We start from the raw sequence: 80,990 nt of genomic DNA, 5'->3' as shown, positions 1-80,990 counted from the left end.
CTTGGAGCCGAGCCGCTGGGAGCAGTAGGAACAGTCCTCCGGGCACAGGCCCGACTTGAGGTTGACCAGGTAGTTCAGCTTCACCCGCCGCCCGAACCAGTGCCGCCGCACCTTGCCCGCCGCGGCCACCACATCGAGCAGCTCGTCATCGGAGGTCTCCAATACGGCGCGTGCTTCGGCCCGCGTCGGCAGCTCGCGCCGAAGTCCCTTGTCCACCAGTGTGTTCAGCAAGTCCATGGCGCAGATCCTCGTCCGCCGTCACTCGCCCCGGCCATAGGACGGGTGGGACAACGGCGCCGGACCCGTTGTGCGTACCGCGCAGAGCCGGGCCGCGTCCGCTCGACGGTACGTTCCACCGAACGAATCCGGCCGACAGAGGATGGACGATGTCCCAGGAACCTTTCAGCTGGCTCGACGATGCCCACGCGACACGAGAGCGCGCGGGTCTCGTGCGGACCCTGCGGCCCCGTACCGCCGACTCCCCGCTGCTGGACCTCGCCGGCAATGACTACCTCGGCCTTGCCCGCCACCCCGAGGTCACCGAGGCCGCCGCCCGGGCCGCCCGGCGCTGGGGCGCGGGCGCCACAGGTTCGCGGCTGGTCACCGGATCCACCGAGCTGCACGCCGCGCTGGAGACGGAGCTCGCCGACTTCTGCGGTGCCGAGGCCGCCCTCGTCCTCTCCTCCGGCTACGCCGCCAACCTAGCCGCCGTCACCGCCCTGACCGGTCCTGGCGCCCTCATCGTCTCCGACGCCGCCAACCACGCCTCGCTCATCGACGGCTGCCGCCTCTCCCGCGCCGAGACCGCTGTCGTGCCGCACGCCGACCCCGACGCCGTGCGCAAGGCACTGCAAGGCCACGCCGGACCCGCGCTGGCCGTCACCGACTCCGTCTTCTCCGTCGACGGCGACGCCGCCCCGCTGCCCGCCCTCGCCGCCGCCTGCCGCCGGCACGGCGCAGCACTGCTCATCGACGACGCCCACGGCCTGGGCGTCCTCGGAGACGGCGGCCGAGGTGCCCCGTACGCGGCGGGCCTGGCCGGAGATGCCGATACGGTCACCACCGTCACCCTCTCCAAGTCCCTGGGCAGTCAGGGCGGCGCCGTTCTCGGCCCGGCCCGCGTCATCAACCACCTGGTCAATGCCGCCCGCACCTTTATCTTCGACACCGGACTCGCCCCCGCCGCCACCGGAGCCGCCCTCGAAGCGCTGCGCTTGCTGCGCCGGGAGCCGCAGCGCGCGGGCCGCGCCCGTACCGTCGCCGCCGAACTGTATTGCCGGCTGACCGGGGCCGGGCTCACCGCAGCCCGCCCCGACGCTGCTGTCGTCTCCGTACAGGCGCCCTCACCCGAGGCGGCCCTCCGCTGGGCGGCCGACTGCCGCGCGGCCGGGCTGCACGTGGGCTGCTTCCGGCCGCCCTCCGTGCCGGACGGGATCTCCCGGCTGCGGCTGACCGCCCGCGCCGACCTCACCGGCGAGCAGGTGGCTCAGGCGACTGCGGCAGTCGTGCGGACGGCTCCCGCGGGTGCACGGCGGCCCGATGGCGAGCGCTCATCCGATGATCGAGCTCAGCGACCTCCCGTGCTCGCCCTCACAGGGGTTCGAGCTGCTCCGGACGGAGAATGAACTGAGCGTGCTCATCCAGTCCGGCGGCCTGGTCGAGATCGATCTCGCGCAGTCGCACGGTGTCGCGGCCGGGACGGAGCTGCCCGATCTTCCACAGGCTCGCGTGGGCGACCGTGGCGACGACGGCGGACCCGCCGGAGACGTGACCGTCCGGTCCGAGGACGGTGAGGGTGTCGCCGTACGCCAGGATGCCGCCGAGCGGATAGCAGCCGTCCAGGACGCTGGAAGGATGACCACCGGCTATGTCGCCGCTGTCACGGGCCCAACGGAACCGGTGCGGGTGAAAGCGTGTCGCCGCGCGGTCGGAGCTGACGTCAACACGCCACTCATTGCTCAGGAGTTCTTTGTAGTCGGCTTCGGTGAGGAACTCCGGATCGGCGTGCGGACCGCGAAGGATTTCGATCTCCCAGTCACTGGTGTACCGCGGCCGCAGGTCGACCGGAAGGCGGTAACCCCGCCTGCGGGCGGTACGGCCGGCATACGCGTTGAGAACGTCGGCAGGTGCCAGCGCGCGCCCGTCCAGCCCGCCGATTCCGCCCACCAGGAATGTGGACATGGAACCGAACACCTCGGGCACGGCGATACCACCGGAGACCGCGAGGTACAGCCGGAAACCAGGTCCGCGGGCCACGCTGCAACGCAACGAGTCGCCCTCGGAGACAGGAACCGCTTGCCAGGTGGGCACTGGCCTGTCGTTGAGTGTGACGTCGACGCCGCTGGCTCCGCAGACCGCGACAAGACCGCTGCACAACGCCACAGCGTGGAACCGGCCGCGCGGGATTTCCAGCGCGGCCGCTCCCGGTCGGTTCCCGACGAGAACGTTGGCCACGCGGAACGCGAGATGGTCCGCCGGTCCGGCCGGAAAGAAGCCGAGCGACTGGAGTCCGAGTCGGCCAGGATAGTCCTGCACCGTGGTTTGCAGGCCCGGGTCGACTATCTCCAGCGCCGGCACGGTTTTCCGGTCAGTGTGTCCGGTGCTTGTCACGGTACCTTCACCTCGCGCATAGCGGCGGTGAGCTCGAGATGACGGCTCCGCACTTCATCGGAGACGCGGGAGACCTCGGCAAGGTGCTCGGCGATCGAGTACTGGCCGACTTCGATGCGGTATTCGTAGGTTCCCTCGAACACCTGGCGCCTGAGTTCGATGAGCTCGCTCTCCTCGACCCTTTCGAACCGCACGCGGTCACCGAAGAGGAACAGGACGGGATCGAGGAGCCGGCTCCGTTCGTTCCGGAAGAGGTCGGTGATCGGGAGGGTACGGCCGAGGAGTTGATAGCTCCCGGGCGTTTCGAGCGGATGGATGACGATGCAGGGACCGCCCAGACCGACAGCGCCTTCGGCCGTCCACGTCCGCGCGGGGTTGTACTTCGGTGCCGCGACTTTGCAGCGCGGATCCATCGGGAGAAGCGAGGGCAGGCCGGGATAGAAGCCGGTGAAGGCGTTCCACCACTCGGTCCGCAGGATCGTCGAGTACAGCGCCTCGCGGTCGGCGAAACCGTTGTAACGGGCCACGTAGTCCACGTTGTTTCCGTTCACCACGTTCGGGGCATCGGGCCGAACGGTGATCAGGTAACGGTGGATGGCTTCCCGCGAGGTCGAGTCGTCGAAGGCGATGGGGAGCACGATGCGGCGGCTGGGCACGGTCAGCGAGGACGGCGGAGGGACCTCATGATGCACTGCTTCCAACGCCTCGACGACAGCGGACTGAGAGGTCTGCCGGGGAGAGAAACGGACGAGCAGGGACCGCAGCCCGGGAGCGGTTTCGGCCACTCCGGGTATCGGGCAGGCAGCGATGCGTCTGGCGACCGCGTGCACAAAGAAGTTGGCGCACAGATCCACCGTTGCCTCGGCGCCGTACTCGACGAGCACATAACGGTCGCCGGCGGACCGATAGGTGACCGTCGGCCGGTCTTCGGGCAGTTCGGAACGCTCAATGATCGCGGCCATCGGTCCTCTCTCCGAGCGGCGTGTCAAGGAGTGGGGGGATCGGGTCTCGGGGCTGTGGCGGTTCCGGCTTCGATGTTAAGTTCCAGCACCATACATGGACATGGCCGAAACTACTCGGGCCTCCGCAACCTCGCTCGGGTCCTCCGTGAACTTCGGGAGTGCAGATGAGCCTTACTCTGCAGGCGCTGGTCAACAAGCGTGAACTCGGCCTCTCCGTCCGAACGGGCGCCGAACACCTCCACCGCGGGGTGAAGTGGGCGCTGGTCAGCGAGCACCCCGACCCCTCGGTGTTTCTGGAGGGCGGCGAGTTCGTCCTTACCACCGGTTCGCGGCTCTCCCCCGACGCGTCCGAACACCGCCGCTATGTGTCCCGGCTGGTCGAAGCGGGAGCCGTGGCGCTCGGTTTCGGCCTGAGCGGTCAGTACCCGGCGGTGCCGGACGACCTCGCGGAGGCCGCGCACCAGGCGTCGTTGCCACTGCTCTCGGTTTCCGAGGACGCGGCGTTCGCGGACATCAGCCGGTATGTCGGAAACTGCCTCGTCGACGAGCAGCAGCGGGCTCTGACCTTCGCCGTCGCCGCACAGCGTGACCTGGCGAGGGCTGCCCTCTCGCCCAGTGTGGCCCGCGCGATCGTCAGCCGATTGGCCAAGGCGTTGCGTTGTTGGGTGCTGGTGCTCGATCAGGAGGGTGACCTCCGTGCCGGCACCGCCGTCGGACGCATGCATCTGCCCCGGGTGCGGATCGACCTCGCGCGGCTTCGTGACGGTGACACGGGACGGAGCCTGTCGATGACGGTGGGGGGTGACTCGGTGATCCTCATGCCGCTTGCGGTCGGCGGACGCGTCCGGGGCTTCCTCGCCGTCGGCCGTTCGCTGAGCTTCACCGCCTCCGACCAGGCGATCATCATCACTGCCGTGTCGCTGTTGTGCGCCGACCTGCAGGGCCGGGGAGGAGCACTGCACCTGGCCCGCCAGCATCGGCTTGCCGTCGTGAAGATCGCCATCGAGGGCGAGCCGGCCCTGGCGGAATCGATCAGTACGGTACTCGAGACGGGCTGGCCCGAGGGCCGGCTCCGGGTTGCTCTGCTGGGCGTCCCCGTCCGTCACGAGCTCGAACTGCTCGAGTGCGCGGAGAACGATCACGCTTTGCTGAGCCTGGGTGCGTTGGTGGCGGTGTGGGACAAGGGGCGTGTGGTCGTCCTCCTGCCGCAGGCGGAGGGCGACATCCGGACCTTGGAGTCGTTGCTGCGGCAGGTTCCCTACGCCCGTGGCGCGGTGAGCGAGCCGGCCCCGGGAGGCGAGCTCCCGGACGCCTGGCGCAAGGTCCACTCGGTGTTCAACGCGGCGCCCGACGCCAACAGAAAGCTGGTGGTCGCGGGGGACGTCGCGACCATGGGCCTGATGCGTCACCTGATGAACCCCGAGGCACGGGCCTGGGCGGAGACGCTGCTGCAGCCTCTGACGGACAGCGGCAACGGCAAGTCCAAGATCGACCTGCGGCATACGTTGTGGACGTTCCTCGCCCACAACGGCCAGGTCGACGCGTCGGCGTCGGCACTGGGAATCCACCGCCACACTCTGCGCTACCGCATGACGAAGGTGGCCGAGGCGTTGGAGTGCGACATCGACGACCCCGCGACGCGCAGTGAGCTCTGGTTCGCGTTGCAACTCGACGATCAGGTGTGAGTGGCCCCGTGACGGACCGGCGCCCCGGCCGTCGCCGGGGACGGGCAGCAGCAGCGTGTCAGCGCACGCAGGCGGCGAGGTGCTGCACCGCTTCCTCGACGGCCGGGCCGAATGCCTCCCCCAGCGTCGCCGGCTCGATCTCGGTGCTGTACACGAGCAGCGACCGCTGCCCGACGTCGAAGATGTCGATCGTTCCGAGGTGATGCTCGACCGGGAGGTCACCGCCGACGACCCGGTACTGGAACCGCCGCAGCCGAGGGTCGCGGGTGACGATGGACTCCTCGAGCCGGGTGCCGTCTTCGAGGGTGACCGTCCGGTGGGTGTCGTCACCGGTGGACGTGGTGATGGCGGGGAACCAGTCGCTGATGTGCGCGGCGTCGCTCACCACCTTCCAGAGAACATCGGGAGCGCAGTCGAGCAGGGCGTGCGAGCGAAGTGTGGTCATGACTACTCCTGTGGAGACGGGGCGAGGACGCCGTCGGCCGGCCGAGCGGGCCGGCCGACGGCGTCACGGCGCGGGTGGCTGTCGTCAGCCGTCGGCGAAGAGCTTGCCTGCGCGGGCCCAGTTCTCCTTGTCGACGTCGGTGAAGACGATGCCGACGGAATCCGGGTCGCATTTGCCGATACGGCAGATCTCGCGGGTGAGGACTTCAGCCAGTTCGCGCCGCTGCTCGACGGAGCGGCCGGTGAACCAGTCGATGCGGACGTGCGGCATGGGGGCTCTCCCTTGTCCGGGTAAAGAAGTCGGCTGTCTAGGTGAAGAGGTCGGCAAGCCGCTGGGACCGCTGCCGGTAATCGCGGCGCGCTGCCATGGCCTCATCGAGGCTGACCTCGACGAATCGCGTACGGGTGTTGGGTGCGGACTGGGCGACCACGTCGAGGTCCCCGCTGATCACGGTGGCGATCATCATGTAGCCGCCGCCGGAGACCGCGTCGCGGTGGAGGACGATCGGCTCGATCCCTCCGGGGACCTGGATGGAACCGATCGGGTAGGGGGCGTCGACGATGTTCGATGGGTCCTGCCCGGCGCCGAAAGGCGGAGTGCGTTTGATGAGTTCCAGCTCCGAGCCCTTGTACCGGAAGCCCACGCGGTCGGCGACCGGGGTGAGGGTCCAGGTCGTGTCCAGGAAGTCCGCTCGCCCCTGCGGGGCCAGGACGTGGTCGTAGAGACCCATGACCACGCGGACCTCGACCTCCTTGCTCAGCACCGGCCGCAGGGATTCGGGTATGACACGGCCCGCGGTGGTGCTGGAGCCCGGACCGATCGGCAGGAGGTCTCCGGCCGCGAGCGGCCGGCCGAGCCCGCCGAGCCCGTACGTGGAACGGCTGCCCAGCATCACGGGGCCGTCGATACCGCCCGCGACGGCGACGTAAGCGCGGGCGCCGGCCTTGACGAATTCAAAATCGAGCACGTCACCGGCGGCGACGGGGAAGGACTCCCACAGGGGGCGTGCTTCGCCGTTGACCCGGGGTGACAGCTCCGCGCCGGTCACGGCGATGGTGGCCGGTTCGGTGAAGCTGAGCTCCGGACCCATGTAAACGCACTCGAGTGCGGCGGCGTGGGGCGGGTTACCCACGAGATGGTTGGCTGCTGTCAGGGCGTACTGATCGAGTGCCCCGGACGGTGGGATGCCGACGTCGTAGTAACCGTTGCGACCTGCGTCCTGGAGCGTGGTGGACAGGCCCGGCTTGTGCACCTCAATCGGCACGGAGCACCTCCAGCATGCGGGAGTTGAAGCCGTCGGGATCGTCGAGGAAGGGTTCCAGGCGGAAATCGAAGGGCCTGGAACGGATGCGGTACGTGCCCGCTTCGACCTGCTTGACGTGCTCGTCGTACTGGTCGCGATCGATCGGGGTGAACTTGACGATGTCACCGGGCCTGAAGAAGACCAGGGAGTCCTCGAAATCGGGCAGTTCCTGACCCGGGTCGTAGATGGGCGCCGGGGTGACCCCGAACATCTGGTATCCGCCGGCACCACGCACGGAGTAGATGCAGCCGAAGCAGCCCCCGTGTCCCACCGTCTGCTTGGGGGTGTCGGTGCGTGGCCGCAGGTACTTGGGAACGATCAGTTGCCGGTCCTGAGGGACCATCTGGAACATGAAGGGAAGCCCTGCCACAAAGCCCACCATGGAAGTGATCCAGGGCGACTGCGAATGCGCGGCGATGAACTCCCGGGTGTCGGACATCCCGTTGATGCGGGCCGCGTATTCGATGTCGGTGGCGTCCGGGTCCTGGTGATGGTCGCGGAAGCGCTGGAGTGTCTCGGTCGTCCACGGGTCCTCGTAGAGGACGGGGATCTCGACGATGCGAGTGGCGAGACTGAAGTCGATGGCGTCGCCGACCTGCTTCTCGATGTCCCGCAGCAGTTCGAGCAGCGTGTGCGGCTCGATGACGTCCGGGTTGTAACGCACCTGGTAGGACGCGTTGGCCGGACAGATCTCGAGGACGCCTTCGGGGCGCTGCTCACGCAGTGAGGTGGTGATCGCCATGGCACGGAAGTTCGCGCGCAGGCTCATCGACTCGGCGAGCTCGACGAAGATGTGCTCGTCACCGCCCCAGCTGTACCGCGCTGTGGTGGATTCGGCCGTCGTCATGCCACTGCCCCCGTCCCACTTGGCTTCGCGCGCTCCGCGAGCCAGTCCTCAAGGGTGCCGGTGTTGAACTCACCGCTCGCGAACCAGGGCTGGTCGATGATCTCGGTCAGTAGCGTCGTTGTGGTGGGGACGCCTTCGACGGTGAATTCACCGAGTGCACGGCGCGCGCGCCTCAGGGCGGTGGGGCGGTCCTCGCCCCAGACGACGACCTTGGCAATGAGCGAGTCGTAGAACGGAGACACCGCACCGCCTGGTCGCAGCCAGGTGTCGGTGCGCACCCAGGGCCCGCCGGGGAGTTCGACGTGTCCGATACGGCCCGGCCCTGGCATGAAGCCGCGGTCGGGGTCCTCGGCGCAGATCCGGAACTCGACGGCGTGGCCGCGCTTCGTCACATCGGACTGGCCGATGTTCAGTGGTTCACCTGACGCGATGCGGAGTTGCCGGGCCACCAGGTCGATCCCGGTGATCAGCTCCGTAACGGGGTGTTCCACCTGGATCCGGGTGTTCATCTCGATGAAGAAGAACTCCCCGGTGTCATCGTCCACGAGGAATTCGCAGGTGCCGGCGCTGCGGTAGCCGACTTCCCGGCACAGTCGCACCGCCGCCGCGGTCATCGCGGCGCGGATGTCCGCATCGACCCCCGGAGCGGGGGCCTCCTCGATGACCTTCTGCCGGCGACGTTGCAGCGAGCACTCCCGCTCGAAGACGTGGATGGCGTCCGTGCCATCGCCGAGCACCTGGACCTCGACGTGCCGAGCGCTGCGGATGAACCGCTCCAGGTACATGCGACCGTCGCCGAACGCACTGGCCGCTTCACCCGAGGCAGTCGGGAAGGCCGACCTGAGCTCTGCCTCGTCGTTCACCACCCGGATTCCGCGGCCACCGCCGCCCGCGGCAGCCTTGAGCATCACGGGATAGCCGACCTCGGCCGCGGCCGCCACCGCGGCCGAGACGTCGGAGACACCGTCCACCGTGCCGGGGACGGTGGGCACCCCTGCGGCCATCGCGACCTGCCGGGCACGGACCTTGTCACCCATCTGCTCGATGACCGAGGCGTCCGGTCCCACGAACGTCAGCCCGGCGTCGGCGACGGCTGCCGCGAAGTCGGCACGCTCGGAGAGAAAGCCGTATCCCGGGTGCACCGCGTCGGCGCCCGCCTCGCGCGCCGCGGCGACGATGCCGGCGGGCAGGAGGTAACTCTTGGTCGCGGGCGCGGGGCCGATGGGGACGACCGTGTCGGCGAGGCGGGCATGTGCCGCGTCGAGGTCCGCCTCACTGGCCACGGCCACGGTCTCTATCCCGAGGTCACGGGCCGCGCGGATGATCCGTACCGCGATCTCGCCGCGGTTGGCCACGAGCAGGCGCTTCATCCTTCCACCTCCAGGATCACGAGCACTTGCCCGGCATCGACGACGGAGTCCCCCTCGGCCACGAAGTCGACCACCGCCCCCGCTACGCCGGCCGGCACCGGGTGAAAGGACTTCATGACTTCCACCAGGCCGACCGGGTCGTCCGCTGTGACGGTCTGCCCCGGCTTGACGTACTCGGGGCTGTTGGGGTCCGGCCTGCGATAGAAGACGCCTGGGATGGGTGAGACCACCTCATGACGCGGCATCAGCACACCTCGCTTTCACTGAGTGGTTCGGCTTCGGTGATCAGGTCAGGTACGGCTGCAGGGCCTCGTGGACGGACTTCGCGAGGTCGACGGCGCCCGGGGTGTCGGAGTGGATGCAGATGCAGTCGGCCCGCATCGGGATGTCCTTGCCGTCGACCGACGTCGCGACTCCCTCGGTCACCGCGCGTACGGAGCGCTCGGCGGCGACGGCGGGGTCGTACGCGGCGTGCTCGCGGGTGATGATCAACGAGCCATCGGCGCGGTAGTCGAGGTCGGTGTAGTACTCGGCGATGAAGCCGGGGCCACGGGATCCCCACACCTGTTCGTGCATCGTGTTCGCCATACCCATCAGCGGCACGTCGAAGACGTCCGCGGCGTCCGCGATGGCAACGGCGACTTCTTCGTTGCGGGAGGCCAGCCCGTAGAGAGCGCCGTGCGGCTTGATGTGGTTCAGCGGCATCCGCTCGGCCTCGAGGAAGGCCGAAAGGGCTCCGACCTGGTAGAGGACGGCGGCGGTGAGTTCGTCCCGTTCCAACTTCATCTCGCGCCGGCCGAAGCCGTCGCGGTCCGGGAGCGAGGGGTGGGCGCCGACCTTGACGCCGTGCCTCTTCGCCAGTGCGACCGTCTTCTGCATGACGACCGGGTCCGAGGCGTGATAGCCGCAGGCGACGTTCGCGACGGTGATGTAGGGCATGATGCCTTCGTCGTCACCACAGCGGTAGATGCTGTAGGACTCGCCCATATCGCAGTTGATGGCAACCATGTGGTCTTCTTCTCCTTGTCTCGATCAGGAATGGGCGACTTTGGGGGTATCGCCTTCGGGGTCGATGTAGACGTCGTCGCCGTCGACCTTGACCGGGTAGCGGGCCAGCCGCGCGTGTCCCGGGTTGATGCCTTCACAGGTGGCCAGGTCGAAGGACCACAGGTGGCTCTTGCAGACGAGGGTCGTCTTGCTCAGCTCTCCCTCGACGAGCTCGACCTGCTGGTGCGGGCAGATCGCCTGGGTGGCGACGACCTGGCCGCCGTCGAGGTGCGCGATGAGCACTTCGCGGCCGGCCACCTCGAAGGACTCCATATCGCCCTCCCAGACGTCGTCCAGGCTGCACACTCGGACAAATCCCATCGGTCGGTGTTCCTTTCTCAGCAGAACCGGTCGAAGTGGAGCTGGTCTGCGGTGAGCCCCTTCTCCAGTACGAGCGTGCGCGCGAGCGCGTCGGTCATGGCGGGTGGTCCTGCCGCGTAGAAGGTGAAATCGGTGAGGGTGTCGCCCAGCACGTCGAGGACGGCCTCGTGCAGGAAACCGCGGTAGGGGCTTCCCCCCGTCCCGAGCGCCTCGGCACCGTCAGGACTCGTCCCCGAGACCGCAGTGTGAAAGTGCAGTGCGCCGAGGCGCGACTGTGCCAACTCCAGTGCGGCCGGCCGGAAGAGGTCCGCAGGGGACCGGCCGCCCAGGAAGAGGTGCACGGTCCGGCTGTCCGCGTCGGGCAGTGCGGCCGCCCCGAGAAGCACGCTGATCATCGCCCCGACGCCCGAGCCGCCACCGACGCATACGGCATGGGGGTTGTCCCGTCGCAGATAGGCGTGTCCGTACGGGCCGTCGAGCACGACGCGCGCACCGACTTCCAGCTTGTCGAACAGGATGGAGGTCGCCTCGCCGCCCGGCGCCCGCTTGACGACGAATCTCCACTCCCCGTAGCAGTTGCCGACGTTGCTCATCGAGTAGGCGCGCTCGACCTGGCCCTCCGGAAGCAGCAGCATCGCGTACTGACCAGGGCTGAAGGCCGCCGGCCTTCCGGTGACGAACACGAACTCGGACATGTCGTGGGTCAGTGGGCGGATCTCCCGCAGCGTCGCCGTCTGCCGCAACGGCCGGTGGGGCGCGCTCTCCGCCTTCGCACCCAAGCGGACGGTGCAGGAGGTGAGCGGCTCGCTCTGGCAGGCGAGACGGCGGTGCTTGCGGCGGTCCCGGGCAGTGAGCCCGGGTGCGTCGGGGCGACGGTCACGCACCTCGCCCTCGAGGAGCTCGTAGCGGCAGCTTCCGCAGGAGCCACTGTTGCATTCGTAGCTCAGTCCGACTCCTGCCCGGAGAGCGGCGCGCAGCAGCGTGTCCCCCTCCGAGCAGGCGAAGCGAACGTCGGACCCGTCCACCGAGACCGTGTGTTCGGTTCGATGCGTCATCGGTGAGTCAGCCCCCGATGCCCAGCTGGCGCTGGAAGAACCTGACAGCGGCGATGGCGTTGTCGGCCGCCTCCGCGTTCTCGGGCACCTCCTCGCCGTAGGCGCGGAGCGCACTGGTGGCCAGCGGCTGCCACTTCTCGACCCAGCTCTTGAGCTGCGGCAGGTTGGTGTCCACCGCCGCCATGTGCGCGACGAGCGCACCGGTCCACCGGCGAGAGCGCTCACTGTCGCGCAGTGCGGCCTCCGCCAGCAGCGCGTGCAGGACGTCGTCGTGGCGGCGGGCGCTGACACCGAGCTGGCGGAAGACCATCTCGTCGATGGCCGGCTTGGCGACGACATTGAGTGCGACGAATGCCTCGGCCCAGTCGAATGTGACGAGCTGTCGTTCCATCAGCTCGCGGAAGCCCTGCCAGGCGGGCAGTTCTTCCCACAGCTCGCGCTCGCGCTGACCGAAGCCGACCCCGGGGTGCGCCAGGCCCAGTTCCGCCGTGCGGTATGCCACGTTGGACAGCCAGCGCAGCGAGTCGGCGGCCTGGAAGGCGGCGCAGTTGGCGATCGTGCTGGACGGTGCCATGTGCACGAGGTACGCACTGGCCATCTGCACCGTGTGCAGCAGGTAGCGGCTGGGCGTGTAGAGCTGGGCCAGGGTGGCGGTCCACTCCGGGGCCAGGCCCTTGTCGTGCCCTTCGGCATTGTGCTGGTCGAGCAGCCCCTCGACGTAGGTTTCCTGGCCGTCCTGCTGGATGTTGTACGTGCGGTAGACCAGCTCGTCCGGGTCCCGGAAGGCGTTCCAGTCCGGGTGCGTGATCGGGCTCTGGTTCCGGTGCTCGCGGTAGAAGTCCGCCATGAAACCGGTGTGGCCGACGTCCCAGGGCTGCTCGGCGTCCCGGGTGTGCCAGAGCAGATTGGTCGAGACGATCTCGTACTCGCTGGGCTTGCGCCGCCGCGCGGCCAGGTGGCCCCAGGTCTTGAGCGGCTTCAGCGGAGTGGTCATGAGAGGGCCTCCTCGTGGCCGGCTCCGGCCGGCTGCTGGAAGGTGTGGAAGAAGCGGAAGACATCGCTGCCGGTCTCGATGCGCCCGACGAAGGACGGCATGATCAGCTCGAGCTCGGACATCTTGAAGGGACGGCCCAGCTCCTCGGCGATCGTTGCCCGGCGCAGGATGCATTCACCGTCCGCGACCTCGATACGGACGTAGGAGCCGCGGTCGCGGACCTCGACCCGGTGCCCGGCGTTGTCGATCACAGCCGCGTCGGCGACTGCGCGGGCGACCTCACCGGACTGGAGGACCGGTCCGACGGGATCGATGATGCGTTCACTGTTGGTCATCGGTCTTCCTCACTCGAAATAGATCTCGATGCACTGCGTGGGGGTGAGGCCGGCCTTCTCGACCGTGTCGGTGCGTTCGTACGGTGCGTCCGCGCCCTGCTTGCGGACGCGCATCGTGCGTTCCGGCTGGTCCGCGACGTGGATGCCGACGGAGTTGGCGGCGGCGGCCGCCGCCACTTCGTCCATGGTGTGGTGGGTGTCGACCGGCAGCAGCTTGAGGACGAAGTCGCCGTCGAAGTGCGCGGCCAGGGGGATGAGTGCCATGAATGAGCCTCCTTGGACGGCCGGTCAGCCGGCCGTCGCGAGCTGCTTGCGGTAGCTGTCGAGCCAGGCGAACCCATGCGCGTCCTCACCGCCGGGGCCGACGGTGCCGAGGCCCATGTACTCCAGGACGCCACCGAGGTCGGCGGGCTGGATGTCGCCGCCGAGGAAGCGGTCGACGAGGTTCTTGTGGTGGCGGTAGCGCTCCGGGTCGTCCTGGAAGATCCACTTGTCCACTTCGGAAGCGAAGTGGTAGCGGCGGCCCTCGTGCACCAGGGAGATGTCACGCAGCGTCCGCGAGGGCGTTCCCACGATCGGCAACTGGGAGACGTTGCAGACCATCGGCAGGGTGCCGGGCACCGTCCTGTCCATCCGGCCGTTGGCCATGTTGTCGATGAGGACGTCCCAGACCTTGCCGAAGGTGTCGTTCCACCCGGGGTACTTCTCCTCCAGCCAGTCCCGCTCCTCCGGGCTCACCCCTGCGGCGGGGTCCCACCACAGCGTCGGCCGCCAGGAGTAGGTTCCGAGGTGCTGTCCGTGGTGGTGCTCGGAGATGTCCCGCAGGAAGATGTCCCAGTACCAGGGCTTCGACAGCCCCAGGTCCTCCAGGGACCGCATGAACTGCGTGACGATCCACTCCTCCATGAACTCCTTGAAGGACGCCTCTCGCACGCCGAGCGGCACGTAGTAGTCCATGGGGATGCCCGACAGGATCGTGAAGAGCCGGTAGGAGCGCCAGAAGGCGATGTCGATCTTCTTCTGGGCCTGCTCCTTCTGCCCGTTCTCGATGAGCATCTGCAGCAGCGGCGTACCGAGTTGTGCGTGCCGTGCCTCGTCGGACTGGATGCTCTGGATCAGCTTCGAGAAGGTGAAGTCGCCGGCCTTTGCCGCGTCCCCGGACAGTCCGATGAACTGCAGGTTGGTGAACCCGGTCTCGAAGGAGAAGTTCGCGAAGATCGACGTGGAGAGCGCGTCGCGGGTCATCATCACGTCGTCGAAGAAGTGACGCGCCCCGAGCGCGACCCAGTTGTCGCTCCACATCGCCGCGTGGGACCACTCGAACTGCCGGTCCTTACTGACGTACTCGTGCGGGAAGAACAGCTGGATCTGACCGTGGCGGATCTCGTCGAGCATGCCGAAGGTCGCCATGTTGCGCATACCCGGCGCCTTGGACCACCGCACGAAGCGGGCTTCCTGGAACGAGGCGCCGTACTCGACGAGTGCGACCGCGGCGTAGTGCTCCTTGAGGATGGAGATCCAGCCCGGGTCGGCCTTGTTGTAGAGGTCGGCCCGCTCCAGTGCGGCCTTGACCGAGTAGGCGCCGGCATCCTTCTGCCGCTGGATGTCGACGTACTCCCGGTAGCTGATCTTGTACGGCTCGTCGTAGGTCGCCCAGATCTCGTCGGGCAGCCCCTCGCCGCCGCTGAGCTCCGGCGGGAAGAGCTCGTCCTGGGTCACGTAGCGCGGTGCCCACTCGGTGCTGCGCGCGATGTCGTACCACTGCGCGCGTTCCAGCAGAGCCATGCTTACTCCTTGGACAGTTGTTACGGGATGAGAAGTTCGGGAGTACCGGCGGCTGTCGGTCAGCCGCCGTGTTCCGAGCCCAGCGGGCCCTCTCCGCCCGGGTAACAGAACGTCATCGAGGGGGCGTAGAAACCGAACGTCACCGTGAGCGGATCGGCGGGCCGGAGCTGGTAGGTCGGGTGGTTCTCGTCGAGGAATTCGAAGGACAGGACCTCGAAGTCTTCGGCGACATCGGCGACGAAGGGATAGCGGCCGCTGAGGAACTCCCCGTCCCGGCGGGTGAGGTAGCGAAGCTGTCCCACGGTGCGTTGCGGTGTGCCGATGTTGACGCGAGCGGTCGTACGGATGACGGGTCGCCCACCGATCACCGTCGTGGCGACGAGCGTGTCACCGTCGAGGTCGAGGCTCGTAGTGCCGGGTTCACCAGCAGGAACACCGCGCGCGGCGGCGTACTCCGTCATGACGGCCGAGCTGTTGTGATAGTGCGTCCACCACCGGCCCGGCACACCGTCCTCGGTGTCCAGCCCGGCGAGATTCGCCCCGAGATAGGTCAGTGAGTACGCGCCGAACGTCTCGGCAGAGCCACTGGAGGACGTCTGATCAGCGCCTTCGACGACGTACTGGTTGATGTAGCACGACCGGTCCTCGGCGGGGGTCAGCCCATCGGGAACCAGCTTGGTGACGGCGTCCGGGTCCGCGGGGATCCAGACCATGTACAGGGTTCGAGAGTCGGTGATCAGCTGCGGGGGATGCAGTGTCGTGCCCATGGCGCCTCCTGGCTCCCCGTTGGAATCCCTGGGTGCAGAGTCGGTGCCGGCCCGTCGGGGACCGGCTCGACCCATGCCCGAGATCCTGTGCCAGGTGGAATGCGAGTGGTAGTGCGCGCTCTGGACAACGAACGGGGAGCACGTGCCACTAGGGAGTACCGACGCCTGTCAGTGCTGCTCAGAGCCCCGGGAGTCGTTGGATGCGGTGGGAGGGACGGGTGCGCAGCCGTCGACCAGGGAGTGGATGACGCACCGCGCACCGCACCATGCGATGCCACCGTCAAGGGTGACGCCTTGCCCGGTCCGGACCCCTCCGTCCCCAACTTCCTTACGCCGCCCGCGTCGGCGTGAGACTCTCTTGGTGACGCAGAGGGAGGGCGCCGTGACTCAGTGGACATGGGCCAGGGCCAGTACGCGGAACGAGACGACCGGGTTCATCGGCCGCGCGGCGGAACTGGAGGCCGTCCGCAAGGCGGTGACGCAGGCACGCGTCGTCACGCTCACCGGTCTCGGCGGTGTCGGCAAGACCCGGGTCGCGGTGCGGGCTGCCCATCAGCTGACGGTCGACTTCCCCGCCGGCGTGAGCATCGCCGAACTGAGCGGTCTGCGGGACGCCGAGTTCCTGCCCAACACGGTGGCGTCCGCCGTCGGCCTGCCGGAGACCGCGTCCCAAGCGCCGATGGACCAGCTCATCGACCATTTCGCGGACAAACAGGCGCTGCTGGTGCTGGACACCTGCGAGCACCTGGTGGATGCGATCGCCGTGTTCGTCGACATGCTTCTGCACAACTCTTCCAGGCTGGTGCTCCTGCTGACCAGCAGGCAGCCCGTGGCGCTGCCCGGCGAGTGCGTCCTCCCGATCCCGCCGATGCCCGAGCCGGACGCGGACGCGAGCGAACACGACAACGACGCGCTGGCGCTGTTCGTCGCCCGGGCCAAGGCCGCCCTGCCGTCCTTCGCGCTGAGCGACGAGAACCGATCCGAGGTCATCGCGCTCTGCCGCCGCCTGGACGGCATCCCGCTGGCCATCGAGCTCGCCGCCGTACGACTGCGGACCATGCCGCTGGAGCAGATCCTGGACCGCCTCGACGACCGGTTCCGGCTGCTGGCCGGGGCACGGTCCGCCCAGGAGCGCCACCACACGCTGCGTACCACGATCGAGTGGAGCCACGAGCTGTGCTCGGCACCGGAGCAGGAGCTCTGGGCGCGCCTTTCGGTGTTCGCCGGAGGATTCACCCTGGCAGCCGTCGAACAGGTCTGCGCCGGCGGCAAGCTGGCCGACCTGGACGTGCTCGATCTGCTCGGCGCCCTGGTGGACAAGTCGGTGGTGCAGCGCGTCGACGGCGTCGCCGAGTGCCGCTACCGGCTGCTGGACACGATCCGCGAGTACGGCGCCGAGCGGCTGGAGGACGGCGGCCGCACCGAAGAGTACGCGCGAGGGCACCGGGACTTCTTCCTGCGGATGGCCGGCCGGGCGGGCGAGGAGTGGCTGGGCGACCAGCAGGTCGAGTGGGGGAACCGGCTCGCCGCCGACTTCGACAATTTCCGCGTCGCCATGGACTTCGCCATCGCGCAGCCGGGAGACGAGGCCGCGCTCCGGCTGGTGAACGGCCTGTGGGGGCTGTGGCTCGGCAAGAGCAGGCTGACCGAGGCCCGGCGCTGGATCGACAAGGCCCTGACGGCCGAGCCGGAGCCGACCGTCGAGCAGGGCATCGCCCTGTACTACGGCTCCTACTACGGGCTGCTCCAGGGCGACCAGGGCGCGCGTGAGATGGTCGGGCGCTGCCGGGCCGTGGCCGAGTCCCTGGACGACGACTTCCTGCGCGCCCGCGCCAAGGCCGTCGAGACCTTCGAGATGCTCATGTGGAGCCGGGACGTCCCGCGCGACATGGCGTCGACCGAGGAGTCGCGTCGGCTGCTCAGGGCGTCGGGCGATCTGTTTCCCCTGGTGGCCGGGTACATCACCACCGCGGTGTGCCACGCCGCCCACGGTGATCCGTCGCGGGCCCTGCGGGAGGCGGAGGAGTGCCTGCAGGAGCTGACACACATCCCCCACGAGCGGTGGGTGCGCAACTACATCATGATCGCCCAGGTGCTCGCGCTCTGGGCCGTCGGCCGGCCGGACGAAAGCCGCGAGCTGGGGCGCAGGGTGCTGCCCTCCGCCCTCGATCAGGGCGAGACGATGAGCCTCGCCGCCACGGTGGAGTTCCTGTCCTGGGTGGCCTGCGGCGACGACGAGCACGAGCGCGCCGCGACGCTGCTCGGCGGCGCCACCACACTCTGGCGTCAGGTCGGCACCACCCTGTGGGGCGTACGGGCTCTCAACGCCCTGCACACCGACACCGAGAACACCCTGATGCTCAGTCTGGGTGCCAAGCGCTTCACGCAGGTGTACACGTACGGAGCGCGACTGCCCGTGCCGGAGCTGGTCGACATCGCCGGCGGGAACGGGCACGGCAACGAGACCGTGCCGCCCCCGGACACGGACGACGGCAGTCCCCTCGGCCCCCTCACCCGGCGCGAGCGCGAGGTCGCCGGCCTGGTCACCGAAGGGCTCACCAACCGCCAGATCGCCGAACGCCTCGTCATTTCCAAACGGACCGCCGACTCCCACGTCGAACACATCCGTACCAAGCTGGGCGTCACCTGCCGCACCCGGATCGCCGCAGCGATCGACGCCCAAAAGCCGGAAGAGGCGTGATGGCCAGGGCACTTGGCCGCGACCGGTGAAGTGCCCTTGAAGAGCAGTGATGTTGGCCTGCACCCTTCGATTCACTAAACCCGTACTTAACTAAACGCCGTGTCTAGACATCGTTGTCATGCCCGTGCAGAGTGGTCCGCCAAGTACCCGACCGCCCGACCATGTAGGGAGCACGGGATGACAAGGAGACTGGCCGCTGTGGTGGGAGCGCTGCTCACCATGGCCGCCTCGATGTTCGCGGTACCGGCGTCCGCCGGGGCGGCGGCCGCACCGGGGTTCCACGTCAGCGACGGACGGCTGCTGGATGCCAACGGGAAGGAGTTCGTCCTGCGGGGTGTGAACCACGCACACGCCTGGTATCCGGACCGGACGGGCAAGGCGCTGGCCGACGTCAAGGCGCTCGGCGCCAACTCGGTGCGCGTTGTGCTCGGCACCGGGGACCGCTGGGCCAAGAATGACACGGCGGACGTCACCGCGGTGGTCGCCCAGTGCAAGAAGAACCGGCTGATCTGCGTGCTGGAGGCGCACGACACCACGGGGTACGGGGAGCAGAGCGGTGCCGCCTCACTGTCCCGCGCGGTGGACTACTGGATCAGCGTCCAGAACGCGCTGAAGGGGCAGGAGAAGTACGTCATCCTGAATGTGGGCAACGAGCCCTTCGGGAACACCGGTTACCGCACCTGGGCTGCCGACACGTCGGACGCCGTCAAGCGGCTGCGCGCCGCGGGGTTCCAGCACACCCTGATGGCGGACGCGCCGAACTGGGGTCAGGACTGGTCGTTCACCATGCGGGACAACGCTGCCGGTGTCTTCGCGAGCGACTCGCAGCGCAACACCGTGTTCTCGATCCATATGTACGGTGTCTTCGACACGGCCGCCGAGGTCGATGACTACCTCAACCGGTTCGTCAAGGCCGGACTGCCCCTTGTGGTCGGTGAGTTCGGGGACAAGCACTCGGACGGCGACCCGGACGAAAACGCGATCATGTCCCGTACCCGGCAGCTCGGACTGGGGTACATGGGCTGGTCCTGGAGCGGTAACGGCAGTGGTGTCGAGTATCTCGACATGGCCACCGGCTTCGATGCCGGCCGGCTGACCGGCTGGGGCCAGCGGTTCTTCAACGGGGCCGACGGCATCAAGGAGACCTCCCGCGAGGCGAGTGTGTTCAGCGGCTGACAGGCCGCCACCGAAGTGGTCCGCGGTCCGGCCGGACGCACACGCCCGGCCGGACCGCGGGCGCTGTTCTGCCTCTCCCCCACTCGAAGGAGTCCGATCCTTGCCGTTCACCGATCTCCCGCTCGATCAACTGCGCGCCTTCCAGGCGGACATGTCCGCGCCCGTCGACTTCGACGCTTTCTGGAAGGAGTCACTGGCGCTGTCGTACGCGTCGGCCGATGCGCCCACGGTCACCCCGCTCCGCGACACACTGCTGACCACCGTCGAGGCGGCCGACGTACGGTTCCCGGGGTGGCGCGGACAGCCGGTCGCGGCCTGGCTGGTCCGGCCGGCGGGCGCTGACGGGCCGCTGCCCACGGTGATCACGTACCTCGGCTACGGCTGCGGTCGCGGCCTGCCGACCGACCACCTGCTCTTCCCGTCGGCCGGCTACATCCAACTGATCGTCGACAGCCGCGGCCAGGGCCATGACACGCCCGACCAGGAGGAGGGCGACGCCCCGCAGTGGGTCGGTGGATTCATGACCCGCGGCATGGGAGACCCCCGCCACCACTACTACCGCCGGCTCATCACGGACTGTGTGCGCGCCGTCGACGCGGCCCGCGCGCTGCCGTACGTCGATACGCACCGCATCGTCGTCCAGGGCGGCAGCCAGGGCGGCGGGCTGGCGCTGGCGGTGGCCGGGCTGGTCGGGGATCGCGTCGCCGGTGTACTGGCCGACGTGCCCTTTCTGTGCCACTTCCGCCGGGGCGCCACGGTCGCCACGGAAGGCCCCTATGCCGAGCTCGTGCAGTATCTGCGCCGGCACACGCGCGACGATCCGGAGCGGGCCTTCGGGACGCTCGACTACTTCGACGGCCTGCACTTCGCCGCCCGGGCCTCGGCACCTGCACTGTTCAGCGTGGGCCTGATGGATCCCGTCTGCCCGCCGTCCACGGTGTACGCCGCCTTCAACCGGTACGCGGGCAGGGCCGCCATGAAGGTCTGGCCGTACGCCGATCACGGCGGTGGGCAGGGTTCGACGCCGCCCGAGCAGTTGCGCTGGCTGCGTGACGAGGGGCTGTCGCCGGGCGTGGGGCGCTGACGGTACGAGGGGCGGGCCGTGGCCGCGAGGGCCTGGGCCCGCCCCTTGTACCGTCATCCCGTCCGCGGTGGCGGGGCGGTGGAGCCGCGCGGGGTGAGGGACGGGGTGGGCACCTGGTGGGAGGCCGGGACCGGGCCGTTGATCACGTCGAAGAGGGTGCGGGCCACCTCCGTGCCGAAGCTGTGCACGTCGTGGCTCATCGCCGACAGGGTCGGGTGGGTGAGCCGGCACAACTGGGAGTCGTCCCAGGCGAGCAGGGAGACGTCGGCCGGGACGGAGAGTCCCATCTCCGCCGCCACCCCGGCACCGGCGACGGCCATGATGTCGTTGTCGTAGAGGATCGCGGTCGGCCGGTCGGCGGAGAGCAGCAGCGAGCGGGTGGCACGGGCTCCCTCCTCCCCCGCGAACCCCGTGGCGATCTGCCGCCCGCCGTCCAGCCCGAGGTCACGCATGGTGGACTCGAACGCGGCGGCGCGGATCGCGCTGTGGCCCAGCCCGTCCGGCCCGCCGACCCGGGCGATGCGCCGGTGGCCGAGCGCTGCCAGGTAGCGGACCGCCTCGGCGGCCGCGGTGGCGTCGTCCGTCCAGACCGAGGGCAGCCCCCCGGTGAGCGAGGGGTGTCCGACGGCCACCGCCGGCAGCCCGAGCTGCTGCAGTGCGGGCACGCGCGGGTCGTTGTCGTGGAAGTCCACGAGGATGGAGCCGCCGATCAGCCGCCCCTTCCACCAGCTCTCCTGGAGCGCGATCTCCTCCTCCAGGTCACGCACCAGGCGCAGCAGCAGCGAGCAGGAGCGGTCGGCCAGCACGCTCTCGATGCCGGAGATGAACTCCATGTAGAACGGTTCGAGGCCGAGCAGCCGGGCGGGGCGGCAGATGGCCAGGCCGATGGCGCCCACCCGCTGGTTGGACAGGCTGCGGGCGGTCAGGTTCGGGGCCCAGCCCAGCTCGCGGGCCGCCTCGAAGATGCGCTCCCGGGTGGCGTCCGAGACCCCCGGCTTGTGGTTGAAGGCCAGGGAGACCGCTCCCTTGGACACCCCGGCCCGGGCGGCGACCTCCTTGATGGTGATCCGCCGCGTGGGAGCGCTCACGGGGTGTCCACGCAGAAGAGCGCGGCCCGGATCTCCGCCGCGTCCAGGTCGGTCCGGCCGCTGACGCGGATGCGGGCCCGCTCACCGGGGAGCAGGGTCATAAGGCCCCGGTCCGCGCCGACGTGCGGGCCGAGCCGGTCGGCCTGCAGCAGGAGATCTCGTACCAGCGTCTGTGCCGTCACCACGACGTCAACTTTATCCTCCTGCCCTGCCACGGGCTCCACGGCGACGTCGAATCGCGGGTGGGGGTACGCGAAGTCCCGGTCGGGAACCGCGAAGGACACCGACCGCAGGCCGTCCGCGTCGGCGACCAGGAACTCATTGGCGGAGCCGGCGGCCGGCGCAAGGTCCGCCGGGACCTGGACACGCCGTACGGACCGGGGCTCGGCGGTGACATCGAGGGACGTCTCGCGCACCGTCGTGCCGTCGGCCTCCAGGAGTCGCAGTGTGACCGTGGTGCGCCAGGCGGCGGCCGACTGGTTGATCACGGCGAGGAAGGGGGTGCCGTCGCCGGGCTGGAGGGTGAGGAGGCGGTCGGCGTAGACGCGGCGCAGCTCGTGGTGGAGCGGCTTGAGCCGGCCGTCGCCGTCGACGGCGGACCAGGAGCTGACCGGCCAGCAGTCGTTGAGTTGCCACACAACGGTGCCCGCGCAGACCGGCCAGTGCGCGCGCCAGTGCTCAATGCCGGCCGCCACGGCGCGGGCCTGGACGACCTGGGTGAGGTAGTGCCAGCGGTCGAAGTCGCCCTCGGGCAGGGCGAAGTGGCGGGCCACACCGCGGTTCAGCTTGCCGTTGCCGTCCTCGGCCTTCTGGTGGTGGAGCATGCCGGGCGAGTCCGGTGCCAGTTCCTCGCCGGGCAGGGCGCGGCGCAGGGTCGCGAGCGCCGGCGGCGCCTGCCAGCCGAACTCGGCGACGAACCGCGGCACGTTGGCGCGGTATTCGGCGTAGTCCTCGCGGTTCCACACCTCCCAGGAGTGGTACGTGCCGTGAGCGGGGTCGTTGGGATGGTGGTCCCACGAGCCGGACCAGGGGCTGCCCGCGGTGTACGGCCGGGTGGGGTCCAGCTCGGCGACGATGCGCGGCAGCAGGCCCAGGTAGTAGCCCTCGCCCCAGGAGTTCCCGGCGAGCTCCGGCTCCCAGTCCCAGTCCCGGAATCCCCAGAGGTTTTCGTTGTTGCCGTTCCACAGGACCAGGCTCGGATGCGGCATCAGACGGACGACGTTCTCGCGCGCTTCGGCGTCGACCTCGCCGCGCAGCGGCTGTTCCTCGGGGTAGGCGCTGCAGGCGAAGAGGAAGTCCTGCCAGACCATGAGGCCGAGTTCGTCGCAGGCGTCGTAGAAGGCGTCGTCCTCGTAGATGCCGCCGCCCCATACGCGGACGAGGTCGGCGTTGGCCTCGGCCGCCTGGGTCAGCCGGTGCCGGTACCGTTCGGGAGTCACGCGGGAGGGCAGCGCGTCGTCGGGGATCCAGTTCACACCGCGGGCGAAGATCCGCTCCCCATTGACCACGAAGGTGAATCCGGTGCCCTGCGCGTCGGCAGTGCGGTCCAGCTCCACGGTGCGGAATCCGATGCGGCGGTGCCAGGCGTCGAGTGGGTCCCCAGCGGCGTCTGCGAGCGTCAACGCGACCTCGTACAACGGCTGTTCGCCGAGACTGCGGGGCCACCACAGCTCGGGCGCCGCCACCTCCAGGGTCAGCACCGCCTCGTCACCCTCGAAGGTGAGCAGCGCTTCCGTCCCCGCGACGGTCGCCCGCGCCGTGAGCGGGCGGCCGGCGCCCTGCTCGGTGCGTTCCACCTCGATGTGCAGTTCCACCCGGCCGGTCGTGTCCTCGACCGTGACCAGCGGGCGGACCCGGGCGATGCGGGCGGTCGACCAGTGTTCGAGCCGGACCGGCCGCCACATTCCGGCAGTCACGAGGGTGGGACCCCAGTCCCAGCCGAAGCTGCACGCCATCTTGCGGAGGTACTGCGAGGGCTCGGGATAGACGTTGGGGCGCTCCCCGGTGAGAGCCCGCACGGTGGCGGCCTCGTCGTAGGCGGAGGCGAGCCGCACTTCCAACTCACCGGTGCGCCCCGTGACATCGAACCGGAAGCTGCGGTGCATGTTGCGTGTATGGCCCAGCGCCCGCCCGGCGAGGGTGATCTCCGCCGCGGTGTCGAGCCCGTCGAAGACCAGGTCGGTGCGCTCGTGGTCGCTCGCGTAGTCGAGGTGCCGGCTGTAGAGCCACGCACGCCGTCCGACCCAGGCGACGTCGTGCTCGTTCAGGCCGAGGTACGGGTCGGGTATGCGCTGGGCTGCCAGCAGATCGGTGTGCACGCAACCCGGTACTTGGGCGGGCAGCAGTTCCCCGTCGTGGTGCAGGTTCCAGCCCTCGCCGAGCTGGGTGACGTCCTTCATGGTGCGGGCTCCAATCGCCTGACTCACGCCCCCTGGGGCGCGGGACAACCTAGCTCCCGCCCGCCCGGCTGTCTATAAACCGGTCAAGTAGAGATCCAACCCGCGACTTCGAGCCCCAACTTGCCGCTCGACAGGTGGCATTACGTGCACGACAAGCCTGCCCGGTAACGATTAGGCATCACGGTGGAAATCTTAGCTTTACCGGTTCACCTCTGACTGCCATAGTGCCGACAACCACGCAGACCTGAGCCGTAACCCTGGAAGGAGTGGGGCACATGGGGAGGAAGACGCTCGCGAGCGCGCTTCTCACCGCCGCGATGCTGACCGTCGCGGGGTGCGGCGGCGGAGGCGCCGCCACGGGAGAGACGGCGGCCGCCCCCGCCGACCCGGGCGACGCCTCGGGAGAGATCACGGTGCTGACGCACCGGACCGACCTCGTGCAGAACGGGACGATGAAGCGGTACGCCGCCGAGTTCCACAAGACGTACCCCAAGGTGAAGGTGAAGTTCGAGGGCATCACCGACTACGAGGGCGAAGTCAAGATCCGTATGAACACGGAGAACTACGGCGACGTCCTGATGATCCCGGGCGCCATCGCCAAGAACAACTACCCCAAGTTCTTCGCCCCGTTGGGTGACTCCGCCGAGCTGTCCAAGAAGTACCGCTTCAGCGACAAGACGGAGGTCGGCGGCAAGGTCTACGGCATCGCGAGCTTCGGCACCGCGAACGGCTTCCTCTACAACAAGGCCGTGTGGAAGAAGGCCGGCATCACCGGCTGGCCCACCACGCCAGAGGGGTTCCTCAAGGACCTGCGGGCAGTCAAGTCCCGTACGGACGCGACCCCGTACTACACCAACTTCAAGGACGGCTGGCCGCTGAGCAGCCCCTGGACCAACAGCATCGGCTCGGTGAGCTGCGACGCGAAGGCCGGTGACAAGCTGGCCACTTCCGCCGCGCCGTGGGCCAAGGGCAGCGACCTGAACGTGATCGACACACTGCTCCACGACATCGTGCACCGCAAGCTCTCCGAGAAGGACCCCACGACCACCAACTGGGAGAGCTCCAAGAACCTGCTCGCCAAGGGCAAGATCAGCAGCATGCTGCTGGGTTCCTGGGCGATCGCGCAGGTCCAGGACGCCGCGAAGAAGGCGGGCGCCGATCCGGACGACATCGGCTTCATGCCCTTCCCCGCGCAGAAGAACGGCACGTTCTGCGCCACCCTGGCCTCCGACTACCAGCAGGCGGTGAACATCCACTCCGAGCACAAGCCCGCCGCCCGGGCCTGGATCGACTGGTTCACCGAGAAGTCGGGCTACGCGCAGAAGGAGGGCGGGGTGTCCGCGCTGCGGACCGCCGCACTGCCGGCGTCCCTGAAACCGTACGTCGACAACGATGTCAAGCTCATCGAACGCTCCGAGGCCAAGACCGCCCAGGTCAACGCCATCGACGACGCCGCCGAGATCGGCCTCGCCAAGCAGGACTACCGGCAGAAGCTCATCGACACCGCCCGCGGCGCACAGCAGGGCAGCCTCGACGACTTCTTCGCCGACCTCGACAAGCGGTGGAACGAAGCCGCCAAGACCGCCGGCTCCTGACGGACGGCGGGGACGGGCCCGGGCCGCGCGACGCCGGCCCGGGCCCGGCACTCCCCGCACCCGCGGCAGACGAAAGGCCGACATGACCGAAACGACTCACAGGGCCGCGGCACGCCCCGCCGGGCCGGCCGCCTCCTCGCACGGTAAGACGGCGACACCCACCGGACCACCCGGTTCCCCACCACGCTCCTGGCGGAGCCATCCCCTGCGGCGGGCCACCCCTTGGCTGTTCCTCGTCGTCCCCCTGGCCCTGCTGATCACGTTCACCTACGTCCCCGTGGGCAACATGCTCTACTACAGCTTCACGGACTGGGACGGGGTGAGTCCGACCCGCAACTTCACGGGCGTCGACAACTACCAACAGCTGTTCACCCGACCGGAGTTGTTCCGGGTCTTCTTCGTGAGCTTCTACTACCTCGCGGCGTCCGTCGTACAGATCGCCATCGCGCTGTACTTCGCGACCGTGCTCAGCTTCGACCTGCGCTTCAGGAACTTCTTCAAGGGCATCCTGTTCTTCCCCTACCTGATCAACGGGGTCGCCATCGGCTTCGTGTTCCTCTACTTCTTCCAGGACGGCGGCACCCTCGACTCGGTGCTGTCCTGGTTCGGGGCCGACACCGGCCACGCCTGGCTGGGCGATCCCGAGTCGGCGAACACCTCACTCGCCGGGGTGTCCGTCTGGCGCTTCACCGGCCTGAACTTCGTGCTCTTCCTCGGCGCGATCCAGTCGATCCCCGGTGAGCTCTACGAAGCGGCCCAGCTCGACGGCGCGAGCCGATGGCAGCAGTTCCGGCACATCATCGCGCCGAGCATCAAGCCCATACTCAGTCTGAGCATCATCCTGGCGGTCTCCGGCTCCCTCGCCGTCTTCGAGATCCCCTACATCATGACCGGCGGCGCGACCGGCACCTCGACCTTCGTCATCCAGACGGTCAAGCTCGCCTTCCAGTTCAACAAGACGGGCCTGGCATCGGCCGCCGCCGTCGTGCTGCTCCTGATCATCCTGCTGATCACCTGGATCCAGCGCCGCCTCGTGCCCGATGAAAGGGTGGACCTGGTATGACCACGCTGCTTCCGGCCCCCCGGCGCCGCCCGAGGATCGGGCCGGTACTCACCTACCTGTCCCTGATCGTCGCCGCGTCGGTCGTGCTCGTGCCCCTCGTCGTCGTCCTCCTGACCTCGCTGAAGACCTCCCGCGAGGTCTCCGACGGCGGAGCCCTGTCCCTGCCGGACGACTGGCTGAACCTCGGCAACTACGCCACGGCCTTCTCCGACGGCAAGATGCTCACCGCGTTCGGCAACACGGCGTTCATCCTGCTCTTCTCGGTCGCGGGCACCGTGGTGATCGGCTCGATGACCGCGTACGCCATCGACCGCTTCGACTTCAAGGCCAAGAAGCTCGTCGTCGCCCTCTTCCTGATCGCCACGCTCGTGCCGGGCGTGACGACCCAGGTCGCCACCTTCCAGGTCGTCAACGGCTTCGGGCTGTTCGACACCCGGTGGGCGCCGATCCTGCTCTACATGGGCACCGACATCGTGTCGATCTACATCTTCCTGCAGTTCATCAGGGGCATTCCGGCGTCACTGGACGAAGCGGCCCGGCTGGACGGCGCCAACGCGTTCACGATCTTCTGGCGGATCATCTTCCCGCTGCTCAAACCCGCCATCGCCACCGTGGTCATCGTCAAGGGAATCACCGTCTACAACGATTTCTACATTCCCTTCCTCTACATGCCCTCGGAAGAGCACGGCACGATCTCCACGGCCCTCTTCCGCTTCAAGGGTCCGTTCGGCGCGCACTGGGAGAACATCTCCGCGGGCGCGATCCTCGTCATCGTGCCGACCCTGCTCGCCTTCCTCTTCCTGCAGCGCTACATCTACAACGGCTTCGCCCAGGGCGCCACGAAGTGAGCGCCCCGGGCGAAGGCGGCCCCGGCGGCCGTCAGTCGTCGATCGTCCTCATCACGTCGGCGAGGTCCACGAACTTGAAATCGGTGGCCTTGCGGCCGTCGTCCGCCGGTGCGTCGTGGCCGTCCTGGACGACGAGGAGGCCGTGCGGGTACTTCGTGCCCAGCGGCGCGTTGAGTACGGCGGCGCCGTCGCACTCCTCGGAGCCGTCGAGGCTCGCCGAGGCGGCGGTGACGCGGAATCCGCCCTCGTACTCGTTGTCATCACCCGGCTCGCGGTCGTAGGCGGCGAAGGTGTTGTCGCCCTGGCTGGAGGCGAGCAGGTAGCCGTCCCCGTCGTCCTCGGTGAGCAGCGTCAGCCCCTCGACGTCGGCCGTGAGCCGGGTGCCGCCGTAGCCGGGGTCGGCGCCCGGGACGCACTCCTCGGTCTCCTCGTCGTACGCACCGGGAATCCCGTACTCGCGCACCTTGTCGACGAGGTGCGGCGAGCCGGTGAGGTCGGCCCGCAGCCGCCAGATGCCGACGTCCTCCTGGCCGGCGTAGAGGGTGCCGGTGGCCGGGTCGACGGTCATGCCCTCGACCTGGGGCAGCTCACCGGGCTCGGCACAGGGCGTCCATGAACTGCCGTTGGGGAGCCGGAAGGCGGACGGCAGGTCCAGCGTGCGGATCTTGTGGTACCCGACCTTGCCGCCGGGCGCCGCGGTCAGTTCGAGCAGGGCGAGGGTGGTGCGGTTGCGCCGGCTGACCAGCGCGTAGGACCGTCCGGTCGAGGTGTCGGTCCAGGTGGCGAGGCCGTAAGCGGTCTGCTGCTCGTTGATCTCGTCCTGGTCGGCGGAGAACACCGGCGGCGCGCCGGGGGCGGTGACGTCGGTGAGCGGGCCACCCGGCCGGTCGCGGTCGATGCGGTAGACCCGCAGGGTGTCGCGGCCGCGGTCGCTTGCCACCGCCAGGTCGGCCCGGCCGGACGTCAGGCGCAGACCGTGTACGAGGTCCACGTTGTTGAAACGGCCCGGGGCGTCGTCCGGCCCCGGCGCGGACGGTGCCGGCAGGGACTGCACGGGCCGGGCGTCGAGGTCGTAGACCCGCAGTCCGCCCTGCTTGGCCGTGGCGATCACCAGGCTGCGGCCGGGCTCGGCGGCGTTCCGCCAAATCGCCGGATCATCCGCGTCGGCGTCTCCGCCCGCCTCGTCGTCGTACAGCGCGGGCGTCTCGGCCCGGGGGCTCACCGCGGGGAGGTCGCCACTGCTCCGGCTGCCGGCCTCGGCGGGTACGGCGGGCACGGCCGCCGCGAGGGTGGCGAGGGCCGTACCCAGTAACAGGGCGATGGATCTGACATGCTGACGGTTCGTCAGTCGTCGGTACATTCGGATGCTCCTCAGCGTGGGGGGCTGGTCAAATGCCTTGCCGAGCCTCGGACTTCAGGGTGTCGGCGGCGTGAACGAAGCATGCACCACCACTCGGCCGGGGCGTGATCGCATGGTGAATCGGTGGAACCGCTCCCAGCCGGTATCCGCTTACCACACCCGGCTGTCGGCCTGGCGCGCCGTGTGCTCGCTCGCTAGCGTGGGGAGGAGTTTCGCCCGGGCGAAGGTACATCAGGCAAGTGGGGCTGCGATGGCGACGCATCATGCGCAGGCGGCGGTCGACCTCCCGGCGGAGGTGACGAGCTTTGTGGGGCGGGCCGAGGAGCTCGCGGCAGCGCAGCGGATGCTCGACCGGGCCCGGCTGGTCACCCTCGTCGGTCCGGGAGGCGTGGGCAAGACCCGGATCGCGCTGCGTACGGCAACGCAGCTCGCCGCACGGTTCACCGACGGAGTGTGTCTGGTGGAGCTCTCCGCGCTGCGCGACGCGGCACTGCTGCCGAACACCGTCATCGGTGCCCTGAGCCTGCCCGAGCAGTCCGGCCGTCCCCCGCTCGATTACCTCATGGAGTATCTGAAGGACAAGGATCTCCTTCTTGTCCTGGACACCTGCGAGCACGTCGTGGACACCTGCGGCATGCTCGCCGATGCCCTGCTCCGTACGGCCCCCGACCTGCGGATCATGGCCACCAGCCGGCAAGCGCTGAGCGTGCCGGGCGAGAACGTCCTGGAGGTTCCCCCGCTGGGCGTCCCGGACGAGGGCGGCACCGCTGAAGAGACCGACGCGGTGCGGCTGTTCGCCCAGCGGGCGGCGGCGGTGCGCAGCGGGTTCACGGTCGACGACCGTAACCGTGCCGCGGTCGGCGCGCTGTGCCGGCGGCTCGACGGCATCCCGCTGGCCATCGAGCTGGCCACCGTACGGCTGCGTGCGCTCTCCCTCGATCAGCTCGTCAGCCGGCTCGACAGCAGGTTCCGGCTGCTCACCGGCGGCAACAGGACGGCGCTGCCCCGGCATCAGACCCTGCGTACGGCCATCGGATGGAGTCATGAGCTGTGCTCCCCCGAGGAGCGGCTGCTGTGGGCGCGGCTGTCGGTCTTCGCCGGATACTTCGACCTGACCGCGGTGGAGGAGGTGTGCGCGGACACCGAGCTGCCGGCCGACGAGATCCTCGAGTCGCTGATCGGGCTCGTGGACAAGTCGATCGTGCTCAGGCTCGACGACGAGAGCGGGACCTGCTACCGGCTGCTCGACACCATCCGGGAATACGGTGAGGAGTGGCTCACCGAGCTCGGCGAGGCACGGGCGTTGCGGGCCCGCCACCGCGATCACTATCTGGCGATGGCCGAGGAGTTCACACGGGAGTTCTGCACGTCGCAGCAGGTGCCCGGATACCTACGGCTGCGGCGGTGCTCCGCCGATCTGCGGGCGGCACTGGAATTCTGTTTCACCGAGGGAGGCACCGAGGGCGACGGTGGGGCCGGAGCGGATGACGGGGACGGCGGGGCCGCGGCCGGGGATGCCCGTACAGGGCTCAGGTTCGCCATCTCGCTCTGGTGCTACTGGGTGTGCTCCTCCCGGTTCAGCGAGGCCCGGTACTGGCTGGACAAAGGTCTCGGCCTGGTCGATGGCCCCGTTCCCGAACGGGCGGAAGCCCTGCGGTTCGTCGGCTGGTTCGCGATGATGCAGGGTGAGCACGACTTCGCACTGCCGCTCCTCGAGGAGTCCAAGGCCATCGCCGAGGAGCTGGCGGACGATTCCCTCCTCACGTACGCGCTGCAGTATCTGGGCGGTACGTACATGTTCAAGGGCGAGGGCGAGCTCGCGCTGCGGTACTACGGGGAGGCCCGGCGCCGGCTCATCGAGCAGCAGGACCACGTCGGCATCGCGATCGTCCATTACCAGGAGGCGTTGATGCACGCCATGCTGGGCGATACCGAGACCTCGATCGAGCTCTGCGATGTGACCCTGGACCTGCTGGCGGGAACGGACGAGCGCTGGAACCAGGCATGGGCACTGTGGGTGAAGGGGATCGCCCTGCTGCTCGGCGGTGACCACGACAGCACATGCGAGGCCGTCATGCGCGCTGCCCTGGCGATGAAGTACGACGTCCGCGACAGGATGGGCTCCGCCCACTCCCTCGAAGTACTCGCCTGGCTCAGTGCCGAGCAGGGGCGCTCCGAGCAGACCGCGTGGATGCTGGGGGCGACAAAGGTGCTCTACGAAAAGATCGGAGCACCGCTCTTCGGCATCGCGATGCTCCAGAGCCGCCATGACGCGGCCGTACGGACGGCCCGGGCGGACCTCGGCGATGACGCGTACGACAAGGCGTTCCGTCAAGGAACGGTCATGCCACTCGACGAGGTGGTGGCCCGGACGCAATCCGATGCCGCGAGCGAAGAGGCGGCGGCATCCGGTGGCGGGGCCGCCGGCGCGTGCGACCGGGCCGGTACGGAGCAGGGCCCGTCCGGCACGGCGGACGACGAGGACCCGGCGGGCCCGCTGGGGTCGCTGACCCGCCGGGAGCGCGAAGTGGCCGGACTGGTCGCCGCCGGACTCTCGAACCGTCAGATCGCGGACCGATTGGTGATCTCCAAGCGGACCGTGGACGCTCATGTGGAACACATCCTGAGCAAACTGGGATTCTCGTCCCGGTCCCGGATCGCCGCCCTGGTGGGGGAAGCGCCGATGGCGCAACTGGACGCCCGTCGACGGGCTTAGTGCTGGGGTCGGTGAGGTAGAGGGCGAAGCCCCAGGCACTGGCGGATCCGCCGTAGCGCAGACGCATCTGTTCGCTGTCATTCAATCGAGATTCAATCGAGGCGTTTGACAGCGAAGCCAGTCTTTCAGGCTCCCTTGTCAGCAGACCTGGCCGCTCTTCGGCACAATGCCTTTGATCCTGGTCGGAGTTCCGTCCGGGGCGAACGAGTGGTGGAAGGTGAAGGCGTGCGGCGCGGAGCCGTGGTCGTGGAGGTGCTCCAGCCTGGAAACCCCGTCCTGCCAGGTGGGTATCACGCCGTCGGAGACCCACCAGCACACGTAATTCGGGCGCCCTGTCCTCTCGAACCAGTCGTAACGCCTGTTCAGCGCCGCACGGTGCAGACCGGTGTAGATGGCGTCGAAGGCGGGGCGCAGGTCGGTCCAGAGCGAGAGGGTCGCGGCCAGGGCGGTGGTTTCCACCGTACGGCCCTTGCTGTACCAGGTCGGTACGGCGAACTCTCCCCATGCACCCCAGTCCGCCTCGAAGAGCATGCCCCGGTCACCGTCTGCCGCTTCAGCACGAGCGAGGTATCCGGGGTGCTGACTGATCTTCCGGTAGACGGCCTCACCCATGTCGTAGAACTCGCGCGTGAGAGGTGCGGGATCGGCGAGAGGTGACTTCAGGACGCCGAATGTGTACAGAGCAAGATGGGGCATGCGTTTCTCCCTGGTTGAGGGTGCCTGGTGTGGGCCCGCGGGTGGCTCAGCCTGAAGGAACTCCCGTGCGACCGTGGGCGATCGCCGAAGACCAGGTGAAGGTAGCTGCCTCCGCGGGCCATGTCGAAGTTGCGTTTTCCCTCTCCAAGTGGCCTATTGCGCCTGTCTTTTCGGGGGCTGGGACGGTGACGGGCGGGGCAGGCTGCGGAGTACCAGTGCTCCACTTCGGCCGATCGGTTCGCCCGCCATGCCCGTCCGCACCCTCTGTCCGACAGCCTCGAGGCGTACGGCGGCGAACTCCCCCTGTCAAAAGGCCTTATGTGGACTGCTCCTGCCGGGTGAACGCGGTGACCAGGTCGTGGACTGTGATGTTGTCGGAGTCGATCCCGTCGGCGTCGGCGCCATCGAAGAGGTGGGCGGCCTCGGCGCTGCGGGGGAACATCGCTTGCTCGTGTTCGGTGAGCGCGGCCTCGATGTCGTCGGGGTGCGCGGCGATGGCCTTGCCGAGTTCGGCGCCGTCGAGCATGGCCAGGTTGGCGCCTTCGCCGTTCGGGGCCGAGAGGTGGGCGGCGTCGCCGAGCAGGGTCACCCCCGGCACCCGGTCCCACCGGTGTCCGGTCGGCAGAGCGTAGAGGGGGCGCAGTACCGGCGCGATGTCGCCGTCAGTGATCAGCGCGGTGAGCTCCGGCGCCCAGCCGTCGAATTCCTGCCCGATCCGCGCGGTGGCCACGGCGGCATCGGCGAAATCGATGACGGCGAACCAGTCCTGCGGCTCGGACAGCCCCACGTAGGCGTGCAGCGTGTCGCCCCGTTCCCGGTGCGCGAAGATCTCCCTGCCCGGCGTGAGCGCCATCATCGACCCGCCGCCGACCGTTTTCGCGGCGGCGGGGTGCCGGGTGTCGGCGTCGAACAGGTAGGTCTCGACGACCGACTTGCCGGTGTACTCGGGTGTGGCGGCGGAGAGCAGCGGCCGGACCCGTGACCATGCGCCGTCCGCGCCGACCAGCAGGCCGGTGACGACGGTGCTGCCGTCGGCGAACGTCACCTCGTGGCGCCCCTCACCGAGGGTACGGGCGCTGCTGACCTTGTGCCCCCACTGGACGGTGCCGGCCGGGAGCGAGTCGAGCAGGATCTGTCGCAGCTCGCCGCGTTGCACCTCGGGGCGTCCCCCCGTACCATCGTCGGCCTTCTCGAACAGGACGGTCCCGTCCGGGGCGAGGACCCGCATTGCCTGGCGGCCCTCCAGGACGAGGCCACGGAACTCGTCCATCAAGCCGGCTGCTTCGAGGGCGAGTTGCCCGTTGTAGTCGTGGATGTCGAGCATCCCGCCCTGCGAACGCGCAGCCGGGGAGGGCTCCGCCTCGTAGACCGTGGACGGTATTCCGTGGACGTGCAGGACGCGGGCGAGCATGAGGCCGCCGAGCCCGGCGCCGATGATCGTGACGTGAGTGGTCATGGTGGCTTCCTTTCTGATCGTGGACCGCTGGGCGGCCCCCCCGGCGGGTCACGCCGGGAGCGCCGCTCCAGTGAGCCGGGACGATGCGATGCGGGTGGCCGGCGCCGTTGATGGCCGGCGCCGACCAGCTCCAATGTCCCGGCAGCCATCGACAGACCACCGACAGATCACCGACCACCGCCGACAACCACCGACAACCAACCGACACACCGGCCCCGTCCCCGCGTCGGCGCTCGATCGCCGGCCACGCTGATGACCGGCGGCTGCTCACGGTCGGCACTGCGCTGATCGCGGTGGAGGCGTTCGCCCCTGCGGCCCCAGCGCGGAATCGGCTACATCTTCGCCATCGGCCGCGACTTCCGGATCACGACCTCCGGGCACCAGAAGATGCGCGCCTATGCGGCGCTCGGCCTGGTCGAGCCGCACGGGTGGAACCGGCGCTCGGCCGGAAACGGCTCGAAGGGACGGCGCCTCTACGACTGGGCGTGGATCGCCACAGCCTCACCCGTGCCACCACCTGCTCATCCGCCGCTCGATCAGCACGGGCGAACTGGCCTACTACCGTCCCCGAGATCCAGCGCCTTCCCACCGTGATCACACGGCGAATACCACAGGCCACGGACCTCGCGTTCCACCTGGCCTGGTCCGGTTGGCGACGAAGCCACCAGGCCCGAGCCCGTTGGCACCACTACCGCGCGCGCCTCGAACTCATGAAATGACTGTGCGTACCAGGCTGCGAGTCCGACGGCTGTAGCGGCTGTTCAGATTCGTTACGCGCGCAGCGCCTGCGACAGCGCGTCAACGGTCACGCCCACGATGGCCAGGAGCTGCGCCGGGCTCGCCCCGGCCCTGCTCATGACGGCGAGCGACTGGTTCACGGCCGCCGCGTGTACAGCGAAGGCCTCGGCGTCCTGGTCGGACAGTCGGCCGGCCTTCAGCGCGGCGCGCAGGCGCAGGCGCTGGAAGCCGAGCGCCTGCTTGGCGTGCGCTGCGACGCTCGGACTCAGCACTGGAATTGCCATGGCTGACTGGGCAATCAGGCATCCATCAGGTAGTTCGGGATCGGCGATGCGCTCGAGGGTGACGTCGAAGAACGCACGAACAGCGGCAACGGGTTCCGAGGCTGCACACGACAGGGCGGCGTCGTACTTCTCGCCATAGCGCGCAGCGTAGAGATCCAGGCAGCGCAGGAAGAGCGTGTCCTTGTCGCCCAGGGAGGAGTAGATGGAACTGCGGTTCAGGCCAGTTGTCCGAGACAAAACGTCCAATGAGGTGTCGGCGTAGCCGTCGCGCCAGAACTGGATCATCGCGGCGTCGAGCGCCGCGTCCATGTCGAACTGCTTCTTGCCTGCCACGCGGCACTTCCTTGCCGATGCGTCGATGGTTCGGACTACGTTGCGCACCATTCTATCTTGAACTGGTTAGTTCAAGATGCGTTAGCCTTCAAGCGTGGTCATGGGCCAGGCATGCCGCGCACTCGCGACCGCGCGAGAAACACACCACGTGGTCCCAGCCACCGCCGTCAGCTACACCGTCCCGACCGCACACCTGACACCGATGGAGGATCCCCGTGACCGGCCCAGCAACCAGCACTCCGCATGTCTCCGAAAGCAACCCCATCCGCGACCTGCCCCTGCAGCATCTGGCCGGATTCACTCACCGCTGGGTCGACGCGGACGGCGTCCGCCTTCATGCCGTCGAAGGCGGACGGCCGAGCGGCCCGGCCGTCGTTCTGCTCGCCGGGTTCCCGCAAACCTGGTGGGCCTGGCGAAAGGTGATGCCCGGCCTCACCCACCGGTTCCGCGTCATCGCGATCGACCTGCCGGGTCAGGGCCACTCCGAGCGTCCAAAAGGCAGCTACGACACGCACGCGGTCGCCGCGCACGTCCACACCGCCGTGAAGGCTCTCGGAGTGTCGACTTACTCCCTGGTCGCCCACGACATCGGCGCCTGGGTCGCTTTCTCCCTCGCCCTCAACTTCGAGAGCCACCTGCGCGGGGTCGCTCTGCTCGACGCCGGGATTCCCGGTATCACTCTCCCGGAGGCGATTCCCACCGACCCGGATCAAGCGTGGAAAACGTGGCATTTCGCGTTCCACATCGTGCCCGACCTGCCCGAGGCGCTGCTTGCCGGCCGCGAACGCGAGTACGTCGGCTGGTTCCTGAAGGTGAAGGCCCTGTCTCCCGACACGTTCGACGACGCCGAGCTCGACCACTACGCGGCGGCCGTCGCCGTCGACGGCGGCCTGCGCGCTTCCCTCGCGTACTACCGAGACGCCGCGGAGTCGGCGCGCAAGAACCGCGAGGCGCTCAAGTGGCGGCACCTGACCGTGCCCATCCTCGGAATCTCCAGCAGCCACGGCTCCGTTCCGGACATGGCCGCCTCCCTCAGCCCATGGGCCGACAACACCACCCGAATCGTCGTGCCCGACGCCGGACACTTCATCCCCGACGAGCAGCCCGAAGCTATCGCTGCCGCGATAGCAGACTTCATCGCCGACGACGACTGACACCCGCCAAACCCACCCGCCCGCGCCACCCAAGGCCGCGCCCCCGACGTGCTGGCAGGCACGGGGCGGTGTCAGCAGCCGACCCCATCTGACCTGCGAAGAACCTAAGACGGCCGCTCAATTCATCGGGTTTGGCACCCACCGGGCGTTTTGTGCGTCACGGCGCCAGCGCCGCAAGAGGCCAGTCGGCCACCCCTGCCCTCGCCATGGCTGATTCCAATCGGAAAGATTTGGTGCAGAAACGGTCCCTGTGGCGTGATCGTTCGGCATGTTACTGGCGGGTTCATGTCCGGGGTTCTCCGAGAGTAGACCGTTTTCGCCGGATGACCAGGGCCTATGGCAACGGTTCGGACGTTTGGCAGTCGCTGCCGTTCGGTCGCTCTCGTGGGGTACGGTCGCGGCGCTGCATGGAGCACCACGAGGAGCGGGTCATTGCGCGAGTACTCCGTCCCCCCACTGGCGACGGCGCCCCGGGTCGGCGGTCTGGCGGACGCCGTCTTCGAAAATGCCGAGTCCGGCCCCGACCAGGTCGCGCTCTGCCGTAAGGACGACGCGGGACGCTGGGAGGACGTCAGCGCCGCGCAGTTCCGCGACGAGGTCATGGCGCTCGCCAAGGGGCTGCTGGCCCAGGGCGTGCGGTTCGGCGACCGCGTCGGGATCATGTCGCGGACGCGGTACGAGTGGACGCTGTTCGACTTCGCCCTGTGGGCGGTGGGTGCGCAGCCGGTACCGCTGTACCCGACTTCCTCCGCCGAGCAGGTCTTCTGGATGCTGCACGACTCGGCCGTCTCCTCCTGCCTGGTCGAGCACGAGGACCACGCCATGACCATCGGGTCGGTCATCGGCCGGCTGCCGCATCTGCGTCTGCTGTGGCAGCTGGACGAGGACCCGGTGGCCGAGCTGGTCGAGGCCGGGCGGCACATCGAGGACGACGTCGTGCACCGGCACCGGATGGCGGTCACCCCGGACGCGCCCGCGACCGTCATCTACACCTCCGGCACCACCGGCCGCCCCAAGGGCTGCGTGATCAGCCACGCCAACTTCATGGCCGAGGCCGACAACGTCGTCGCACGGTACGAGCAGGTCTTCCACTCCAAGCCCGGCGACGAGGCGTCCACCCTGCTCTTCCTGCCGCTGGCGCATGTCTTCGGGCGGATGGTGCAGGTCGCCGCGATCCGCGGCCGCGTGAAGCTCGGCCACCAGCCGAACCTCTCGGCCACCGCACTCCTCCCCGACCTGCAGTCCTTCAAGCCGAGCTTCATCCTCGCGGTGCCCTACATCTTCGAGAAGGTGTTCGCGGCGGCACGGCGGAAGGCCGAGGCGGACGGCAAGGTCGGCCCCTTCGACAAGGCCGTCGACGTGGCGCGACGGTACGCCGAGGCGATGGAGCACAAGGCGTTCGGTACCGGCTCCGGGCCCGGCGCGGGCCTGCGCATGCAGCACCAGCTCTTCGACAAGCTCGTCTACAGCAAGGTCCGGGCGGCGATGGGCGGCCGGGTCCGGCACGCGATGTCGGGCGGCTCGGCCATGGAGCGCCGGCTCGGCCTCTTCTGGGAGGGCGCGGGCGTCACGATCTACGAGGGGTACGGCCTGACGGAGTCCACCGCCGCGGCCACCGCCAACCCGCCCGAGCAGACCCGGTTCGGCACGGTCGGACTGCCCATCCCCGGTACGACCGTGCACATCGCGGACGACAACGAGGTGTGGGTGCACGGCGGCCAGGTCTTCCAGGGTTACCTCAACGACCCCAAGGCCACCGACGCCGTACTGCACGACGGCTGGCTGGCCACCGGTGACCTCGGGCAGCTCGACGAGGACGGGTACCTCACGATCATCGGCCGCAAGAAGGAGATCCTGGTGACCTCCGGCGGCAAGACGATCTCGCCGGTACCGCTGGAGGAGCGGGTACGGGCGCACCCGCTCGTCGCCCAGTGCATCGTGCTCGGCAACGACCGGCCGTACGTCGCCGCGCTGGTCACGCTGGACGCGGAGGCGGTGACGCACTGGCTGCAGATGCGCGGCAAGCCGTCCCTGCCGGCGACCGACCTGGTGCGCGACCCGGACCTGGAGACCGAGATCCGGCGGGCCGTGGTCGCCGCGAACACGCTCGTCTCGCAGGCCGAGTCGATCCGTACGTTCCGCATTCTGGCCAGCCAGTTCAGCGAGGAGCACGGGCTGCTGACGCCGTCGCTGAAGCTGAAGCGGAAGGCGATCGAGACGGCGTACGAGGCCGAGGTAGCGGCGCTGTACGAGCGGTAACTCGGCACTCTTCGAACGGAGGTACGAGCCGAAGTGGGTGACGGCTCAGCCCGTCTCGGTCCGTCTCACTCCGTCGGCGTGCGCGGGAATGTGTGCCGTCCGATGACCGTTGAGTCTCGTAGCATCTGTACGCCGACCAAAGGACCGATTCGCTCGTGAGCAAGGTTCCCCACATCACCCTCAACAACGGCGTCACCATGCCGCAGCTCGGCTTCGGCGTCTGGCAGATCCCGGACGACGAGGCGTTCACCGCTGTCGGCCACGCGCTGGAGGCCGGGTACCGCAGCATCGACACCGCCGCGATCTACGGCAACGAGGAGGGCACGGGGAAGGCCCTCGCCGCTTCCGGCATCGCCCGTGACGAGCTGTTCGTGACGACGAAGCTGTGGAACACCGAGCAGGGTTATGACTCGACCCTGCGCGCGTTCGACGCTTCGCTGGCCAAGCTGGGCCTGGACTACGTCGACCTGTACCTGATCCACTGGCCGCTGCCGGCCCGGGACACCTACGTCGACACCTACAAGGCGTTCGAGAAGATCCAGGCGGACGGCCGTGCCAAGGCCATCGGCGTCTCCAACTTCCAGCCGCCGCACCTCCAGCGGCTGCTGAACGAGACCTCGGTGGTCCCCGCGGTCAACCAGATCGAGCTGCACCCCGAGCTGCAGCAGGCCGAGACCCGCGCCTTCCACGCCGAGCACGACATCGCCACCGAGGCGTGGTCGCCGCTCGGCCAGGGCAAGGGCCTCCTGGAGAACGCCACGATCGGCAAGCTCGCCGAGAAGCACGGCAAGACCCCGGCCCAGATCGTGCTGCGCTGGCACCTCCAGCTCGGCAACGTCGTCATCCCCAAGTCCGCGACCCCGTCGCGGATCAAGGAGAACTTCGACGTCTTCGGCTTCGAGCTGGACGCGGACGACCTGAGCACGATCGCCGGCCTGGACGCGGACAAGCGCCTGGGTCCGGACCCGGCCACGTTCGACGTCGCCTGAGCCACCGGCTCACACCGTACGGCGCCGCCGCTCACCTCGCGTGGGCGGCGGCGCCGTCGCTCTAGGTTCGCCGGCGGTGTGCTGAGATCGTTGCTGAGGGTTACCGGTCCTCGGGCCGCTGCTGCCGACCGGTGCCGGTCTGATCGTTCAGCTTCTCCTGAGCCTTGTCCACCTGGCTCTGGTACTTGTTCCCCGTCCTCGCGTCGAAGGCGTCACCGGCCTTCTCAACGCCGTGCCGGGTCTGGTCGGGGTGGCCCTTCATCAGGTTCTTCAGCTTGTCAAGCATGGACATGGTTGCCTCCCTGTATGGGGGTGCCTGACGTCCCCAGGGTCTCCGCATTTCCCCCACTCCGCAAACCCGGCGCAGCAACAAGGACGCCCGCACGCCCGAACCACCGCGAGCTGTCGGCCATCACTCCGCGCACCCCGCGTGCACCGTGCGGGCCGTGAGGAAGAAGGCGTCCGGGCGGTGGGCGACGGATGCCTCGTCTTTCGGGTCGGTGAGGCGGGTCAGGGTTTTGCGGTCCGTTTCGTCCAGGAGGTCGGCGTACTGGTCGGCGGCTCGGGCGAGGCGGGCTGTGATGTGGTCGCGGGCGGTGCCGTCCAGCGGAGCCGGGAGGTCCAGGAGGAAGGTGCGGCCGGCGGTGTCGGCCAGGCCCGCGGCCGTCAGTAGCGCGGGCCAGTCCTCGACGGTTTCCCGGTAACCCGGCAGCCCGGCCCGCATCTGCGCGAACCACTCCTCCTGGGCCGCGTCCAGTCTGGCCTGCAGGCCGGGGCGGCCGATGCCGATGTCGCGTGGCAGTATCCGGTCGGGCAGGCCGCCCTCGGCCACCGCGAGTACGCCACCGGGGCGCAGCCGACCGGCCAGCAGTGCCACTGCGGCCTGCTGGTCGCCGACGTGGTGCAGCACCTTGCTGGTCCAGATGAGGTCGGCCGTGCCGAGCGTTTCGAGGTCGTCGCCCGGCAGTTCGGCCTCGTGGGTGCGGAACCGGTCGGCCAGGCCGAGTCGCGCGGCGCGGTCCCGGGCACGGGCCAGTAGCGCCGGGGCCGGGTCCACCGCCACCACCTCCGCGTGCGGGAAGGCCCGCGCCAGCAGGCAGGTGACGACGCCGGGACCGGAGCCGACGTCCCAGACGCGGCGTACGGACGCCTCCCCCGCGGCCCGTTCCTCAGCCCCGCCGAGCAGCGTGCGCAGCCAGTCGGCGGCCTGTTCGTACATCGGCGTGGCGAGTACGGCCTCGCGCTCCAGCACCGGGGCCAGCTCTTCCCAGTCCATTTCCGTGAAGTCGGAGTGGGAATGCGGATGCTGGTCATTCATGGGGTGGTCTCCGCTCACGCCAGGTCCGTCACCGTCACCGTGACGGTGAGTGTCGCGACGCCGTGCTGGTCCGGGCCCTCCGGGCCGAACGCGCGTTGGACCGCGGCCGTTACCTCCGTGCGTACCGCGCGGACCACGTCCAGTGCGCGATGGCCGCGGCGCACCGCGAGGTGGATGCGCAGCCGCCACAGGCCCGGTGCGTCGCCCGGCTCCGCGCGTACGCCCGTGACGCGTGGCTGTCCGTCGGCCGGTACGCGGAGTGGGACCGCGCCGCGTACGAGGTCGCCGAGGCCCGGGCGGAGGTACGCGACCCCGGTCGTGGCCCGCGCGGCGTCGGCCGCGGTCCGCTGCAGCAGTGCCCGCAGCTCGCGTTCCGTCCCGTCGAGGCCCTCGGCCCGGTGTGTGCCGCTCATGCCCGCTCCTCCCCCGCGTCCGCTTCCGCGTCGATGAGGTCCACGACCGTGACGTCGACTCCGGAGACGGTCATGCCGACCGCCTCGTCCGCCGCCGCGAGCACCCGCTCCCGGATCCGCTCCGCCAGTTCCGGCAGCGGCCACTCCAGGCCCGCCGCGACCTCCATGGTCACCGTCGCCGGCCCGTCGGGCACCTCCAGGACGACCTTGCAGCTCCCCGCGAATACTGTCGGCAGCGCCTCGGCCGCCGCGCGGAACGCCTTCGCGGCCGCCGCCTCGGTGATCCAGGCGTCGTCCGCCGGCTCGCCCAGCGGCAGCGTGCGGCCGGGCCGCAGGTCGGTCCTGACCAGGTCCATCACCCGCGCCGTGAGCCGGTCGGCGGCCGCCGCCTCGGCCGCCTCGTCCGCGTCGCGGTCCCGGGCCTCGCGTACGTAGTCGTCCAGTATCCCGAGCTGCGCCAGCGCTTCCTGGCAGTGCGGACAGCCGACTGTATGCGGGTCGTCCGGGGTTTCCTCCGCCGTCTCCCAGACCTCCGAGAGCGTGCGGCCGCAGGGCAGTGCCGGGTCCTCGCCCTCGTACGCGTCGCCTAGCGCCATGAGCTCATCGCCTCCGTCAGATAGCGGCGTGCCCGGAAGACCCGGCCGCGCACCGCCTGGTGCGTGCTGCCGACGATCTCGGCGATCTCCTCGTACGGCAGCCCCTGCAGTTCGCGCAGGACCCAGCAGGCGCGCTGTTCGGGGGTGAGCCCCTGCATGGCGTCGCTCAGCGCGCGCACCGCCGCCTGCGACTCGGCCGCGCGGACCGGCGACGAGGCGTGTTCGGGCGCGGGCGGTTCGGGGACCGAGCCGAGGTCCTGGGTGGGGCGGCGGGCCCGCAGGATGTTCAGGCAGCGGTTGGTGACGATGCGGTACATCCACGTCGAGAACGAGGCGTCGCCGCGGAACTCCGGGATCCGGCGCCAGGCGTTGACGAACGCGTCCTGCACGGCGTCCTCCGCGTCCGTCCTGCTGCCCAGGAGCCGGGTCGCCAGGCGCAGCAGCGGCGGGCCGTGCCGGCGTACGAGCACCTCGAACGCGCCCTCGTCCCCTTCTCCGGCCCGCACGGCCAGGAGGGCATCGCCGGGTTCGGGCACCCGTCCGCTCCTCTCGGTCGGCACCTCGGAACATGCGTGCCAGGCATCACTGCCCCGGTACCCATTGGGGCACGCTTCGGTCCCGATGTCCCGGTACGGCACGCGCAAAGCGCGCTGATTTTCCTGTTTTCCGATCTTTCGCCGGGAGCACTGGACACGGGGCCGGTACGGAAGGGGCAGCGGAACGGGGCAGGATGGGGCGCGGGCCGTAAGCGGAACGGTCCGTACGGAAAGGAAGACCAGCACGATGGAGGTCGGCGATGACCGCCGGGTACCGGAACAGCAGACGCCGGAGCGGGCCGGTGCGGTGCGCGGAGCGGTACAGGATGTCGTGCGCTCGCTGCCGGACTGGCGGCAGTGGCGGACCGCACTGTGCCGTACGCCGCTGTCCGTGTGGCGCGACGATCTGACGGACTGGGCGGCCAGCCTGACGTACTACTCGGTGCTGGCGCTGCTGCCCGCCATGATTGTGACGGTGTCGCTGATCGGGCTGGCGGACCCGCCCGCGACCGGACAGCTCATCGAGCACATCAGCGCGCTCGCCCCGGCCCAGTCCGGCGCCACGCTGCACCGCGCGCTGATCTCCATGTCCCATCAGCGGACCGCGGCCTGGCTGGTGGTGGGCGGTGCGACGGTCAGCGCGGTGTGGTCCTCGTGCAGCTATCTCGCGGTGTTCCGGCGGGCGCTGCACGCCATGCACCGGGTCAAGGACGACCGGCCGCCGTGGCGCAAGGCGCCGCGCATTCTCGGTACGGCGCTGGTGCTGCTCGCCTCGCTCATCGGGAGCGCGGTGGCCCTGCTGGCCAGCGGGCCGCTGGCGCGCGCGATGGGGCGCGCCGTGGGGCTGGGCCGGGCCGCCGAGGTGACCTGGAGCGTGGTCAAGTGGCCGCTGCTGCTGTGCCTGGTGACCGTGCTCGTACTGGTCCTCTTCCGCTCGGGGCCGCCGGCCTCGCGCGGAGTGCGGCGCGGGGTGCCCGGCGGTGTCCTCGCGGTGCTGCTGTGGCTGGTCTCCTCGGCGGGCTTCGCGCTGTACGCGTCGTACGTCGGCACCTTCAACCGGCTGTACGGGTCGCTCGCGGGCCCGGTGGTCTTCCTGATCTGGCTGTGGTTCTCCCACCTGTCCCTGCTGACCGGCGCGCAGTTCAACGCGGAGCTGACGCGGGCGGCGCCGCGCGCCGGGCGGGAACAGGCCCGGGGCCGGGTCAGCGGGCCCCGTGGCCCGCTGCGACGGCTTCGATCCGCTGTGCGAGGGCGAAGTCCCGTTCAGTGATGCGGCCGCCGGCGCTGTGGGTGTTCACCGCGATGGTCAGCTTGTTGTAGCCCAGCGTCTGTTCGGAGTGGTGGCCCAGTTCCTCCTGGATCTGGGCCACGTGGATGACCATCGCGGCCGCCGGGAAGTGGCTGTCGAAGCCGTACGTACGGGTCAGCTTGTCGTCGGCGACCGTCCAGCCGGGCAGCTCCGCCAGCCGGTCCTCGATCTCCTTGTCGGTGAGCGGATCCACCTGACCGTTCATGCCGTCCCGCCTCTCAGCTCAGCCGTCGCGTGGGTACCTGCGTTCCAGCTTTTCCACCCACCTTCGCACGCCGAACCCGCTTTCGCGCCAATGTGCGGGCGGGCGTGCCGCGGTCGGTACTGGGCGGTCGAGGTGGTTCAGTCCTGGGCCGCGGCCACCAGCGCCGCCACCCGCTCGATCGCGAAGGCGTAGCCCTGGACGCCGCAGCCCGCGATGACGCCGTCGGCGCGGTGCGAGACGTAGGAGTGGTGCCGGAACTCCTCGCGCTGGTGGATGTTGGAGATGTGTACCTCCAGGACCGGCATCCCGTCGCAGGTGTTGAGCGCGTCGAGGATCGCGACGGAGGTGTGGGAGTACGCGGCCGGGTTGATCACGATGCCCGCGTGGGTGAGCCGGGCCTCGTGGATCCAGTCGACGAGCTGCCCCTCGTGGTTCGACTGCCGACAGTCGACCGTGCCGCCGTGCGCGGCCGCGGTCTTGGCACACAGCGCCTCGACGTCGGCGAGGGTGTCGGAGCCGTAGATCTCCGGCTGCCGCTGGCCCAGGAGGTTCAGGTTCGGGCCGTTGAGGACGAGGATCGGGGCGGTGGCGAGGGTGCGGGGCATGTGCTCTCAACTCTCCGTTCGGTGAGGCGCGGTCAGGGCGCCAGTATCCCCTTCGGCGAGTCCTCGGCCGCTGCGGGGGCGTCGGCCGTTGCCAGGCCCTCGGCCGCCTCGCGCTCGCGTACCGTCCGGCGGGCACGCATCCACGCGTACACGAGGATGCCCGCGAAGAGGAACAGGACGCCCTGGTAGATCGCCGCGTATCCGGCGCCCGCCACCAGCCAGAAGGTGAAGCCGAAGGCGGCCAGCGCGAGGACCAGGTCGCGGGCGAAGCGGCCGGGGCGCACCTCGTCGCGGCGCCCGGTGAGCAGGAAGTACACCTGCGCGCCGGCGGCGAGGAGGTAGGGCACGGTGGCCGAGAACGTGGTGATGAGGACCAGGATCTCGAAGACGCCGCCGGCGCCGGAGACGTAGTTGATCACGGTCAGCGCGGTGGCGAGGACGGTCGAGGCCAGTACGCCGAAGGTCGGCACGCCGCGCCGCTTCTTCTGGAACGCGGCCGGGAAGAGGCCGTCCTTGGCCGCGGCGTACGGGGACTGGGCACTCATCAGCGTCCAGCCGTTCAGCGCGCCGACGATGGAGATCACGGCGGCCGCGGCGATCAGCGTGCCGCCCCAGGTGCCGCCGAACATCGCGTTCATCGCGTCGGAGAACGGGGCCTGGGAGTCCACCAGCTTGTCGTGCGGGACGGTGCCGAAGACCGAGACCGTGCCGAGGAGGTAGACCACGGCGGCGCCGAGGACGCCGAGGACGGTGGCCCGGCCGACGTTGCGCTGCGGATTGCGCACCTCGCCCGCGCTCATCGCGGCGGACTCCACGCCGACGTAGCTGTAGAGCAGGATCGCGGCGGCGGCCGACATGCCGCCGAGCGCGCTGCCACCGCCTTCGTGGAAGGAGCCGAGGTTGTCCGCGTCGAAGAAGAAGAGCCCGGCGACCGCGATGAAGAGGAGCGGCAGGAACTTCAGGACGGTGGAGACGAGCTGCACGGCGCCGACGTAGCGGGTGCCGGCGAAGTTCGAGATCGCCGGGAGCCAGAGGGCGATCAGCGCGACGGCCAGGTCCATGCCCTTGGAGGCGTGGCCGGGGAGGAGCACGTGGACGTAGCCGACGGCGGCGACGGCGAGGGCCGCGTTGCTGACCCAGGTCATCGTCCAGTACGACCAGGCGGAGAGGAAGCCGGCGAAGTCGCCGAACGCCTCGCGCGCGTAGACGTAGGGGCCTCCGGTGTCCGGATGGCGACCGGCGAGGCGGCCGAAGACCAGGGCGAGCGCGAGGGCGCCGAGGGTCAGGACGCCGAAGGCGACGAGGCTGACGGTGCCGTAGGGGGCGACCGAGGCGGGGAGCAGGAAGATCCCGCCGCCGATGATGTTACCCATCACCAGGGCGGTTGCGGTCCCCAGACCGAAGCGGCGGGTGTGCCGGTCGTGCATGGCGAGTGGTGGCTCTCTCTTGTGCTCTGCGTCCGAGCGCTTGTGCTCCGCGTCCGAGGTCGCCGGACGCCCTGCGCGCCGGGCCTGTGTCAGGCTCCCGGCACGCGCCGCGCCCGGCCGGGTGGCTGCGGGCGCCCCACCATGGTCCGGGACCTCGGAGGCCGCCTCCAAATCAGCGCTGTTCCTCCTGCGTGGCGCCGTCGCCGGGCGAAAAAGCTTCGGGAGCGGCCCCCGGCGGCCGGATTTCGTCCACACCGGGCCGTATCTCACCGGTGGCCGGCGCTTCGTCCGTACTGGGCCGGGCCTCGCCGGTGGCCGGCGCTTCGTCCGTACTGGGCCCGGCCTCGTCGCCCACCGGTACCGCCGGGCCCCCGCCCTCTCCCAGCCAGCGGCGGAACACCCGGTGGACGTGTTCGGCGCCGACCAGCTCCGCGCCCTCCCCCACCGGCGGCGTGAGCTCTTCCGGCCACAGCAGGAACGGCCGGGACTGCTGACCGCCGAGGCCCCCGTGCGAGCCGATCTGCTCCTCGAAGGCGTGCACCTCGCCCGTCTCCGGGTCGCAGAAGGAATTGATCATGATGTCGGCGACGTGCGGGAAGCCGTCGGTACGGCGGACCGCGTCCGCCGCGCCCGGCCCGAACGGCGCCAGCGGGTCCTCGCCGACGATCCGTCCGGTGTCGAGGTGGTGCGCGCCCCCGCGCGGCCCGAGCACGACCGCGCCGTGCTCCTCGGACCGTACGAGCACGAAGCCGATGCCCGGATGCTCGGCGAGGGTGCTCAGCAGCGCCGGATTGCGACGGTCGATCTGCTCGCGCGTCGCCCGGCCCGGTATGGAGGGCAGCGACACCAGGCCGAGGTTCCCGGAGGCCAGCACGATCGGCTCGGCGGCCCGGCGGGCCCGCCGCGTGGTCTCCTCCGGCTCCTCCTCGGGGCGGCGCAGCGCGGCCCGCGCGGTGTTCCTGGCCTCGGCACCCGTGGGGCTGCGCCGCGCCCGCCGGGACACCGGCAGCCCGCAGCTGGCCCGCACCAGGTCCTCCAGCGTCAGCCCGTACCGCCCGGCGAACGTCTCGCCCGGGCTCTGCCCATGGTCGGAGAGGAGCACGATGCGGTACGGGCGCGGGGCGTGCGGGGCGATCTTCGCGATCAGCGCGAGCGAACGGTCCAGCCGCCGCAGCACCAGCCGCGCGTCCCGGCTCTCCGGACCGGAGTGGTGCGCGACCTCGTCGTACGCGACCAGATCGGCGTAGATCGCGGTCCGGCCGACCAGCATGTCGCCGATCACCGCGGCGACCACCACGTCCCGCTCGACGACCGTCGCGAACGCCCGCACGAAGGGATACAGCCCGCCGCGCTTCACCCGCGGCCCGTCCTCCCGGAAACGCGCCCGCAGCGACTGCCCTATCTCCCGGCACACCTCCACCACGAAGGAGGCGGCGGTGCGGGTGGCGTTCGCCGGGTCGGAGAAGTACGCGAAGTACCCGGCCCGGGAGCGGTTGTGCCGACCGCGCCGGGCGGCCACCGAGAGCACCAGCGCGAGCTGCGCCGCGCCACCGCTGAAGAGGTTGCCGCGGCTCGCGCCGTCCACGGAGAGCAGGCCGCCGCTGCCGGTCCTGGCCATCGCGCGGCGCTGCAGCTCGGCGGCGCTGGTCGGGCGGTTGCTGACGATGACCTCGCCGGTCTCCTTCTCGTACCAGCGGAAGGCGGGCAGGTCGTGGTTGGTGCCGTGCAGGATGCCGAGCTGGCTGGCGCCGGTCTGGCTGGACCAGTCGGTGCGCCAGGGGGTGAGCGTGTGGGTACTGCCGGCCCAGCCCGCGACGGTGGGCATGAGCGGATCGGGGCCCGCCAGCGCCTCCACGAGCACGTCGTGCCCGACGCCGTCGAGCTGGAGGAAGACCGTGCCGGGCGGGGCGCCCGCCGGGTCCTGCACCACGGAGGTGCGTCGCCGGAGGGCCAGCCGGGCCAGCCGCCTGCGGTACGCGTCGTCGTCCCCGACGGCCAGTGCCGCACCGGTGGCGGAGGACACCGCCGACATCACGGCGGCGACCACCACGGCCGTCTCCGGGGAGGCCGCGCCGCGCCCGTCGGGGATCAGCCAGAGTGCGACCAGCAGCAGCGAGCCGTTGAGCGCGAAGACCAGCAGGCCGAGCACGAGCGCGGGCACCAGCAGCAGGGTCCGTACGAGCAGCGGCCATACGAGGGCGCCGAGCAGGCCGAAGGCGCCGGCGCCGAGCGCCGCTGCCACCGCGACCTGGGTGGCGCTGTCACCGTCCGCCGACTGCAGCCGGAAGTCGGGCAGCGCACCGGCCAGCACGAGCATGGCGACGGTCGAGACCGCCCAGACCGCGATCACTCGCAGCAGGGCACCGCCCGCGCTCCGCCATCGGGGTCGCCGCACTCCGCACTCACCTTTCCTGCGACATGTCCGGTACGTGTCACCGGTCCGCGCTTCAGCGTGCCACACGGGCCGGGACCGTCCGGACCCCTGTGGATAACCACGACACGGCAAGGGCAGTGGCAGAGGAAGCGGTCGGCGGGAAACAGCTTCCCGCGCGGTGGCCCGCTCGCCGGATTTGGCAGGATGAAGCGTGATCACTTTGCACACGCAGCGGCTCATAATGCGCCGCTGGCTCCCCGGGGACCTGCAACCGATGGCAGCCGTGAACGCCGATCCCGAAGTGATGCGCTGGATCGGGAGCGGCGCGACGCGCAGCCTGACGCAGACCGCCTCCGGCATTTCCTCCTGGGAACAGGAGTGGGACATCGAGGGCTTCGGACTGTTCGCGGTGGAGCTGCGCGCCTCGGGGGAGCTGGCCGGGTTCGTCGGACTGTCCGTGCCGCACTTCCTGCCGGAGGTACTGCCCGCCGTGGAGATCGGCTGGCGGCTGGGCCGGCCGTACTGGGGGCGGGGCATCGCCACGGAGGCGGCGCGGGCCGCGCTGGACTACGGGTTCCGCGAGCGCGGCCTGGAGCGGATCATCAGCATCGCGCAGCGCGGCAACGACGCCTCCGAACGGATCATGCGCAAGCTGGGTATGCGGCTGGACCGGGAGACGGTGGACCCTACGTGCGGGCGCACGGTCCGGGTGTACGTCATCGACGCGCCGGGCTGCGCTAGCGGCTGACCCGCGCCCACACGGTCTTGCCGATCTGGCGGTCCCGCACGCCCCAGGCGGTGGCCAGCGCCGTAACGAGCACGAGCCCGCGGCTGCTTTCCGCATCCTCGGTGGGCCCCCGAAGCGCGGGCCGGGCGTCGCCCGCGTCCGACACCTCCACGGTGATCTCCTTGTCCTCGCCCTCTCCTCCCAGGTCGATGCGGACCTCGAAGAGCCGCCCGGGGACGCGGCCGTGCCGGACCGCGTTCGCGGCGAGTTCGGACACGACGAGCACGACGGTGTCGGCGGTGTCCGACGCGATGCCGTGCGCGAGCAGCGCCGCGCGGACGGCCCGCCGGGCCCGGCCCACGGCCTGGGGAACGGAAGTGAACCGCGCACACCAGAGATGACTTTCTGCGTTCATGGGTCCACTGTCAGTGGTGATGGCTACGCTCGGTAGTGGTTGCACGTGGACCGTTGACCGACCGTTGAACCACGTTGAGGGGGGCTGCAATGACGCAGCCGAAGAAGAAGGCCCTGAGCCCGGCACAGCAGTACTTGGCGGAGGTACTGCGCCTCCTGCGCACGGCCCGCGGCCTGTCGCAGACGGAGCTGGGCTCGCTGATGAACTACACGGGCGCGGCGGTGAGCGCGGTGGAGACGTGCGCGAAGCCGGCGACGGATGAGTTCCTGGAGAGCGCGGAGGGGGCGCTGGAGGCGGGCGGGGTGATCGCCGCCGCGGCGAAGTACGTGAGATTGGAGCGGTATCCGGAGCACTTCCGGGGGTTCGTGCAGTTGGAGCAGACGGCGCTGAGCGTGTCCACGTACTGCACCCAACTGATCGACGGCCTGCTGCAGACCGAGGGGTACGCACGGGCTCTGTTCGGATGCGCCTTCCCGCCGCTGGACAGGGAGGAGATCGAAGAACTCACCGCTGCCCGAATGGAGCGCAAGGCCCTCTTCGACCGCAAGCCGGTGTGCTGCATCACCAGCATTCACGAGGAGGGCGCGCTGAGGCGGCAGATCGGCGGGCGTGAGGTGATGCTCCACCAGTACGAGCATCTCCTCGAGTGCGCAGAACGCCCCAACGTCGTACTGCAGGTCATGCCGATGGACAGGGGGGAGCACGCTGGCCTGCCGGGTCCCATGACGGTCATCGAAACAGCGGAACTGACGACCCTGGTCTACACGGAAGTGGAAGGGCAGAGCACTCTGGTTTCCCGACCGGAAGAGGTCGGAGTGCTGGCGCGCCGCTATGCCATGATCGGACGCCAGGCCCTCCGGCCGGAGGACTCCGTAAAGCTGATCGAGCAGTTGAGGGATGAGCTATGAGCGACCTGACGTGGTTCAAGAGCAGCTACAGCGATTCCACCGGCGGCCAGTGCGTCGAGGTTGCCGTGGCTCCCACCCCCACCCTCGTCCACATCCGCGACTCCAAGGCCCCCGAAGGCCCCACCCTCGACGTGCGGCCGGACGCGTTTGCCGCGTTCATAGCCTTCGCGGCTCGGGCGTAGGCTCGAAAGGCGGAGCGTACGCGGCGTATGGAGGTCAGCGGTGTCGGTGGAGATCACGTGGTGGGGACATGCCACCGCGACGGTCGAGGACTCCGGGACCCGGCTGCTGACCGACCCGCTGTTTGTCCGGCGCCTGGCACACCTGCGGCGACGGCGCGGGGCCGTCCCTGACGGCCGCGCCACCGTGGCAGACGCGGTACTGATCTCGCATCTGCACGCCGACCACCTCCACCTGCCTTCGCTCGCGCGTCTCGCGCCCGGTACCCGGCTGATCGTGCCGCGCGGCGCGCCCGCCGCACTGCCCGGACTGCGCCGTACCGCGGCCGCCCACGACCTGCCGGTGACGGAGCTCAGTGCCGGTGACAAGACCGAGGTCGGCGCGGTCACCGTACGGGCGGTGCGCGCGGCGCACGACGGGCGGCGGCTGCCGTACGGGCCGCACCGCGTGCCGGCGCTCGGCTATGTGATGCGGGGCGCGGCGACGACGTACTTCGCGGGTGACACCGGGCTGTTCGACGAGATGGCGGACGAGGTCGGGGCGTGCGACGTGGCGCTGCTGCCGGTGGGCGGCTGGGGCCCGTTCCTCGGCCACGGACATCTGGATGCGCGCCGCGCGGCAGAGGCGGCGGCCCGGCTCGCGCCGCGCGACGCGGTGCCGGTGCACTACGGCACGTACTGGCCGATCGGCATGGACGCCGTGCGGCCGCACGAATTCCACGCGCCGGGGCAGGAGTTCGTACGGCAGTCGGCGCTGGTGGCGCCCGAGGTGACCGTGCACCGGCTGGAGCACGGCGCCTCAGTGCGTCTGGCGGCGGGCCGGTGAGCGCTTCCTGGACGCCGGCCCTCGCGCTGGCTGCCGTGGTCCCGCCGGAGTCCACACAGCAGGCGGCCGGTTATCCGTCGCTCTTCGTCCTGGTGGTGCTCGGCTCGCTGGTGCCGGTCGTGCCGACCGGGGCGCTGGTCAGTTCGGCGGCGGCCGTGGCGTTCCACCACACCGCGCCGTTCTCGCTGCTGCTGGTCTTCCTCGTGGCGTCGGCCGCCGCGTTCCTCGGTGACCTGGGGCTGTACTGGCTGGGCGCGCGCGGGGTGCGGTCCAAGAACGGCTCGCGGTGGCTGGAGCGGCTGCGCGAGCGGTCGGCGCCGGAGCGGCTGGCGCAGGCCCGGACGCGGCTGGACGAGCACGGAGTACAGGTGCTCGTGCTGTCCCGGCTGGTGCCGGCCGGGCGCATCCCGATCATGCTGGCGTGTCTGCTGGCGAAGCTGCCGGTCCGGTGGTTCGCCCGCGGTGACCTGCCGGCCTGTCTGGCGTGGGCGGCGACGTACCAGCTCATCGGCATACTGGGCGGCTCGCTCTTCAGCGAGCCGTGGCAGGGCGTGGCCGCGGCGGTCGGCCTGACGGTCCTGCTCAGCGCGGCCCCGGCGGCCTGGCGCCGCATCCGCCGCCCGCACGACCACTCGGCCTGACGCGGTCCAGCGCGTCCACCCGGCCGACCTGACGGCCCGTCACTCCCCCGCCGTACTCCCCGCTTCTCTCCCCAACGCCTCTCCCAGCGCCCGGAGTTCCTCCGCCACCGCCGGGATGACGAGCGGGTCGGGGGCGGCCAGCAGGCGTCTGCGGCGATCCGGGTCCGCGTCGAAGAGCGCCTCCGTGCTCAGGCGGACGCGCAGCGCCTTGGGGTCGTCGCCGAAGCGGTGGCCGCCGCGGGCCGCCCAGCGGGCCAGTGCCCGTTCCAGCGCGGCCGGTCCCGTGACGCCGCGGGCGGCGAAGGCGGGGCGGAGCGCTTCGAGGTCGGCGTAAAGATGGCTGCCGGCGTGCGGCGGACGGCAGAGCGCACCGGCGGCGGTGAGCGTGTGGTGCAGCCCGGCGGCGAGCAGGCCGTGCAGCCGCGCCGCGGCGGCGGTCCGCTCCCGTACGGTGGCGGGCTCGCCCAGCGCGTGGCCGACGGCGGCGGCGAGCGGGCCGGGCAGCGGGGTGGCGAGGCCGGTCAGCGCGTCGAGCGCGGCGGCGCGCAGTACCTCGCCGGGGTCGGTGGCGGGGAAGCGGGCGAGCGCGGCGGGCCAGGAGGCCGGTACGAGCGTGGCCCGCAGGTCGGCGAGGACGACGACGCTGCCGGGCAGCATTTCGGCGGGGCTGAGCACCACGGTGTCGTGCGGGTCGTGCAGCAGGTCGCGGCGGGTCTCGTCGCTGATGATCCACAGCCCCTCGTCGGCCGCCACCTCGCACACCTCGTGCACCTGCTCGGGCGGCGGGCAGGTGCCGGTGGGGTCGTCGGCGACGGACACCAGCAGTACCCGTGGGTCGCCGCCGCTGTCCCGGGCGCGGTGCACGGTCTCCAGGAGCGTGAAGGGGTCCGGCACTCCCCCGGACTCGGCCGGTACCGGCGCCGGGTGCACGGCGCGGCCCAGCAGCCGGGCCTGCGGGGCGTACCACGCGGCGCACGGGCGGGGCAGGACGACGTCGCCGCCGGTCGCGGCGAGCAGCGCGAGCAGCAGGGCGGGCGCGCCGGGCCCGGCCAGCACGCGTTCGGCGGCGGTCCCCAGGCCGCGGCGTTCGAAGTAGCCGCAGGCGGCGGCGCGCAGGGAGAGGGAGCCGCCGGGCGGTTCGGGGTCGGTGCGGTCGGCCGCGGCGGCGAGGTGCGCAGCCAGCTCCGGGAGGATGGGCAGGCCCATGGGCGGGTCCGGATCCGGGTGCGGCTCCAGGGCGCTCGGCTGCATCCGTACCTCCACTGTCCACGGCAGACGGTCGGGGCCCACGCGGCGACGGGCCCCGACCACCCTTGCAGATCACGGAGGTGCGGCGCGGGACGACACGTCACCGCTGGGCGCCGCGGGCCTCCCGTCCGCGCGCGCCGTTCTCCTCGCGCAGCCCGCGCAGCTCCCGCTCCAGGCCGCGGCCGCGGGTCTCGACGACGGCGGCGGCGAGGTCGTGGAGCTTGCGGTTGGTGCGCTGGGAGAGCCGGCGCAGCATGCCGAACGCCTCGTCGGCGTCGCAGCGCAGCACGTACATCATGATTCCGCACGCCTGGTCGACGATCGGGCGGGAGCGGAGCGCGGCGTCCAGCCGGCCGACCTCCGCCAGCGCCCGGCGGTAGTTCCGGTCGCGGGCCAGGCCCGTGGCGGCGAGGTCGCCGAGCGCGGCGGCCGCGCAGTCGCCGGGGTCCGCGGTGAGTCCGGGGCGGAAGCTGTAGACGGTGACGGTGACCGCCAGTCCGTCGCGCAGGTACGGCAGCGTGGTACTGGAGCGTACGCCGGCCTCCAGCGCCTCGGTGCGGTAAGCGGGCCACCGGTCGTCGTGCAGCAGGTCGTCGGAGGTGACGGGGCGTCCGGAGGCGAGGGCGGTCTGGATGGGCCCTTCGCCGGACTCCCACTGGACGCTGACCAGCGAGGTCAGGTCGGGATGGGTGACGGCGGCGGGCGGGTCGGCGGCCGCTTCGCCGGTGGTCACGGTGGCGGTGGCGCCGCAGCTCTCCGGGGTGCACCGCGCGGCCACGTCCGCGAGGTTCACCAGGCTCCGGGCGGACGAACCCCGTGCGTCGCCGGATTCGTCCACCGGGCAGATGGTGTGGGTCGCCATTGCTTGTCAGTCCCTCGGTCCTTGTCGGTCCTCGGTCGGTGCCCCGGGCCGGCGGGGCGGCAGTGCGGTGGAGGCACCCGCCGCGGCCGGCCCGCATATGTCGGAGGCCCGGCCCGTAGGGAGTCGGATGCCCGGCGGGCGGGCGCGGAAAACGCCGGTATCCCGTCGTTCGGGAGCCGGTTTCCGGGGCCCGGCCCGGACGTCCCTGCCGCCCCGGCGCGTACGTCTGTACCGGCGCGCGCCCGCGTCTCCGCGCCCTGCCCGCGCCTCGCGCTCCGCGTCCGCAATCTCCGTTCATTCCGGACGTCATGGGGCTCTTCCGGACGTGATGGGTTCCGGGCGGGGCCGGTACCGGTCGGTCCGGATACGGTGTGGGCATGGCCGGGGTAGAGCAGTCAGCGGGCGGGGATCTGACGGATTTCCGCAAGCGGGTGGAGGAGTTGCGGAGCGCGCGGGCGCTGCCGTCACAGGAGCAGCAGCCGATGCTGGACGCTGCCCTTTTCGAGCTGCAGCACGTCGTCGACGTACTGCTGCCGCGGTACGAGGGGCTGGCCGCGGCCGGCCGCAGCAACGGCTCGCGGGCGGGGACGGAGGAGCAGCAGCTGCTGCGGGCGCTGTTCCAGCGGACGCCCTGCGTGGTCGCGCTGCTGGATCCGGACACGGTCGTGCGGCGGCTGAACTTCGCCGGGACGATCCTTTTCGGGATGCGCGCGGGGTACGCCACGGGGCGCCCGCTCACCGGTTCGATGGCGCCCGAGATCCGCGCGGCCTTCCGGTCCCAGGTCGCCGCCGTGGCCCGTAACGAAGGCGACCGCAGCATGGTCGTCCGGCTGCTCCGCACGCCCGACGGGCCCGGTGAGCCGCTGCGCGTGACGATGACGGCGCTGCGCCCGCCGGGGGAGCCGGGTACGGCCGTTCTCACGGTCTTCCACACCGGGCGCGGTGCGTTCCCTTCGCACGAAATACCATCAATTAACGGGACTTGGCTGGGGGATGAACAGCAGGGGGACCACGGGGAGGGGCAGCGGGCGCACCTCGCGGAGGTGAAGCAGGGCGCCGAGCTGATGGATCTTCTCGACGACACGGCCACCGCGCTGCTCTCCGGGCAGCCGGCCGGTGTGGCGGTGAAGGCGGACGGGCCTCCGGCCGCGGTGGAGCGGGCCCTGCGGGAGCTGAGCGGCCGGTTCGCCGACTGGCTGGTGCTCGATGAGATGACGCCTGCGGAGGAGGGCGGGCCGGACGGGTCCGGGGCCCTGCGCCGCACCCTGGTCCTCGGTCCGGACGACAGCGAGGACCTCACCGCGGCGCTCGCCGGGCAGGACCCGGCGCGGTGTCCGCTCGCCGAGGACGTGGCCCGCACCGGCAGCTCCGCCCTCCAGGTGCGGCCCGACGACGTGGCGGCGTTCGGGCACGACGCGCAGGGGGCGCCCCTGCTGGTACGCACCTCGGTCACCTCCCTGCTGTGCGTGCCGCTGCGGGAAGCGGGCGGCCCCGTACGGGGTGTGCTCACGCTCTTCCGTACGGGGGCCCGCCAGGCGTTCAGCCTCCCGGAGGCCGGGGTCGTGGACCGGATGTCGCGGCACCTGGCACTGGCGCTGCGCGACCCCCGGTCCTGAGAGCAGTACTCGGCCGCGAGATCAGTACTCCGGTCACGAGAGCAGTGCTCCGCCAGGAGAGCGGCGCCCGGCCGCGAGAGCAGGTGAGAGCGGCACGGGCGCCGGGTTCCGGCGGTTCGGGCGATTCCGGCGTCAGGAGGCGGCGTACTCCTCCTGGCGGCCGCCGACCTGGTCGGCGAGGCGGCGGCAGGTCCGGCTGATGATCCGCGAGACGTGCATCTGGGAGATGCCGAGCCGGTCGGCGATCCGGCTCTGGGTCATGTCGCAGAAGAACCGCATGTAGAGGATCTCCCGCTCGCGCTCCGGCAGATTGCGCAGCTTGGGCTTGACCGCCTCCCGGTCCAGGACGAGGTCGAAGCCGGCCTCGGGCGCGCCGAGCGTGTCGGCGAGCGAGTAGCCGTCGTCGGCGCCGGGCAGCTCGGCGTCCAGGGACAGCGTGGTGAAGCTGTCCAGCGCCTGGCTGCCGAGCAGTACCTCTTCCAGCGACATGCCGGTGTGCTCGGCGATCTCCTCGGGGGTGGGCCCGCGGTCGTCCACGCTGCGGGTCAGCTCCTGGCGCGCGGCGCGGACGCGGTTGCGCAGCTCCTGCACCCGGCGCGGTACGTGCAGCCCCCACATGTGGTCGCGGAAGTGCCGCTTGACCTCGCCGACGATGGTGGGCACGGCGAAGCTCTCGAACGCGCAGCCGCGCTCGGGGTCGTAGCGGTCCACGGCCTTCACCAGGCCGAGCGCCGCGACCTGCTGGAGGTCCTCGGCGGACTCGCCGCGGTTGCGGAAGCGCAGCGCGAGCCGCTCGGACATGGGCAGCCAGGCGCAGACGACGCGGCGCCGCAGCTCGTCGCGCTCGGGGCCTTCGGGGAGGGCGCACAGCCGCTCGAAGTCGGCGGCGGTGTCAGGGGCGTCGTGGTGGGAGTGGCGGCCCCGCCGGCCACCGCCCGGAGGGGCCTTGCTCGACGTGACCCTGCGCGGCTTGCTGCGGCGTACGGGTTTGCCGGGCGGCCGGCTCGGTGCCTGGTCGGGACGCCGACGCGCGGCGCGCTGCTCGGGGATGCGTTCTGTCGCGGTGTGCTGTTCTTCGGCCTGGGGTGTCATGGGCATGGTCTGGGCTCCCTGATCCGTCGACTCAGAGTCCGTCAGATCCCGTGGAAGCGCGGCCAGGCAGGCGCGCCCGCGAAGCGTGAGACGTCTTCCACGGGCGTGCCTCCGGTCCGAAGCACGATTAGTCGCGTGCCCGGCCGCTCCCTGCGTAAACCCGTTGCCGGTCAAGCGAGTTCGGGACGTGCGGTCCCGCGCCCGGACCGGACGGGCCGCCGACCGGCCGTGCCCGGCGCCCAGGTAACCGCCCGCGCGCGCCGCACACCACGCGCTTCGTACGGATTCCGCCCGCCGAACGCTCCGGCACCGGGCCGAGGCGGTTTTCAGCCCCGCGTCCGGTGCCCGGTCGGCGGTGCTTCGTAGTGCCGCACGGTGACCGGCTCCGGCCCGCCCCAGTCCTGCCGTTCGATCCGCACGAGCCGCCAGCCCCAGCGTTCGTACAGGGCGATGGCGGCGGTGTCGGTGGCGTTGACGGCCAGTACCGGCCGCAGCCCGCCGGCCGCAGCCTCGTCGGTCACGTGGCGCAGCAGCCGGCCGCCCAGGCCCCGGCCGCGCGCCTCGGGCGCAACGAAGAGCCGGTTCATCTCACCCCCGCACAGCGCGGCATGGCCCGCGACGCGGCCGTCCGCGTCCTCGGCGACCCAGGCGCCGGTCAGCCCCTCCGGAGTCAGCCAGCCCGCCGGATCGGCAGGCCAGGTGTACGGATATCCGCTGTGCAGGTGCACCGCGCGCAGCAGGCGTACGCACGCGGGCAGGTCCCGCGCGCCACGAGGTCTGATCATCGGCCCATCGAAGCACGCGGCGGGCATGGCCGGGGGCGTCTTGGGTACTGCTGCCAGCACTCCCCCTGCAGGAGGCCGGCCGTGAGAGCAGGAGAAGGAAGAAGGCGATCAGGCAATGGCACAGTTGGTACGGGAAGTCATGACGCCGGCCGTCACCGCCGTACACCCCGACGCCTCGCTGGTGGAGGCGGCTCAGCTCATGCGCGCGCACGACATCGGAGACGTCCTGGTGGCGGAGGACGGCAAGCTGGTGGGCGTGGTGACCGACCGGGACATCGTGCTGCGGGCGGTGGCGGACGGAGTGGACCCGTTCAGCGTGCAGTGCCACGCGGTCTGCACTCCGGAACCGGTCACGGTCGGCCCGGAAGAGCCGGTCTCGGCCGCGGTGACACTGCTGCGGCGGAACGCGGTACGGCGGCTGCCGGTGGTCCAGGACGGCGCTCCGGTGGGCATGGTCAGCATCGGTGACCTGGCGCGGGACCAGGACCCCGACTCGGCCCTGGCGGACATCAGCCGGGCCGCGCCGGACGGATCGCCGGGTCGGTGGTGATCCGTCCGGAAGACGGTCCGTTACCGTCTGCCGGCCCGTTGCCGTCTGTGGTGGTCCCGCTGGGGTACATGTGGCTCATGCGCACTGTACTGAGCACGTGGGACCGCAGGACGTTCAACGGGGTCGCGACCCGGCACTGGCCCGGCGCCGAGCGGGTGCTGCCCAAACTGAGCCGCGCCGCCGACCACGGGCTGCTGTGGCTGGGCGCGGCGGCGGGCGCGGCGGCGCTGGGCGGGCGGCCCGCACGCCGGGCCGCGCTGCGCGGCGTCGCCTCGCTGGCGGTGGCGTCGCTGACGGTGAACACGCTGGGCAAGCGCTCGGTACGCCGGGAGCGGCCGATCCTGGACGCGGTGCCGGTGATACGGCAGCTCACCCGGCAGCCCTTCACCACGTCCTTCCCGTCCGGGCACGCCGCCTCGGCCGCGGCCTTCGCGACCGGCGTGGCCTTCGAGAACAAGTGGTGGGGACTGGCGCTGGCGCCGCTGGCCGCCTCGGTCGCCTTCTCCCGTGTCTACACCGGCGTGCACTATCCGGGCGACGTGCTGGCGGGTGCCGCGCTCGGCGCGGGCGCGGCCTTCGCGGTGCGCGGCTTCGCGCCGACCCGCGCGCAGATGGCGCCGCCCGCCCGGCCGCGCGCCGACGCGCCCGCGCTGCCGGACGGCGACGGGCTGTTCGTCGTCACCAACCAGGGCTCGGGCCAGCGCGCCGGCTCGCATATCGACCAGACCCAGGTCATCCATGACGTCCTGCCGCAGGCCGAGGTGACCGAGTGCGGCCACCAGGGCGCGGCGCCGCTGGACAAGGCGCTGCAGGCCGCGGCCGAGCGGGCCGCCGAGCGCGGCGGCGCGCTCGGCGTGCTGGGCGGCGACGGCACGATCAACGCCGCGGCGGCGGTCGCGGTGCGGCACGGCGTACCGCTCGCGGTGCTGCCGGGCGGCACGCGCAACCACTTCGCGTACGACCTCGGCGTGGAGACCGTGGCCGAGGCGGCCCGGGCGGTGCAAACCGGTGAGGCGGTCGCGGTGGACCTCGCGAGGTTCCGCACGCGGCCGGGGCAGGAGCCGACGTACTTCCTCAACACCTTCTCGATCGGGGCCTATCCGGAGCTGGTGCGGATCAGGGAGGAGTGGGCCGGGAAGATCGGCGCCTGGCCGGCCGGGGTGCTGGCCGCGTGGCAAGTGCTGCGCACCGCCGAGCCGGTGACCGTGGAGATCAACGGCCGGCGGCGCGAGCTGTGGACGCTGTTCGTGGGCAACTGCGCTTACCGGGGGCTCGGGTTGGCTCCGGTGCGGCGGCACGACCTGGCGGACGGCGTGCTGGACGTACGGATGGTGCACGGCGGCCGACTGGCCCGCACGCGACTGCTCACGGCGGCACTGACGGGGGCGCTGCGGCATTCGCCCGTATTGAGCGAGGCGCGGTTGCGGACACTGCGGATCGGTGGGCTGGCGACCGGTACGGATCTTGCGTACGACGGTGAAGTCGCCTCTGCGGGCGCGGAGTTGATGGTCGATAAGGAGAACGAGGCGCTGATTGTTTATCGGCTGCTGCCGGAGTGAGTCGCGTTGCGGAGAGGTCTGCGTTTCACATATTGATACGGGGCTCTCATAGTTCGAGATGGCGGCGTACGGTGTGATCACGGCGCGGGGCCGCGCCGTGACCGCGTCGATGACCGCATCGAGCATGCGAAGGAGCAGCCATGTCGCAGGAGTCCGCTGTTTACACCCACGGTCACCACGAGTCCGTACTGCGCTCGCACACCTGGCGCACAGCCGCCAACTCCGCGGGCTACCTGCTGGATTCACTCAAGCCGCACATGAAGATCCTGGACATCGGCTGCGGCCCCGGCACCATCACCGCCGATCTGGCGGCGCTGGTGCCGGACGGCTCGGTGACCGGCCTGGAGCACGCGCCGGGCGTTCTGGAGCAGGCCCGGGCCGTGGCGGACGAGCGCGGCCTGACCAATGTCCACTTCGCGGTCGGTGATGTCCACGCACTGGACTACCCGGACGACACCTTCTGCGTCGTCCACGCCCACCAGGTGCTGCAGCACGTCGGCGACCCGGTCCAGGCGCTGCGCGAGATGCGCCGGGTCACCAAGCCGGGCGGGATCGTCGCGGTGCGGGACGCGGACTACGGCACGATGACGTGGTTCCCGGACGTCGACGGCATGGACGCCTGGCTGGACCTGTACCAGCGGGTCGCGGTAGCCAACGGGGGCGCGCCCGACGGCGGGCGGCGGCTGCGCTCCTGGGCGCTGGCGGCCGGGTTCGCGCCGGACGCGGTGACGTGTTCGGTGAGCGGGTGGTGCTACGCCACCGACGAGGAACGCGCCTGGTGGAGCGGCCTGTGGGCGGAGCGCACGCTGGCCTCGACGTATGCGCGGCGGGCGACCGAAGGCGGGCACGCCACCGAGGCGGAGCTGCAGGCGATCAGCGCCGCCTGGCGCGAGTGGGGCGCCCAGGAGGACGGCTGGTTCGCCATGGTGCACGGAGAAATCCTGTGCCGCGTGTGAGGGCCTTCCGGAGGTCCTTCTGGCGCCTCCGTCGGATGATCGCGTTGTCGGGCCGCGCCAACTAGGCTCCTCCGCATGGACATTCTCGGTACCTCCCTGCGGGTGTGCGTCGACGACCTGGACACCGCGATTCCCGTGTACGAACGGCTGACGGGCGCGCAGGCGCAGCGCTTCCAGCGCGGCGGCGTGTCCGTCGCCGCGGTCGGCTGCTTCTTCCTGATGAGCGGCCCCGAGGCGGAGCTGTCCGTACTCCGCAAGATCACCGCGACGATCGCGGTGTCCAACGTGGACCAGGCCGTGGACGACCTGAAGGCGGTCGGCGGAGAGGTCATCGCGGGCCCGCTCGCCGGCCCCGCCGGCCGCACCATGGTGGCCCGCCACCCGGACGGCTCGATCTTCGAGTACGTGGACCGGGTGGCGATCACCTGACGGTGCCTCAGGGCCGCTGTTTTACACGGTTTCTGAGGGCACGGGCTCTCACGAGAGGTCGAGAACGATCTTGCCGCGGGCCCGGCCGGACTGGCTGCGGCGGAACGCCTCGGCGGCCTGGTCCAGCGGCAGCGCCGTGTCGATGTTGACCGTGAGCTTGCCGGCCTCGGCGAGGTCGGCAAGCGCGGTGAGGTCGGCGCTGTCGGGCCGCACCCACACCAGGTGGCCGCCCTTGCCGACGACCTCGTTGTCGACGACCGACGCCACCCGCTTCGGGTCCTTGAGCACCTGCTGGGAGACGTCGACCGCGTCGCCGCCGACGAAGTCCGCCGCCGCGTCCACGCCCTCGGGGGCCAGCGCGCGCACCCGGTCGGCGAGGCCGTCCCCGTAGGTCACCGGCTCGGCGCCCAGCGAGCGCAGGAAGTCGTGGTTGTGCTCGCTCGCCGTGCCAATGACGCGGGCGCCCCGCGCCACCGCGATCTGCACGGCGAACGCGCCGACGCCGCCCGCCGCGGCGTGCACCAGCACGGTGTCGCCGCTGCCCACGCCCAGCCGCTTCAGCGTCTGGTACGCCGTGAGCCCGGCCAGCGGCACGCCGGCCGCCTGCTTCCAGTCCAGCGCCGCCGGCTTTCGCGCAAGGGTGCGCACCGGCGCCGCGACCAGCTCGGCGAAGGTGCCGTGCTGGACCTCGTCCTTGCGCACGTATCCGAACACCTCGTCCCCGACGGCGTACTCCGTCGCGTCCATGCCGACCGCCTCGACGACGCCGGACACGTCCCACCCGGGGATCAGCGGGAAGTGCACGTGCATGATCGGGTCGAGATAGCCGGCGAGGATCTTCCAGTCGACCGGATTGACGCCTGCCGCCTTCACCCGGATCAGGACGGAGTCGGGCGCGACCTTCGGGTCGGGCTGGTCGGTGAGCTCGAGGACGTCGGGGTCGCCGTAGCTGTTCGCGGTGATTGCCTTCATGTTGCGGTCAACGAATGTCCCCGCCTGATCATTCCGTTCGCCGCTCGTACGGGTGACTTCCTGCCCGGGAGCCGTGGAGTCGGGCCGGTCGCATTCGGTACTCGTACCGCTCCGGGAGCGGGTGGGCGGCGCGAGCCCGGGCGCGTACCTCGTCCGTGACCGGGCCGTCCCCGGCGACGAGCCGTTCGGCGATCGCGTACCAGGTGTCACTGAGCGTTTCGTCGCCCTCGCGGAGGTCCGCGACCTCGAAGCCCTCGTCGAAGACCGCGCGGGCGCCGGGCGCGTCGCCCTGGGCGAGCAGGACCTGCGCGGCCAGCAGGCGGAAGCGGCCGCGTGCACGGTCCGCGGGGTGCAACCGGGCGAGGACGGTGGCCGCGTCGTCGGCGCGGTCGGCCGCGATCAGCGCGGGCACCGCCTCGCGGGCGAGCGCGGGCAGTACGGTGCGCCGCACCTCGTCCGTCTCTGTGTCGGCCTGCTTGGCGGCCTGCTTGCCGGCCTCCCCCGCGCAGGCGACCGCTTCGGCGTACCGCTGCGCCGCCCGGGCCGTCTCGCCCGCCGCGGCCTCCGCGACCGCCAGGCAGTACAGCGGCCAGCAGCTCCGGCCGTGGGCGAGCGCGCGTTCCCAGCTTCGGACGGCCTGGACGCGGTCGCCCGCGTGCCACTGGGCGACACCCAGGTGGTAGTCGGACGACGGGCTCGGGCGCGCGGATTCGAGGAGGTCGCGCCAGGGCGGGGCGACCAGCGACGTGCCCGGTACGCCTGGTGCGCCCGGCCTGTCCGGGTGCCCGGCCGGCTGCCTGTCCGGGAGGTCGCCGGTGCGCAGCAGCTCCAGCCAGGGCCGTTGTTCCTCGCCCAGGGTGTCCTCGGTGAACGGCGTGCCCGGCAGGTCGTACCCGGCGCGGGCCACCTCCAGCGCGCCCCAGCCGGAGCCGGTGGCGAGCCGCTCCTTCGGTTCGAGGTCGGCGTACGGCCGCCAGGCGGCGTACGCGGCGGCCACGTCGGCGCGCGGCAGCACCGCTTCGAGCCGGTCCGCGACCTCACCACGGGCCGCGCTCCAGTCCGCCCCGTGCACCGTTTCCGGGTCGGCGGCCAGCGGCCCGTACGCCTCCAGCCACGCGAACTCCGCCCCGCCTTCGAGGGGTACGTGCTCCAACTGAGTGCGCGCCAGCCCGGCCTGGATCTCGGCGTACCCGGGGGTGCCCGGCTCGGTCAGCCACTCCTGCCAGTGCCGCCCGGCCCGGCCGGCGCCCCACAGGAAGAGCTTGCGGCCGCGCAGGGTGTCGGTGGAGGTGTGCACGAGGCCGTGGCCCTCGGCGTCGAGGGAGGCGATCCAGGGCCGGTCGCCGGGCGCGATCTCGTAGAAGTAGTCGGCGGGGTACTCGCTGCGCAGCGGGTACGTGCGGTCGGCGCCGCCCGACTCGGGGACCGGGACGCGGCGCAGCGTGCGCTCGTACCCGAAGTGCCACGCCTCGTCGGCGGGGGCGAGGACGCGGGTGACCGCGTCTTCCGGGACCGCGATGTTGGACCACCAGTAGACGGGGACGGTGTGGTGGTGGAGATTCTGTATGCGAACGCCCACATACAGAAAGTCGGATCCGTCCGGCAGCCAGAGGTCGACCTGGAAGGGCAGGTCGCGCAGCCGCTCCCACTCCCACAGGCGCAGCATCTCCCCGCCGTCCGGCGCCGGCACCCGCGCGGCGTGCACGGGGGCGCAGGAGAGCGTGGTGTGCCCGGTCGCGCCGATGTTCCATTCGATGCCGCCGGAGAACCACGCGCCGTTGAGCGCGAAGTCGGCGGGCTGGAACACGGGGTTGCGGTAGAGCAGTTCGCGTCCGGTGGGCTTGTGGTGCAGCGAGTGAACGCGGCCGCCGAGGCCCGGCAGGACGGTGGCGCGCAGCCGGTCGTTCTCGATCACGAGCGCGTCGAGGTCGGTACGGGTGCGGTCGCGGCCGTAACCGTCCCTGCGGTGTACGGGCAGCAGGGAGTCCAGCGGCCGGTAGGCGAGCTGCCGGGCCATGTCGGCGGGCACGCCCGCGTCCTCGGGGACGGTGACGCGGTGCACGTCACGGGGGCCGGCCAGCGCGGGGAGCGGGTTGTCGGGGCCGACGGCCGCCGCGGGCAGGGAGAGGGTGGTGCGTCGCACACTCGTGGCCACAGCGCCTCGCAGTCGGACCGGGCCGCCCCGGTCACGGCGGCCGTCTGGTGACCATGGAACCCGCTCCCGGCCGTGCTGAACAGGGCGTCCTCCGGTCAGGGTTGCGCAAAAAGAATTCGCACGACAGGGCGAAGGGAAATGATGGATGCTGGCCCCGTACACCGTACGAGGCACACCGCATGAGGCAGACCGCATACCGCGGACCGTGTGCCGCAGACGGTGTGCCGCGGACCGGATGGCACAGACCGTATGCCGCTGACGGGCGGCGCGGCGAAGACGAGGACGAGGGCGGACGAGATGGCCACCGAGCACACCTACCGCGTGATCGTGCGCGGCAAGTGGGACGGGCTGACCGAGGAGGGCAGGGCGCGGCTGCGGGCCGAGGCCGACGAACAGGGCCTGGCGCAGCTCCGGTTCACGCCCGAGGGGTCACTCGCGTGCGACCCCTCGATGACGTCCTTCGCGTACCGGTACGTCGTCGTCTCGGACGCGGCGGACGGCGAGGAGATGGCGGCCGCGCTCGCCGAGGAGAAGGCCGAGCACGCGCTGCGCGCCGCCGGGTACGGCTACCGCGACCTGCGCTCCTCGGCCACGGACATGGACACGATGAAGATCAACCGGAAGCGGCGCTGAGGGGGCGGGCCGGCGATGCGGGGATCACGGGCCTTCCGGGGGCATCATCTCGCTGGTGATGGCCCAGCGCTCGTGATCCCGCCAGGCCCCGTCGATGAAGAGGAAGTCGGGCGAGTAGCCCTCCTTGCGGAAGCCGTTGCGGCGGGCGAGCGCGATCGAGGCGGTGTTCTCCGGCTGGACGTTGACCTCGATGCGGTGCAGGCCGAGCGGCCCGAAGGCGTACCGCAGGATCAGTTGCAGCCCCTCGCTCATCAGCCCGCGGCCCGCGGCGTGCGCGAAGGCGCCGTAGCCGGCCGCGCCGCAGCGGAAGGCGCCGTGCACGATGTTGTTGATCGTGAGGTAGCCCGCGATCCCGCCGCCGTCCTGGAGGTCGCAGATCAGGAAGCCCGCGCGCGAGGGGTCCTGCAGCCGGGCGTAGTACGCGTCGTAGGACGACTCGTCGGCGGGCGGGAAGAGCCAGGGCCGGTGCAGTTCCACACTCTCCCGCACCCGTGCGGTGAACTCCGCGCGGTCCGTCCGCCGGAACGGCCGGATGCCCACGCGGTGGCCGCGGGCGAGGTACGGGTCGGGCTCCCCCGCGGCGACGGGCGCGGGCACGAGGTGTCGGTCGTCGGCCATCGTCGGATGATATCGGTCAGGTGTGCGGGGTGCGGTGTGCGTTCGGGGGGCGTGTCCCCGGAGCGCGTGTCCCCGGAGCCGTCCCGCGTCGTGCCGGCCCGGGCGCCGGCGGGTCCGGAAGCCCGGTTCTCACCACCACACGGGTACGTCGCTGCCCCAATTGCTCGGCGGGCGCGACCAGTTGACCGGGCCGTCGGCGAAGGAGACCGGCGGCAGGGCGTGCCGGAGGCGGCCCATGGGGCTGTCGGCGTCGGCGAGCCGGGCCTCCGGGTCGAACGCGTCGGCGGTGCCGGGAGCGACGGGGGCGCGCCGCGGCAGGACGTCGGTGAGCAGCGCGGCGGTCTGCGTGAGGGCGAGCGTCGCCAGGCGCGAGCCGCCCGTACGGGACCGCTCGGTGAGCGCCCGCAGCACGGCGGCGGCCAGCAGGTAGCCGGTGCCGTGGTCCAGCGCCTGGGCGGGCAGCACGCCAGGAGTGCCGTCGGCCGCCGCCTCGGTCATGGCGATGCCGGTGGCGGCCTGGACGAGGCTGTCGAAGCCGCGGCGGGCGCCCCACGGGCCGTAGTCGCCCCAGGCGGACAGTCGCGCGATGACGATGCCGGGGCGGCGCTCGGCGAGCACTTCCGGGGCCAGCCCGAAGCGGTCCAGGGCGCCCGGCCGGTAGCCGGTGACGACCACGTCGGCCAGCGCCAGCAGCTCCTCGAAGGACGCCCGCCCGGCCCGCGCGCCGAGATCCAGTACGGCGGAACGTTTCCCGAAGCCGGTGTCGCCGTGCGTGTCCCGGCTCTCCGGCAGGCCGGGCGCGTCGATGCGCAGCACGTCGGCGCCGAGCAGCGCGAGCGTACGGGTGGCGACCGGCCCGGCGAGCACTCGCGTCAGGTCCAGTACGCGCAGCCCGGCGGCGGGCAGCAGCGGGTCGCCGGCCAGCCCCGGCGGCCGGACCGGCGGCGTGGCGGCGCCGAGCGGCGCGAGGGTGAGCAGCGGGCGGCCGGCCACGGCGGCACCCTGCGGGTGGGCGGCCCACTCCTTAGCGTCCCGTACGGCGACGGCCAGGCCGCCCGCCGCGTACACCGTCTCCTCGACCTCCTTGGCCCTCCGGCCCGCGAGCTCGGCCGCGAGCGCATCGGGTCCGGCGTCACCGGGCAGGCCGAGGGCGGCGAGCAGGCGGTCGCGGTGGTGCGGGTAATTGGCGTGGGTACGCAGTCGGCCGTCGGCGGTGTCCCAGAAACCGGAGAGCGGCGCGAAGGCCGTGGGCGCCCGGCCGTCGATGCGCAGGTGGCGCTCGCTGAGGAAGGCGGTGGCCACGGCGCCGTCGTCGACGGTCACGGTGGGCACGGGACCGCCGGTACGGGCCGCGGCGAGTTCCGCGCCGGCCAACGCGCAGACCGCGACGGCCGTCCTGGCCAGGTCCATGACCGGCAGCCGCGCGGGCAGCAGTCCGCGCGCGCCGCCGTACCGCACCCGTCCGGTCAGTCCGGCCGGACCGCCGAGCGCTGCCCAGGCCAGGGCCGTCGCGTCACCTCGGTACCCCGTGTCGTCGTCCATCCCGCCAGTGTGGCACTGAGTGCCATCCACGAGAAGAGCAACGCCCCACGGCGGCGGACGGGACGGGATCGGCCTGAACCGCTCGCCGCATCCGGCACATCTCGGCCACGTCCGGCGCGAACCCGCGGCACCGCAAACGGCCCCGCGCCACTCCCCCACGCCACGGAACGAGCCCCGGCACACGCCCCGGCCCCGGGATTCCGCCCAGTACGGACCACTTCGCCGCGCCCTACCAGACGAAATTGTCAACTCGCGGCAAAAATAGGCTAGTTGGCTGAACATAGCGTAGCGATATCTACCGACATGGCATGAAATAGGCAATGGCACACCCGAGTTAGCGCACCGGAGGTACGCCGTGTCGGAAGCCATATCGGAAGCGGTCACGGAAACCGTCGAGTTTCCGCAGGACCGCACCTGTCCCTACCACCCGCCCACCGCCTACGCGCCCCTGCGCGAACAGGGGCCGCTCGCCCGTATCCACCTCTACGACGGCCGGGAGGTGTGGGTTGTGACAGGGCACGCCGAAGCGCGCGCTCTGCTCACCGACCAGCGGCTGTCGTCCGACCGGCTGAACCCCGACTTCCCGATGCCCAGCGCCCGGTTCGAGGGCCTGCGCGACGAGACGCGCAAGAGCCGCGCCATGCTCCTCGGGGTGGACGACCCCGAGCACAACGTCCAGCGGCGGATGCTGATCCCGAGCTTCGGCCTGAAGCGGATCGCGGCGCTGCGCCCGCGCATCCAGCAGATTGTCGACCGGCTACTGGATGACATGGCGGCCGCCGGGCAGCCCGCCGAGCTGGTCTCGGCGTTCGCCCTGCCCGTGCCGTCCATGGTCATCTGCGAGCTGCTCGGCGTCCCGTACGCCGACCACGAGTTCTTCGAGGACGCGTCGCGGCGGCTGCTGCGCGGCCCGACCGCGGACGACTCCCGGAAGGCCCTGGACGACCTGGAGGAGTACTTCCGCGAACTGATCATCCGGAAGGAGGCCGAGCCGGGCGACGGGCTGCTCGACGAGCTGATCGCCGACCGGCTGCGCACCGGCGACCTGGCGCACGACGAGTTGGTCGGCATGGCGATGATCCTGCTGGTGGCCGGGCACGAGACGACCGCCAACATGATCTCGCTCGGTGTGTTCACCCTGTTGCAGCAGCCGGAGAAACTGGCAGCGCTGCGCGCGGATCCCTCGCTGATGCCCACCGCGGTCGAGGAGCTGCTGCGGTACCTCTCCATCGCGGACGGGATGCTGCGGGTGGCGACCGAGGACATCGAGATCGGCGGCGTGACGATCGAGAAGGGCGACGGCGTGGTGTTCTCCACCTCGCTCGTCAACCGTGACGCCACGGCGTACGAGTCGCCGGACGAGCTGGACTGGAACCGCTCCGCGCGGCACCACGTCGCCTTCGGGTTCGGCATCCACCAGTGCCTGGGGCAGAACCTGGCCCGCGCCGAGCTGGAGATCGCGCTGCACACGCTCTTCACCCGGTTCCCCGGCCTGCGCCTCGCGGCGCCCGCCGAGGAGATCCCGTTCAAGCCCGGCGACACCCTCCAGGGCATGGTGGAACTCCCCGTCGCCTGGTAGCAGTTGACTCTGCAGTACCGCCATCGCGCAGTACGGATCAACGCGCAGTACCGCTCACCGCACCACCGGAGCCGGCCCCGTCCCCGACACGGCAGCACCACCACCGCGCCGGGCCGGCCCCTCCCCCACAAGCCACCCACGGACTCAGGGACCGACCATGCCGACCACCCAGCACATCAGCATCGACACGGACCGCTGCATCGGCTCGGGCCAGTGCGCTCTCACCGCGCCCAAGACCTTCACACAGGACGACGAGGGCTTCAGCGCGCTCCGCCCGCACGCCGAGGACGCCCCCGCCGACCCCCTCGTGCGCGAGGCCGCCCGCGCCTGCCCGGTACAGGCGATCACGGTGCAGGACGACTGAGAGCCCGCGGCCATAAGACCACCAGGCTCGGCCGCAACCGGATCACCGGCGAGAGCGGGGGCAGGACGCACGACGCGCGAAAAGGACGAAGGCACGGCTGCCCGGCCAAAGCCTCGCTTACCCGGTCGGCGTAGCCGGCCGCGACCGTGTCGCAGGAGCTCCGGGCGCCTGGCGACCAGCGGCCCGCGTCCATGCCCCGACACCGTACGGCACCTCCCTGCTGGGGTGACCTGCCCCGTGCCCCCACCCGGCCCCCTGACCGCGGGCCTTTTCGGGTTGCGGCGCAGGTCTCGACTTGATAGGCAAGTGAGTACTTGCCTATCCTGCAGTCGTGGCCGACGACCTTTTCAAAGCCTTGGCCGACCCCACCCGCCGCACCATCCTCGACGAGCTCGCGGAGAGGTCCGGACAGACACTGTTCGAGATCTGCGCGCGACTGAGCATGAAGCATCAACTCGGCATCTCGCGCCAGGCGGTCTCCCAGCACCTCGCCGTGCTGGAGGCCGCCGGGCTCCTCGAGACCAGGCGGGAGGGCCGTTACAAGTTCCACGACCTGAATACAGCGCCGCTGCGGCAGATCGCCGAGCGATGGCTCGCCACCGACACATCCGGCCCGGAGGAGAACACCCCATGAAGATTCATCTGACCAGCGTCTTCGTCGACGACCAGACCAAGGCTCTGCACTTCTACACCGAGATCCTCGGCTTCGTGAAGAAGCACGACGTCCCGGTGGGCGAGACGGACCGGTGGCTGACCGTCGTCTCGCCCGACGAGCCCGGCGGCACCGAACTCCTCCTGGAGCCTGCCGGCCACCCGGCCGCCAAGACCTACCGTGACACGCTCGTCACGGACGGCATCCCGCTCGCCCAGTTCGCCGTCGATGACGTGAAGGCGGAGTACGAGCGCCTGAGTGGCCTCGGCGTCCGCTTCACCCAGGAGCCCCTCGAGATGGGCCCCGTCACCACCGCCGTCTTCGACGACACCTGCGGCAACCTGATCCAGATCGCGACACAGCCGCAGTAGGCGGTCGACCGCGAGCGGGACGGCCAACTACCGCCCTGCAAGCGGCAGTTCGAGTGTGCCCGTGTCCTCGGGCGCGCTGGTGACGGTCACCGGCTTGATGCCGCGGTTGCCGTAGTACGCCGTGTCGCTCGCCGCGATGACGAACCGCAGGCGGTGGCCGGGCTGGTAGCGGTGCACGATGGCGGGCAGCTCGACGGTGAACGGGCGGGTCACGTCGGGCACCCGCGCGGGCGCCACGAGCCGGTGCACGAGCGTCTTGGAGCCGTCCGGCGCGATGTCGTACAGCTTGGCGAAGAGCACCAGCTTGTCGGCCGCGTCGCCGGAGTTCTGCACCCGCTCGGTGCGCGGCGAGACGACCTTCAGGGTCGCCTTCGGAGCGCCCACCACATCGACGGGCGCGCCCTCGACCGGCTCGGAGGTCCAGCCAAGGTAGGTCCCCGTCAGGTCGTACGGCTCGGGGTCTTTGAGCCCGATGAGCCCGGCCAGCGAGCTCTCCGAGTGGCTGGTGGGCAGCAGCCCGTTGCGGTACTCACGGCTGCCGCGCGCCACCTTCGACCGGTTGTCGACGAGCTTGCCGTCGCCGGAGAGGTACAGCTTCCAGGCGTCGCCGCTCGCGGGGAAGGTGGCCGAGGTGCCGTACGTCTGCCCGACCGGCATCCAGTCCCGGTAGTAGGCGAACGCGGGCCCGGTGTCGGTGCCCTCCTTGTGCTGAAGGTAGCGGTCGAACCAGGCCAGGATGCGCTGCCCGACGTAGCTGGTCTCCAAGTTCCCTTTGCCGAGGTTCAGTTCGCCGGAGGCCGGGTCGGTCATGCCGCCGCTGTGGCCCCAGGACTGCCAGATCATCTTGGCCTCGGTGCCCTGCGCCGTGAGCGTCCGGTAGGTGGCCGCCGCTTCGTTGAGGTTGAAGAGGCTGTCCGCCTGGCCCTGGACCAGCAGAGTCGGCGCCTTGACGGACTTCAGGTACGAGACGGGGCTGACGCTGCGTGCGTAGTCGAGGATCGACTGCTTACTGTCGTCGGTATACCGGCCCGAGTCCAGCCAGCGCTTGGTCTCGCACGCCTTGGCGACGAAGTGCAGACAGCCGGCGCCGCCGAGCCGGGACGGGTCCAGGCTCGGGTTGAGCAGCCCCTGCGCCTCGCCGATGAGGAAGAACCCATTGGTCCACTGGTGCTTGTACACACCGGGGACGTCGTTGCTGACGCTGCCCGCCGGCTGGTCGGCATTGTTGGGGTCCAGGGCGTACGCCAGGTCGTTCCAGGTGATCAGGGGGACGAGGGCGTCCACTCGATGGTCGACGGCGGCCGTGGCCATCTGGATGGCGCCGCCGTACGAGCCGCCGATCATGCCGACGCGCGGGTCGGCGACGTTCTCGCCTGTCCTTGCGACCTTCCCGCCCCCACCGTCCTTCGTCACGTAGTCGACGCGGGTGCCGTCGTCGGCGGTGCGCGTACCGGCGAGGAAGTCGATGAGCTGACTGGCCGCCTGTCCGTCGATCCGCGGGTCGTCGAGCGAGATCGGGCAGCCGGACTTGCCGAAGCCGAGGCCGGAATAGGCCAGGCCGACGTAGCCGCGTTCGGCGAAGGCCCGGGCGGTGGCGGCGGTGGAGCCGTCCGCCTTGCTGCCGCCGAAGCCGTTGGTGGTCAGCACGGCGGGGGCGGGGTGGGCCGCGTCGACGCCGGCCGGGCGGTAGAGATCGGCGTCCACCGTGCAGTCGCGGTCGCCGGCCCGCACGGTCAGCTTCACGGCGGTGACCTGGTACGGGTCGGCGGCCGCTGCCGCCGGCGCCGCGAGCGCGAGCGGGCTTGCCAGAGAGGCGGCGGCCAACAGGGCGAGGGACGTGCGCAGAACGGGGCGGGACACTGCTGGGTACACGCTGACCTCCACAGAGACACGCCATACCTACCAGTCAGTACGGCGCGCTCATGGTCCGGCATGCATTTCGGACATGTCAACGGAGTTGACAGGAGTTATTACCGGCCGGTCAGTTACCGCTGGTCACAGGGGAGTTGGCGGCGCCGGAGCTGACCGGAGCGCGGAGTTGACCGGCGCCGGAAGAGGGAGAGCGCCGAGGAACGCGCGGACGTGCCGCAGCCACGTCATACGGTCGACCTCATTCAGAATGTGGGCGGCGCCGGGCAGTTCGATCAGCTCGGCGCCCGCGATGCCGGCCGCCAGGCGGTACGAGCTGTCGGGGAGGACCAGCCTGTCGCCCATCGGGGCCACCACCAGCGTGGGCGCGGACACCTTCGCGAGGTCGGCCCGGACGTCCGCCCGGGACACCAGGTCGAAGTGGTCCACCATCCCCGGCGGCATCCCGGCCAGGGTCTCAGCCACCAGTGCGTCGAGGTCGGACGGCGCCAGGTCCGCCAGGTCCGTCCGCGACAGGCACGACACACAGGCGAGCCGAGCCACGTCTTCCCACCGTCCCGCAGCCGCGAGGGACTTGACGAGCCGGGCGGCCAGTGCCAGGACCGGGTCCGCGACCGGGAAGCCGGCGGTGAGGACGAGCGCCCCGACCCGTGCGGGATGCCGGGTGGCGATCCGGACGGCCACGGCGCTCCCGAGCGACTCGCCGAGTACGGCGAACGACTCCTGGCCCGCAGCGACGGCGGCGGCGACCAGTTGGTCGGCGAGTACGTCCAGGTCCAGGGGCTCGGTGGCGGCGGGCGAGCCACCCGAGCCCGGATAGTGCGGGCCGATGAGGGTGTGGTCGCGGGCGAGATCGTCGAGGACCAGGCCGAAGTTGCCGGCGATGCCGCCGCCCGCGCCGTGCGCGAGCAGCAGTGCGGGACCGCTGCCCTGGACGACGACGTCGAGGTGAGGGGTGGGAAGTGCGTGCTCCGAGTGCTCAGCGTTCATGCCGGTGACGCTAAACTCTGACATCAGTGTCAGAGTCAAGTCGCGGCGCCGGAAGGCGGACCACGGAGGCGCATCACGTGCGGATGAAGGAGATGGTCCGGCGCACGGGAGTCCACGAGCGGCTGCTGCGTTACTACGAACAGCAGGGGCTGCTGACACCGCAGCGGCTGGCGAGCGGCTACCGGGTCTACGACGAGTCGGACGTCGAAACGGTGCACCGCATCCGCTGTCTGCTGGCGGCGGGGCTGACGACCTCGCTGATCGCGGAGGTACTGCCCTGCATCCGTACGGACGACGGCCGCCTCCTCCCCACCTGCCCGGACCTGGTCGCCCGGCTGGAGCAGGAGAGGGAGCGGATCAGCCGGGCCATCGGCGAGCTGCAGGCGTCCCGGACGATGCTCGACGAGGTCATCGCCGCCAAGCCCGGCTGACGGCCCGCGCCGGGCGGCTTGTCGTCCGCGCCGGTCGGTTTGTCGTCGGCGCCGGAGACCCGGGCGGGTGCCTCAGGTCAGTGGCGGTACGTCGAAGGTCAGGGTGCACGCGTCCGCGTCGAGCGTGGCCGGTACACCCAGCGGAATCGTCAGCGCCGAGTCCCCGTGCCCGAAGCCGAATTCCTCGACGACGGGCACCCCGAGGCCGCCCAGCCGGTCCATCAGCACCGCGCGGACCCGCTCGTACGGGCCACAGCGTGCCCAGGAGCCGAGCAGGACGCCGGCCACGCCGGTCAGCGTGCCGGAGCGCAGCAGTTGGGTCAGCGCGCGGTCGATGGCATACGGCGCCTCGCCCACGTCCTCCAGCAGCAGGAGACCGCCGGCCGCGTCCGGGCGCGCGTCCGGCGTGCCCGCCTCGCTCGCCAGCAGCGCGAGGCAGCCGCCGAAGGTGACGCCGTGCGCCCGGCCCGGCATCAGCGTCCGCGCCGTGCCGGGCGCCAGGGTCAGCACGGCCGGGTCCTCGGGGGTGAAGAGCGTGCGCCGAAGATGGTCGCGGGTCGGCTCGTCCTTGAGGAAGATCTCGCCGGCCACCGCGGGACCGTGCAGCGTCGCCACCCCGGCCCGCAGTGCGAACGCCTCGTGCAGGACGGTCACATCGCTGAAGCCGATCAGCGGCTTGGGCGGTGCGGCGCGTATCGCCGCCCAGTCCAGCAGGTCGACCATGCGCTGCGCGCCGTACCCGCCGCGGGCTGCGAACACCGCGGCCACCGCCGGGTCGCACCAGGCGTCCTGGAGATCGCGCGCCCGGCGCTCGTCCGGCGCCGCGAGATACGTCAACTCCGCGTGTCCGGCGCGGGCATGGGGCGCCAGTACCGGGTCGAGGTCCCAGCCGCGCAGGATGTCCAGGCCGGCGTCCAGCCGCTCGGGGGCGACCGGTCCGCTGGGCGCGACGACGGCCACCCGGTCGCCGGGCCGCAGCCGGGGCGGCCGGGTCCCCTGCCGCACGGTCACTTGCCCAGTTCCAGAGTCGGCACGTCCGTACGCGCGATGCCGAAGGTCTGCGCGTACAGGGACAGTTCGGCCTCGACGGCGCGGACGATCGTGTCCTCGCGGCGGAAGCCGTGGCCCTCGCCCTCGAAGGAGAGATACGCGTGCGGGATGCCGCAGCGGGCGACCTCGGCGAGGAACCGCTCGGCCTGCGCGGGCGGGCAGATCACATCGTCCAGGCCCTGGAGCAGCAGGAACGGCACGGAGATCCGGTCCGCTCGATGCAGCGGCGAGCGGTCACGGTACCGGTCGGGGACCTTGGCGAGCGGCCCGACCAGCGACTCCAGATACTGCGACTCGAAGTCGTGGGTCTCGCCGCCGGCCCAGGCCGTCAGGTCCAGGACCGGATAGCTGATCGTGCCGCAGGCGTAGAGGTCGGTGCCGGTCAGCGAGGCCGCGGTGGTCCAGCCGCCCGCGCTGCCGCCCCGGATGGCGAGCCGGGAGCGGTCGGCCGTGTCCTCGTCGGCCAGCGCCCGGGCGACCGCGGCGCAGTCCTCGACGTCCACCACGCCCCACTGCTCGCGCAGCCGCTCGCGGTACTCCCTGCCGTATCCCGTCGAGCCGCCGTAGTTGACCTCCGCGACGCCGAAGCCGCGCGAGGTGAAGTAGGCGATCTCCAGGTCCAGGACGAGCGGGGCGTGGCCGGTGGGGCCGCCGTGCGCCCACACCACGAAGGGAGCGGGCTCGCCGTCCGGCGGGGCGTGGGTGGGGCTGTGCGGCGGGTAGACGTGGGCGTGGATGTCCCGGCCGTCGGGGCCGGTGAAGGTACGGATCTGCGGCTCGGGGTAGTACGCCGGGTCGAGCGCGTCGACGTGCCGGGCGGCAATCACCCGCGAGCGGCCCGTCAGCGTGTCCAGCTCGACGATCTCGTACGCGCTGCGCGGGCTGGCGGCGATGCCGATGACGCGGGTGCCGTGCACGGCGAGCGAGGGGGCCCACTCCGTCCACGGCCCGGCCGCGTCGACGAGCTCGCCGGCGACCGGGTCCAGTATGCCGAGACGGTTCGTGCCGTGGCCGTGGAGCGTGGCGATGGTGCCGCTCTCCAGCGGCAGGAACCAGCGCAGGCCGATCTTCCACAGCGGCCCGCCGAACTCCTCCCGCCGGGCCGGACACAGCCGCCGGCCCGTCGCCTTGCCGCCCTCCGCTCCCGCGGCCGCCGGGTCCGGGTCGGCGCTCCGCAGCTCCCACCAGCCGTCGGCGTCCGAGACGTACAGCAGCGAGCCGTCCGCCGCCCACTCGATCTGCGCGACGGACTCGTCGGGGCCGCCGACCAGGGCGCGGGCGCCGGTGAACGCGCCGTCCCCGGTCACCTCGGCGACCATGGCGACCGTGCCGTCCCAGGGCATACGGGGGTGGTCCCAGGCGATCCAGGCGGCCCGGCCGCCGTCCGGGGAGAGCCGCGGCCCGGTGACGAAGCGGTGCCGGTCGTCGCTCAACTCCCTTATGGAGCCCCGGTCTTCGGCGGCGGAGCCGTCCAGGGGCACGGCGGCGAGCACCCGGCGCACGTCCGTGGGCCCCTCGCCCGTGAACTCCTCCAGCACGCACCACACTTCGCCGCGGCCGGGCAGCACGACCGGGTCCACCCACCGCAGGCCGCCGCCGACGGCGGAGACCGGGGTGAGCGGGCGCGGCTCGCCGCCCCCGTCCGGCGCGTACGCGTACAGCCGCTGGTCGGGGAAGTGGACGAAGACGAGGAGGGGCGCGCCCTCCACGTCCAGGGCGCCGGCCCAGGGCTGGCCGCCGTACTCGATGACCCTGCTGCGGACGTTCCACGGCGGGGGCAGCACCGACTCCTCCGCGCCCTCCGGGGTGCGCCGGACGAGCGCCCGGCGGCCGCCCTCCTCGGGGCGCGGCGCGGTCCACCACACCTCGTCGCCCACCACGCCGAGGTACTCCGGGCGGCCGTCGTGTGCGGCGACCAGCCGGGCGTCGATGGGCGACGGCCAGGCTCCATAGGGCGCCGTGGTCACCATGGCGGTGTTCCTCTCAGTCCGATCGGTCCGTTCGGTCCATGTCAGCGGCGCCCGGCCCGGGGCGGTCACCCCGTGCTGTGCACCAGGAAGTCGTCCAGTACCCGCACACCGAAGTGCAGTGCCTCCACCGGCACCCGTTCGTCGACGCCGTGGAAGAGGGCCTGGTAGTCGAAGCCCTCGGGCAGCTTGAGCGGCGAGAAGCCGTACCCCTTGATGCCCAGCCGGGAGAACTGCTTGGCGTCCGTGCCTCCCGACATGCAGTACGGCACGACCCTGGCCTGCGGGTCGAAGCGCTCGACCGAGGCCCGCATCGCGGCGTACGTCGGCCCGTCCACCGGGGCCTGCAACGCCACCTCGCCGTGGTGGAACTCCCACTCCACATGGGGTCCCGTGAGCCGGTCGAGGGTGGTGCGGAACTCCTCCTCGCCGCCGGGCAGCACCCGCCCGTCCACGAAGGCGGTGGCGCTCCCCGGGATCACATTGACCTTGTAACCGGCGTCCAGCATGGTCGGGTTGGCGCTGTTGCGCACGGTCGGCGCGACCAGGTCGGCGGCCGGGCCGAGGGCTGCGAGCAGCGCGTCGACGTCGCGCGCGAGGTCATGCGGCTCTGTGGCGTCCAGCCGGGCCTCGATGCCGTGCAGAGCGGCCAGCTCGCGCAGCGCGGCGCGGACGGTGGGGGTGAGCCGCACCGGCCATTCGTGCGCGCCGATGCGGGCGATGGCGGCGGCGAGCCGGCTGACCGCATTCGCGCCGTTCACCTTGGAGCCGTGGCCCGCCGTGCCCGTCGCCGTCAGCTTCAGCCAGGCCGTGCCCCGCTCCCCCGCCGCGATCGGGTAGAGCTGCATGCCGTCCCCGGCGTGGAAGGTGAAGGCACCCGACTCGCTGATGCCTTCCGTGCACCCCTCGAAGAGGCCCGGGTGCTCGTCGGCGAGGAAGCCGGAGCCGTCCTCGGCGCTGGCCTCCTCGTCCGCGGTGAAGGCCAGCACGATGTCCCGCCGAGGCCGGACGCCGGCCCGCGCCCAGGCCCGCACGGCGGCCAGCACCATCGCGTCCATGTTCTTCATGTCGATCGCGCCGCGGCCCCAGACCACGCCGTCCCGGACCTCGCCGGAGAACGGGTGCACGCTCCAGTCGTGCGGCGCGGCGGGCACCACGTCCAGATGGCCGTGCACCAGCAGCGCGTCGGCGCCCGGGTCGCTGCCCTCGATACGGGCCACGACATTCGTCCGGCCCGCGCTCCGCTCCAGGAGCGTCGGCTCGATGCCCGCCTCCGCCAGCCGTTCCGCGACGTACTCGGCGGCCGGGCGCTCCAGGCAGTCGCCGTTCCCCCGGTTCGTCGTGTCGATCCGGATCAGCTCGGAGGTGAAGCGGACCACCTCGTCCAGCGCCTGGGCATCCACCGCGCCGTCCTGCCGGATGCCCGGCGCGGGTCTTTCGCCCGCGAGCGCATCCTCCACATCGATCATCTGCTCAGCCATACTGCTCCTCCACGGCGGACGAGACGAGGGTGGTGACCGCCTTGAAGCAGCGGATACCTTCGTACATGGTCGGGCTCTCGTAGCTGACGCGGCGGGTGCCGCTGCGCTCCACGCCCGGCACGCAGGTCGCGGCGCCCACCAAGTGCTCGGCGTCGAACTCCACTTCCACGGTGAACGGACCGCGTCGCACGGGCTCGTGCCGCCGCGCCAGCGCCGCGGCCTCCCGGGCCGCGGCCCGGATGTCGGCGGCCGTGCGCGCGGGCGGGCGGCACACCGCCGCATACCGCGACACGTAGTCCTTCACTGCGATGCCCCGCGCCCCGGGCGCGTACCCCTTGGCGTCCTCGCACGTCCGGTCGTCGCCGGTCACCAGGACCACCGGCACGCCGTACTCCGCGACCACCAGCGCGTTCAGATAGCCCTCGCTCGCCGGGGTCCCGTCGACCCAGACGCCGGTGATCGAATTGGCGAGGTAGGTGTGCGCCAGCACGCCTTCCGTACCGGCGCCCGTGTGATAGCCGACGAAGGCTATGCCGTCCACATCGCCGTGCTGCACGCCCTCGACCATGCTCAGCGACTTGTGCCGCCCGGTGAGCATCTGCGCCCGCTCGTCCAGCTTCTCCAGCAGCAGATTGCGCATCGTCCAATGCGCCTCGTTCACGAGCACGTCATCGGCACCGCCGTCGAAGAATCCGGCGATCGCCGCATTGACGTCGGAGGTGAACATGTGACGGCAGCGCTCCCACTGGCTCGTCCCCGGCAGCACATCCGCAGGCCAGGTCACGCCGGTGGCGCCTTCCATGTCCGCGGAAATGAGGATCTTCATGTGCCGCACGTTACGCGACCGCGCAGGCTCCGACCATGCCTGTGGATAACTCCGGAGGTCCAGACCGATGGCGGTCCCAGGAGCCGTGCGGCGAAGGCCGCGAGCACCACCTTCGGGGCGGCTCGCGCCAGTACGGTGAGTGGGTGAACGAGACGTGGAGCGAGGGCGATACGGGGGTGCTGCGGCTGCCGTCCGGGCGGCTGGTGCGGGGGCGCGGACTGCGGCGGCCGCTGCCGGCCGGGCCGCTGCCGACGTACGCCGTGTACCTGCTCGGCAAGGAGCCGCCCGAGGTGCCCTGGGAGGCGCGGTGGCTGCGCTGGCCGGACTTCTGGCTGCCCAGCGACGGACGGCTGCTCCGGGCGGCGCTCGGCGAGGCGTGGGACCGGGCCGGCGCCGAACGGGTCGAGGTCGCGTGCGACGGCGGCCGGGGACGCACGGGGACGGCGCTGGCGTGCCTCGCCGTACTGGACGGCGTACCGCCGGAGCGCGCGGTGGAGTTCGTCCGCCGGAACTATGACCGCCATGCGGTCGAGACGCCGTGGCAGAAGAGGTACGTCCGGCGCTTCACGGCCTGACGGTGGCCGTTTCCCGGCCTGACGGCGACGGCTGATCGCCCGCCCTGCGGTGGCCGCTGAGCGTTCCGGTCAGGGGGCCAGACGCTCCACCAGGAGCAGCGCGCCGATCAGGAGCATGGCGGCGCCCGAGACGCGGGTGACGGCGCGGGCGACGACCGGCCGGGCGCGCAGCACGGTGCGGGCCAGCACGCCGACGCCCGTGTAGACCGCTCCGCAGTTGGCCATGTGCACCAGGCCCAGTACGGCGATCTGGGCCGCCAGGGGCCAGCCGTTGCCGCTGTCGTGGGCGGCGGCGAACTGCGGGAGCAGGGCCAGGTAGAGCAGCAGCGCCTTGGGGTTGAGGCCGCTGATGCCGGCGCCCTTGAGGAGCCTGGCACCGGGGGCCGCGCCGGCGGGTACGTCGGACGGGTCGGCCGACGCGGGCGCCGCGGGCCGGGCGAGGGTCATGATGCCGAGCCAGATCAGGTACAGGGAGCCGAGCACCGTCAGGGCGGTGAGCACCGCCGGGTTGCTCGCGACCACGGCTGCCACGCCGGCGACGACCACGAGGGTGAGCCCCACATAGCCGAGCATCAGGCCGCCGACCGCCGGGAGGACGGACCGGTCGCGAAGACCGGCGGTGATCGCGTACGCCCAGTCCGCGCCCGGCACGAGGACGAGGAGGACGGACACGGCCCAGAAGGCGGCTATGGAGCTGGCGGCCATGGAGCGGTTCTCTCAGTTCTTTGCTGTCGTGCGGCTTTCCCTGAGAAGAATAGTTGTGAAGCGCCAGAAGGTGTTTCCCTTTATTGCTGCTCAGCGGGCTCCGTGTGGAAGGATTCTCCCCATGGACGACATGGACCGGAAGATCCTTTCGGAGCTGCAGGAGGACGGGCGGCTGACCCTCACGGAGCTGGCGGGCCGGGTGGGGCTCAGCCTCTCGCCGTGCCACCGCCGGCTGCGGGAGCTGGAGCGCAGCGGCGCGATCCACGGCTACCGCGCGATCGTGGACGCCGAGGCGGTCGGGCTGAAGTTCGAGGCGCTCGTCTTCGTGACCATGCGCCAGGAGGACCGCAGTACCGTCTCCGCCTTCGAGGAGGCCGTCGCGGACATCCCCCAGGTGCTGCAGGCGCAGCGCCTCTTCGGCGACCCCGACTACCTGCTGCGCATCGTCAGCGCCGACCTGCCGGCCTTCCAGCGGCTCTACGACGAGAGGCTGGCGACGCTCCCGGGCGTGCAACGGCTCAGCTCCACGCTGGTGATGAAGCACGTCGTGTACGAGCGCCCACTGCCCGCATGACGACGTGTACGCACCGCTGCCCCTACGGCGACGCGGCCGCGCAGCCCGAAGGTGCGCGGCCGCGTACGAAGGCGGGCTCTCAGCCGGACGTGTCGGCTCCCGTGGGGAGCGGCGGCTCGGCCTCGATGTCCGCCAGCTCCTCGTCGGTGAGCAGCCGGGAGCGGATGAGGAAGCGGACCCCCTCGGGGGCCTCCAGCGAGAAGCCGCTGCCCCTGCCCGGCACCACGTCGACGGTGAGGTGGGTGTGCTGCCAGTAGGTGTACTGGTCGGCGCTCATCCAGAAGGGCACGTCGTCATGGAAGACGTGACCCAGCAGGACGTCGGCTCCGCCGACCTTGAACTCACCTCGCGGGTAGCACATCGGGGCACTGCCGTCACAGCAGCCGCCGGACTGGTGGAACATCACCGGACCGTGGGTCTCCGTCAGCCGGGCCACCAGGTCCTCGGCGGCCGGTGTCAGGTCGACGCGTCGGGTGAGGCCGCCCATCAGAAGAACCCGAGCTTCTTCGCCGAGTAGCTGACCAGCAGGTTCTTGGTCTGCTGGTAGTGGTCCAGCATCATCTTGTGGTTCTCCCGGCCGATGCCGGAGTTCTTG

At 71.0% G+C, this 80,990-nt stretch carries 78 protein-coding genes and 2 pseudogenes; 31 read left to right on the top strand and 49 right to left on the bottom strand.

The features are described from left to right. A pseudogene (locus IG84_RS0132240) lies at nucleotides 1-237 on the bottom strand (biotin synthase BioB); the annotation flags it as partial. Between the two features lie 149 nt (nucleotides 238-386). On the opposite strand from IG84_RS0132240, the pseudogene IG84_RS0132235 reads away from it, so the two are divergent. Beyond that, nucleotides 387-1,520: pseudogene (locus IG84_RS0132235) on the top strand (8-amino-7-oxononanoate synthase); the annotation flags it as partial. 70 nt (nucleotides 1,521-1,590) lie between these two features. On the opposite strand, the gene IG84_RS0132230 reads toward IG84_RS0132235, so the two are convergent. Together IG84_RS0132230 and IG84_RS0132225 are read right to left on the bottom strand one after the other, a co-directional pair. Beyond that, nucleotides 1,591-2,610 (bottom strand): acetyl-CoA carboxylase biotin carboxylase subunit family protein, encoded by a 1,020-nt coding sequence (locus IG84_RS0132230; protein WP_078649652.1) that lies wholly within the window; start codon nucleotides 2,608-2,610, stop codon nucleotides 1,591-1,593. Then, nucleotides 2,607-3,572 carry a carboxyltransferase domain-containing protein gene (locus IG84_RS0132225; RefSeq protein ID WP_037801091.1) on the bottom strand — a complete coding sequence of 322 codons (966 nt, stop codon included), beginning with the start codon at nucleotides 3,570-3,572 and terminating at the stop codon, nucleotides 2,607-2,609. The genes IG84_RS0132230 and IG84_RS0132225 overlap by 4 nt, the downstream gene beginning before the upstream one ends. 164 nt (nucleotides 3,573-3,736) lie before the next feature. On the opposite strand from IG84_RS0132225, the gene IG84_RS0132220 reads away from it, so the two are divergent. Then, nucleotides 3,737-5,257, top strand: a complete 1,521-nt coding sequence (locus IG84_RS0132220; RefSeq protein WP_031065148.1) for a PucR family transcriptional regulator — start codon at nucleotides 3,737-3,739, stop codon at nucleotides 5,255-5,257. 58 nt (nucleotides 5,258-5,315) lie between these two features. Here the strand turns inward: IG84_RS0132220 and IG84_RS0132215 are convergent, their stop codons facing one another. The 14 genes from IG84_RS0132215 to IG84_RS0132150 form a co-directional block, all read right to left on the bottom strand. Next, nucleotides 5,316-5,702 (bottom strand): SRPBCC family protein, encoded by a 387-nt coding sequence (locus IG84_RS0132215; protein ID WP_031065143.1) that lies wholly within the window; start codon nucleotides 5,700-5,702, stop codon nucleotides 5,316-5,318. An 84-nt stretch (nucleotides 5,703-5,786) separates the two neighbouring features. Beyond that, the gene (locus IG84_RS0132210) at nucleotides 5,787-5,972 is read right to left on the bottom strand and encodes a tautomerase family protein (RefSeq protein ID WP_031065140.1); all 186 of its coding nucleotides are present in this window, start codon (nucleotides 5,970-5,972) and stop codon (nucleotides 5,787-5,789) included. A 37-nt stretch (nucleotides 5,973-6,009) separates the two neighbouring features. Continuing rightward, the gene (locus IG84_RS0132205) at nucleotides 6,010-6,966 is read right to left on the bottom strand and encodes a 5-oxoprolinase subunit C family protein (protein WP_031065136.1); all 957 of its coding nucleotides are present in this window, start codon (nucleotides 6,964-6,966) and stop codon (nucleotides 6,010-6,012) included. Further along, nucleotides 6,956-7,852 carry a 5-oxoprolinase subunit B family protein gene (locus IG84_RS0132200; protein WP_031065135.1) on the bottom strand — a complete coding sequence of 299 codons (897 nt, stop codon included), beginning with the start codon at nucleotides 7,850-7,852 and terminating at the stop codon, nucleotides 6,956-6,958. Before IG84_RS0132200 ends, IG84_RS0132205 begins: the two co-directional genes overlap by 11 nt. Then, a complete protein-coding gene (locus IG84_RS0132195; RefSeq protein ID WP_031065131.1) occupies nucleotides 7,849-9,222 on the bottom strand; it encodes an acetyl-CoA carboxylase biotin carboxylase subunit in 1,374 nt (457 codons plus the stop codon). The genes IG84_RS0132200 and IG84_RS0132195 overlap by 4 nt, the downstream gene beginning before the upstream one ends. Then, nucleotides 9,219-9,467, bottom strand: a complete 249-nt coding sequence (locus tag IG84_RS0132190) for an acetyl-CoA carboxylase (protein WP_031065119.1) — start codon at nucleotides 9,465-9,467, stop codon at nucleotides 9,219-9,221. The genes IG84_RS0132195 and IG84_RS0132190 overlap by 4 nt, the downstream gene beginning before the upstream one ends. 40 nt (nucleotides 9,468-9,507) lie before the next feature. After that, nucleotides 9,508-10,230 (bottom strand): 5-oxoprolinase subunit PxpA, encoded by a 723-nt coding sequence (pxpA, locus tag IG84_RS0132185; protein WP_031065115.1) that lies wholly within the window; start codon nucleotides 10,228-10,230, stop codon nucleotides 9,508-9,510. Nucleotides 10,231-10,254: 24 nt separating this feature from the next. Further along, on the bottom strand, nucleotides 10,255-10,590 hold the full coding sequence (locus tag IG84_RS0132180) for a monooxygenase system ferredoxin subunit (RefSeq protein WP_031065112.1): 336 nt from the start codon (nucleotides 10,588-10,590) through the stop codon (nucleotides 10,255-10,257). A gap of 17 nt (nucleotides 10,591-10,607) precedes the next feature. After that, nucleotides 10,608-11,645, bottom strand: coding sequence for a 2Fe-2S iron-sulfur cluster-binding protein (locus IG84_RS0132175; RefSeq protein WP_031065109.1), 1,038 nt, complete (start codon nucleotides 11,643-11,645; stop codon nucleotides 10,608-10,610). 7 nt (nucleotides 11,646-11,652) lie between these two features. Further along, entirely contained in the window at nucleotides 11,653-12,639 is a 987-nt protein-coding gene (locus tag IG84_RS0132170) for a ferritin family protein (RefSeq protein ID WP_031065106.1), read from the bottom strand. Next, nucleotides 12,636-12,974, bottom strand: coding sequence for an MmoB/DmpM family protein (locus IG84_RS0132165; RefSeq protein ID WP_051862698.1), 339 nt, complete (start codon nucleotides 12,972-12,974; stop codon nucleotides 12,636-12,638). The genes IG84_RS0132170 and IG84_RS0132165 overlap by 4 nt, the downstream gene beginning before the upstream one ends. Nucleotides 12,975-12,983: 9 nt before the next feature. Continuing rightward, nucleotides 12,984-13,238, bottom strand: coding sequence for a toluene-4-monooxygenase system B family protein (locus tag IG84_RS0132160; protein WP_031065100.1), 255 nt, complete (start codon nucleotides 13,236-13,238; stop codon nucleotides 12,984-12,986). A gap of 24 nt (nucleotides 13,239-13,262) precedes the next feature. Then, entirely contained in the window at nucleotides 13,263-14,759 is a 1,497-nt protein-coding gene (locus tag IG84_RS0132155; protein WP_031065097.1) for a YHS domain-containing protein, read from the bottom strand. Between the two features lie 59 nt (nucleotides 14,760-14,818). Then, on the bottom strand, nucleotides 14,819-15,526 hold the full coding sequence (locus IG84_RS0132150; protein ID WP_031065094.1) for an acetoacetate decarboxylase family protein: 708 nt from the start codon (nucleotides 15,524-15,526) through the stop codon (nucleotides 14,819-14,821). 382 nt (nucleotides 15,527-15,908) lie between these two features. On the opposite strand from IG84_RS0132150, the gene IG84_RS0132145 reads away from it, so the two are divergent. The 3 genes from IG84_RS0132145 (at nucleotide 15,909) to IG84_RS0132135 (ending at nucleotide 20,487) form a co-directional block, all read left to right on the top strand. After that, a complete protein-coding gene (locus IG84_RS0132145) occupies nucleotides 15,909-18,227 on the top strand; it encodes an ATP-binding protein (RefSeq protein ID WP_245659681.1) in 2,319 nt (772 codons plus the stop codon). Nucleotides 18,228-18,404: 177 nt separating this feature from the next. Further along, on the top strand, nucleotides 18,405-19,403 hold the full coding sequence (locus IG84_RS0132140) for a cellulase family glycosylhydrolase (protein ID WP_031065088.1): 999 nt from the start codon (nucleotides 18,405-18,407) through the stop codon (nucleotides 19,401-19,403). Nucleotides 19,404-19,503: 100 nt separating this feature from the next. Then, nucleotides 19,504-20,487: an acetylxylan esterase gene (locus tag IG84_RS0132135; RefSeq protein ID WP_031065079.1), complete on the top strand. Its 984-nt coding sequence runs from the start codon at nucleotides 19,504-19,506 to the stop codon at nucleotides 20,485-20,487. Nucleotides 20,488-20,540: 53 nt separating this feature from the next. On the opposite strand, the gene IG84_RS0132130 is transcribed toward IG84_RS0132135, so the two are convergent. Beyond that, a complete protein-coding gene (locus IG84_RS0132130; protein WP_031065076.1) occupies nucleotides 20,541-21,575 on the bottom strand; it encodes a LacI family DNA-binding transcriptional regulator in 1,035 nt (344 codons plus the stop codon). Continuing rightward, a complete protein-coding gene (locus tag IG84_RS0132125) occupies nucleotides 21,572-23,974 on the bottom strand; it encodes a glycoside hydrolase family 2 protein (protein WP_031065073.1) in 2,403 nt (800 codons plus the stop codon). The genes IG84_RS0132130 and IG84_RS0132125 overlap by 4 nt, the downstream gene beginning before the upstream one ends. Nucleotides 23,975-24,249: 275 nt before the next feature. Between IG84_RS0132125 and IG84_RS0132120 the strand changes: the two genes are divergently transcribed. From IG84_RS0132120 to IG84_RS0132110, 3 genes are all read left to right on the top strand, one after another. After that, complete coding sequence (locus tag IG84_RS0132120) at nucleotides 24,250-25,569, top strand: ABC transporter substrate-binding protein (RefSeq protein ID WP_031065071.1); 1,320 nt, start codon at nucleotides 24,250-24,252, stop codon at nucleotides 25,567-25,569. An 82-nt stretch (nucleotides 25,570-25,651) separates the two neighbouring features. Then, the gene (locus IG84_RS0132115; RefSeq protein WP_031065068.1) at nucleotides 25,652-26,632 is read left to right on the top strand and encodes a carbohydrate ABC transporter permease; all 981 of its coding nucleotides are present in this window, start codon (nucleotides 25,652-25,654) and stop codon (nucleotides 26,630-26,632) included. Beyond that, nucleotides 26,629-27,480 carry a carbohydrate ABC transporter permease gene (locus tag IG84_RS0132110; protein ID WP_031065065.1) on the top strand — a complete coding sequence of 284 codons (852 nt, stop codon included), beginning with the start codon at nucleotides 26,629-26,631 and terminating at the stop codon, nucleotides 27,478-27,480. The genes IG84_RS0132115 and IG84_RS0132110 overlap by 4 nt, the downstream gene beginning before the upstream one ends. A 31-nt stretch (nucleotides 27,481-27,511) precedes the next feature. On the opposite strand, the gene IG84_RS0132105 is transcribed toward IG84_RS0132110, so the two are convergent. Beyond that, on the bottom strand, nucleotides 27,512-28,840 hold the full coding sequence (locus tag IG84_RS0132105) for a phytase (RefSeq protein ID WP_031065062.1): 1,329 nt from the start codon (nucleotides 28,838-28,840) through the stop codon (nucleotides 27,512-27,514). 250 nt (nucleotides 28,841-29,090) lie between these two features. On the opposite strand from IG84_RS0132105, the gene IG84_RS0132100 reads away from it, so the two are divergent. Continuing rightward, nucleotides 29,091-31,556, top strand: coding sequence for an ATP-binding protein (locus IG84_RS0132100; RefSeq protein ID WP_051862697.1), 2,466 nt, complete (start codon nucleotides 29,091-29,093; stop codon nucleotides 31,554-31,556). A 138-nt stretch (nucleotides 31,557-31,694) separates the two neighbouring features. Here the strand turns inward: IG84_RS0132100 and IG84_RS0132095 are convergent, their stop codons facing one another. The 3 genes from IG84_RS0132095 to IG84_RS0132085 all read right to left on the bottom strand — a co-directional run bounded on the left by IG84_RS0132095 (nucleotide 31,695) and on the right by IG84_RS0132085 (nucleotide 35,063). After that, nucleotides 31,695-32,252, bottom strand: a complete 558-nt coding sequence (locus tag IG84_RS0132095; protein ID WP_031065056.1) for a DUF3291 domain-containing protein — start codon at nucleotides 32,250-32,252, stop codon at nucleotides 31,695-31,697. A gap of 316 nt (nucleotides 32,253-32,568) precedes the next feature. Then, nucleotides 32,569-33,708, bottom strand: coding sequence for an FAD-dependent oxidoreductase (locus IG84_RS0132090; protein ID WP_031065053.1), 1,140 nt, complete (start codon nucleotides 33,706-33,708; stop codon nucleotides 32,569-32,571). A gap of 770 nt (nucleotides 33,709-34,478) precedes the next feature. Then, entirely contained in the window at nucleotides 34,479-35,063 is a 585-nt protein-coding gene (locus IG84_RS0132085; protein ID WP_031065050.1) for a TetR/AcrR family transcriptional regulator, read from the bottom strand. A gap of 215 nt (nucleotides 35,064-35,278) precedes the next feature. Between IG84_RS0132085 and IG84_RS0132080 the strand changes: the two genes are divergently transcribed. The 3 genes from IG84_RS0132080 to IG84_RS0132070 all read left to right on the top strand — a co-directional run bounded on the left by IG84_RS0132080 (nucleotide 35,279) and on the right by IG84_RS0132070 (nucleotide 39,465). Continuing rightward, nucleotides 35,279-36,217 carry an alpha/beta fold hydrolase gene (locus IG84_RS0132080; protein ID WP_031065049.1) on the top strand — a complete coding sequence of 313 codons (939 nt, stop codon included), beginning with the start codon at nucleotides 35,279-35,281 and terminating at the stop codon, nucleotides 36,215-36,217. Between the two features lie 432 nt (nucleotides 36,218-36,649). Beyond that, nucleotides 36,650-38,476 (top strand): AMP-dependent synthetase/ligase, encoded by a 1,827-nt coding sequence (locus IG84_RS0132075; RefSeq protein WP_031065046.1) that lies wholly within the window; start codon nucleotides 36,650-36,652, stop codon nucleotides 38,474-38,476. Nucleotides 38,477-38,631: 155 nt separating this feature from the next. Further along, nucleotides 38,632-39,465, top strand: a complete 834-nt coding sequence (locus IG84_RS0132070) for an aldo/keto reductase (protein WP_031065043.1) — start codon at nucleotides 38,632-38,634, stop codon at nucleotides 39,463-39,465. Between the two features lie 100 nt (nucleotides 39,466-39,565). On the opposite strand, the gene IG84_RS0132065 is transcribed toward IG84_RS0132070, so the two are convergent. The 5 genes from IG84_RS0132065 to IG84_RS0132045 form a co-directional block, all read right to left on the bottom strand. Next, complete coding sequence (locus tag IG84_RS0132065; RefSeq protein ID WP_031065040.1) at nucleotides 39,566-39,757, bottom strand: antitoxin; 192 nt, start codon at nucleotides 39,755-39,757, stop codon at nucleotides 39,566-39,568. A gap of 120 nt (nucleotides 39,758-39,877) precedes the next feature. Then, entirely contained in the window at nucleotides 39,878-40,783 is a 906-nt protein-coding gene (locus IG84_RS0132060; RefSeq protein ID WP_037801089.1) for a class I SAM-dependent methyltransferase, read from the bottom strand. A 14-nt stretch (nucleotides 40,784-40,797) separates the two neighbouring features. Continuing rightward, nucleotides 40,798-41,196: a hypothetical protein gene (locus IG84_RS38375; protein ID WP_078649650.1), complete on the bottom strand. Its 399-nt coding sequence runs from the start codon at nucleotides 41,194-41,196 to the stop codon at nucleotides 40,798-40,800. Then, a complete protein-coding gene (locus tag IG84_RS0132050; protein WP_031065034.1) occupies nucleotides 41,193-41,792 on the bottom strand; it encodes an Asp23/Gls24 family envelope stress response protein in 600 nt (199 codons plus the stop codon). The genes IG84_RS38375 and IG84_RS0132050 overlap by 4 nt, the downstream gene beginning before the upstream one ends. Next, nucleotides 41,783-42,328 carry an RNA polymerase sigma factor gene (locus IG84_RS0132045; protein WP_031065030.1) on the bottom strand — a complete coding sequence of 182 codons (546 nt, stop codon included), beginning with the start codon at nucleotides 42,326-42,328 and terminating at the stop codon, nucleotides 41,783-41,785. Before IG84_RS0132045 ends, IG84_RS0132050 begins: the two co-directional genes overlap by 10 nt. 247 nt (nucleotides 42,329-42,575) lie before the next feature. Between IG84_RS0132045 and IG84_RS0132040 the strand changes: the two genes are divergently transcribed. After that, the gene (locus IG84_RS0132040; protein ID WP_078649647.1) at nucleotides 42,576-43,598 is read left to right on the top strand and encodes a YihY/virulence factor BrkB family protein; all 1,023 of its coding nucleotides are present in this window, start codon (nucleotides 42,576-42,578) and stop codon (nucleotides 43,596-43,598) included. Here IG84_RS0132040 and IG84_RS0132035 read toward each other — a convergent pair. The 4 genes from IG84_RS0132035 to IG84_RS0132020 all read right to left on the bottom strand — a co-directional run bounded on the left by IG84_RS0132035 (nucleotide 43,531) and on the right by IG84_RS0132020 (nucleotide 48,269). Beyond that, the gene (locus tag IG84_RS0132035; protein WP_031065024.1) at nucleotides 43,531-43,842 is read right to left on the bottom strand and encodes a 4a-hydroxytetrahydrobiopterin dehydratase; all 312 of its coding nucleotides are present in this window, start codon (nucleotides 43,840-43,842) and stop codon (nucleotides 43,531-43,533) included. The genes IG84_RS0132040 and IG84_RS0132035 overlap by 68 nt on opposite strands. 137 nt (nucleotides 43,843-43,979) lie before the next feature. Next, nucleotides 43,980-44,447: a type II 3-dehydroquinate dehydratase gene (aroQ, locus tag IG84_RS0132030; RefSeq protein WP_031065021.1), complete on the bottom strand. Its 468-nt coding sequence runs from the start codon at nucleotides 44,445-44,447 to the stop codon at nucleotides 43,980-43,982. 32 nt (nucleotides 44,448-44,479) lie between these two features. Further along, a complete protein-coding gene (locus tag IG84_RS0132025) occupies nucleotides 44,480-45,874 on the bottom strand; it encodes an amino acid permease (RefSeq protein WP_031065018.1) in 1,395 nt (464 codons plus the stop codon). 172 nt (nucleotides 45,875-46,046) lie between these two features. Then, entirely contained in the window at nucleotides 46,047-48,269 is a 2,223-nt protein-coding gene (locus IG84_RS0132020) for a phage holin family protein (protein ID WP_245659680.1), read from the bottom strand. Between the two features lie 190 nt (nucleotides 48,270-48,459). Here IG84_RS0132020 and IG84_RS0132015 point away from each other — a divergent pair, with 190 nt between their 5' ends. Then, nucleotides 48,460-48,996, top strand: a complete 537-nt coding sequence (locus IG84_RS0132015; protein ID WP_169749914.1) for a GNAT family N-acetyltransferase — start codon at nucleotides 48,460-48,462, stop codon at nucleotides 48,994-48,996. On the opposite strand, the gene IG84_RS0132010 is transcribed toward IG84_RS0132015, so the two are convergent. Continuing rightward, entirely contained in the window at nucleotides 48,986-49,390 is a 405-nt protein-coding gene (locus IG84_RS0132010; RefSeq protein WP_031065010.1) for an ATP-binding protein, read from the bottom strand. The genes IG84_RS0132015 and IG84_RS0132010 overlap by 11 nt on opposite strands. A gap of 89 nt (nucleotides 49,391-49,479) precedes the next feature. Here IG84_RS0132010 and IG84_RS0132005 point away from each other — a divergent pair, with 89 nt between their 5' ends. From IG84_RS0132005 to IG84_RS0131990, 4 genes are read left to right on the top strand one after another with little or no spacing between them, the layout of a single operon-like run. Beyond that, nucleotides 49,480-50,298, top strand: coding sequence for a helix-turn-helix domain-containing protein (locus IG84_RS0132005; protein WP_031065008.1), 819 nt, complete (start codon nucleotides 49,480-49,482; stop codon nucleotides 50,296-50,298). After that, the gene (locus IG84_RS0132000) at nucleotides 50,295-50,480 is read left to right on the top strand and encodes a DUF397 domain-containing protein (RefSeq protein WP_031065005.1); all 186 of its coding nucleotides are present in this window, start codon (nucleotides 50,295-50,297) and stop codon (nucleotides 50,478-50,480) included. Before IG84_RS0132005 ends, IG84_RS0132000 begins: the two co-directional genes overlap by 4 nt. Before the next feature lie 40 nt (nucleotides 50,481-50,520). Beyond that, on the top strand, nucleotides 50,521-51,303 hold the full coding sequence (locus IG84_RS0131995) for an MBL fold metallo-hydrolase (protein WP_031065000.1): 783 nt from the start codon (nucleotides 50,521-50,523) through the stop codon (nucleotides 51,301-51,303). Further along, a complete protein-coding gene (locus IG84_RS0131990; protein ID WP_078649640.1) occupies nucleotides 51,300-51,944 on the top strand; it encodes a DedA family protein in 645 nt (214 codons plus the stop codon). The genes IG84_RS0131995 and IG84_RS0131990 overlap by 4 nt, the downstream gene beginning before the upstream one ends. 39 nt (nucleotides 51,945-51,983) lie before the next feature. Here the strand turns inward: IG84_RS0131990 and IG84_RS0131985 are convergent, their stop codons facing one another. Both IG84_RS0131985 and IG84_RS0131980 read right to left on the bottom strand, forming a co-directional pair. Further along, nucleotides 51,984-53,195 carry an aminotransferase class I/II-fold pyridoxal phosphate-dependent enzyme gene (locus tag IG84_RS0131985; protein ID WP_031064991.1) on the bottom strand — a complete coding sequence of 404 codons (1,212 nt, stop codon included), beginning with the start codon at nucleotides 53,193-53,195 and terminating at the stop codon, nucleotides 51,984-51,986. A 97-nt stretch (nucleotides 53,196-53,292) separates the two neighbouring features. Continuing rightward, nucleotides 53,293-54,054 carry a GAF and ANTAR domain-containing protein gene (locus tag IG84_RS0131980; RefSeq protein WP_051862695.1) on the bottom strand — a complete coding sequence of 254 codons (762 nt, stop codon included), beginning with the start codon at nucleotides 54,052-54,054 and terminating at the stop codon, nucleotides 53,293-53,295. 377 nt (nucleotides 54,055-54,431) lie between these two features. On the opposite strand from IG84_RS0131980, the gene IG84_RS0131975 reads away from it, so the two are divergent. Beyond that, nucleotides 54,432-55,670: a PAS domain-containing protein gene (locus tag IG84_RS0131975; RefSeq protein ID WP_031064985.1), complete on the top strand. Its 1,239-nt coding sequence runs from the start codon at nucleotides 54,432-54,434 to the stop codon at nucleotides 55,668-55,670. Between the two features lie 132 nt (nucleotides 55,671-55,802). Here the strand turns inward: IG84_RS0131975 and IG84_RS0131970 are convergent, their stop codons facing one another. Further along, a complete protein-coding gene (locus IG84_RS0131970) occupies nucleotides 55,803-56,768 on the bottom strand; it encodes a SigB/SigF/SigG family RNA polymerase sigma factor (RefSeq protein WP_245659679.1) in 966 nt (321 codons plus the stop codon). A 320-nt stretch (nucleotides 56,769-57,088) separates the two neighbouring features. Next, nucleotides 57,089-57,547: a GNAT family N-acetyltransferase gene (locus IG84_RS0131965; RefSeq protein ID WP_051862704.1), complete on the bottom strand. Its 459-nt coding sequence runs from the start codon at nucleotides 57,545-57,547 to the stop codon at nucleotides 57,089-57,091. 115 nt (nucleotides 57,548-57,662) lie between these two features. Here IG84_RS0131965 and IG84_RS0131960 point away from each other — a divergent pair, with 115 nt between their 5' ends. The 4 genes from IG84_RS0131960 to IG84_RS0131945 all read left to right on the top strand — a co-directional run bounded on the left by IG84_RS0131960 (nucleotide 57,663) and on the right by IG84_RS0131945 (nucleotide 61,041). Then, nucleotides 57,663-58,097: a CBS domain-containing protein gene (locus tag IG84_RS0131960; RefSeq protein ID WP_031064975.1), complete on the top strand. Its 435-nt coding sequence runs from the start codon at nucleotides 57,663-57,665 to the stop codon at nucleotides 58,095-58,097. 77 nt (nucleotides 58,098-58,174) lie between these two features. Continuing rightward, nucleotides 58,175-59,656, top strand: coding sequence for a bifunctional phosphatase PAP2/diacylglycerol kinase family protein (locus IG84_RS0131955; protein WP_031064973.1), 1,482 nt, complete (start codon nucleotides 58,175-58,177; stop codon nucleotides 59,654-59,656). A 140-nt stretch (nucleotides 59,657-59,796) separates the two neighbouring features. Further along, entirely contained in the window at nucleotides 59,797-60,612 is an 816-nt protein-coding gene (locus tag IG84_RS0131950; protein WP_031064970.1) for a class I SAM-dependent methyltransferase, read from the top strand. 75 nt (nucleotides 60,613-60,687) lie between these two features. Further along, on the top strand, nucleotides 60,688-61,041 hold the full coding sequence (locus IG84_RS0131945) for a VOC family protein (protein WP_031064967.1): 354 nt from the start codon (nucleotides 60,688-60,690) through the stop codon (nucleotides 61,039-61,041). 48 nt (nucleotides 61,042-61,089) lie between these two features. Here IG84_RS0131945 and IG84_RS0131940 read toward each other — a convergent pair whose 3' ends face one another. Further along, nucleotides 61,090-62,013, bottom strand: a complete 924-nt coding sequence (locus IG84_RS0131940) for an NADP-dependent oxidoreductase (protein ID WP_031064966.1) — start codon at nucleotides 62,011-62,013, stop codon at nucleotides 61,090-61,092. Between the two features lie 28 nt (nucleotides 62,014-62,041). After that, nucleotides 62,042-64,168 (bottom strand): DUF5107 domain-containing protein, encoded by a 2,127-nt coding sequence (locus tag IG84_RS0131935; RefSeq protein ID WP_051862693.1) that lies wholly within the window; start codon nucleotides 64,166-64,168, stop codon nucleotides 62,042-62,044. Between the two features lie 297 nt (nucleotides 64,169-64,465). Between IG84_RS0131935 and IG84_RS0131930 the strand changes: the two genes are divergently transcribed. Continuing rightward, the gene (locus IG84_RS0131930) at nucleotides 64,466-64,801 is read left to right on the top strand and encodes a DUF6204 family protein (RefSeq protein ID WP_031064960.1); all 336 of its coding nucleotides are present in this window, start codon (nucleotides 64,466-64,468) and stop codon (nucleotides 64,799-64,801) included. Nucleotides 64,802-64,825: 24 nt separating this feature from the next. Here IG84_RS0131930 and IG84_RS0131925 read toward each other — a convergent pair whose 3' ends face one another. Both IG84_RS0131925 and IG84_RS0131920 read right to left on the bottom strand, forming a co-directional pair. Next, nucleotides 64,826-65,419, bottom strand: a complete 594-nt coding sequence (locus IG84_RS0131925) for a GNAT family N-acetyltransferase (RefSeq protein WP_051862691.1) — start codon at nucleotides 65,417-65,419, stop codon at nucleotides 64,826-64,828. A gap of 129 nt (nucleotides 65,420-65,548) precedes the next feature. After that, entirely contained in the window at nucleotides 65,549-66,961 is a 1,413-nt protein-coding gene (locus IG84_RS0131920; RefSeq protein WP_031064955.1) for a CoA transferase, read from the bottom strand. Nucleotides 66,962-67,316: 355 nt separating this feature from the next. Here IG84_RS0131920 and IG84_RS0131915 point away from each other — a divergent pair, with 355 nt between their 5' ends. The 4 genes from IG84_RS0131915 to IG84_RS0131900 all read left to right on the top strand — a co-directional run bounded on the left by IG84_RS0131915 (nucleotide 67,317) and on the right by IG84_RS0131900 (nucleotide 69,927). Continuing rightward, a complete protein-coding gene (locus tag IG84_RS0131915) occupies nucleotides 67,317-68,540 on the top strand; it encodes a cytochrome P450 (RefSeq protein WP_031064950.1) in 1,224 nt (407 codons plus the stop codon). 157 nt (nucleotides 68,541-68,697) lie between these two features. Then, a complete protein-coding gene (locus IG84_RS0131910; protein WP_031064946.1) occupies nucleotides 68,698-68,904 on the top strand; it encodes a ferredoxin in 207 nt (68 codons plus the stop codon). Nucleotides 68,905-69,235: 331 nt separating this feature from the next. Continuing rightward, nucleotides 69,236-69,538 carry an ArsR/SmtB family transcription factor gene (locus IG84_RS0131905; protein ID WP_031064942.1) on the top strand — a complete coding sequence of 101 codons (303 nt, stop codon included), beginning with the start codon at nucleotides 69,236-69,238 and terminating at the stop codon, nucleotides 69,536-69,538. Beyond that, complete coding sequence (locus tag IG84_RS0131900) at nucleotides 69,535-69,927, top strand: VOC family protein (protein ID WP_031064940.1); 393 nt, start codon at nucleotides 69,535-69,537, stop codon at nucleotides 69,925-69,927. Before IG84_RS0131905 ends, IG84_RS0131900 begins: the two co-directional genes overlap by 4 nt. A gap of 27 nt (nucleotides 69,928-69,954) precedes the next feature. Here the strand turns inward: IG84_RS0131900 and IG84_RS0131895 are convergent, their stop codons facing one another. Together IG84_RS0131895 and IG84_RS0131890 are read right to left on the bottom strand one after the other, a co-directional pair. Beyond that, nucleotides 69,955-71,799, bottom strand: coding sequence for a CocE/NonD family hydrolase (locus IG84_RS0131895; RefSeq protein ID WP_245659678.1), 1,845 nt, complete (start codon nucleotides 71,797-71,799; stop codon nucleotides 69,955-69,957). A 123-nt stretch (nucleotides 71,800-71,922) separates the two neighbouring features. Beyond that, complete coding sequence (locus IG84_RS0131890) at nucleotides 71,923-72,786, bottom strand: alpha/beta fold hydrolase (protein WP_051862689.1); 864 nt, start codon at nucleotides 72,784-72,786, stop codon at nucleotides 71,923-71,925. A 77-nt stretch (nucleotides 72,787-72,863) separates the two neighbouring features. Here IG84_RS0131890 and IG84_RS0131885 point away from each other — a divergent pair, with 77 nt between their 5' ends. Next, nucleotides 72,864-73,217, top strand: coding sequence for a MerR family transcriptional regulator (locus IG84_RS0131885; protein ID WP_031064932.1), 354 nt, complete (start codon nucleotides 72,864-72,866; stop codon nucleotides 73,215-73,217). A gap of 72 nt (nucleotides 73,218-73,289) precedes the next feature. Here IG84_RS0131885 and IG84_RS0131880 read toward each other — a convergent pair whose 3' ends face one another. The 4 genes from IG84_RS0131880 to IG84_RS0131865 all read right to left on the bottom strand — a co-directional run bounded on the left by IG84_RS0131880 (nucleotide 73,290) and on the right by IG84_RS0131865 (nucleotide 78,541). Then, the gene (locus IG84_RS0131880; protein WP_382467533.1) at nucleotides 73,290-74,222 is read right to left on the bottom strand and encodes a S66 peptidase family protein; all 933 of its coding nucleotides are present in this window, start codon (nucleotides 74,220-74,222) and stop codon (nucleotides 73,290-73,292) included. A gap of 2 nt (nucleotides 74,223-74,224) precedes the next feature. Then, the gene (locus tag IG84_RS0131875) at nucleotides 74,225-76,237 is read right to left on the bottom strand and encodes a S9 family peptidase (protein ID WP_031064927.1); all 2,013 of its coding nucleotides are present in this window, start codon (nucleotides 76,235-76,237) and stop codon (nucleotides 74,225-74,227) included. Between the two features lie 65 nt (nucleotides 76,238-76,302). After that, nucleotides 76,303-77,703, bottom strand: coding sequence for a M20/M25/M40 family metallo-hydrolase (locus IG84_RS0131870; RefSeq protein ID WP_031064924.1), 1,401 nt, complete (start codon nucleotides 77,701-77,703; stop codon nucleotides 76,303-76,305). 4 nt (nucleotides 77,704-77,707) lie between these two features. After that, on the bottom strand, nucleotides 77,708-78,541 hold the full coding sequence (locus tag IG84_RS0131865) for a M55 family metallopeptidase (RefSeq protein WP_031064922.1): 834 nt from the start codon (nucleotides 78,539-78,541) through the stop codon (nucleotides 77,708-77,710). A 143-nt stretch (nucleotides 78,542-78,684) separates the two neighbouring features. Here IG84_RS0131865 and IG84_RS0131860 point away from each other — a divergent pair, with 143 nt between their 5' ends. After that, entirely contained in the window at nucleotides 78,685-79,116 is a 432-nt protein-coding gene (locus IG84_RS0131860; protein ID WP_031064919.1) for a protein-tyrosine phosphatase family protein, read from the top strand. A gap of 69 nt (nucleotides 79,117-79,185) precedes the next feature. Here the strand turns inward: IG84_RS0131860 and IG84_RS0131855 are convergent, their stop codons facing one another. Beyond that, nucleotides 79,186-79,821, bottom strand: a complete 636-nt coding sequence (locus tag IG84_RS0131855; protein WP_031064916.1) for a LysE family translocator — start codon at nucleotides 79,819-79,821, stop codon at nucleotides 79,186-79,188. 121 nt (nucleotides 79,822-79,942) lie between these two features. On the opposite strand from IG84_RS0131855, the gene IG84_RS0131850 reads away from it, so the two are divergent. Further along, nucleotides 79,943-80,395: an Lrp/AsnC family transcriptional regulator gene (locus IG84_RS0131850; RefSeq protein WP_031064914.1), complete on the top strand. Its 453-nt coding sequence runs from the start codon at nucleotides 79,943-79,945 to the stop codon at nucleotides 80,393-80,395. A 79-nt stretch (nucleotides 80,396-80,474) separates the two neighbouring features. On the opposite strand, the gene IG84_RS0131845 is transcribed toward IG84_RS0131850, so the two are convergent. Continuing rightward, on the bottom strand, nucleotides 80,475-80,882 hold the full coding sequence (locus IG84_RS0131845; RefSeq protein WP_031064911.1) for a DUF779 domain-containing protein: 408 nt from the start codon (nucleotides 80,880-80,882) through the stop codon (nucleotides 80,475-80,477). Between the last annotated feature and the right edge of the window lie 108 nt (nucleotides 80,883-80,990).

The sequence above is a fragment of the Streptomyces ochraceiscleroticus genome (assembly GCF_000720485.1).
Lineage (GTDB): Bacteria > Actinomycetota > Actinomycetes > Streptomycetales > Streptomycetaceae > Streptomyces > Streptomyces ochraceiscleroticus.
The sequence above is the reverse complement of the archived record's forward strand: the minus strand, read 5'-3'. Positions and strand labels throughout refer to the sequence as shown.

What these genes read in the sequence shown, in the direction of transcription:
- IG84_RS0132150 (WP_031065094.1), bottom strand. Translation starts at nt 15,526, where the DNA reads ATGGGCACGACACTGCATCCCCCGCAGCTGATCACCGACTCTCGAACC.
- IG84_RS0131950 (WP_031064970.1), top strand. Translation starts at nt 59,797, where the DNA reads ATGTCGCAGGAGTCCGCTGTTTACACCCACGGTCACCACGAGTCCGTA.
- IG84_RS0132110 (WP_031065065.1), top strand. Translation starts at nt 26,629, where the DNA reads ATGACCACGCTGCTTCCGGCCCCCCGGCGCCGCCCGAGGATCGGGCCG.
- IG84_RS0131965 (WP_051862704.1), bottom strand. Translation starts at nt 57,547, where the DNA reads ATGATCAGACCTCGTGGCGCGCGGGACCTGCCCGCGTGCGTACGCCTG.
- IG84_RS0131875 (WP_031064927.1), bottom strand. Translation starts at nt 76,237, where the DNA reads ATGGTGACCACGGCGCCCTATGGAGCCTGGCCGTCGCCCATCGACGCC.
- IG84_RS0132175 (WP_031065109.1), bottom strand. Translation starts at nt 11,645, where the DNA reads ATGACGCATCGAACCGAACACACGGTCTCGGTGGACGGGTCCGACGTT.
- IG84_RS0131980 (WP_051862695.1), bottom strand. Translation starts at nt 54,054, where the DNA reads ATGGCGACCCACACCATCTGCCCGGTGGACGAATCCGGCGACGCACGG.
- IG84_RS0131925 (WP_051862691.1), bottom strand. Translation starts at nt 65,419, where the DNA reads ATGGCCGACGACCGACACCTCGTGCCCGCGCCCGTCGCCGCGGGGGAG.
- IG84_RS0132120 (WP_031065071.1), top strand. Translation starts at nt 24,250, where the DNA reads ATGGGGAGGAAGACGCTCGCGAGCGCGCTTCTCACCGCCGCGATGCTG.
- IG84_RS0132090 (WP_031065053.1), bottom strand. Translation starts at nt 33,708, where the DNA reads ATGACCACTCACGTCACGATCATCGGCGCCGGGCTCGGCGGCCTCATG.
- IG84_RS0132170 (WP_031065106.1), bottom strand. Translation starts at nt 12,639, where the DNA reads ATGACCACTCCGCTGAAGCCGCTCAAGACCTGGGGCCACCTGGCCGCG.
- IG84_RS0131870 (WP_031064924.1), bottom strand. Translation starts at nt 77,703, where the DNA reads ATGATCGATGTGGAGGATGCGCTCGCGGGCGAAAGACCCGCGCCGGGC.
- IG84_RS0132225 (WP_037801091.1), bottom strand. Translation starts at nt 3,572, where the DNA reads ATGGCCGCGATCATTGAGCGTTCCGAACTGCCCGAAGACCGGCCGACG.
- IG84_RS0132100 (WP_051862697.1), top strand. Translation starts at nt 29,091, where the DNA reads ATGGCGACGCATCATGCGCAGGCGGCGGTCGACCTCCCGGCGGAGGTG.
- IG84_RS0131975 (WP_031064985.1), top strand. Translation starts at nt 54,432, where the DNA reads ATGGCCGGGGTAGAGCAGTCAGCGGGCGGGGATCTGACGGATTTCCGC.
- IG84_RS0132140 (WP_031065088.1), top strand. Translation starts at nt 18,405, where the DNA reads ATGACAAGGAGACTGGCCGCTGTGGTGGGAGCGCTGCTCACCATGGCC.
- IG84_RS0132125 (WP_031065073.1), bottom strand. Translation starts at nt 23,974, where the DNA reads ATGAAGGACGTCACCCAGCTCGGCGAGGGCTGGAACCTGCACCACGAC.
- IG84_RS0131960 (WP_031064975.1), top strand. Translation starts at nt 57,663, where the DNA reads ATGGCACAGTTGGTACGGGAAGTCATGACGCCGGCCGTCACCGCCGTA.
- IG84_RS38375 (WP_078649650.1), bottom strand. Translation starts at nt 41,196, where the DNA reads ATGAGCGGCACACACCGGGCCGAGGGCCTCGACGGGACGGAACGCGAG.
- IG84_RS0132165 (WP_051862698.1), bottom strand. Translation starts at nt 12,974, where the DNA reads ATGACCAACAGTGAACGCATCATCGATCCCGTCGGACCGGTCCTCCAG.
- IG84_RS0132050 (WP_031065034.1), bottom strand. Translation starts at nt 41,792, where the DNA reads ATGGCGCTAGGCGACGCGTACGAGGGCGAGGACCCGGCACTGCCCTGC.
- IG84_RS0132025 (WP_031065018.1), bottom strand. Translation starts at nt 45,874, where the DNA reads ATGCACGACCGGCACACCCGCCGCTTCGGTCTGGGGACCGCAACCGCC.
- IG84_RS0132215 (WP_031065143.1), bottom strand. Translation starts at nt 5,702, where the DNA reads ATGACCACACTTCGCTCGCACGCCCTGCTCGACTGCGCTCCCGATGTT.
- IG84_RS0131920 (WP_031064955.1), bottom strand. Translation starts at nt 66,961, where the DNA reads ATGGACGACGACACGGGGTACCGAGGTGACGCGACGGCCCTGGCCTGG.
- IG84_RS0131850 (WP_031064914.1), top strand. Translation starts at nt 79,943, where the DNA reads ATGGACGACATGGACCGGAAGATCCTTTCGGAGCTGCAGGAGGACGGG.
- IG84_RS0132040 (WP_078649647.1), top strand. Translation starts at nt 42,576, where the DNA reads ATGGAGGTCGGCGATGACCGCCGGGTACCGGAACAGCAGACGCCGGAG.
- IG84_RS0131890 (WP_051862689.1), bottom strand. Translation starts at nt 72,786, where the DNA reads ATGAACGCTGAGCACTCGGAGCACGCACTTCCCACCCCTCACCTCGAC.
- IG84_RS0132160 (WP_031065100.1), bottom strand. Translation starts at nt 13,238, where the DNA reads ATGGCACTCATCCCCCTGGCCGCGCACTTCGACGGCGACTTCGTCCTC.
- IG84_RS0132095 (WP_031065056.1), bottom strand. Translation starts at nt 32,252, where the DNA reads ATGCCCCATCTTGCTCTGTACACATTCGGCGTCCTGAAGTCACCTCTC.
- IG84_RS0132060 (WP_037801089.1), bottom strand. Translation starts at nt 40,783, where the DNA reads ATGAATGACCAGCATCCGCATTCCCACTCCGACTTCACGGAAATGGAC.
- IG84_RS0131945 (WP_031064967.1), top strand. Translation starts at nt 60,688, where the DNA reads ATGGACATTCTCGGTACCTCCCTGCGGGTGTGCGTCGACGACCTGGAC.
- IG84_RS0131845 (WP_031064911.1), bottom strand. Translation starts at nt 80,882, where the DNA reads ATGGGCGGCCTCACCCGACGCGTCGACCTGACACCGGCCGCCGAGGAC.
- IG84_RS0131930 (WP_031064960.1), top strand. Translation starts at nt 64,466, where the DNA reads ATGGCCACCGAGCACACCTACCGCGTGATCGTGCGCGGCAAGTGGGAC.
- IG84_RS0131955 (WP_031064973.1), top strand. Translation starts at nt 58,175, where the DNA reads ATGCGCACTGTACTGAGCACGTGGGACCGCAGGACGTTCAACGGGGTC.
- IG84_RS0132035 (WP_031065024.1), bottom strand. Translation starts at nt 43,842, where the DNA reads ATGAACGGTCAGGTGGATCCGCTCACCGACAAGGAGATCGAGGACCGG.
- IG84_RS0132195 (WP_031065131.1), bottom strand. Translation starts at nt 9,222, where the DNA reads ATGAAGCGCCTGCTCGTGGCCAACCGCGGCGAGATCGCGGTACGGATC.
- IG84_RS0132200 (WP_031065135.1), bottom strand. Translation starts at nt 7,852, where the DNA reads ATGACGACGGCCGAATCCACCACAGCGCGGTACAGCTGGGGCGGTGAC.
- IG84_RS0132220 (WP_031065148.1), top strand. Translation starts at nt 3,737, where the DNA reads ATGAGCCTTACTCTGCAGGCGCTGGTCAACAAGCGTGAACTCGGCCTC.
- IG84_RS0132065 (WP_031065040.1), bottom strand. Translation starts at nt 39,757, where the DNA reads ATGTCCATGCTTGACAAGCTGAAGAACCTGATGAAGGGCCACCCCGAC.
- IG84_RS0131940 (WP_031064966.1), bottom strand. Translation starts at nt 62,013, where the DNA reads ATGAAGGCAATCACCGCGAACAGCTACGGCGACCCCGACGTCCTCGAG.
- IG84_RS0132010 (WP_031065010.1), bottom strand. Translation starts at nt 49,390, where the DNA reads ATGAACGCAGAAAGTCATCTCTGGTGTGCGCGGTTCACTTCCGTTCCC.
- IG84_RS0132190 (WP_031065119.1), bottom strand. Translation starts at nt 9,467, where the DNA reads ATGCCGCGTCATGAGGTGGTCTCACCCATCCCAGGCGTCTTCTATCGC.
- IG84_RS0132180 (WP_031065112.1), bottom strand. Translation starts at nt 10,590, where the DNA reads ATGGGATTTGTCCGAGTGTGCAGCCTGGACGACGTCTGGGAGGGCGAT.
- IG84_RS0132105 (WP_031065062.1), bottom strand. Translation starts at nt 28,840, where the DNA reads ATGTACCGACGACTGACGAACCGTCAGCATGTCAGATCCATCGCCCTG.
- IG84_RS0132000 (WP_031065005.1), top strand. Translation starts at nt 50,295, where the DNA reads ATGAGCGACCTGACGTGGTTCAAGAGCAGCTACAGCGATTCCACCGGC.
- IG84_RS0131855 (WP_031064916.1), bottom strand. Translation starts at nt 79,821, where the DNA reads ATGGCCGCCAGCTCCATAGCCGCCTTCTGGGCCGTGTCCGTCCTCCTC.
- IG84_RS0131865 (WP_031064922.1), bottom strand. Translation starts at nt 78,541, where the DNA reads ATGAAGATCCTCATTTCCGCGGACATGGAAGGCGCCACCGGCGTGACC.
- IG84_RS0131970 (WP_245659679.1), bottom strand. Translation starts at nt 56,768, where the DNA reads ATGCCCATGACACCCCAGGCCGAAGAACAGCACACCGCGACAGAACGC.
- IG84_RS0131910 (WP_031064946.1), top strand. Translation starts at nt 68,698, where the DNA reads ATGCCGACCACCCAGCACATCAGCATCGACACGGACCGCTGCATCGGC.
- IG84_RS0131900 (WP_031064940.1), top strand. Translation starts at nt 69,535, where the DNA reads ATGAAGATTCATCTGACCAGCGTCTTCGTCGACGACCAGACCAAGGCT.
- IG84_RS0132115 (WP_031065068.1), top strand. Translation starts at nt 25,652, where the DNA reads ATGACCGAAACGACTCACAGGGCCGCGGCACGCCCCGCCGGGCCGGCC.
- pxpA (WP_031065115.1), bottom strand. Translation starts at nt 10,230, where the DNA reads ATGGTTGCCATCAACTGCGATATGGGCGAGTCCTACAGCATCTACCGC.
- aroQ (WP_031065021.1), bottom strand. Translation starts at nt 44,447, where the DNA reads ATGCCCCGCACCCTCGCCACCGCCCCGATCCTCGTCCTCAACGGCCCG.
- IG84_RS0131985 (WP_031064991.1), bottom strand. Translation starts at nt 53,195, where the DNA reads ATGCAGCCGAGCGCCCTGGAGCCGCACCCGGATCCGGACCCGCCCATG.
- IG84_RS0132155 (WP_031065097.1), bottom strand. Translation starts at nt 14,759, where the DNA reads ATGGCTCTGCTGGAACGCGCGCAGTGGTACGACATCGCGCGCAGCACC.
- IG84_RS0132210 (WP_031065140.1), bottom strand. Translation starts at nt 5,972, where the DNA reads ATGCCGCACGTCCGCATCGACTGGTTCACCGGCCGCTCCGTCGAGCAG.
- IG84_RS0132005 (WP_031065008.1), top strand. Translation starts at nt 49,480, where the DNA reads ATGACGCAGCCGAAGAAGAAGGCCCTGAGCCCGGCACAGCAGTACTTG.